The organism is Cognatiyoonia sp., from assembly GCF_965661665.1.
Lineage (GTDB): Bacteria > Pseudomonadota > Alphaproteobacteria > Rhodobacterales > Rhodobacteraceae > Cognatiyoonia.
In genome coordinates this window covers 8,712-112,291 of record NZ_CBFIEO010000010.1, presented here as the reverse complement: position 1 = coordinate 112,291, position 103,580 = coordinate 8,712, and the positions used below count along the sequence as shown (strand labels likewise).

Below are 103,580 nucleotides of genomic sequence, written 5' to 3'. Positions count from 1 at the left end.
CGCGCTTCAAACCTTCGTTCAGCGTCTCGGTCACTTTCATCTGGAGCGTCCTCTCCCAAAAGACAATAGGCCGCCCCTTAGCGGCCCAGTCGGTGTATCAAAATCTGGCACCTTCTAGAGCGTGAAAACTAAGGACGCAAGGGATATGCGGCCGTTTTTCGGATTTTGAACTGGAATCCGCGACGACCCATGATTTGGTCAGTTTCGACAACAATCTTAAGGGGGATTGTGGTGCTGGCTGGCTTGCCGAGTATTCTGCAACCCTTTCCCATTCTAGTTCCGCTAAGCCTCACCCTGGGCCTGCTGCTGCCTGACCTCCTCATGACGCGGAGGGCATGAAATGACAGACATAAATTCTGACAAGATTAAGCGGATTGAAATCGATAGCTCTGCATAGGAAGCGCCTTATGCTCTTTTCTTTGCAAGAGAGCCGAACCACCCGATGGCGGCACGCCAAGTCTTGCCTCGTTTCTCACTAGTAAGAGAAAACAGTTTCGTGCACGGTAGGCCAAAATATGACTTATTGGGAATTTTAGATATGCTTAAACAACTCACGTATTTCATTGTATTTATGACTTCGCTCTTTGCTATTCATAACTACGCTTCCTCCGAAATAGGTTCTATGGCAGCAGGAGGTTCATATTTTGGGGGCTTGATACAAGGTTTCTTAGGTGGTTACGGAAACACCGTACCAGTTTTATTGGCACTAATTACCTCCGCCATAGGTATCATCAGGGCGCAATTGGGTAATTCGGGCGGAATTGGAGCCATGCTGTCAGGCAAGCTTCTGGGGGTAATTATTTTTATAGCGACATGGCTGTCAATATTCGCAAATGGTGTCCTAGGATACTTAAAACTTGATGCGGCAGGAGCAACTTATGTCCATTTACTAGGACCCGTTTATGTAGAAGGAATTATCTGCAGTCTCTTGATAGTAGGCTTTTTCATGTCTCCCAAAAACCAAGCGAACTCTGCGGAATGAAATAAAAAACTCGTGCATCATCTCTTTTGTAAGATTCAACTGGACGGTCACCGGCTACAGTTAGCAAAGCTCTAATGGCTACCATGCTAGACTTGTGATCCACCTGTCTTGTGGTGATGTATTCTTCAGCTATGGCAGCAAAGGTTACCTTGGTGGGGCGGACAGAACGTATAGCCTCCTCAATGCACACCTTAACCATTGTGTTTGATTGCCATGACTGTTTGAGCAGATGAGAAAGGTGATTAGCTAGAGTAAGTGCCTCTTCCTCACACTCAGACAGCCTAGCCCGAATAGATTGCCCGTATAACTGCTGATGTTGCTTCGGCACTCTCATCTGAAAGTAGTAGGTCCTCCCACGGATAACCGTATGAGGAATAGATGATTGTCATTTTGATGTATCCAGAATGTAAGCCATGAAGGTACTCCCTAAAGTTAAATTAGGCAGTCAAATCAGCTATTTATTAGGGGGATTGTGGTGCGGGTGGGGAGACTCGAACTCCCACACCTTGCGGCGCCAGAACCTAAATCTGGTGCGTCTACCAATTCCGCCACACCCGCACTCGCTCGGCACTACCGAGTCGCGCTTGAATAGCAAAGGAAAAAAAGCGAAGCGACCCCAAATCGTCACGAAATGCACCTGCTCACGGCATGGTTTTGCCTCATTTGGATTTCAATACTTAGCCAACACGGAACTGAATGAGTGTGTTGAGTGATGACGAAGTGTCTAGTCAAATCTGAAGTGAAAGTAACAGCTGGCGCGCAATGCCCTGCTGGTATTCTTGTTGGCAAAAAAGTCCTCACTCAGCGCGGAGCCGTTCCTGTCGAAAGTATCCAGGCTGGCGACAAAGTCATCACACGCGATGCTGGTTTGATTGCTGTCCCAGCTGTCAGAAAAACTTCGACTGACTTGACGCCCATCCAGATATTGGCAGGATCACTTGGTGCCACGCGGCCAGATTCCGACACAATCCTCCCTCCAAACACAAAGATCCACGTCCGGGATTGGCGCGCCGCCATCCTCCTCGGTACCCAAACTGTTGACATTCAGGCGACACGCGTCGTGGACGGTGAATTTGTCAAACTTGGCAAACGTCAATCCGTAAATGTCTACTAACTATGCTGTGCCTGCCAACACATTTTGTATGCTGACGGCATCGAGGTGCTTTCAGCGGAAGTCTAAACTCTTCCACCCTTCGAGAGAAATGCCGTCCCTCGGGGCGGCATTTCTCTTTGTAAATTCCCTGAATATGTGGTGATGCTCGTCACGCAACGCACGTCCTATTCTGTGCAAGTTTTCAATATGACTGTTTTTTGTGCATTTCGCACAAAAGGCAGGCAAACCACAACTTCCTCACGCACCGACCACCCCCTACAACAGCTACTGAATTGGCCTTCTGCCCCAAATTTGGTCTCAGAGACCGAAATGAACCTAGGGGAGTCGCCATCGTGAAGAAAATCGAAGCGATCATTAAGCCTTTCAAGCTAGATGAAGTCAAAGAAGCATTGCAAGACGTCGGTGTGCAGGGCCTGAGCGTATTAGAAGTCAAAGGCTTCGGCCGTCAGAAAGGCCACACAGAATTGTATCGCGGCGCGGAGTACGTTGTGGACTTTCTGCCAAAGGTCAAAATCGAGGTTGTGCTCGCCGACGATCAAGTCGACGCAGCCGTTCAAGCCATCATCGACGCAGCAAAGACGGACAAGATCGGCGACGGCAAGATTTTCGTCTCGCCCGTCGAACAAGCCATCCGCATCAGAACCGGTGAAACCGGCGAAGACGCAATCTAATCCAAACTATCTCTGTAAAAGGAATTCAAAGAATGGACAACAAAGCCCTTCTTAAGATGATCAAGGATGAAGAGGTCGATTACGTCGATATTCGCTTCACCGACCCACGCGGCAAGCTGCAGCACGTTACTGTTGTTGCGGACCTCGTTGACGAAGACTTCCTCGAAGAAGGTTTCATGTTCGACGGGTCGTCCATCGCTGGTTGGAAATCCATCGACGAGTCAGACATGAAGCTGATGCCAGATGCATCCAGCGCTTACCTTGACCCGTTCTTCGCAGAAAAGACGGTTTGTGTACATTGCTCTATCGTTGAGCCAGACACAGGCGAAGGCTACGACCGTGACCCGCGCGGCACCGCTGAGCGTGCAGAGGCTTACCTGAAGTCCTCCGGCATTGGTGACACAGCCTATTTCGGCCCAGAGGCTGAATTCTTTGTGTTCGACGACGTGCGCTATGCCGTTTCCATGAACAAAGTGTCTTTCCAAGTCGACGCAATCGACGGTGCTTGGAACACAGACACAGAATACGAAATGGGCAACATGGGTCACCGCCCTGGTGTCAAAGGCGGCTACTTCCCAGTGCCACCAACAGACGATGCGCAAGACATGCGTGGTGAAATGCTCTCCACCATGAAGCGCATGGGCATGAAAGTGGACAAGCACCACCACGAAGTAGCGTCTTGCCAGCACGAACTTGGCCTGATCTTCGGAACACTGACGCATCAAGCCGACGAGCTGCAGAAGTACAAGTACGTCATTCACAACACAGCACAGGCGTACGGCAAGTCCGCAACCTTCATGCCAAAGCCGATCGCAGGCGACAATGGCACAGGGATGCACGTGAACATGTCTGTCTGGAAGGACGGCAAGCCGCTTTTCGCTGGTGACAAATACGCTGATCTGTCTCAGGAAGCGCTGTACTTTATCGGCGGCATCCTGAAACACGCGAAAGCCCTGAACGCGATCACGAACCCATCCACAAACTCTTACAAGCGTTTGATCCCAGGGTTCGAAGCACCAGTTCTGCGCGCCTACTCTGCGCGTAACCGCTCTGGCTGCGTTCGTATCCCATGGGCTGAAAGCCCGAAGGCAAAGCGTGTTGAGGCGCGTTTCCCTGATCCATCCGCCAACCCATACCTGTGCTTCTCAGCACTGTTGATGGCTGGTCTGGACGGCATCAAGAACAAGATCGATCCAGGTGCGGCGTCTGACAAAGACCTCTACGATCTGCCACCAGAAGAACTGGCAGAGATCCCAACAGTCTGTGGCTCCCTGCGTGAAGCATTGGAAGCACTTGAAGCCGACCACGAATTCCTGCTCGAAGGCGGCGTCTTCACCAAAGACCAGCTTGAAGGCTACATGGAACTCAAGTGGGAAGAAGTCTACGAGTACGAACACTGCCCGCACCCAGTGGAATACAAGCTCTACTACAGCTGCTAATCAGCGCAATAATTCAGCAAAGAGGCGTCCATTTGGGCGCCTCTTTCGTTTTTTGGGCGCAAATGGACCCACCGCGCGTCGCAAATCGTCCAGACCATCTGCCCTGTCCTGACCAATCTGAAGACGATGGGAGGACATTCGATGAACCAGCACTATCGCGACACTCGCAAGATCGACCCCACCAAAGGGGCGCTGTTGGGTGATGGCACACCGAATGACCAAGACCGTATGGAAATTGGCCCAACACAGCTTGCCCTAAATGAATGGGACACTGCTGGCCTGGTCCTGCCTGACCTGCCATCGATGCGCACCTATCGTCACAAACGCCTTACCGATGCGGTGGTGGAGCGGGACTACGGCGGCATCCTGATGTTTGACCCGCTCAACATCCGCTACGCAACAGACAGCACCAACATGCAGTTGTGGAACACGCACAACGCCTTCCGCGCGTGCCTCGTCTGTGCTGACGGCTACATGGTTGTCTGGGACTACAAAAACGCGATGTTCCTCAGCACATTCAACGCCCTGGTGTCGGAACAGCGGTCGGGCGCCGACCTTTTTTACTTCGACCGCGGCGATCAGATCGACGTCGCAGCAGACAAATTCTCTGCCGAAGTCCGCGACCTGATCCGCGAGCATGGCGGCGGCAACCTGCGGCTGGGTGTCGACAAAGTCATGATCCACGGGCTGCGTGCATTGGAAGCGCAGGCCTTTGATGTAATCCCCGGCGAAGAACTGACCGAAAAAGCCCGCAGCATCAAAGGCCCCGACGAAATCCTTGCCATGCGGTGTGCCAGCCACGCCTGTGAAACCGCCTGCTATGAGATGGAACGCGCCGCCCGCGAAGGTGTCCCTCAAGGCAATATGTCAGAGGATGACATTTGGGCGGTCCTGCACGCGGAAAACATTCGGCGCGGCGGTGAATGGATCGAAACCCGCCTGCTCTCCTCCGGCCCGCGCACAAACCCGTGGTTCCAAGAATGCGGCCCCCGAATCGTGCAGAACAATGAAATCGTGGCCTTCGATACCGACCTCGTTGGCGCGTACGGGATCTGTGTCGATATCAGCCGTACATGGTGGATCGGCGACCGCAAGCCGCGCCAAGATATGATCGACGCGATGAACATTGGGATTGAGCACATCCAGCAAAACATGGACATGCTAAAACCCGGCGTCACCGTGCCGGAACTGATCGCCAACTGTCACAAGCTCCCCGACAATTGCCAAACGCTGAAATACGGCTGTATGATGCACGGCGTCGGGCTCTGTGATGAATGGCCGCTGGTGGCCTACCCTGACACAGCTGTGGACGGGGCTTTCGACTATGCGATTGAGCCCGGTATGACGCTTTGCGTGGAGGCTCTGGTCAGCCCCGACTGTGGCGACTTCTCTATCAAGCTCGAAGATCAGGTCGTCATCACTGAGGATGGTTACGAAAACCTCACAACCTACCCGTTTGATCCGCGTCTGACAGGCGAGTTCTCCTGAGCCAAAAGAAAAGGCGCGGTTAACAACCGCGCCTTTCTTATTCGAATGTCTTGTGGGTTAGCTGCGAGCGTTGCCGACCAACTTCCAGATCACTGGGAATGCAATGACTGCGACAACCAGTTTGAGCGCATCCACCCAGATAAACGTCTTCACGCCATAGGCGTACCAATTTTCCCAACCGTAGCCTACAAATGGATCGCCACCGGTCAAGCTTGCCAATGGTGCGAACGGGGAGGACAGCCAAACAACGCCCGGTATGTAAACGCACAGAATACCAATCGCCATCGCGCCCGCCATTGAACTTGGGTTACGGTCCCAACCAGATTTCGCGAGCAAACCTACAACGTATGCAGCAATCATAAAGCCAAGGATGTATCCACCTGTTGGCCCAAGGATATATGCAAGACCAATACCCTTTTCAGGTGTGCCAGCAAACACAGGGAAACCTTGAAGGCCCATAAAGACGTAACCTGCCACGGTCGCCAATCCCAACCGAGGGCCATACGCCGCGCCGATCACCATAATGAACAGCATTTGAAGGGTCACAGGAACCGGCACAGTCGCAATTTGCACTTTAGCTGAAATCCAAAGCGCAGCGATCCCGCCTACGAAAAGCGCGAACTGTTTTAGAAGGCGTTCGCTGCCCTCATTCGCGCCGAATGCTTCGGTCAATACTCTTTGATTCATCGTAAGGGCCATGTACCCCTCCACTTCGCTATGGTTTTGCGCTTTCTGCACGAGCGAAGTGAAAGGTGCAAGACTGTTGGCGCAATCAAGCGGGCTGATATCGCGTGACAGAGGTGTAATCCTTACGCGGTCCCGTCACCGTCCAAGTCGCAACCCAATTGGGCCAAGCTGCGAAATCGTAAGTGACGGTATAGAGATCCTCCCCGCACGGGTGGTCGCTGCCTTCGCTAACCCCATCTGGCAGGAAATTATGAAAGTCACGTCCGTCGTCAAAAAAGACGTCAACGCGATCGGCGGCAAACTCCCAAAGATACGACCGCTCCGCGGTCATTGATGGGCCATGTCCGAGCTGGAGCGTCCCCGTCTCTGTATAACTGAGCTTCGCCTCAGCGACCTCTACAAACACCGCAGTCCCGACGAACTGCCCGCATGGACCTGCCGTGCGATCCTCGATCTGGCGGGTGAGCGTCCAATGGCCCGCAAAGTCAGCGCTTTTCAACATTACTTCTAAAACACACCTTCGCTAACGCTGCCAGTGCCGGAGGTGAACCGCACCCGATCCCCCATCATAGCAAAGTCGTAGCACACCCATTGCTCCGCTGGTGGCCAATTGCTGCAATACTGACCGCCCCGCGCTTCCCAAAGGCCGTCGCTGGAGCGTTCGGTGACGTATTGCGTGCGCCCATCGGCCCCGAAGTATTGGAATGTCAGTGCATCGAATGTGACCCGGCGATCGGCCACGGAAGCGATGATTTCTGCATCGTCGGTCAACGTCACCCACTCTTGCGCAAAACCCCACGTCGGAACGCCTGCGAATACCACCAACATCACACGAAACATCGCGTCCTCCTCTTGAGCCTTTCCCTGCCCCCCTTTATGACGCAGCCAACGCTGCTGCCCAATCACAAAAAGGCTATTTCCGATGATCCCTCGCTACTCTCGCCCAGAAATGACTGCCATCTGGGAGCCTGCCACGAAGTTCCAGATTTGGTATGAGATTGAGGCCCATGCCTGTGATGCAATGGCGGAGCTTGGCGTCATACCAAAGGAAAATGCAGAAGCAGTTTGGAAAGCCAAAGACGTCGAATTTGATGTGGCTCGCATTGATGAAATCGAAGCCGTGACCAAGCACGACGTCATCGCGTTCCTGACCCATCTGGCCGAAATCGTCGGCAACGATGAAGCGCGTTTTGTCCACCAAGGCATGACCTCTTCCGACGTTTTAGACACGACGCTCAACGTGCAACTGGTGCGCGCTGCAGACATCTTGATCGCTGACATGGATCGCCTCCTCACCGCCCTGAAAGCCCGCGCGATGGAGCACAAAGACACGGTTCGCATCGGCCGGAGCCACGGCATCCACGCAGAACCCACCACTATGGGCCTGACCTTCGCCCGCTTCTATGCCGAAATGGATCGTGGCCGCACACGTCTTGTCAACGCGCGTGCAGAGATTGCGACCGGTGCCATCTCCGGCGCGGTCGGCACCTTCGCCAATATCGACCCACGGGTAGAAGAACATGTTTGCGCAAAACTTGGACTGGAACCAGAACCTATCAGCACCCAAGTCATCCCGCGCGACCGTCACGCGATGTTCTTTGCGACACTCGGGGTGATCGTCTCCTCCATGGAAAACATCGCGACCGAAATTCGTCACATGCAGCGGACGGAAGTGCTGGAAGCCGAGGAGTTCTTCTCCAAAGGGCAAAAAGGCTCCTCCGCGATGCCGCATAAGCGCAATCCTGTACTGACAGAAAATCTGACCGGCCTTGCGCGTCTGGTGCGTATGTCGGTGGTGCCCGCGATGGAGAACGTCACACTTTGGCACGAGCGTGACATCAGCCACTCATCCGTCGAACGCGCGATTGCGCCTGACACGACGGTAACACTCGACTTCGCCCTGAACCGCCTGGCCGGTGTCATTGAACAGCTGGTGATCTATCCAGACAATATGATTGCCAACATGAACAAGTTCCGCGGCTTGGTGATGTCACAGCGCGTTTTGCTGGCGCTGACACAAGCCGGTGTCAGTCGCGAGGACAGCTACAAATTAGTCCAGCGCAATGCGATGAAGGTTTGGGAACAAGACGCGGATTTCCAGACAGAGTTGTTGGCCGATGATGACGTCCGTGCGGCACTGACCGAGGACGAAATCCGCGAAAAATTCGACCTTGGCTATCACACAAAGCACGTCGACACGATCTTCAAGCGGGTCTTCGGCTAGAATAATGGCGTCAGTATCCAGCAGAGCCCCTCTGCTACCAGCTGATGGGTATGTGGTCTTTGAACCATGTCAATGTCGCAAAATCTGAGTTCTAACGAGACGCATGACCCAAGATAACCCGCCTTCTGGAAAGACACTCGACTGGCTGGCCGATCGCGCTTTGAGGGCCATGTTTGGTGGTGTGATGAAGCTGCCATACAAGCAGCGAGTACCCGCGATGGGGGCGGCGGTGACAAAGGCCATTGGTCCGCTTGGTGGATATAAGAAGCGGGCGCTTAAGAACCTAGCGATGGTTTATCCAGAAATGGAAGAAGCCGAGCGTGACCGAATTGCAGACGGAGTTTGCGACAATTTTGGCCGAACACTGATCGAAAATTATTCGTACGAAGACTTCGCTCATCATCTACAAGACACACAGCCCATTGGGCCCGGTTTGGCCGCACTGGAGCAAGCAGTTGCCGACAAGCAACCTGTTATTTTCGTGACCGGACACTTCGGCAATCATGAAGCACCGCGGCAAGTTTTGGTGCGGATGGGTTATGACGTGGGTGGTCTATATCGGCCGATGGCAAACGCTTATTTCGACGATCACTACGCCAAAACGATGACCAACTGGGGCGGCCCTGTTTTTCCTCAAGGCAGGAAAGGCACAATGGCCTTTGCGCGCCATATCGGTCGCGGTGGCCTTGGGACGCTCCTGTTTGATGTAAACAACGACCGGGGTCACCCGATCCCATTTTTAGGCAAGCCAGCTTTGACCGCACTTTCTGCGGCCGAGATTGCCCTTAAGATGAACGCCATCATGATCCCTTACTTCGGCATTCGCCAAGCAGATGGCCTAAATTTCGATGTCGAGGTTGAGGAACCCATCGCCCACAGCAATCCCGAAACCATGACAGCTGAGGCGACACAACGACTGGAAGCGCAAATCAAACGCCAACCAGAGCAATGGTTTTGGATTCACCGGCGGTGGAAAAACAAAGCTGGGAAGCTATCGGAGCTGGGCAGCTCCTAAGATAGGACCATCGGTGCCATCTTGAATGATGACCGCCACAGGGTCCGCGCCTGTCAATTGCGCTTCCATCACTAAAGACTGGTTTGTGTTCCAGCCACCAACATTTTGCCAAGACGTGACGACGTTGGCATAAACAATCGTCCGGCCTGCGTTCTCACCCCGATGGATGTCGCGCATGACTTTCGGCGTGTAGCGCACAATCTGAACAACCGCATTGCCACGAAAATTTCCGACCCTTTGCGCTTCGATACGCAGCGCGTTGCCATCGCGGGTGAGCGTCACGTTCACGTCATCCGAACGGGCCGCATGAGCCATGATCTGATCCATCACATCCATAGGACGCGAACCGATGATGTGATCCCTGCCATCAAAGATCATCTGAGGTGTGTAAACGGTGCGTGATCCTTTGGCCCGCGCGAAGGCCCGCTGACGGGCGGTATAGGCCGGATCAGCAAGGTCATCGACCCAGCCAATATAGTCCCAATAATCCACATGCAGCGCCAAGGCGATCACATTGTCCCGCTTTGCAAGGTCTTCCAACATCGCATCTGCTGGCGGACAGCTTGAACAGCCCTGCGACGTGTAAAGCTCAACCACAGTCGCATTCTGCGCCTGTGCCGACCCAATGAAGGGCGTGATCGCAAGGGTCAAAGCTGCCAACAACTTGTGCATATTCAGTTCGATTCTGTCTGGCTGGACACAGTCGTACTCGCTTCGGTTTGAAATGACCAATCAACGAATTGCGAGCCGGAGTGACCGGATGTTTCACTTGATTAATTTCTAAAAAGTGAAGCCTTCGGACGCGAAAAAACGACCACCTAAGACCCCGTTTGAACCAAAGCATCCTCTAGCATCGGCATAAATCGCTGCTCAAAGTCATCGCCAACCAACGGACCGATAAATCGGAATAAAACGATCCCATCTGGTCCGATGATGAAGGTTTCGGGCGGGGCGGCAACGCCCCAATCAAGTGCCACGCGACCTCTATGATCAAAACCGGTGGCGAAGAAGGGGTTTCCATACTCTTTCAGATAAGCAGCGGCTTGATCCGCCGTGTCGCGAAAATTCAATCCAGCGATGCGATAGCCTTCTTGGTTCAGGCGTAACAACGTTGGATGCTCCGCTCGGCACGGCGGGCACCAACTGGCCCAGAAGTTCAGGATGGTCACTTCGCCCGTGGTGAAGTCGTCCATGACCAAAAGGTCCGTGTCTGGCACCACTTCTTCAGTAAGCGCGGGGGCCACATGCCCAATCATGGTGGATGGCACCTCCCCCGGTGCCTCCCGAAACATGCCCGCAAGGAAGAGCCCCGCAAAACCTGCGAAAATCACCACGGGAATGAGCATGAGCAGTGGTGGCTTAGTCATTTTCAAGCTCCTGAAGGCGGCGCTTGGCCGCGCGGGATCGCGCGATGCTCACGACCAAAAGCGCCAAAACCAGTCCAATGGTTATGCCGTACGACAGAAGCACTTCAGCAGCGTGTTTCCCAAGATCTGGCATCAGGCCGCCCTCGCCCGCAGTTCAAGCGTTCGGATCCGGCGCAAACGGATCTCTGTCCGAGTGCGCAGCAACACCAGCGCGATTGTCAGCAAGACGAACCCAACAATGCACAACACCAGCGGTTGCCAGAAAATATCAGATACGTTTTCTTCGGCATCGAGGCTGAGCGATGCCCCTTGATGCAAGCCTTGGTTCCAGAACAGAACCGCGTAACGCGACATCAGTGCGAAGACGGACCCGACGATGCAGAGCCATGATGTGAGGTCAGCCGCCGTATCAGCATCCTCAGTTGCCACCCAAAGTGCGATGTAGCCGAGGTAGAACAAAAACAGGATCAGGAACGAGGTCAGCCGCGGGTCCCACGCCCAATACGTGCCCCACATCGGTTGCCCCCAAATCGCACCGGTGGCCAATCCGATCACCGTCATGATTACGCCAATCGGGGCCGCAGCCCTTGCCGCAAGCGCAGAGACGTGATGCCGCCGGACCAGCCAAATCAAAGAAGCCACAAGCATCATGATCCAAGCGTTGATCGCAATGAACGCCGCCGGTACATGAATGTAGATAATCTTTACGGTCGAACCGAACCGTACCGCATCAGGCGTAAAGAAATACCCCCAAATGATCCCTGGGATCAGCGTGATCGCAGCAAGACCAAACGCCCACGACATAACGGGGGCCGTCCACCCCATGAAACGTCTCGGATTGGCGAGTTCCCAGTACGACATGCAGTATTCCTATCCTGCGTCTGATGTGGCCTCAATACCCAAAGAAACGGGGCAACTAAACAGGTAACAGCGCAAGTGCGACACGACGCCCTTCGCTCAAAAGGACGTTGTAGGTGCGACAAGCAGCTGGTGACGACATTGGTTCCACCCCAACGCCAGACGCCTCAACAAGTGTTCGAAAGTCATTTGGCAGATGCGCGATTTCCGCACCCGTGCCAACAAAGATGACATCAACGGAGGAGGCCCGCGCGATCAGTGTCTCAGTATCTTCAAAGCCACCCCAGCCCATCACCCCATCCGGGAACACAGCCGTCGCGCCCTCAAACACTTTGCCGCCGATCCGAAAGAAGCCCGGTCCGTAGCCATCCACAGGCTGGGCGTCGGTATATTGAACCTCATTCAGCCGCATCAGGCGTCAATGTTCCCAAACTGGTTACCCAAGTTCTGCGCTTGCTTTGACCAGTCGCGCTTCACGCCCAGTACCAGCAAGATCGCCGTCGCAACAAAGATCGAGGAATAAGTGCCGATCACCACGCCCCACATCATCGCAAAGACAAACCCACGGATCACGTCACCGCCCAAAATGAACAGCGACAAGAGCGCCAACATGGTTGTGACCGATGTCATCAATGTCCGCGACAGCGTTTCATTGATGGAGATATTGAGCACTTCCTTGAGCGGTTTTTTCTTATACTTGCGCAGGTTTTCCCGCACGCGGTCAAACACGATCACCGTGTCGTTGATCGAATAGCCCACGATGGTCAGGATCGCAGCGATGATCGCCAGATCGAATTTGATTTGGAGTTCGGAGAAGATGCCAACCGTGAGCAACACGTCGTGCACCAATGCCAAGACTGCACCCAGCGCAAACTGCCACTCAAACCGCAGCCAGATATAGAACAGGATCGCCGCAACAGCCATCGCAACCGCAATGAAGGCTGTCTTGATGAGCTCACCTGACACTTTCGGACCGACAGACTCAACAGCGGTGAATGTGATTGTGGACTCCAGCGCTTGCAGCGCCTCTTGCACCTGACCGATGGTCTCGTTGGTGACGCTCTCCTCCCCCTCTTGGGCTTGGATGCGGATCATCGCGACGTTTTGGTTGTCGTCAAAACTTGGGTCGAATACCTCTGTGATCGACACATCGCCCAAATCAAGCGGTTCAATCGCCCCACGATAGGCCCCGACATCAATCGGTGCTTCGGATTGGGTTCGGATGCTTGTGCCACCTTGGAAGTCGATGCCGAAGTTCAATCCTTGGATCAGGTAGGACGCCAATGCGGCGACCATCAGCACAGCGGAAATACCCAACCAGAGTCGGGCCCGCTTGAAAAAGTCGATGTTTGTGCCTTGTTTGACCAGTCTCAGTCGCATCTTACACCTCAATCGTCTTAGGACGGCGGCGCGCGAACCAGATCGCAATCAGCGCACGTGTGACAAAAATCGCCGTGAAGACCGACGTCATGATCCCCAAGCCCAGCGTGATCGCAAACCCGCGCACGGGGCCAGAGCCCATCACAAACAAGATGGTCGCGGTGATAAACGTAGTGACGTTCGCATCGAGGATGGAGGAGAGGGCCTTCTGATAGCCAAGCTCAATCGCCCGTGCAGGGCCCTTCGCCGTCTTCAACTCTTCGCGGATCCGCTCAAACACAATCACGTTGGCGTCCACAGCCATACCAATCGTCAAAACGATCCCGGCAATACCGGGCAAAGTAAGTGTCGCCCCGATCAAGGACAGCAGTCCAAAGATCAAACCGACGTTGATGATCAAAGCCGCGTTGGCGAAGACGCCAAAGAGGCCATAGCTCAGAAACATATAGACAAGGACTGCAATGCCCGCGACGATACAGGCGATCTTACCTGCGTCGATGCTATCCTGGCCCAATTCAGGGCCAATTGTCCGCTCTTCAAGGAACTCAAGCTCCGCTGGCAACGCCCCTGCCCGCAACAGCACGGCGAGGTTTGTGGACTCTTCAATCGTGAAGTTACCCGTGATGATACCGGAACCACCGGTGATCGGTTCATTGATCCGCGGGGCGGAGATGACTTCACCGTCCAGTACGATGGCAAAAAGCGATCCCGCATTCTCAGTCGTATGAACACCGAATTTCTTGGCACCACTTGGATTGAAGCGAAAACCAACGGCAGGCTGACCATTCTGATCGAACTCTGGCCGCGCGTCGTTCAGTTCCTCGCCCGTCACAACAGGGTTGCGCTCTAGGACATAAAAAATCGATGGCTCGATCCCGTCCTCTGTTACTTCTGGCAGAATTTCATTGCCCGCACCTGCGATCCCGTCAGCATCACCCACAACGGATACAACAGGCTGGAATGTCAGCTGCGCGGTTGTCCCGATGATGTCTTTCACTTCCTGAGCAGACCCAACACCCGGAACCTGCACCAAAATGCGGTCAGCTCCTTGGCGCTGGATTGTGGGCTCCCGCGTGCCAACTTCGTCAATGCGGCGGCGGATAATCTCCAACGATTGCTGCATCGTCCGCTCGTTGATGTTGGCCTTCTCAGCCTCAGAGAGCTGTACCGTGATCGCGTTCGTGCCGCGTGTCACTTCAATATCGCTTGCCCCAACCCCCGTCAGGGACTGAACTGGCCGCGCCAATCCGCGGACAATCTCGTACGCGCGATCAATGCCTTTTGTTTCTTGGAATTGGATGCGAATGGTTCCAACAGGCGCATCGGCACTTTGACGGAACGGGCCAATGGTCGCCATCTCTGCCGACAAGGCGCGGCGCACTTCCGGCCACAATGCCTCAACCAAGGAAATCTGAGCATCCTCGACCTTCACCTCGGCCAACAAATGCGCACCTCCGCGCAAATCCAACCCAAGGTTCACAAGGCCGGACGGCATGAACGACGGCCATCCGGTCGCCTCGTCTCCCAAAGCGACAGCATCATTGTACCGCTCAACCTGCGTATAAAATCCGTTCGGCAAAGCAAGGAAAAGGCCGACCACAACGGTCAGCCAAATCATCACCTGCTTGGTGGCGGAGATATGAAGCATCTAAAGCCCCTCGGCTTGGGTTTATTTTGCAGGCTCTGTCTTGTTCTCGACATCCGCAATCGTGGACTGAACCACGCGGATCACAACGCCAGAAGCAATCTCCACCTCGACCTCGTTCTCGCCTTCTTTAACCTTGGTGATCTTACCTTTCAAACCACCCTGCGTGATAATACGGTCTCCACGACGCACCGCCGCAACCATGGCCTGATGTTCCTTCATTTTCTTTTGCTGAGGACGGATCAGGAAGAAGTACATGATCGCGAAAATCAGAATGAGAGGAATGATCGATTCAATGCCTTGCATTTTGGCCCCTTACGTTGGTTTCGGCAGGACATCAGCCCCAGCCCAGCAGTCGCGCGACACTAAGATTGCCACGCCTGAATAGCAATGTCGCAGCTGCGTTTTTTGCTATTCTCTTTTGTCTTTGGATGCATATGGTTGCTTATGCTCAAAGCGTCAATCTTCACATCGCTAATTCTTCTCGCCACATCCGCTCAGGCGCAAAGTTGGAAGATGCTGGCGGAGGAAGAACAGGCGCCTTTGGCGGCAATTGGCAAGCTGATCAAAGGGCAGTTGCAAAGCGACAAATTTTGTACAACCACACTGATCGCTGCCGATCTGATCTTGACCGCCGGACACTGTATCGCCGCCGCACGCAACGACATGCCCAGCCAATTACGCCGCTACACCTTCTTGGCAGGCTGGGACGATGACAAGGCGTCGAGAAGCAGTTCGATTGCCGAAATCATCTTGTCAGAGAATTACGATCCCACGAAGTTAAGCCAAGTTGGTTATCTGAGCCACTATTGGGCTTTGGTTCGACTGACCGACCCCATTACGGATGTTCAGCCGTTGCCTGTAGTGGGTGTGCCCAGACCGTAGGAGCCGGTCTATTTCCTCAACTATAGTAGCCTCAACTCACAAGCTCCATTGTTCACTAGTGGTTGTGACCACTACGTGCTTGATGCTGGACCGCTGCACATCAACTGTCCCGTGCGCGGCGGAAACTCTGGCGCAGCGGTGTTGGTCGACACGCCCGAAGGCCCCCAGATCGTGGGCAAGATTTCTTCGAAGGCCGAAAACACCGCCATATTGGTCATCCCAGACAAGAACTGCTCGCCCTGCTGGAAGAGCGCTTGTAAAAAACGCTCTTCATTTCGCTTTGTCTTTTCGGCATATGGTCACTCACCATTGAAGGAGAAGACCGATGCATGACATTCGCGCCATTCGTGAAAACCCAGCCGCCTTCGACGCTGCTTTGGCACGTCGCGGGATTTCTGCATCCTCCTCCGAGATCTTGGACATTGACGGCAAGCGCCGTGCGGCTATCCAAGCCGCGGAAGCCGCTCAGGCCGAGGCAAACAACGCCGCCAAAGAAGTGGGCGCCGCCAAGGGCCGTGGCGACGAGGCCGAATTTGAACGTCTCCGCGCGCTCGTGGCCGAGAAGAAGTCTGAGATCGCTAACCTGGGCGACAAGGCAAAGGAGCTGGATGAGAAATTAAACACCATCCTCATGAGCATCCCCAACCTCCCCTACGCCGATGTACCAGACGGTGAAGATGAAGACGACAACGTCGAAATCCACCGTGACGGCAACCCCCGCAATTTCGACTTTGATCCCGTGGAGCATTACGAAATCCCCGCCGTGCAAGACGGAATGGATTTTGAAACCGCGGCAAAGCTCTCTGGCAGCCGGTTTGTTCTGCTCTCCGGTGCTATTGCGCGGCTGCACCGCGCCCTCGCCCAATTCATGATCGACACCCATGTGGAAGAAAATGATCTAGCAGAAACCATCACTCCCGTCCTCGTGCGAGAAGAGATGATGTATGGCACAGGCCAGCTGCCCAAGTTTGGCGAAGACAGCTACCAAACCACAAACGGTTGGTGGCTGATCCCAACGGCGGAGGTCACACTCACCAATATCGTCAATGGCATGACGGTTGAGGAAAGCTACCTGCCCCGCCGCTACGTTGCGCACACGCTCTGCTTCCGGTCAGAGGCTGGCAGCGCAGGTCGCGACACATCCGGCATGTTGCGTCAGCACCAGTTCGAAAAGGTGGAGATGGTGACAGTATGCCATCCCGACCAATCAGAGGCCGAACACCAACGCATGACCAAATGCGCCGAAGGCATTCTTGAACGGCTCGAGCTACCCTATCGCACGGTCGTGCTCTGCACAGGTGACATGGGCGCTGGCGCACGCCGCACCCACGACATCGAAGTGTGGTTGCCCGGCCAGAATACGTACCGTGAGATTTCGTCCGTCTCCACCTGCGGCGACTATCAGGCCCGCCGCATGAACGCGCGGTTCAAGCCATCCGAGGGCGGCAAGCCAGAGTTTTTGCATACGTTGAATGGCTCAGGTTTGGCCGTTGGGCGCACGCTCATTGCGGTGTTGGAGAATGGCCAGCAATCCAACGGCTCTGTCGAGTTGCCTGAAGCGTTGCACCCCTATTTGCGCGGCAAGACGCGAATCACCGCCGATGGGCATCTTTGTTAGATCCGTTATGGAACCAAATCACGGCTGGTGCGTATCAAGCATTTGACCAAGATTTATGCCTACATCACACTGGCCGTGACCTTCACTTTTACAATTACTGCTGCCGTAACCTCCCCCTTTATGGGCATTAGCGAGGATCCACTGCCGAATTCCCAAATCCATCCGCCGATCCAACCCGTCGGATATGCGTTTTCGATTTGGGGCCTGATTTATGGATGGCTGGTTGTCTCAGCTATCTTCGGTGCTTGGAAACGCGTAGGCGATCCCGATAGAGATAAGGCTCGCAAGACTTTCTCTACCGTCGGTCGCTGACGTAAAATGAAAGAGCCCGGACGTCCCCGGCTCTTTTCATTTGGCATCGGATCAATCGCCGCGATTTGGCTTCAGGTGCTTTGACAGCTTGGACGGCTGAGACTTCTTGCGACCTTTGTAAGGGTTCTTGTCCCCCTGATCGCGCAAGGTCAGGCGAATGGGCGTGCCCGGCATGTCAAAGTCTTCCCGTAACCCGTTGACAAGATAACGTGAATAGCTTGCCGGAACCTGATCTGGGAAGGACGTCATCACGACAAACGCAGGCGGGCGCGTCTTAACCTGCGTCATGTACCGCATCTTGATCCGCCGACCTCCCGGTGCGGGCGGTGGGTGTTGCTCCAACATCCCTGTCAGCCAACGATTGAGCTGCGCCGTGGTGACACGACGGTTCCAAACCTCATGTGCCCGCATGATCGCCTCATGCAAACGGTCCATGCCTTTGCCGGTCTTAGCAGACACAGTGACCATTTGCGCACCCTTCAACTGCGGCAAAAGCCGTGCAAAATCATCCCGCAACTCTTTGATCTTAAACTGCTTTTCGGTCTCAATGTCCCACTTATTGACGGCCACAACCACGGCGCGGCCCTCCCGTTCCGCCAAATCAGCGATCCGCAGGTCTTGCTGCTCGAATGGGATTTCCACGTCGAGCAAGACCACAACCACCTCAGCAAACTTCACAGCCCGCAGGCCATCGGAGACAGAGAGCTTTTCCAGCTTCTCCTGAACCTTCGCCTTCTTCCGCATGCCTGCCGTGTCAAAGATGCGCGTCGACACATCGTTCCACATCGTCTGGACAGAGATGGCATCGCGTGTGATCCCAGCCTCCGGCCCTGTCAAAAGACGCTCTTCACCAATGATTTGATTAATCAGCGTCGATTTACCTGCGTTCGGACGCCCCACAACGGCGATTTGAAGGGGCTTATCAATAGTCGGCGTTCTGGGCGCATCTGGGTCTTCATCAGAGACTGCAACATCTACCTCCGGCGCATCCTTCGCCGCCCGCTCCATCTGCGCCTCATAGATTGGGCGCAAAACATTCAACAGCTCGCCCATCCCTTCACCATGTTCGGCGGACATACGGATTGGCTCGCCCAAGCCCAATGAGAACGCTTCAAGGATGGTCGCATCAGCCGCCGTGCCCTCACCCTTATTGGCGGCAAGGATCACATTGGCGTTCTTGCGGCGCAGGATGTCGGCAAACACTTCATCAGCTGGCAATACGCCTTGACGGGCGTCAATCATAAAGAGACAGACGTCGGCCATCTCGACCGCGCGCTCTGTCAGCCGCCGCATCCGCCCCTGCAGGCTGTCGTCGGTCGCGTCCTCAAGTCCAGCGCTATCGATGACAGTAAATCGTAATTCGCCCAGCCGCGCGGCACCTTCGCGCAGGTCCCGCGTCACACCCGGTTGGTCATCGACCAAAGCCAACTTCTTGCCGACCAGACGGTTGAACAAGGTTGATTTGCCAACATTGGGACGGCCCACAATGGCCAAAGTGAAAGTCATGTCGTCGATCCTGCCGAGTCAGATGCGCGGCTCTACACCATAGATCGCTTAGCGGAAAGCCACCAACTGACCTTCTTTGCTGATCACATAGAGCGTTTGACCAGCAACCACGGGGTTTGACGCAGCGCCCCCCGCAATCGGTGTGGCTCCAATCAAATCACCGCTCGCCGGATCAATCTCACGGATTTGACCGTCAGAGGACGCAACAATCAAACGCCCACCCGCCAAAACGGGGCCATAGTGAGCAAACACCGAGCGCTGCTGGCGCAACGGCGTTTCGGTGAACTTCGGCAGGTCAACCTTCCAAACTGCCGAACCATCAGACGCATCGAGGCGCACCAATTCGTTGATCTCATTGACCAAGAAGACCGAGTCTCCAGCGGGCCAAACAGGGCTCACCGCCCCTTCGGCCGCTGTCCAAATCCGATCGCCGTTCGTCATGTCCATCGCGACCAACCGGCCAGAGAAGTTGGAGGCATAGACGCGGCCGCCATCAATCACCGGATCACCAGCGATGTCGGATATATTGGCAGACGCAATCCCAAGGCGCTGACCCGACACCACATTCGACCACCGACGCAAGCCGCCTTGCGGGAAGGCTGCAATGACCTCACCCGATGGCATTGGGAACACAGCCGCTTCGGAATTCACCGCGACACCTGCCCCGCCAGAGAAATTGCCAACCGACGGCGTGCCTGCGATCTGCCAACGGATACGGCCATTCTCGACCTCAATCGCCCAGCCCGTGCTGTCGCGGGAGACCAGATAGACAAGATCACCAGAGACTGTTGGCGCAGACCCGCCCGGCGCATCCAAGTCTTGCGTCCAAATCTCAACACCGCTCGCGGCGTCCAGAACGGTCAGCTCCCCAAAGCCGGTCGTCACAAAGACGCGCCCGTCAGAAACAGCCAAACCCCCACCTGACGCATCACTGCTGCTGTCATTGGCAGGCGTGACATCCATAGACCAAAGTGGCGCACCAGCGGTGGACGTTGCGCTGACCCGCGCCCGTGCATCCAATGTGTAAATCACACCACCCGCAACCACGGGATCAGCGGTGATCCGCGCGCGACGGCTGTCGCCTTCACCAATATTGACGGAAAACACCTGCGCCAAGCCAGGTGTCAAAGCAGGATGCGTGATCTTATGGGTGGCGCTGCCGTTTCGGTGGCGCCAATTTGCATTGGCGACCGGTGCAACCAAACGCAACGCGCGGGCCTGATTTTCTACAACGGAAGATGGGCGAATGTCTTGCCGCTCACCCGGAAGAATAATGTCAGTTTCACTACAGGCGACCAAAAACGCCAATCCGGCGAAGGCTCCGAAAACTGATTTGACCGTCACTGGCTGCTCCTCCGATGGATGCCCACCGTTGTTGTTTTATTGTGACGCGTTGAACACGCCTTCCAGCTGCTCTTCCGCACCCATCGCTACAATCAGCCCAATTGCCCGTTCGCGCAAGCCCCGCGACGCGCCAGCGTCTTCAATAATCGCCACCAATTGGGCAACAGCGGCATCGTCATCACCCGCTTGCAGATCCAAAAGCGCCAGTTGTTCTTGCGCCAAAAGACTGAGCGGCGCGCCGGGCGCTTCGAGACCTTCGAGAACCGCGCGGCGTTCATCGTCCGCTACGCTGGGCAAAAGCGCCAATTTGAAAGCAGCCAAATCATTGTAGATCGGCGGCATTTCTTGCGCCGTGATCAAGCCACGTAGTGTATCAGCAGCCGCGGTCTCATCCCCCGCCTCTTGCTGGGCGGCCGCCGTCGTAAGCGCAGCAATTGCTGCCGCCGGACCTTCAGCCGTGACAGCTGCCAATGCTGTTGCACGTTCTTCTGGCGCATCAAGACGCAAAGCATTCAAAAGCACATCACCTGTCTGCTCCGCCGCAGCTTCAGCGATGGCCTTGCGGTATTCGTTCCACGCCGCTCCGCCAACGATCAGGATGATGGCCAATGCCGCGATCCAGCCGTAGCGGCGCACGTATCCATAAAGCTTATCGCGCTGCACCTCTTCGGTGACTTCGCTGATGAAACTATCGCTCTCGCTCACGGCATCTCTCGCTTTGCTTTTCCATATTTTCGGGTTTCTTATCGCGAAGGTCACAGGAATGCCAAGATATAGTGCGAGCGATCCTCAAAATGCTGAAAGAAAATGCGTAAATCGCCCTTGCCTGACCTTAGGGCAGGCCCTAAATCTGAACTCAACAGTTTAGTTTTGCGGGTTTTGAACCAAACCCCTGTCAATGCACGTATCTAAGACATAATTGACATCCAACTACAGAACGTCCTCGAGGTCGATCATGAAGATCATCCCAACTCTCACCGCAATCATCGTTACGGTCGCGCTTTATTTCGTCGTGTTTGAGAGAGATCGGCTCTTCCAGTTCGCCGAAGAAACCGCCCCTGGCGTCCAAACGGAAGCAACCAGTTACGCGGTTGATAAAGCCACCGCTGAAGAAATGGAGGCAGAGGACACAGCGCAAACGGCCGTGAAAGTTGTCGTCCTAAGGTCTGAAGCCCGTAAGATTGAAAGCGCGGTTGTCCTTCGTGGCCGCACGGAAGCTGCCCGTCAGGTAACAGTAGCGGCTGAAACGGCAGGGTTGGTCATTTCAGAGCCTTTGCGGAAAGGTACTGCTGTCAATGCAGGCGATCTGATGTGCAGCCTCGACCCCGGCACCCGAGAGGCCAGCTTGGCCGAAACGGAAGCTCGGCTCGCCGAAGCGCGCGGTCGCGTACCGGAAGCGCAAGCAGCCGTGGCCGAAGCAAATGCCCGTATAGCTGAGGCCGAAATTAACGTGAACGTAGCGCGCAAACTTTCAGAAGATGGTTTCGCTTCAGAAACCCGTCTCATCAGCGCAGAAGCAGCAGCAGAAGCAGCGGTTGCAGGCCTCCAGCGCGCCAACTCTGGCATGGCCAGCGCAGAGGCCGGCATTCAAGCCGCTGAAGCCGCCGTCGCCGCGGCAAAGCGCGAGATTGAGCGCCTGACGATTGAAGCGCCTTTTGCAGGTCTTCTTGAAACGGATACTGCAGAACTTGGTACGCTGATGCAGCCCGGCTCCTCTTGCGCGACGATCATTCAATTGAACCCGATCAAATTGGTGGGCTTCGTGGCTGAGAACGATGTGAGCAAAGTGGCAGTGGGCGCGCCCGCTGGTGCAAGGCTGACCAACGGCCGTGAGGTTGTCGGAACGGTGAAATTCCTCTCCCGCTCCTCGGACCCAGTGACACGGACATTCCGCGTAGAGGTCGAAGTTCCAAACGACGACTTGTCGATCCGTGACGGTCAAACCGCTGACATCGTGATCGCCTCCGACGGTCGCACAGCTCACCTGATCCCGGGCTCTGCATTGACCTTGGACGACAATGGTACGCTGGGTGTTCGAGTTGTCGACAAAAACAACATGGCGCTATTTGCGCCAGTGACGCTCCTTCGCGATACAATTGAAGGCGTTTGGGTTGCCGATCTCCCTGAACAAGCCGACATCATTACGATTGGCCAAGAATATGTTATAAATGGCGTATTGGTCGATCCGACATATAGCGAGGCAGAAGGATGACCGGATTAGTCGATTGGGCCGCGTCGCGGGCGCGGATGGTTCTGGCCTTTATCGTGCTGTCGCTTGCCGCAGGCACCCTGTCCTACGTTGGGCTTCCAAAGGAAGGTGAACCAGACATCGAGATTCCTGCGATCTTTGTCTCTGTCCCCTTCCCTGGGATTTCAGCATCTGACTCCGAAACCCTCCTCGTCAAACCGATGGAAAAAGAGCTGTCCGACTTAGACGGCCTAAAAACCATGAGCAGTACCGCAGCCGAAGGCTACGCGGGTGTCGCGTTGGAATTTGAGTTTGGCTGGGACAAGACCAAAGTCATGGCCGACATCCGCGATGCGATGAACGCGGCGGAAGGGTCTTTTCCGCAAGGTGCTGAAAACTATTCGATCAACGAGATCAACTTCTCCGAATTCCCAATCCTAATCGTCAACCTCACCGGCGATGTGCCAGAGCGGACATTGGTCAAGGTTGCCAAAAATCTCCAAGACCGGATCGAGGGCCTCGATGCTGTTTTGGAAGCAGGACTTGCCGGACAACGCGATGAAATGCTTGAGGTCATCATCGACCCGCTCAAGCTTGAGTCCTACAATGTCACAGCTGGCGAACTCATTAATGTGGTCACACAGAACAACCTGCTGATCGCTGCAGGTAATGTTGAGACACCGGGCAGCACCTTTGCTGTCAAAATCCCGTCGTCCTTCAGCGAACCGCAGGACGTGTACACCCTGCCCGTCAAGCAGAACGGCGACAGCGTCGTAACGCTGGGCGACCTCGCCACGATCCGTCCGACATTCGAAGACCGCCAAGGCACAGCCCGATTTAACGGGGTCAATACGGTTGCTTTGCAGGTTGTGAAGCGCAAAGGTTTCAACCTAATCGACACCGCCCAACTGGTGCGCGAAACGGTCGAGCTGGAACGTGCTACATGGGAGCCTGAACTTCAGAACGCGATCAAGGTCGGCACCTCCAACGACCAGTCGCGCAACGTCGCCTCTATGGTCAGTCAGCTTGAAGGCTCCGTCCTGACAGCGATCGCGCTTGTAATGATCGTGGTCCTCGCCGCACTTGGTACACGCCCTGCCCTCTTGGTTGGTTTTGCGATCCCAACCTCCTTCTTGCTCTGCTTTGCGCTGCTTGCGGTAATGGGCATCACAATCTCGAACATCGTCATGTTCGGTTTGATCCTCGCGGTGGGTATGCTGGTCGACGGGGCCATCGTTGTTGTCGAATACGCCGACAAACGGATCAAAGAAGGCTCCGGCCCAATGCGCGCCTATACCGAGGCGGCAAAGCGCATGTTTTGGCCGATTATTTCCTCAACCGCGACAACGCTCTGCGCATTCTTACCAATGCTGTTCTGGCCGGGCGTACCTGGTCAGTTCATGGGTATGTTGCCGGTCACATTGATCTTCGTTCTCTGCGCGTCCTTAGTTGTTGCTTTGATCTATCTGCCTGTCATGGGCGGTGTCACTGGTCGTCTCAGCGGCGTTTTCATAGGCGTCTCCGACTGGCTCCGCGCGACATTCCCATGGGTGATCCGCGCAGCGCTGGTACCTGTCGCATTGATGACAACCTTCACAGGCGCGATGCTGACCTTGAACCCTGCCTACTTGAGCGGCCAAGCCGTCCAAACGAATGGCTTTATGGCCTCGCTTCCTGGGATCATCATGTTCCTTACAGGTGCCGTGTTTACCTCCATCACGATCAGCGCCGCCAAAATCCATTTCGAGCGTAAGCGCATCAACGCAGGCTATCGTCGATCGCTCTTCGGCCACTTCATCGCGTTGATCACAAAGAACCCGATCATGCCGCTTGTCTTTATCGGTGCGGTCGCGGGCTTCGTGATGTTCAGTTTCCAGAACTTCGGGGCCAACAACAACGGCGTTGAATTCTTCGTTGAGACGGAGCCGGAGCAAGCGATCGTCTATGTCCAAGCCCGCGGCAACATGTCGATTGGCGAGAAGGATGCACTGGTTCAACAGGTCGAGAACATCGTCATCGCGCATCCCGCTGTGCAAAGTGCCTTCTCCTTCGCCGGTGAAGGTGGGTTGAACAACAACACAGGTGGCGCCGAAGGCCCTGCGGATGAAATTGGTCAGGTGCAGCTAGAGCTGCTGCCATGGGAGGACCGCCCGGTGGTGGAGCGGGACACAAAGCTTTTGGGTTTCATCCCGTGGACCACCACGGAGGTTGATCCGGCCTATGACGGCAACGCGGTGATCGCGGAGTTAGAAGACGCTCTGCGAGACGTTCCGGGCATCAGGTTCGAGGTTTTGAACCTCGCTATGGGTCCGGCATCCGCCAAGCCAGTGCACCTCCGACTGAAGAGCAACAACTGGAACGACCTTATTGCTGCGACCTCAATCGCGCGGAACCAGTTCGACGCCCTGCCCGGTTTGGCACAGCAAGAAGACAACCTGCCCCTTCCCGGCATCGATTGGCAGATCGACGTGGATGTTGAGGCGGCTGGCCGCTACGGCGCAGACGTGGCCACAGTTGGCGGTATGGTGCAGCTTGTCACACGCGGCATCCTGCTCGACACCTACACCCCTGCCGATGGCGATGAAGAGATTGAAATCCGCGTTCGATTGCCAGAGCAGGACCGTGTCCTCTCCACGTTGGATACGCTTAAGGTTCGCACGCAGTCGGGTCTCGTGCCCCTGTCGAACTTCATCACCCGCACGCCGGTTCAGAAGCTGGCCGAGATCAGCCGCGTCGATCAGCAACGCTATTTCGACGTGAAAGCGGCTGTGGACAGCGACCTTGTTAAACTGACGGACCTCGATGGCGTCAGCCGCGTGATCCCGAAAACAGACTATGAGGCGAACCAAACGCTTCAGAACGAGGTCACAGATGGTGCGCTGTCAATGGTGGTTGTCAGCCCAACCGAACGGATCGAGATTTTGACCGAATGGCTGAACGAGAAGCCGTTCGCTGACTCGGTTAGCTGGGAATGGACCGGTGACCAAGAGGATCAGGCGGAATCGCAAGCCTTCCTCTCCAGCGCGTTCGCGGGAGCCTTGGGCTTGATGTTCATTATCCTGCTGGCGCAGTTTAACTCCATCTACAACTCCATCCTCGTGTTGCTCGCGGTCGTGATGTCTACAGCGGGCGTGCTCTGGGGCATGCTCATTATGGATCAGGCTTTCTCCATCATCATGACGGGAACAGGGATCGTCGCCTTGGCGGGGATCGTGGTGAACAACAACATCATCCTGATCGACACCTATCAGGAGTACAGCAAATATATGCCAAAGACCGAAGCGATTGTCCGCACGGCAGAGGCACGTATCCGCCCCGTTCTCCTGACAACCATCACAACTATGGCGGGCCTCGCCCCTATGATGTTTGGCCTCAGCCTCGACTTCATCAACGGCGGCTACACCGTCGACAGCCCGACAGCCCTCTGGTGGAAGCAGTTGGCAACCGCGGTGGTCTTTGGCCTTGGTACTGCAACGGTCCTGACGCTGGTGTTTACACCATCGATGTTGGCGCTGCGGGTCTGGGCGACAGAAGGCGCTTATGGTGCATGGATCGCACTGCGCGCTGGCTTCTTCGGCCGCATCGGGCGCATGATCCGTGGCGACATGAAACTTTACTGGGCCTCCCGCAAATTCAAGTCGCCGCAGATCCTCTGGGGCGAGGATGACTTTGCAACCGCAGCGGTCACGAGCGAACCAGCACCGAAGAAAAGCCCACCAATCCCACCGCTCCGCGCAGCGGAATAAACAAAAAAGCCCGCTCGAAGGAGCGGGCTTTTTCTTTAGATGTGTCGCTTAGTTGACCAGAAAGCCGCCCGCGTCAATGAGATCAGCGTTATTGCCGTGGAAAGCTCCAACCGCTTTGTCGCTGCCTACCAAACCGTTCAAATCACCATCGACGCCACGGTAGGTCACATCCCCTTTCAAGTCCTCGCCCGAGAAGCGACCATCGATGCTGAGGTTGCCGCTGGAGCCTGTCAGAGTACCTGCGCCAAAGTTGGCCGACAGATTGATGGATCCCGTTTACTGAGTCCGAAAGCCTGTGATCTGGCTACCGTTAAGCGAGATACCATCGACTTGAAAGAGCTCATATCACCCAGAAAATGCAATTGAAGCTGACGCTGGCACGGGGGCCACGGAACTTCTGGTCGTGATGCCAGACACCGCTTTCAGACCATCGCCATAGACGCTGCCAGCAGCGTAGGCAAAACCTCTACCCGTAAAATCGATATAGGACTGCGGGGCACCACCAACCGCATCGGTGACGATAAGGCCAGTTGCTGTCACCTCAGCAAAGGACAACAAGGTCGCTGCGTCTTAAAAGCAGCCCGACGCTGCGATGAACGCCAGCTCACAGAAAATTTTGGAAAAGCCATTCTACTCTCAATCAGAAATATCAATTCAACAGGAATTTGCATCGCAATGAAGCGATTTTGCTGCGCAACCTTGATCGAAAGTTGAATCCTTCAAGCCGCGGCTTCGTCCAACTGACGGTTCCAAAGGTGCGCATAACGCCCATCACGCGAAAGCAATTCAGCATGCGTGCCCCGCTCGATCACCTCACCAGCTTCCAGCACCACGATCTCATCCGCGTCAGCAATCGTCGACAACCGATGCGCGATCGTGATCACGGTCCGCCCAGCGCTCATCGTGGAAAGCTCGGCCTGAATTTCTTGTTCCGTTTCCGTGTCGAGGGCGGATGTCGCCTCATCGAGCAGGAGGATCGGTGGGTTCTTCAAGATCGTCCGCGCAATGCCCACACGCTGCTTTTCACCGCCTGACAGTTTGAGGCCCCGTTCCCCTACTTGTGTATCGTAGCCTTTGGGCAAGTTCTCCACAAAGTCGTGGATCTTTGCGGCCTTTGCCGCCGCAATCACTTCATCCCGACTGGCGTCGGGCCTGCCGTAAGAGATGTTGTAGAAGATCGTGTCGTTGAAGAGCACCGTGTCCTGCGGCACGACACCAATCTGACTATGCAGGCTTTCCATCGTCACATCACGGATATCTTGGCCATCGATTGTCACACTGCCATCCGTCACATCATAGAAGCGGAACAAGAGCCGCCCGATTGTGGACTTGCCTGATCCGGTGGAGCCAACCAGAGCAACGGTCCTACCCGGAACGACATCAATATCGACACCCTTCAAAATTTGCCGGTCAGCATCATAGCCAAACTGCACCCCTTTGAACGAAATAGCCCCATCTGTGACCGTCAGATCGGTTGCGTTTTTCTTCTCCTCCACCTCTGGTGGTTGATCCAAAAGATCAAAGAGGTCGCCCATATCGACCAGGGCTTGCCGGATATCGCGATAGACAGAGCCGAGGAAGTTCAGCGGTTGTGTGATCTGCAACATGTAGGCGTTCACCAACACGAAATCCCCGACCGTCAATTCGCCCGCAACCACCCCACGCACGGCAAGAACCAAAACGATGATCACGCCAGATGAAATGATAAGCGACTGACCGAAGTTCAGAAAGGCGAGTGAATAATTCGTCTTCACCGCAGCTTCGACATAGTTCCGCATCGCGCTGTCATAGCGCTCAATCTCCCACCGCTCGGCATTGAAGTACTTCACGGTTTCAAAATTCAGCAGGCTGTCGATGGCCTTCTGATTGGCGTCTGTGTCCTGCGTGTTCATCACCTTGCGCAGCTTCACCCGCCATTCGGTCACAGTGAATGTGAACCAGACGTAGAGGATCACCACGACCAAAATGACCAACAAGAAGATGGGGTCAAGGCTCCACGCCAGCGCGATGCAGATAAGAACGAATTGCAAGACCAACGGTCCAATGGAAAAGAGGATGAAGCGCAGTAGGTATTCAACGCCCTTCACGCCACGCTCAATAATCCGGCTCAGGCCACCGGTCTGACGGCTCAGATGATACCGCATCGACAAGCGGTGAATGTGGGAGAACGTCGTCAGCGCCAATTGGCGCAGCGCCCCTTGCCCGACACGGGTGAAGAACACATCCCGCAGCTGCCGGAACCCGACGCTCATCAGCTGTGACAAACCATAAGCGATGCTCAGCCCAATCGCACCTAGGCCAAGGTAGGTCGCGGCATCGGGCGTTTCTGGCGTTAGGGCATCGACCGCTTGCGCCAAGAATTGGGGGGCAAGAACGCTCAACAGTTGAGCGGCGAACAGCGCTAAGAACGCTGCAACAACCCGCACCTTCACCATTGGCTGACCTTCGGGCCAGAGGTATGGCAACGTCCGCTTGATCACCGACCAGCCGCGCCTGCGGTCGGATTGTTCTTCAGTGTCTGGGGTCAGGGGTCTCATGGTCCGAGCTACTTAAGCCGGACTTTTCGAATTACCAGAGCGCGGCACTTATTCGGCTGTCTCTGGCATTCTGAAAACCTGCCCGGGGTAGATCAGATCAGGGTCGCGGATTTGGTCTTTGTTGGCCTCATAAACTGCGACGTACATGATGCCTTTGCCGAATTGCTCCCGCGCAATCGCCCAGAGCGTTGCGCCCGGCTGGACCGTGCGCACCGCAACTTTGAAATCTTCTTCCGCCGTTTCTTCCGCCATCACAGCAGCGACGGCTTCAGGTTCTTCGCGCTTGAAAGGCGTCTCGATCCGGCTGACGACCGTGCCTGCCTCATCCAATTCATCAATGCGCAGCGTGTAGACGCCTGTATCCACCTCCGGAAGATCCGTGCGCCAATCGCCGCCAGCAGTGATCCGGGACGTGGTCACAGGCTGATTGTCGACATAGACCTGTACAAAGCCATCGCCCGTGCCGCGCCCTGTCAGGAGCACCTCCCCCGACAAATCATAGCTGATGCTGTCGAGCGCCACGTTGGTAAGGACTTGTGGTCCCGCGACATCCACCGCAACCACGCGCACACCTTCGGCGTCGGCAACAAGCATGGTCTCCCCAGTGTCGTCAGTCTCCTCCCCGGTCGCGACGTCGGTTTCGCCTGCTTTCGCTTCAGGCTCGGCTGGTTCGGCAGCAGGGTCAATGGACTCAGCTTTGACAGGGTCAGTTTCAGGGTCCACGGCCTCGTTCGTCGCTTCAGCAACTTCAACCTCTGCGTTGTCTTCAGTCATCGCCGTCTCAATTGCCGGTTCGGCATCAGTCGTTTCGACGCTTACAACATCTTCGTCCGCTTCAGGTGCATCATCCGCTTCAGCAACTTCAACCTCTACGTTGTTTTCAGTCGTCGCCGTCTCAATTACCGGTTCGGTATCAGTCGTTTCGACGCTTACAACATTTTCGTCCGCTTCAGGTGCATCATCCGCTTCAGCAACTTCAACCTCTACGTTGTTTTCAGTTGTTGCCGTCTCAATTGCCGGTTCGGTATCAGTCGTTTCGACGCTTACGACAACTTCGTCCGCTTCAGGTGCATCATCCGCTACCGCAACTGCGCCTTCTACGGCTTCGAGCGACGGCTCCTCACTGATCGCTGTGCTTTCAGCGACCTCAGCATCCTCCACTGGTATCACAGCCCCCGCAACGATGGGCTCATCCGACGCTGCTGCGACCTGCTCTATCTCTGTCGGCAGAAGCAGTGGGTTCTGAACGGAGGCGACAGCCGCCCCTTCAGGGTCCGCGATAACCTGCAACATCCGCGGCTTGTCAGAGGGCTCAACCATCACAACGGTGGCAAAGGCACCACTGCCATCGACCATCAACCGTTCTATCACGCGGTTGCCTAGCAATACATCGACCATTTCGGCACCAGGAGCACGTCCGGTCACAACAAGGATGCCATCCATCTCAGCCCGCATCCCAACGGTTGGTGCGGCGATTTCTGCAACGCTCTCAGGTTCTGGCGCAACGACAGTCTCGACTGCTTCTGGTGCATCAGCAGTGCTTTCCGCCACCTCTGGCGCGTCTTCTGTGGTTATCGCGGGGTCTGTTTGCTGTGGTGCCACCACCGCCGTTTCAGGACGCGGCAAAAGCCAAATCACCCCAACACCAATCACCGCCGCTGCCAGCGCACCCAGCGCCAACCGACTTGCATCCGAAGCCATCTTCAGCTCACCATATGTCGTTTCGTCCCCACTGTGCGTACATGGGCAGCCCGCACGGTTGAGACACCATAACAACAGCACTAAGGTTGGTCAAAGACAACTCAGTGAAGAGACCTTGAATGACCCTTCAAAAATCCGTCTGTGTCTATTGTGGCGCACGCGACGGCGCGAAGCCGATTTATGCACAAGCCGCCGAAGACACTGGCGCCATGCTCGCCCACAACAGGTGGAGGTTGGTCTATGGCGCAGGGGACGTGGGGTTGATGGGGCGCGTGGCAACCTCTGTGCAGCAGGCAGGCGGCACAACATTTGGCGTGATCCCCACGCATCTGATGGATTGGGAAGTCGGCAAGCGCGATCTTGATAGCTTCATCCTGACGGAAACGATGCATGAGCGGAAGAAAGTCATGATCATGAACGCTGACGCTGTGGTTGTTCTTCCCGGCGGTGCTGGATCACTCGATGAGTTCTTCGAAGCGCTCACATGGCGGCAACTGAGTTTACACAGCAAGCCGATCATTCTTTTGAACATCGAAGGCTATTGGGACCCGCTATTCGAAATGCTGGACCATATCGTGGAGCAAAAATTCGCGGGCGATGACATTCTAAGCTACGTTACATCCGTGACAGACATCCTTGCTCTCGAAAACGCGCTGAAGTCTGCCCTGAGCTAGTCGCCCAAGAATTCGCGGTACCGCGCGAGCCCAATGTTTGACCCGCAGGCTATAATCCCGACCCGCCGCCCCGCCAGCCTGTCTTTCAACGGTCCACAGACCGCCGCAAGGCTTGCCGAACATGCAGGCTCCGCCACGATCCGCAGCGCGGTGTAATAGTCCCGCATCGCATCCCGCATATCATCGTCGGTAATATGGACAATTTCGTCGACATTCGCTCTGGCAATCCCATAGGTCAGCGGCATGGCGAGTGGGGAGCCGAGGCTATCAGCAATCGTATCGATCCGCTCTAACCGTTGCGGGCTGCCTGCCTCAAAGCTCCGTTTCATACTGTCAGCGCCAATAGGTTCCACCCCGATCACGGTCGCCTTTGGCTTCAGAATCTTGATCGCCGCAGACATGCCGCTGATCAAGCCACCACCTCCAACGGGTACGACGAACACATCCACATCAGAGGCCTGGGCGACATACTCCGCCCCAATCGTGGCGGCGCCAAGGACCATGTGCGCCCCTTCAAAGGGATGCATCAGAAACCTCCCGTTCGCCGCTTCCCCTTCCATCAACGCGAAAGCCGCAGGCATATCGGCGCACAGCTCAACGCGCGCGCCAAGGGCGCGGCACGCCTCCACCCGCATCGAGTCTGTCGCTTGCGGCATTGCGATCAACGCGTCGACGCTAGCGGTTTTGGCCGACCACGCGACAGCCAGCGCATGATTGCCACCGCTTGCCGCAACAACGCCTGCCTGCCGCGCGCTCGCGTCGAGACCACAGATCCCCAAATAGGCCCCCCGTGCTTTGAAACTGTTGGTATGCTGAAAAAGCTCAAGCTTCACGGTCACGTCTGCATCGGCCAACCGCGCGGGCAGCTTCGACACGGGCAGCGACACCACGGGCGTCTCAACCATCTCCCCTACCAGCGCCGCCTGTGCCTGCTCAATATCTTCCAACGTCGGTCCCAATGACCCCTCCACAAAACAAAAGGCCCGTGAGAGGTCCCACGGGCCTTCGCCAAATTCAAATAGAAAATGGGCTACATGCGCGAGGCAACATTTTCCCAGTTCACCAGATTTTCGAGGAAGTTCGACAGATAGGCAGGGCGCTTGTTGCGGAAATCGATGTAGTAGCTGTGCTCCCACACATCGCAGCCAAGCAACGCTGTCTGGCCAAAGCAAAGCGGGTTAACGCCGTTCTCTGTCTTTGTCACTGCCAAGGAGCCGTCCGCGTTCTTGACCAGCCAGCACCAGCCGGAACCAAACTGACCCGCACCAGCGGCGGAGAATTGGGATTTGAATTCGTCGACCGAGCCAAAGCTTTCAACCAGTGCTTTCTCCAGCTCACCTGGCATAGTGCTGTCACCTGGGCCCATCATTTCCCAAAATTGGTTGTGGTTCCAAAGCTGGGAGATGTTGTTGAAGATGCCGTTCTGAGCAACCGCAGATTTGTCGTAGGTGCCGACAATGATCTCTTCCATCGACTTGCCTTCCCACTCTGTCCCTTCAATCGCCTTGTTGCCGTTTGTGACATAGGCGTTGTGGTGCAAATCGTGGTGATATTCGAGAGTTTCAGCGGACATGCCTTTAGACGCCAAAGCGTCATGTGCATAGGGAAGATCAGGAAGGGAAAAAGCCATCGGACCATCTTTCTGTTGGTGGTTGTTAGTTTGTTAAAAAGGGCAAATGTACTCTAGGTCAAGGTCATTCACTCTTAAGCCAACGGGTGGAACGGCAAAATGTTCCGTTTGGGGAGAGTGGAGTACCCTCAGGTGAGTTTGACCTGTACACCTTTTGGCTCAGGAGAGATTCTTCGGCTCAAGCTAAAAATCCAACCCGTCCAGCACCAGCAGACGCCGCCAGCAGCTTAAACGTATACTCGGCCACCGACCTAAAACAGATTACATGAAAGGTCTCGTCATCGACCATCCAAAAGGCCGCAGCCACCTGACCCAGACGGGTCCGGCGCATCATGCCTTCTTTGAACCGATCGGGATGCAGGTCCGCTGGTGCCAATTTCGCAATCACCTCTCGCGAAAACGCGCCTTGAACGGAGAACACCGCGCGGGCGTCGGAGACGTTGACGACCACGAAATGATCGCCCTTCAATGCCTTCTCAATCTCGGCCACGGCCGCCGTCGCCCTCGCATGTGGGACCATCACCAGCACTTCGTCCGGTGACATCCACGCAAGGCCCTTGTCCCCGTCAGACGCCACGCCGCCCTGCTTTGGGAACGCAACGCCCGTTAGCTTTTTGCACACGTTCTGCAATTTGCGTGACGACAGATCACCGCGCAGTGTCACCATCCCGCGCAGACCAAGCTCCCGCACGGTGACTTCACCAGGGGCCACTTGCCCGTCCAAAGCGCTCACAGCATTAAACATTCTGCTTCTCCCCCTCTGGGTCATAGACAACCGGATTAACGATTTTGGCGCGGATTGGCTCGCCCTCGGTGTTGGTAAAGGAAATCACCTCCCCCATCCGGTCAGGCCCGTTTCGCACCAACCCCATTGCAATTCCGCGCCCCAAGTTGGCGGAGAAATAGGTGGAGGTCACACGCCCCTGCGTGTTCCGCTGGCCGTTTTCATTGGTGCCTTCCGCAATAACATAAGCACCATCAGGCAGGACAGACCCATCGACCGTCTCCAGCCCCACCAGCTTCCATCGGTTAGGGTCGGCCATATGACTGCGCTCATGCGCGCGTTTGCCGAGGTAGTCGTCCTTTTTCTTCGATAGAGCCCACTGAAGGTTCAAATCTTGTGGGATGACCGTACCATCGGTTTCATCTCCGATCATAATGAAGCCCTTCTCGGCCCGCAGAATGTGCAGGCATTCGGTGCCATAGGGCATGACACCAAATTCTTCACCGGCCTCCATCAGCGCATCCCAGAAGGCGCGGCCTTGGCTAGCAGGCACCGCGATTTCATAACTAAGTTCGCCGGAAAAGCTGATCCGATAGGCCCGCGCATCAAAGCCACCGATCGTGCCGTCACGCCATTCCATGAATTGCAGCGCCTCTTTGGAGACATCCATGCCGCCCAGTTTCTCAAGCACGTTCCGCGCGTTGGGACCGACAACAGCAATCTGTGCGAATTGCTCCGTCACATTGGCGACATAGACTTTCCAGTCCCACCATTCGCATTGCAACCAGTCTTCCATCCAACCGTGGATGCGCTCCGCCCCGCCAGTGGTGGTGTGGCACAGCCATGTGTCCTCATCGATCCGCGCAACAACGCCGTCATCCATGAGGAAGCCGTTTTCCGTACACATCAATCCGTAGCGGCATTTGCCGACCTTCAGGGTCGACATCATGTTGGTGTACATCATGTCGAGGAACTTTCCCGCATCGGGGCCTTTGACAATGAGCTTGCCTAGGGTCGAGGCGTCCAACAGCCCCAGCGCCTCCCGCGTATTCTTCACCTCGCGGTTCACCGCGTCATGAACGCTTTCACCGTCTCGCATGTAGGCAAACGGTCTGCGCCACGCGCCTACCGGCTCATTGTCAGCGCCATTGTCGTTCGACCAGCTTGAGACGGGCGTCATGCGCAGCGGCTGGAACAGCTCATTCTGAGCAACACCAGCGATGGAGGACATGGAGATCGGCGTGTAAGGCGGCCGGAATGTGGTGGTACCAACGTTCGGAATTTCGGAATCAAGTGATTTGGAAAGGATCGCCAGACCATTGATATTGCTCAACTTCCCTTGATCGGTTGCCATGCCCAGTGTGGTGTAGCGTTTGGCGTGTTCGACGCTCTCAAAACCCTCTTGCGCGGCGAGTTGCACATCGCTCACCTTCACGTCGTTCTGAAAATCGAGCCACGCTTTTGCGCGCAATTTGTAGGACGCGCCCTGCGGCATCAACCAGACGGAAGAGATCGGCTCTTGCTGTGCATCCGCACCCGTTGGCGCCTTGCCAGCCTTGCCTTTGGCACCTGCCAGCTTGGCCGCTCTCGCGCCCGCATCATAGGCATCTGCCAGCGCATCTTCAGTGCCAAGGTAGCCGTTCGCTGTGCCTGCTGTGCTGACGAAACCGATGCCGTTTTGGTTCAGCGGTGGGCGTGTCGGGTCTGGTCGAAACATTGCTTGCGCGTCATCCCAATTGAGCTTGCCGCCGCAGTGTGACCACAGATGCACAACAGGCGACCAGCCGCCGGACATAGCGACGCAATCGCACTCAATCTCTTCCAAGACCGAGCCTTCGCCCGCCTGTGCACAGATGTCCACGCCTTTGACGCGCTTGCCGCCTTTGACCTTGGCAATCCCCTTGCCAGTCTCAACGCGAATGCCGAGGTCGCGTGCGGCGTTTGGCAGTTCGCCTTTCGCCTCTGTCCGCGCGTCCAGGATTGCAGGCACTTCAAGACCTGCTTCTTTTAGGGCAATCGCGGTGCGGTAGGCGTCGTCATTGTTGGTGACCACAACCGTGCGATCCCCGACGGAAACGCCGTGGTTCACCACATAATCGCGGACCGCAGATGCCAAAAGAACGCCGGGCAAGTCGTTGGCTGCAAAAGATAATGGGCGTTCGATGCTCCCTGTTGCGGTGATGATCTGCTTTGCGCGGATTTTCCAAAGTCTGTGTCGTGGCCCTTCGTGCGCCCCGTGGTCCCCCAGACGCTCATAGGCCATCGCATAACCATGGTCGTAAATACCTGATCCCATCATGCGGGAACGGCGCTGGACGTTAGACATGGCGTCCAACTCCTGACAGGTCTGCGCAGCCCATGCGCTTGCGCGCATATTGTCAATCTCAGGCTCATCGACCATCGCGCGACCGCCCCAGTTGGCGGTCTGCTCAATGACCAACACCTGTGCCCCCAAACGTCCAGCCGCGAGGGCGGCGGAAAGGCCAGAAATACCGCCACCCACGATCAACACATCAACGTGGGCGTGGAAGTGTTCGTAGGTGTCCGCATCACGGTCCTTTGGCGCTTTACCAAGACCCGCCGATTTGCGGATGAAGGGTTCATACACATACTTCCAGAACGGACGCGGATGAATGAACATTTTGTAATAAAAACCAGCAGGTAGAAACCGACTTAAATGCGCATTGATCGCACCAACGTCGAATTCTAGCGACGGAAAGTGGTTCTGCGATGTGGCTTCAAGCCCATCGAACAACTCCTGCGTGGTGACGCGCTGGTTTGGCTCAAACTGTCCGCCACGACCTAAATTGACGAGGCCGTTCGGCTCCTCCGCGCCGGAGGCGACAACGCCGCGCGGGCGGTGGTATTTGAAGGAGCGGCCGACCAGCATTTGGTCGTTCGCCAGCAAGGCGGAGGCAAGCGTGTCGCCTTCATAGCCGCGCAGCTTCTTTCCATTAAAGGTGAAGAATACTGGCTTGCTTTTGTTCAACAAACGGCCTCCGGACTGCAAACGTGTGCTCATGATTTACCTCCCCACTCTGGTCGTTTTGCTTTGATCGTATCGATCACGTCCTTAGGCGGTTCTGTGGTCTGAGCAGGATAGGTGCCGAACACCTCCAATGTAGCTGTGCAGCGCGCAGCGAGGAACCATTTCCCGCAGCCATAAATGTGGTGCCAGCGTTCGAAATGCACTCCTTTGGGGTTGTCACGCATGAACAGATAGTCATGAAATTCATCATCTGTTGAGCCGGGACCGAAACGCATCAGATGCGCCTCCCCGCCGCCGTGCAGATCGGTTTCGTCGACGTCTACGCCGCAGTTTGGGCAATGCAATGTTAGCATGCGCGAACCTCTGAAAATGGGGTATGTTTTGCGTACACAGGGCGTACACACAGCGTACACACAGCGTATGTACACGCGAAAAAGGCGGGCGCATGACCGCGCCCGCCAAAACTCGGCCGGTGAGTGGTCTTTGGGGGTTTATTCGCCGAGCGTTGTGGTGACTTCTGCCCCTTTTGTTGCATCAACTGCGTCAGGCGCAGCATAGAGCGCTGGATCAGTTGTCGTACCGCCGCCGCCCGCAAAGAGGGCGAAGAGCATGAAGCCGACAATGAAGATCGCGACCACGTAAAGCCCGATGCCATCGCATTGCTCTGGCGAATACTTCGTCTTGTAATCAACCATGTGATTTTCTCTTCTGTTGGCTGCTTCATGAAAGCAGGTTGGAGAGGAAACACCAGATCATCGCGCGGTCCGGGTGAATTTGAGCACAGGATGGTTAAATTGGCGGGTTGCGATGTGCCAAAAGGCGCTGAGTAGCCTTTGGGGTTAGTGTTGACCAAACGTTCCAAGGCGCTCACGCTTCCGGCATGGAAGGCTTCGTTCTCATTCTGTTGGTACTTGTCGCCATCAACATGATCTGGGTGTTCGGCGCCAAACGCTGGTCGCGTGACCCCACCGACAAAAGCGACAAACCCCCGTCTGACAAAGACTGATCCGTCGTAGAGCGACCCAAACATCAGTGCGCCACCCCTGCGGCGACGCTTTCGTCGATGAACTTGCCTTCTTTGAAGCGGAACATGTTGAATTCTTCGGTGAGCGGGGAATAGCCCTTGGCCATCAGTTCGGCCATCGCCCAGCCAGAACCCGGGATCGCCTTGAACCCACCGGTGCCCCAGCCGCAGTTCACGAAGATCCCATCGACAGGTGTTTTGGACAAAATGGCGGAGCGATCGCCTGTGACATCCACAATCCCGCCCCATTGCCGCAGCATCTTCAGCCGCGCAATCATTGGGAAGGTTTCGACCAACGCGCGAACGGTTTCTTCGATATGATGGAATGACCCGCGCTGGGTGTAGTTGTTGTGCCCGTCGGTGCCGCCACCAATCACCATTTCACCTTTGTCAGACTGGCTCATGTAGCCGTGGACGGTGTTTGCCATCACCACCACGTCCATGCAGGGCTTTATCGGCTCTGACACCAGCGCCTGAAGCGGGACGGATTCGATCGGCAGTTGGAAGCCTGCCATCCCTGCCAAGACGGAAGCGTGACCTGCGACGACCATGCCGAGCTTGTCACAGAAGATGTCACCTTTCGTCGTGTTCACACCTTTGACCTTGCCGCTATCGGTCATCACGCCGGTGACTTCGCACTGCTGGATGATGTCCATGCCCATGTCAGAACAAGCACGCGCATAGCCCCACGCCACCGCATCGTGACGGGCGGAGCCGCCGCGCGCCTGCCAAAGGCCGCCCAATACCGGATAGCGCGGACCTTCGAGGTTAATGATCGGGCACAGCTCTTTCACGCGCTCAGGACCAATCCATTCGGTCTCAACTCCTTGGAGCGAATTAGCGTGTGCGGTGCGCTTATAGCCGCGGATTTCATGCTGGGTTTGCGCCAGCATGATGACCCCGCGGGGGCTGAACATCACGTTGTAATTCAAATCCTGCGACATCGTCTCATAAAGGCTGCGGGCCTTTTCGTAGATCGCTGCGGAGGGGTCTTGAAGGTAGTTTGACCGGATAATTGTAGTGTTTCGGCCTGTGTTCCCGCCGCCAAGCCAGCCTTTGTCGATAACCGCGACTTTTGTGATACCGAAGTTTTTACCGAGATAGTACGCAGTGGCCAGACCGTGCCCACCTGCCCCAACGATCACGACGTCATAGCGTTTCTTGGGTTCAGGCGACGCCCACGCGCGGTTCCAGCCTGAATGCTGGCGGAACGCTTCTCTCGCAATTGCAAAGGCGGAATAACGCTTCATTTCGAATCCCCGTTGGTGGCTGTCACGACCATACTGCCTTGTGCCGTGCATGGCATCTAAAGAGGATACTGTGCGCGGCATCAAACATGAGTTTTGCGACACGAGTTTGTGAGGAAAACCACGCAAAGCGTCGCTGAGGCTTCCCCTGATGCGTTCGGGCGACTAGGAAAGGCGTTGAAAGGGCTCCGACACATGATTTTTTGGATCACAGCGATTGCGATGGCGCTGATCTGTGCCGCCTTCTTGGTGGTACCTGTTTTGCACGGCCGTGGGAGACGTGCGGATCAGCCATCCGATGTTGCGGTTTACAAGGCGCAATTGGCTGAAATTGATCGCGATGTGGTGCGGGGCGTGTTGGAAGAAGACGCCGCCGACCGCACACGCGCCGAAGTGTCCCGCCGTTTGATCGCGGCGGCAAAGACGACGCCTTTGGCGGAAGGCAGCGGGCCGTCCGGTATAGTGATCGCATTGAGCGTTTTGATCCCACTTGCCGTGGGGGTTGGGGTTTACACGCTTGTCGGCGCGCCCGGTGCGCCTGATCAGCCGCTGGCCCAACGCCACGCGGAAGCAGAGCAACAGCGATTGAACCGTCCATCACAGGCTGAGATGGCAGCGATGGCGCCCCCTCCTCCTGCCGTCGATGCTCCGGAAGAGTATTTTGAAAGCGTAGAGCAGTTGCGGGCGGTGATGGAAGAACGGCCAAACGATCCGCGCGGGTGGGAGCTGCTGGCCTATCACGAGATAGAGTTGCGCAATTACACGGCGGCGGCTGAAGCACAGGAACGGTTGATTGTTTTGCGCGGCGACCCGTCGACCGAAGATCTGACGCGGTTGCTGGATCTATTGGTGGCTGCCACCGATGGCCGCGTATCGCCGGAAGCTGAAGGTGTCGCCCGCCTGCTGCTGGGGCAAGACCGCAATGACCTTGCTGGGCGGTATTATCTGGGGGCAATGCACAACCAGAATGGCCGGCCAGATCTGGCGTTCCGGCTCTGGCGCCCAATGGTCGATGCTGGCGATCCGGGGTTTCATACGGCGCTTGCCTCCTCGGCAATCGAGAACGCAGCCTTGCGGGCGGGTGTCGAGTACACTTTGCCAGAAACACGCGGTCCTAGGATGGCGGATATCGAAGCGGCAGAAGACCTGACGAACGAAGAGCGGATGGAGATGATCGGCGGCATGGTCGCCAACCTTGCCAACCGTCTTGCGACCGAAGGCGGACCAGCAAGCGATTGGGCGCGGCTGATCCAGTCCTATGCGTCTTTGGGAGAGGTTGAGACCGCTGAAATGATACTGAATGAAGCGACCCAAGTTTTCAGCAACGATGCCAATGGTATGGCGGTGTTGCGCGATGTGGCGGAACGGATGGGCCTGATCCCATGATCACGGATGAGATTGCCGAATTCAGCGCCTTGCTAACTGGCTTTAGAAAAATCGCGGGTCTGGACCTTGGCACCATGACGATTGGTGTCGCTATCTCGGACGGATCGCGGCAAATTGCGACGCCGGTTGAGACCATCAAGCGCAAGAAATTTGGCAAGGATGCGGAGAAACTGCTGGCCCTTCTTTCAAAGCTTGATGCGCAAGGGATCGTGCTAGGACTGCCGATGAATATGGACGGATCCGAAGGACCACGCTGTCAGGCGACACGGGCGTTTGCGCGAAATCTGGAAAAGCTTACGGGGTTGCCCATCACCTTTTGGGATGAGCGACTGTCGACAGTTGCGGCAGAACGCGTGTTGCTGGAGGCGGATACGTCACGGAAACGTCGCGCAGAGGTTATTGATCATGTCGCGGCAAGCTATATTTTACAAGGTGCACTGGATCGTATGGCGCATTTGAAGGGCTGAGCAGTGAAAGACACAGACGCCATCTGGAAACGGGACGAGATCGAAAGCCCTTGCGTGAAGATTTGCGTGATCCACCCCGAGTCGCGTCTTTGCACAGGATGCCTGCGTAACATTGACGAAATTGGCAGCTGGTCACGAATGAGTGCAAGTGAGCGTCGCGTGGTGATGGAGCAACTCACTTCCCGCAAGTCAAAACTCGTGAAGCGGCGTGGTGGTCGGGCAGCGCGTCTAGGCGGATAAGCCCTTCTTTTCAGAAACATGTGAGAGGATCAGCTCTTTGTATAGCTGTTGAATGCGCGTCATGATCGGGCGGTCTCCCGTGCAGATGGGCTTGCCGTCAATCTCCGCCACAGGGGTTTGTGCGCCAAATGTGCCGGTAAGAAACGCCTCATCTGCGCCATACGCCTCGTAGAGCGAGAAATTCTTTTCAAAGACCGGAATGTCATTGGCGCGGCAAACGTCGATCACCTTCTGCCGTGTGACCCCGTTCATGCAATAGTCACCCGTTGAGGTCCAAACCTCCCCCCTGCGCACAATGAAAAAGTTGCAAGCATTCGTTGTGTTTACGAACCCATGTGGGTCCAGCATCAGCCCCTCATCTGCGCCCGCTTGTTGGGCCTGCAGGCAGGCGATCACGCAGTTGAGTTTCGAATGGCTGTTGTATTTCGCATCCTGCGCCATCGGTAGACCGCGCACCTGCGGCACGGTGGCTAGCCGAATGCCCCTGGAATGCAGGACATCAACAGGTTTGGAGTGTTCCATGATGATGACCATCGTCGGCCCTGATTGGGACAACGACGGATGTTGGAACGGTTTCACTTTGACGCCGCGAGTCACCATCAAACGACAGTGAACATCGCCTTCCATCCCATTGGCTACCCTGGTTTTTTCCAACGCAGCCAAGATCCCGTCGGCATCCATCCCCACATCCAATGATACCGCCCTGCAGGAGTTGAGGAACCGATCCATGTGCTCGTCGAAGAAGGCCCAGACCCCATCATAAAGCCGCATCCCTTCCCACATACCGTCGCCCAGCATGAAACCAGAGTCGTAGACGGAAACTTTCGCCTGATCGCGCGGGACCAAGTCTCCATCAACATAAATCAAGATATCGGCGTTGCGTGGGTCTTCGAGCGCATCGTGAGTCGTTGACATGGTGGTCCCTCCTTAGGCGGGGAACACAAAACACCGATCTCGGCGGATCATCAACCACATGGGTGTGCCGGGTTTTGGTAGAAAGACGGAAGGGACGGTCGCGGTCAGCATGGACCCGTCGTGATCCATCTTGAATTCCACAATGCTTTCGGAGCCGAGGTAGCGGGAGCGCACGACGGACCCACTGGCGGCAGTACCGTCTTGTGGTGTTGGGTTCGGGCCGCGGCCAGCGCGGTCAAAATCGATCTTCAAGTGATGCGGACGGATGCAGATGTTGATTTCAGTTCCATCTGCCAAACCAGGCGCCAGAAACTCACCAAACGGCGTGCGCGTCAGCGCGCCCTGAACGGTACCTGTGATGACGTTGAGATCAGAGAAAAACCGTGCAGCATCAATGTCTACCGGTGCGTTGTAGATGTTATAGGGTGCGCCGCGCTGGACGATCCGGCCCTGCCGCATCAAGTCAATTTCGTCAGCCATGCGCATCGCCTCTGACGGCTCATGCGTAACCAACAAAACAGCGGTGTCTTCAGCCTTGAGAACGTCGAGGGTTTCATCGCGGATTTCATCGCGCAGACGGTCATCAAGGCCGGAGAACGGCTCATCCATCAGCATCACTTTGGGGCGTGGAGCCAATGCCCGCGCCAAAGCGACGCGCTGTTGTTCACCACCCGAAAGCTCATGCGGGAATTTATCGATATGGGTGCCCATCCCGACTTTCTTTAAAAGCTCTTCAACTCGCGTGCGACTGTCTGACTTTTTGAGGCCAAACCCAACGTTGGCCGCAACGGACAGATGGGGAAAGAGCGCGAAGTCTTGGAACATCAGGCCAACGGCCCGCTTTTCGGGTGGGACGCTGGTTCGCCCGTCGCTCAAAACCATGCCATCCTGCATCACCGTGCCGGAATCGTGCGCTTCGACCCCCGCTGCGATCCGCAGCGTTGTGGACTTGCCGCAGCCGGACGGCCCCAAAAGGCACGTCACCTGTCCTGGCATGAGGTCAAGGCTCAAATCATCAACGATCTTGCGACCTAAGTAGGACTTTGTGATGCTAGTCAAAGCAAGGCGGGGTGTTGCGGACAAGGGCTGCTTCCAGTTTACGGGTGATACCAGCGGGTTACATCGCAACCCGCTGTGCATCAAGATGGCTTAGATAGTGGCGTTATGCGCTCCACCGTCGAGCAGGATGTTTTGACCCACGATAAAGCCAGCATGTTCGGAACAGAGGAACACGCAGGTCGCGCCAAATTCGGACGTGCTGCCGTAGCGACGCGCGGGGATGGTGGCATAGCGTTGTTGGCGCGCCGCATCCATGTCAATGTTCTGGGCATTGGCCACTGCACTGTCGAGGCTGTCCGCTCGATCCGTCGCGTGGATGCCTGGCAATAGGTTGTTGATGGTGACGCCGCTTGGGGCGACCTGACGGGCCGTGCCTGCCACATAGCCGGTCAGACCCGCGCGGGCAGAGTTCGACAGACCAAGCTGCGGGATTGGAGCTTTGACAGAAACGGACGTAATATTAACGACGCGTCCCCAGCCTTTGTCCATCATGCCCGGCAACAGGCCGTTCATCATCGCAATTGGAGCCAGCATATTAGCATCGAGCGCCGCGATGAAATCATCCCGCGTCCAGTCGGTCCACATGCCGGGCGGTGGGCCGCCCGCGTTGTTGACGAGGATATCGACGCCTTCTGCGGCCTCCAAGAGCGTGGTCTGCCCTGCTTCGGTGCTGACGTCGGCGGCCACCTCCGTCACTGTCACGCCAAAAGCTGCGCGGATGTCTTCCGCAGCGGTGGCGAGGCTGTCAGCGGACCGCCCGTTCATTATGAGGTCCACACCCGCTTCGGCGAGTGCTGCAGCGCATCCTCGTCCCAAGCCTTTCGATGATGCGCAGACCAGCGCTTTTTTGCCCCGAATACCCAGATCCATTGATTAATCCTCCAGCGACCCTGTGTTTCAAACCGCCTAGCAGCATTTGCGGAGAGCGGCCAGACAACTATCCCCATTGACGGATATTGGTCGCGCCCTTGGGTCTTGGTCGTTCTGACTTTAGAGACGCAATGTCGTGTCCACTCGCGATAGTAACCAGACCTTATCCGTCTATTTTTCAACGGATTTTTCTGCGTCTGAAGGTGTAGCACATGGTGATGGGCTGACTATTGCGGACGATCTGGTGATGGATGATGTCTATCAGTTGCGCGACTTCGCCGAGCGGCGCAAACTGTCGCTACACTTTCAAACTGAACGCGATCTCTCTGAGGTTGCAGAGGGGTCCGCACTCGGGACCGCGGGATATCTGGTCGTGATCGATTGCTGCGTGAAGATCATGGGAACCAGCGACGTCACGCAAGAGGTGTTGGTTCTGGTGGAAGTCGAAGACGACACCATCGCTGAGATATCTCTGTTGCCTTTGGCGGAATTGAAGCCGAAGTCGGACTACCGCCTTTTTGGTGTCGACCGTCACATCGCTGCCAAGCGTTTTGCAAAGGTGGCTTGCGTGTCTTTCACCAAAGGCACGCATATCACGGTCGCATCCGGCAAACAGGTCCCGATTGAGGAGCTGCGCGCTGGTGACAAGGTGTTGACCCGCGATGATGGTCCGCAGGAGGTGCGCTGGGTTAGGCGCAAAACCTTGCGCGCGACGGGGAATTTTAAGCCAGTTGTGATCAAAGAAGGCGCACTCAACAACACGAATGATCTGATCGTCAGTCCTGACAACCGCCTATTCATCTACCAACGGCAGGAGAAGCTGAGGACCGGAAGGGCGCAGGTTTTGGTGAAGGCGCGGCAGCTTTTCCATGGGAATATGGTGGTCCAGCAGCCTGGCGGCTAAGTGGATTATTATCAGCTTGTCTTTGATGAGCATCAGATCATCTGTGCCAAAGGGATCGCGGCGGAAACCCTACTGATGAACCCGCGCAGTCGGTCTATGCGCACTGCGAACACATGAATTACAAAGTGCAAGACACTCTTTTATCACAAAAAGATGCGATTCAACTTCTGAAGAAGACCTCCGCCAGCTAGGACCTGACGGCTGAAATCATTCCGTCGAACAAGTCGATGCCTGATGTGGTGGTCACGTCACCGAAAGCGGTGCCTGAGATAACCAACCCGTCTGTGGTTTCAAAGTCGGCATCGAATGCGCCTGTGAGCAATGTGTTGGGCAGCGCCCCGCCCTTCAAGCTGCCACTCAGGTCCGCTTCAAACCCAGCGGGATCGTTGCCGGTTCCGGCGATAATCTCACCAGCGGTCACGAAAATCCGACCTGTCAGACTGTCACCAAGCAAGACAAACCTACGTGACCTGCCCCTGCTATGCGCCAAAATCGACGGCGAGGGCCAAGTCGCCCACTACCTCCCCCAGCTGCCGTTTAAGGGCGGATTGAGCGTCATGAAGCCCGTGTAATTGGCGACGCCGGACTGCGGCAGGTCTTGGCGTCCTGTGATAGGCAGCGTTTGCGTCCGACCAGGATCATCAAGATTGCCACCACCAGATGACCCGCCACTGCATCCGGCCAGAGCGAGGAATGCGCACAGTTTTCCAAGGGACTAAACAGACATACCGACTTTAGCGCGACGGTTGGTTAATTGGTCGTTAAGGCGGCACGGGACGGATTGCGAAATCTGCGCAATCGCCCTAAACGGGCGGGCATGAGCAATCGTCCTGACCTTCCCGCCGAAATCGCCCGTCGCCGCACTTTTGCGATCATCTCGCACCCTGACGCCGGCAAGACGACGTTGACCGAAAAGTTTCTGCTTTACGGTGGCGCAATCCAGATGGCGGGGCAGGTGCGCGCCAAGGGTGAGGCACGGCGCACGCGGTCGGACTTTATGCAGATGGAAAAGGACCGCGGCATCTCTGTCAGTGCGTCCGCGATGTCGTTCGATTTTAATAAATATCGCTTCAATCTGGTCGATACACCCGGCCACTCCGACTTTTCGGAGGACACCTATCGGACGTTGACGGCCGTAGATGCAGCCGTGATGGTGATTGACGGCGCGAAGGGTGTTGAAAGCCAGACCCAAAAGCTGTTCGAGGTCTGCCGCCTACGCGACCTGCCGATCCTAACGTTCTGTAACAAGATGGACCGCGAAAGCCGCGATGCATTTGAGATTATTGACGAAATTCAGGAGAACCTCGCCATTGATGTGACGCCCGCCTCTTGGCCCATTGGCATTGGGCGCGATTTCATCGGCACTTATGACATTCTCCGCGACCGGTTGGAGCTGATGGACCGCGCCGACCGCAACAAAGTGGCCGAAAGCGTTGAGATCAACGGCCTTGATGACCCAAAACTTGTGGAACATGTGCCAGCGGAGCTTTTAGAAAAGTTTCTAGAAGAGATCGAAATGGCGAAAGAGCTTTTGCCGCCGCTCGACCCAGAGGCGTTGCTCAATGGCTCAATGACGCCGATTTGGTTCGGGTCCGCGATCAACTCTTTCGGTGTAAAAGAACTCATGGATGGCATTGGGACCTATGGGCCAGAGCCACAGATACAATCGGCGGAGCCGCGCAAGATTGCACCCGAAGAAAAAACCGTCACTGGGTTTGTCTTCAAAGTGCAAGCGAATATGGACCCCAAGCACCGCGACCGCGTGGCGTTCATGCGGCTTGCATCAGGGCATTTCAAGCGCGGAATGAAACTGATGCATGTACGCACCAAGAAGCCAATGGCGATTTCGAACCCCGTGCTGTTCTTGGCCTCTGACCGCGAATTGGCCGAAGAAGGCTGGGCCGGTGACATCATCGGTATTCCGAACCACGGGCAACTCCGCATTGGCGACACGTTGACCGAAGGCGAAGCGGTGCGCGTGACGGGCATCCCCTCCTTCGCGCCAGAGCTATTACAGAATTGCCGCGCGGGTGATCCGCTTAAAGCCAAGCACCTCGAGAAGGCTTTGATGCAGTTTGCGGAGGAAGGCGCAGCCAAAGTGTTCAAGCCGACCTTCGGCTCAGGCTTCATAGTGGGCGTCGTTGGCGCATTGCAGTTCGAAGTACTCGCCAGCCGGATCGAGATGGAATACGGCCTCCCAGTCCGGTTCGATGGCTCTCAATTCACCTCAGCTCGCTGGGTCCACGGGGACAAGGATGCCATTGAGAAATTCACCGCCGCCAACAAACAGCACATTGCAGAGGACAACGACGGTGATGTCGTATACCTGACCCGACTGCAATGGGACATCGACCGTATCGAGCGCAATTATCCCGATGTAACCCTGTCAGCGACCAAGGAAATGATGGTCAGTTAAGCATTGAACGCCATATTTTGATCTTGTGCCGATATAGCGCGGCAAGTTCGCCTTTGCCGAACTTTTATGAGGTGGGGCACGATCTGAGGGTGAAGGGGTGTTTCAGCGCCACCAATCGTCACTGGCCTGATTTCGTTTCCAATGTTTGGCGAATGATGCTGCGAAGCGATGCCAAGTAGGCAATAAAGGTCCATGTAAAAACGGTAGAGGCCAGTCTTGACCAACACCTATCTGTGACCTCGTCGAATGTGTTGAAGCCACGTTCAAATTGTTTAAGAAAAGGCACTGAAGCTCAGGGGGCTATGTTTCAGTTGTCGTATTTAGTGATGCGTTGCTGGGCGCCTATCTGACTTCGACTGTCTATCCACTCTCAAAGCGCAGAAACAAAACGTCGATTTTTTGTCGGCGTGCAGGAAAGTAATTGACGGTAACAAAGGGCTGAAACGCATAATTTCCGCCACAATTGTTGCCGCAGCTCTGCCAATAACAGCGACTGCTGGTATATTGAAGGCAGGTGACTACCAAATTCTAGACTACAAAGGGCATCGATCTGTTTGGATACCTGGTGGAGGGGACGGGTTCGTTTTTGGCACCAAGAATTGGTCATTCCTCAAAGATGTGATCTTCAGTTATGACCCTGATGGCGCAAGTCCGACTGCAGTTCTCTCTGCGACGACCGAAGCTGTTGGGCATTCAAATCTGTTTCTGGATTTCAAATTGGAATTTGATGTCTCGACCAGCGAAAACACTCCATTTTGCCGAGGTGCTTTACGTCTTGGGGACGGCACGAAAGCCTCTGATCCTAACAAGATGGATTGCTCAGATTGAACCTACTTCAGCATGATTGCTGGCATTGCAACAGGTGTGGGTACGCTTGCAGGTATGGAGTTTGAACTGACCAGCAACCCAATGCAAAATCCACAGGCTGGTATCGGCGCCAATGCAAAGGACGATCATGAGCTCGGCTTTTCCATGTGGTTCACGTGGGAGCGGACCGGCGATAAGTACGCTGGCGGATATGTGGCCAACAAAGACGGTAAAGGCGACATAAACTCCGATCTGTTATATATCGACCCCGTCCCGCTGCCAGCGGCCGGTTGAATGCTTCTGGCAGGTCTCGGTGGCCTTGCCGGAGCGGGGCGTCGCAAGGCGGCTTAACCAAGCAAGATAAAGTGTTAGTCTTGGGGCGCAGTTTTACGCCCCTTACATTTGGTGACCCATGCCGCTTCAAAACCGTGTCCTGCCAACAGGGGAGATTGTTGCCACGTCTGCGAGGGGGACGATGACGGGCAATCGTGGGATATTGCATGGTCCGGACAAAGTGCTCTCAAAGCGGCGTTGGATGCACAAGGCGTGGATTTGTTGTGCACTGGAATGGCAAGGCCGCAAGCGCGAGGTCATGACCGGCCGCAACTGGACGGAACTTTTCTTTCTGGATGAAGCGGTTGCCTTCGCTGCTGGCCATCGTCCCTGTGGCTATTGCAGACGGCCCGCGTTCAACGGGTTCAAGAACGCTTGGGCTTCAGTCTATGGCGATTGGCCAGGGGTAAAGGCGGTGGATCAGTTGCTGCACCAATCGCGGCTTGGACAGACCAAACGGGAACACGCAAGATTCAAAGCACAAGTAAACTCTCTACCTTGTGGAAGTTATTTTCGCCTGAATGAGCAAGCATACTTGAAGTTGAATGGTGACTGCTTGCCCTATGATCCAGCAGGGTATGGAACGGTCCGTCCAATTCCTAATGAAGATGTCGAAGTCCTGACGCCCGCCCCACTCATTGAGGTTTTACGGGCTGGTTATAGGGTTGCAGTGCGTCCAACGGCCGGGCGATGATGCTGGACTCAAAATATCAGACCAAAACAGCGTCAAACTCCTAGAAATTAAGGGTTTCTTGACCGTTGCGACGGATTGAGGTAGTGCAGCGGCAGCGATGAGATACGCTCACCGCCCGACGCAGGGACGCGTTGGTATCTGCGTCCCAAAAACTACGGCCAAGACACGTCGTAAGTATTTGGATAGTAATGACAAAATTCACGGATCTTCCGCTCCACCCAAAAGTATTAAAAGCCATTGAAGAGGCTGGGTACACCGAACCCACTCCTATTCAAGCTGATGCCATTCCCCCCGCTTGTGAAGGCAAAGACGTGTTGGGCATCGCACAGACCGGTACAGGTAAGACGGCAAGCTTCACGCTGCCGATGATCACACTCCTCAATCGTGGGCGCGCGCGGGCGCGAATGCCGCGGTCGCTGGTTCTGGCCCCGACGCGGGAATTGGCCGCGCAGGTTGCAGAAAACTTCGATATCTACGCAAAGTACACAAAATTGACGAAAGCGCTGTTGATTGGTGGGGTCAGCTTCAAAGATCAGGATGCTCTGATCGACCGTGGCGTCGACGTGCTAATCGCAACCCCTGGCCGCCTGCTGGATCATTTCGAGCGTGGCAAGCTGATCCTCTCCGACGTCAAGGTCATGGTGGTGGATGAAGCGGACCGAATGCTCGACATGGGCTTCATTCCAGACATTGAAGAGATCTTCAAAAAGACGCCGTTCACGCGCCAAACCCTCTTCTTCTCCGCCACGATGGCACCAGAGATTGAGCGGATCACGAACACCTTCTTGTCTGCCCCAGTGAAGGTTGAGGTCGCGCGCGCCGCGACTACATCGGAGAATATCAAACAAGGCGTGGTGATGTTCAAAGCCTCCCGAAAGGACCGGGAAGGCAGCGAGAAACGTAAACTTCTCCGCGCATTGATCGATGGCGAAGTTGACGAATGCACCAACGCGATCATTTTCTGCAACCGCAAATCTGACGTAGATATCTGCGCGAAGTCTTTGAAGAAATATGGCTACAACGCTGCCCCGATCCATGGGGACTTGGATCAGTCACAGCGAATGAAAACACTGGACGGCTTCCGCGATGGGACGATCCGGTTCTTGGTTGCGTCTGATGTGGCCGCAAGGGGCCTCGACATTCCGAATGTGAGCCATGTGTTCAACTTTGATGTGCCAAGCCATGCAGAAGACTACGTTCACCGCATTGGTCGGACGGGTCGTGCGGGGCGCGAGGGCACCGCGCTGATGATCTGCAACCCGCGGGATGAGAAGAACTTCGCGGATGTGGAGCGTTTGGTGAAGCTCGAGATCCCGCGTGTGAACAACCCGATAAAAGCCGGGCCAGCGAACGACGAGAAAGCGCCCGACGAGAAGTCAAAACGCGGCCGCGGACGTGGGCGTAAGAAAGACGATCAGGCGGAAGCGCCGGTAGAGGCCAAGGTCGAAGCAGAGCCAAAGGCAGAGAAGCCAAAACGGGAGCGCGACGGGCGCGGACGGGGACGCAAAGAACACGAGAATAAGATTGTCGGCTTAGGCGACGATGTTCCTGGGTTTATCGCTATGAGCTTTGCAGAACGTGCGGGCAGTGACGAACCCACAAAGCTTGAAACAGAAGAGAACTGACATGCTTCCGGCGCGGCTGGCCCCGGTTCTTTTCGGGTTGATCCTGACCTGCTTGATGACCTTCATTGTGTCCTTAATCGCAACGTGGCGCGCCATTGGGTTCGATGACACGTTCACAGGCTCTTGGATGGGCTCTTGGCTTTCGAGCTGGGCGGTGGCCTTCCCAATCGTTCTGATCGTCGCGCCAATTACGCGAAAGCTCGTAAGTCGGTTGGTTCATCCCAACTGACCCGTGACCACATTGCAGAAACCGACAGATCTGCCTCGATAGCTTAACTGAGGCGGCTCACAATCACGGTCACTTCTGGCTTCTTGCCGATCTCTGACTGGGCGGAGCGACGGGCGATGGAGCGGAGCTCTTTCTCTAGCTTGACGTCATCGCGTAGGGTCTTGCCAGCGGCGCGCATGAGGAATTGACCGAGGTCTTCTTCCAGCACTTCGACGAGGGCTGCATTGGACGTGCCCGTTTCGGCGAGGCCCGCAACCTCCACCCACGGTTCCCCCAAGAGTTCGTCATTTTCATCCAAGATCAGCGTCACGACGATATGGCCATTGATCGCCATTTTGATGCGTTCGCGGACGATGCCATCAAGCGCGCCAATCTGGACAGTTCCGTCGAGGTATGTGCGCCCCGTCTCAATGTATTCCGCCACGGTGGGCGCATTGCCAGACAGGTCGATCATCATGCCATTCACGGCGACAATGCCAGTCAAACCCTTCGCAGCGCCAACTTTCACATGTTCGCGCAGGTGGCGGTGTTCACCGTGCATCGGGATCAAGATTTGCGGTTTCACGATCTCATGCATCCGTTCCAGATCAGGCCGGTTGGCGTGGCCTGAGACGTGATAGCGGGTGTCATCCTCCACCACATCGACACCCATTTCGGAGAACTGGTTCATGATGCGGATCACGCCGCGTTCGTTGCCGGGGATGGTTTTGGAGGAGAAGAGGAACGTATCCCCTTCGTTCATCGTGATGCCAAGATATTTGCCATTGGCCAATTGAGCAGAAGCCGCGCGGCGTTCGCCTTGTGACCCAGTGACGAGCAGCAGCAGGTTCTCACGCGGGATGTTGAGCGCATCCTCCGGCGAGACGGTTTTGGGGAAGTCTTTGAGCAATCCCGTTTCTGTCGCCGCTTCGATCATCCGGCGCATGGCACGCCCCAACAGACAGACGGAGCGACCTGCCTTATCCGCGGCCGTCGCCAATGTCTTGAGGCGGGCGATGTTCGACGCGAATGTTGTGGCCACGACCATGCCAGGTGCGTCGCGCATCAGACCTTCGACTTCTGCAGCGATGGATGCCTCTGACCGTCCGACGGCTTTGGAAAAGATGTTGGTGCTGTCGCAGACCAACGCTTTGACACCATCCTTGGAAATCTCAGCCCACAAGTCCGCATCAAAGGGATCACCAATAACAGGCGTCGTGTCGATTTTGAAATCACCGGTGTGGAGCACCCTACCCTCCGGCGTATCGATCATGAGGCCGGAACTTTCAGGGATCGAATGGCTGATCGGAACGAAGGAGACCTTGAACGGCCCCACCTCGATAATGTCTGGATAAGTGCCAACGACGTTCAGGACGCTTTCAGGGTGGCCGTTCTCTTCCAACTTTCGCGCTGCGATGTTTGCGGTGAATTTGCGCGCGTAGACTGCGGCGCCGAGGCTGTCCCAATAGTGTCCGACTGCACCCACGTGATCCTCATGCGCGTGGGTGATGAAGATGCCATCGATCATCGCCTTACGCTCTTCTAGCCATGCGATGTCGGGCAGGATCAAATCCACGCCCGGCGTGCCGTCCATATCTGGAAAGGTCACACCAAGGTCGACGACAATCAAACGCTCCGCATCTTTGGGCCCGTAGCCGTAGACGTAAGCGTTCATGCCAATTTCGCCAGCGCCGCCAAGTGGCAAGTAAATCAGGCGAGATGTCATGCAATGTCCTTATTGTATTTATGGATCACGGTCAGGCCGTGGATGGTAAGGTCTTCGTCGAAAGCATCAAATAGTGTGGCCGACTGCTGGAACAAGGGGGCGAGGCCGCCGGTAGAGATGACCTTCATCGGAACGCCCCGCTCTGCCTTGATGCGGTCGCAGATTTCGCGGACGAGGCCAATATAGCCCCAGAAAACGCCCGACTGCATGCATTCTACCGTATTGGTGCCGACAACCTTTTGCGGCTTGGTGATATCGACGTGTGGCAGGGCCGCTGCGGCGGCGTGAAGCGCCTCTAGGCTGAGATTCACGCCAGGCGCGATGACCCCGCCCACATAGGCGCCGTCAGCAGCGACCACATCGAAAGTTGTTGCCGTGCCGAAGTCCACGACGATCAAATCCCCACCGTGCCTATCAAATGCACCGGCGGCGTTGACCAACCGGTCAGGACCCACTTGGGTCCCCTCATCAACGCGCGGATCCACTGGCAAAGCGCATTCCGGCTTGCCCACGACAAGCGGACGGCAATTGAAGTAACGGTCAGACAGCACACGCAAGTTGAAGACAACACGCGGCACGGTGGAGCTGACGATGACCTCATCGATCTTCACGTCAATCTCTTGAATTCTCATCAGGGTGGAGAGCCAGACATAGTATTGATCCGCCGTGCGCTGCCATTCGGTTGCTGTGCGCCAATGGGCGATGAACTCCGTCCCATCCCAGATGGAAAAGACGGTGTTGGTGTTTCCGCAATCGATGGCAAGGAGCATGTCGCGCCCTCCTAGAAATACACATCCGCGGCAGGGATCGCACGCGGGCCTTTGGCGGTGATTAGAACAAGGTTGCCGTCTTTGTCGATGGTGTCAAAGAGGCCTTCGATCGTTTCGGTTGCGGTGCGGGCGGTGATTGTATCGCCCAGCTTGGCCGCGTGTTTGAGCCAGTCTTCACGAATGCGGCCAAAGCCCATCGCGTCGAGCTTTTTCTCCTGCGTGGCAAAGGCGGTCGCCAGCGCGACAAGGAAGTCGGCAGACGGTACAGGCTCCCCCCCCTCACCGGCGAGGCTGACAGGCGGGAAAGTGGCGTCAGGAACGCTGGGGGCGTATGACAGGTTCACGCCAATCCCGACGGAGAGCCAATCCACAAACGGGCCGCGTCCGCTGCTTTCAAGGAGGATGCCCGCTACCTTGCCACCGTTGATGAGCACATCGTTGGGCCACTTCAGCGTGATTTTACGGCGATCGATATAAAGCGACAGAGCTTCGAGCAGCGCGTTCGCTGCGACAAAGGAATGCTGTGCGGCCAACTGCGCGGTACAGAGCGGTTTTAGAAGCAGTGTGGCGGAGAGGTTATTTTTGGGGTTCTCCCATGCCCGCCCTCTGCGACCCCGCGCATCCGTTTGCTCATGCGCCATGATCCATGTGGGATAGTCCAAGTCACGCGCGCGGCGCGCGGCCTCTGCCATCGTGCTGTCCACGGTGTCGAGCACGATGCACCGATAGCCCTCAGGCCAGTTGGGGTATTGGTCAGGGCGTTTCATTTCTGCCCTCGCGTTTGCGCTTAGTTGACAAGCGATGCTGCGGCTGCGGCGGCAAACGGATCCATCCCGAAAAGGTTGATCCCCGGCACCCATGCGACAGCGACGATCACACCGCTTGCCACGGCCATAAGCCACAGCACTGGCGATGGGCGACCGTCGAGCGCTTCCATCTCTTCCCCGAAGTACATGAAGTAGACGATCCGGATGTAGTAGAACGCACCGATGACAGACGCGATCACACCAGCCACGGCAAGCCACGCCAGGCCCGCGTCATAGGCGGCTTGCAGTACGTAGAACTTGCCAAAGAAGCCCAAGAGCGGTGGCACACCTGCCAAGCTGAACATTAGGCAGAGTAGGATCAACGCCATCAGAGGCTGGCTCTTGGAATACTGCTTGAGCGCGTGGATGTCGGTCACAGGGCGGCCGTCACGCTCCATCGTCAGGATCAAGGCGAAGGTGCCCACGTTCATGGTTACATAGATCGCCATATATACGAGCATCGCTTGCACGCCCAAAGCCGTCCCAGCTGCGAGGCCCATTAGCGCGAACCCCATATGCGCGATGGACGAATAGGCCATCAGGCGTTTGATATCGCGCTGACCAATCGCTGCAATCGCACCAAGGAACATCGAGACGACGGAGAGGAAAGCCACGATCTGTTGCCAGTCGCCGACGATGCCACCGAAGGCGTCATGCACAACCCGCGCGAAAAGCGCCATCGCCGCCATCTTGGGCGCGGTTGCGAAGAAGGCTGTGATCGGCGTTGGGGAGCCTTCGTAGACGTCCGGTGTCCACATGTGGAAAGGCGCGGCAGAGACTTTGAACGCAAAGCCTGCGAGCAGGAAGACAACGCCGAAAAGTAGACCAAGGCTTGGCCCCTCTTGCACCGATGCAATGATGCCGGAGAAGAGCGTAGTGCCTGTGTAGCCGTAGACCAATGAGGCGCCGTAAAGCAGCAAGCCAGAGGACAGAGCGCCCAGTACGAAATACTTCAGACCCGCCTCTGTCGATTTCACGCTGTCACGGCGCAGGGAGGCGACGACGTAGAGCGACAAAGATTGCAATTCGAGGCCCATGTAGAGCGACATCAGATCGCCGGAAGAGACCATCACCATCATGCCCACAACCGCGAGCGCTATGAGGATTGGGTATTCAAAACGGGCAAGACTGCGCCGCTCCATATAATTCTCGGACATCAGCAGAACAGCCGCAGCCGAGAACAATATCACCATTTTGGAGAAGCGCGCGAAGGCGTCATCGACGAACATGCCACCAAAGGCGGCATTCGTGCCGTCGCCATTGATACCAATCCAAACGGCCAGCAGCACGAAAATGCCAGAGGTGGCCCAGGTCAGAAGGCTCGTCGCGCCGTCTTTGATCGTGTAGACCGCGCCGATCAGCGCCACCATCGCGTAGATTGAGAGGACGAGTTCAGGGACAATCGTCTGAAGATCAGTCGCTAACATGTGCCCATTTCCTTACTGTGCCATCGCGGTAGTTGCCGCGGTGTATTGTTCGATCAAAGCCGTAACCGATGGGCCGGTGATGTCGAGGACGAGGCTTGGGTAAACACCCAAGAGCAGCGTCATAACCACGAGCGGCGCAAAGAGCAGACGCTCCCGACGTGTCATATCGTTGATAGTTTTCAGGCTTTCTTTGATGAGATCGCCCATGACGACGCGGCGGTAGAGCCAGAGCGCATAGGCCGCTGATAGGATAACCCCGGAGGTCGCAATCGCGGCCACCCACGTGTTGACTTGGAAGATGCCCAACAGCGTTAGGAATTCTCCGATAAAGCCGGAGGTGCCCGGAAGGCCGACGTTGGCCATCGTGAAGAACATAAAGATCAGCGCATAGGCAGGCATCCGGTTCACCAAACCGCCGTAGGCGTCAATCTCTCGCGTGTGGATGCGGTCATAGATCACGCCAACGCAAAGGAAGAGCGCGCCGGAAATAAAGCCGTGGCTGATCATCTGGAATATCGCACCGTCGAGACCTTGCTGGTTCACGGCGAATATCCCCATCGTCACATAGCCCATGTGCGCAACCGATGAATAAGCGATGAGCTTTTTCATGTCTTCTTGCACCAGCGCAACTAGGGACGTGTAGACAATCGCGATGGCGGAGAGCCAGAGCACCAGCGGACCCATGACCTCTGACCCCACTGGGAACATCGGCAGGCTGAAGCGCAGGAAGCCGTAGCCGCCCATCTTCAACAGGATGGCCGCCAGCACTACGGAGCCTGCGGTTGGCGCTTGCACGTGCGCGTCAGGCAACCACGTGTGGACGGGCCACATCGGCATTTTCACCGCGAAGGAGGCGAAGAAGGCGAGCCACATCAGTGTCTGCGCACCGCCGATGATCTGGATACCCAGAAGGCTGAATGTCTCCGACCCAAAGCTGTGGGTCATCAAGGATGGGATGTCGGTTGTGCCTGCGTCGACGAACATCGCGACCATCGCCACCAGCATCAACACGGAGCCGAGGAATGTGTAGAGGAAGAACTTGAACGACGCATAAATCCGGTTCGCCCCGCCCCAGATACCGATGATCAGGAACATCGGGATCAGGCCCGCCTCGAAGAAGAGGTAGAAGAGCACTAGATCTAGCGCCATGAACACGCCGAGCATTAGCGTTTCCAAGAACAAGAACGCGATCATATATTCCTTGACGCGCGTTTTCACATCCCAGCAAGCGCCAATCACAATCGGCATCAGGAAAGTGGTCAGCATCACGAAGGGAACGGAGATCCCGTCAACACCCATCTTGTAGTTGAGGCCCAATAGCCACCCACGTTTTTCCACCATCTGAAAGCCCGTGTTGGACGGATCAAATTCGGACAAGATGAAGAGCGAGACGATGAAGGTCGCCGCTGTTGTCGCCAAAGCAACCCATTTCGCGTTGCGCTGCGCCGCCTCATCATCGCCGCGTAAAAACACGGCGAGGATCAAAGCCCCCAGCAGAGGGATAAACGTGGTGAGGGTGAGTAGGTTACCCATTAAAACAATCCCGAGAAGAGGTCAGTGAAAAAGGCCCCAATCAAGAAGACGGGCAGAATGACGATCAGCACTGCCATAAAGATCGACAGATAGGTCATCTTAAAAACGAAAAGATCCGCGGCAGAGACGGCCGAACTAGCCCGCGCCGTCCCTTTGACCCGCCAATCGTGGACGCCAAGGTAGAAAGCGGACAAGCCCATCACCGCTAGGCAAACGCCCACGACGATGTAGAACTCGGTTGGCATGGCCATCATCATCAGTTAGCACCCCCGCTGAGCGTGACCCAAGTCAGCAAGGCAGCGATGCCTAGCACCATGAAGAAGGCGTAGGTGAAGATGTAGCCAGACTGCGCCCGCCCGACGATCCGCGTGAAGAACGGCACGATGCCCATCGCCAGACCGTTGATGCCACCGTCAATCGTACCCATGTCGCCGCGCTTCCATAGCAAGTTGCCCAAGGCTTTGGCCGGACGCACGAAGAGGAAGTCATAAAGCTCATCAAAGTACCATTTGTTGAGCAGGAAGTTATAAAGCGGACGCTGGTTTTCAGCGAGTTTCGCGGGCCAGTCAGGGCGCCGAACGTACATCTGATAAGCCAAAAGGAATCCCGCAATCATCACGACAAACGGGCTGAGTTTGACCCACTTTGGCACATAATGCGCATCATGCAGCACGTGGTTGTCAGGGTGGTGATAGATCGCCCCTTCACCCGGTTGCTGGACCGGCAGCTCTTTCTTCTCGCCCTTTTCTTCCTCCTCCCCTGCCGCATAGGCGGGTGAGATCAGGCTGAAGCCCATCGCTTTGTCTTCCGACATCTCGGAAGCGTCGATGTAGCCAAAGAACTTGCCAACTTTCTCGTCAGATCCAAAGAACGGGCCGTAAAACACCATGCCCGAGAAGATCGCGCCCACCGCCAACACCGCCAGAGGGGTGAGCATGGTTGCAGGGCTTTCGTGGGCGTGTTCGTGGGTATGCTTATCGCCGCGCGGCTCGCCATAGAACGTCAGGAACATCAGACGCCAGCTGTAGAAGCTGGTCATGAAGGCCGCGATGACGAGCATCCAAAAAGCGTAGCTCGCATTGGCAGCATAGGCGCTTTCGATAATCGCATCTTTGGAGACAAAGCCGGCGAAGCCCACGGGGAACCCGATGTAGAGCAGTGGGATACCGACGCCCGTGATCGCCAACGTGCCAATCATCATCGCCCAGAAGGTCTTTGGCATCTTGTGGCGCAGCCCGCCGTAATTCCGCATGTCCTGTTCGTGATGCATCCCGTGGATGACGGAGCCTGCGCCGAGGAACAGCATCGCCTTGAAGAACGCATGTGTCAGCAGGTGGAACATCGCGACGGAATAAACGCCGACGCCTGCAGCAACGAACATATAGCCAAGCTGCGAACAGGTGGAATATGCGATGACGCGCTTGATGTCGTTCTGGACGAGGCCCACGGTCGCCGCGAAGAATGCGGTTGTCGCGCCCAAGAAGACGATGAAGCTCTGCGCTTCTGGTGCGTATTCCATCAGCGGCGACATGCGGCAGACAAGGAAAACACCTGCCGTCACCATCGTTGCGGCGTGGATCAGTGCCGACACAGGTGTCGGGCCTTCCATCGCGTCGGGCAGCCATGTGTGCAGGATCAGCTGCGCAGATTTACCCATCGCACCGATGAAGAGCAGGATCGCCAGAAGGTTCGCGGCATTCCACTCCGCCCCAAGGAAGCTAACCGTTATCTCCGCCAGCTCTGGGGCCATCGCAAAGATGTCCTCAAACCGGATGCTGTCGGTCAGCATGTAGATGCCAAAGATGCCGAGCGCGAAGCCGAAGTCACCCACACGGTTGACGACAAACGCTTTGATCGCGGCGGCGTTGGCGGAGGGCTTTTTGTAATAAAAGCCGATCAGCAAGTATGACGCGACACCCACGCCTTCCCAGCCAAAGAACATCTGAACAAGGTTGTCGGATGTAACCAGCATGAGCATGGCAAAGGTGAAGAACGACAGATACGCAAAGAAGCGAGGGCGATAGCTGACGCCTTCCGCGAAATGGTCGTCATGCGCCATATAGCCAAAGGAATACAGGTGCACGAACGCGGAGACGGTGGTGATCACAATCAACATGATCGCCGTCAAACGATCCATCCGGATCGCCCAATCGGTGCTCAATGTGCCGGATTCAATCCAGCGCAGGATCTGTATATTCTCTGTGACGCCGTCAAAGCCTAAGAACACGACCCATGAGAGCAACGCAGACAGGAACAGGAGCGATGTCGCCACCCACTGCGCCGCCGTTTCCCCGATGAATTTCCAGCCAAAGCCGCAAAGCAGGGCTCCGACGAGGGGTACAAAAAGGATGATGGTTTCCATGGTCTTAGCCCTTCATCACGTTGACGTCTTCAACGTCGATGGTTCCACGGTTGCGGAAGAAACACACAAGGATGGCGAGGCCGATGGCGGCCTCGGCGGCGGCGACGGTCAGCACGAAGAGCGTGAAGACTTGGCCTACGAGATCGCCCAGATAGCTGGAGAAGGCCACGAAGTTGATGTTCACCGCGAGGAGCATCAGTTCGATGCTCATCAACAGGATGATCACGTTCTTCCGGTTCAAAAACAGCCCGAAGATGCCAATGACAAAAAGCGCTGCGGCCACTGTCAGATAATGCTCAAGTCCGATCATCTTAAAGCCCCTGCCCCGGTTTGACGTCTTTCAGCTCCATCGCTGTCGCCGGATCGCGGTGCATTTGGGCGACGACGTTCTGGCGCTTGATGTCCACGCGGTGGCGCAGGGTCAGGACGATGGCCCCGATCATGGCGACCAGCAGGATCAGACCTGCGAGTTGGAAGAGAATGATGTATTTGTCGTAGATCAGCAGGCCAAGCGCGGCGGTGTTTTGCGCATCACCTGTGGGGGCGGCGATATTGCCCTTTGCCCCGTCGGCAAAGCCCCAGACACCAAACGCCAGCGCCATTTGCATCAGGATCACCACACCGATCAGTAGACCGAGCGGCAAGTATTTGGTCATTTCTGCCTTCAGCTCAGCAAAGTCCACATCAAGCATCATGACCACGAATAGGAACAGCACGGCGACCGCGCCGACGTAGACGATGATCAGGAGCATGGCGACGAACTCCGCCCCAAGCGTGACGAAGATACCAGCAGAGGACAGGAACGCGAGGATCAGCCAAAGGACCGAATGCACTGGATTGCGGCTTATCACGGTCATCAGACCGCCGCCCACCGTGGCAATCGCGAATAGGTAGAAGGTGAAGGCAAACACTGTCATTGAGATGTGTCCTTGTCGAATACGTCGTTGGCGAGTTCCATCGCCTTGGTCATCGCGGGCACGCCACCGAACATGGCAGCAAGGCCGATCGTCTCCGCGATTTCTTGTTTTGTGGCGCCAGCCGCCACCAGATGGCGGACGGTGAGGCGGATCTGCGCCTCTGCCTGCGCGCCGTGCATGGTGAGGCCCTGCAGGGTCAGCAGCAGGCGGGTTTTGGCGTCGAGCCCGTCGGAGCTGATCCCCTTGCCCATGAACTGTTCCATCATGTCTTTCGACATCGTTGGGAACATCTCTTCGAAACCTTTCGGCGTGAACGTCTCGAGCGCTGGAGCCATTTGCTTGGCCCAGTCCTGCGACATCTTCATCATGGTTTCGAAGGGGTTTTCGGTCATCGGTACGGCGCATCCATTTCGAGGTTACGCGCGATTTCGGCTTCCCAGCGGTCACCGTTGGAGAGAAGCTTTTCCTTGTCGTAGAACAGCTCTTCCCGCGTCTCAGTTGAGAATTCGAAGTTCGGACCTTCGACGATGGCGTCCACAGGGCAGGCCTCTTGGCAAAACCCACAGTAGATGCATTTCGTCATGTCAATGTCATATCGTGTGGTCCGGCGGGAACCGTCGTCGCGCGGTTCGGCGTCGATTGTGATAGCCTGAGCAGGACAAACCGCTTCGCAAAGTTTGCAGGCGATGCACCGCTCTTCCCCGTTGGGATACCGACGCAGGGCGTGTTCACCGCGGAAGCGCGGGGATAAGGGCCCCTTTTCATGCGGATAGTTCACTGTGGCTTTCGGCCCGAAGAAGTACTTCATCGTCAGGCCGAACGCCTTCCAGAAGTCCATCAGCAGGAAGTATTTGGTGGCGCGTGTGTAGTCCATATCAGCCTCCCATCGTCCAGCGGGCCCACATGGAACCTGCTACTTCGTACTTTGCCAAGAATGACACGATCACGACCCAAGCGAGCGACAGCGGCAGGAAGACTTTCCAGCCAATGCGCATCAACTGGTCGTAGCGGTAGCGTGGCGTGATCGCCTTCACCATCGCGAACATGAAGAAACACGCGGCCATCTTGAGGACCATCCAGAAAACGCCATCCGGTAAGAACGGCACTGGCGACAGCCAGCCACCCAAGAAGAGGAGCGAAACAAGCGCGCACATCAGCACCACCGCCATTAGCTCCCCGATCATGAAGAGCAGGAACGGCGTGGAGGAGTATTCCACCTGATAGCCTGCGACCAGTTCGGATTCCGCTTCTGGCAGGTCGAACGGTGGACGGTTTGTCTCGGCCAGGGCACTTACGAAGAACAGGAAGAGCATCGGGAAATGCGCAACCCAATACCAGCCGAAGATCCCCGCGCCCGTGTCTTGCGCCGCAACAACCGCACCGAAGTTCATCGACCCGGTTGAGATGATGACACCAATGATGATGAGGCCGAGCGAAACCTCATAAGATATCATCTGCGCGGCAGACCGAAGCGATCCGAGGAACGGATACTTTGAGTTCGACGCCCAACCGCCCATAATCACGCCATAAACTTCAAGCGAGCTGACCGCGAAGACGAAGAGGATGGCGACGTTGATGTCAGACAAAACCCAGCCGTCATTGAAGGGGATAACGGCCCAAGCGACGACGGCGAGGACAAAGGAAATCAACGGCGCAAGGAAGAAGACCGCTTTGTCGGCCCCCGCTGGCACAACGATTTCTTTGACGATGTATTTCAGAAAGTCGGCAAAAGATTGCAGCAACCCGAAGGCCCCCACCACGTTTGGACCTTTGCGGATCTGAACCGCCGCCCAGACCTTGCGGTCGGCGTACATCAGGAAGGCCAGCGCCAGCAGCAGTGGGATCAGAACCAGCAGACACTGGCCCAAGATGACCAGCACTATGCCAAGGTTCGTTTCGGTGAAGAATTCAATCATATAAGTCCCCTACACCGTTGGAATACCGGATTGCCCGCAGGCCGCCACGGTCACTTCGGCGTCAATCGTCCGCGTCCCGCGCGGCAAGTCTGGCGAAATTGTATAGACTGCATCTGTAGTCAGCAGACCTGCGTCTTCCTCAACCGAGGTGCGGAGGTGGAGGGCAAACAGGTAGCCGCGAATGAGCGTGTATTGCGCGGCGGCGCATTCAGCGTAGTCCGACGCATCTGCAGTTATCGCATCGCCCGATACGGCCACGCGGAAATCGACGAGATCACCGTCGAGCAGCCGCGTTTTAATCCCTTCATAAGACGGGGATGACGCCGCTTTCGTCACCTGAGGCTCGCTCGTGCTCCACGCAGCGAGGGCCATAGCTGGCAATATCGCCGTGAGCATCACTATTCAGCCGCCATCGAGGCATTCGCCCGCGCTTTTGCGTTTGCGGCAAGCTCACCCATCAACTGGGACGCCCGCGCGATGGGGTTGGTGAGGTAGAAATCGCTCACCGCATAACGGAAGTCCGCCTTGCCCATCTTCTTGGGCTTGAGCGGCTGCCATGCGTTCCCTGCCACTTCATCGACGTTCGCCAGATGCGGATGCGCTGCAACGAGCGCTAGGCGCAGGCTGGCAAGGCTGTCCCACGGCAGCGTCTCGTCTAGCTCAGCAGACAAAGCCCGCAAGATCGCCCAGTTTTCCTTCGCCTCACCCGGCGCGAACCCTGCGCGCATGGCAAGCTGTGGGCGACCTTCGGTGTTCACGAACAGCGCGTTTTCTTCAGTGTATGCAGCCGCAGGCAAAATGATGTCCGCACGGTGCGCCCCACGGTCGCCGTGGCTACCTTGGTAGATGACCGTTGGACCAGCTTCGATGTCAACCTCATCCGCGCCGAGGTTGAAGATCACATCTGCACCCTCAGTCGCAGCTTTCATACCGCCTTCGGTCGTAGCATCGACATCCATCGCGCCGACGCGACCGGCGGCCGTGTGCAATATCATGAATTTCGAGAAGCCAGCTTCGGCCATTGTCATGGCGGTGCCGAGAACCGCCTCACCATCGGCCTCGCTCAACGCGCCCTGCCCGATGATCATGACACCGCGCACGCCTTCTTGGTCGGAATGATCCATCTTGGCGATGGCATCCAAAGCTGCGCGGTCAGCGCCAAGCTCGATCACGTCATACGTTAGATCCGTCTGCGGCCCGATCCGAGCAACACGCGCCCCTTTGAGCCATGCCTTACGGATACGCGCATTCAGAACAGGCGCCTCTTCCCGTGGGTTTGTACCGACGAGCAGGATCATCTCGGCATCTTCGATCTCTTCAATCGTGGCGTTGCCAACATAGCCAGAACGGTTGCCCGATGGCAGCTTGGCCCCGTCCGTGCGGCATTCCACGTTGCCGCCCATGCCTTCGATCAACTGCTTGAGACTGAACGCCGCTTCGGTTGAAGCGAGATCGCCCACCAATCCTGCAACCTTCTTGCCCTTCATCGCATTTGCAGCGGCAGACAGGGCTTCCGGCCAGCTCGCTTTGCGCAGCTTACCGTTTTCACGAATGTAAGGTGTGTCCAAACGCTGGCGGCGGAGACCATCCCAGACAAAACGCGTCTTGTCGGAAATCCATTCCTCATTCACACCGTCGTGGTTGCGCGGCAAGAAACGCATGACTTCACGGCCTTTGGTATCCACACGGATGTTGGAGCCTAACGCATCCATCACGTCAATCGACTCCGTCTTGGTCAGCTCCCAAGGGCGGGCGGTGAAGGCGTAGGGTTTCGACACAAGCGCCCCGACAGGGCAGAGGTCGATGATGTTGCCTTGCAGGTTGCTGTCGAGCGTTTCGCCCAAATAGCTGGTGATCTCAGCATCTTCTCCACGGCCGGTTTGACCCATCTGGCTGATGCCTGCGACTTCTGTCGTAAAGCGGACGCAGCGGGTGCAAGAGATGCAGCGCGTCATGTGCGTTTCGACGAGCGGTCCGAGATCGAGGTCATCTACCGCCCGCTTTGGTTCGCGGAAGCGGGAGAAATCGACGCCATACGCCATCGCTTGGTCCTGCAGGTCGCATTCGCCGCCTTGGTCGCAGATCGGGCAATCAAGCGGGTGGTTGATGAGCAAAAACTCCATCACACCTTCACGGGCCTTTTTGACCATTGGTGAGTTGGTTTTCACCACGGGTGACTGACCTTCTGGGCCAGGGCGCAGATCGCGTACTTGCATTGCGCAAGATGCGGCGGGTTTTGGCGGACCACCAACAACCTCTACAAGACACATCCGGCAATTGCCCGCGATGGACAGACGCTCGTGATAACAGAACCTTGGGATTTCGATCCCAGCCTCTTCGCAGGCTTGGATGAGGGTCATGGCCCCATCAACTTCAACCTCGGTTCCATCGATGACGACTTTGCGCAGATCGGACATTGGCGTGCCTATTTGTTCCCTCGCTGGCCGTGCCCATAAATGGGCATAACCGTGCTGACGGGGTTCTAACGCAGCATGCTAACCGATACCAGTCAGATCAGTGATTTTTTGACGCAAAAATGCGCCCTTATCGCAGCAATCGTCCAATGTTTGACCCAGCGGCAATTTCGGCCTCGCCGACGGCGCAATAGGTCGCCTCTGACCCGGCCTCGACACCAAGGTCTGAAAGGCGTCCGCGCGCGATCCCTTCTAGGCGTTTTTTCTCTTCAGAATCATGAATGTAGGCATCGATTTCATCATTCGAATACCCCAGACTACGGGCGTGTGATCTCAAGCTGTTGAGGAAACCAATAGCGCGGAAATAGCGGGGGCTGATGCTTCTGCATTTCTCAGAGATTTCATAGGCCATGCCTGTGGCAATGATCCCTTCGCGCACACGCTCCACATCTTTGAGTGCGGTTTGTGCGGTCAAACTGCCAGAAAGCGCCACGACGGAGATCGCGCCAACCAACACATCTATCATCCAGTTTTTCATATGCGGCCCTTTTGGCTCTTGAACTCGATGATCCTGAAATTGGGCTTTGGCGGCTGTTATTCAATATCAGGCCCAAATGATGCGCGTGCGACCGCTTACTGCTGCGCGCGAACCCAATCCCAGCCAAAGGCGTCTTGCGTGTCTCCATGTTCCTTGCGGTAGTCCAAGCGTTCGAGTGCTTCGTCCAAGGAAGGTCGGTGCCCCTCCTCCACCCACCACATCACGAAATGCTGCTGGGTAAAAACCTCGAACCATTCCGTTTTGCGGTCCATGAATTTGGCGTGGAGGGTTTTGAAGACAAAGGTTTCGAGACTACGAAGGTCTTCCCAGACCGTAAGGTTGGTCACGAACTGCGGATCACCGTCAATCTTTGTCTCCGTGTTGCCGGTGCCCGGTTCCCCCGACCCTTCCATCATCCAGACAAATCCGGGCATGCGTTTGCCCAAGCCGTTGATGTTATCAAGGTTGTTCATGAACTCTACCACACGGGGGTCATCTGTTGGGGCGACAAGCCGACCGATGTTGAGCTCAGCGAGGTTCATCTATCTGCGTCTTGATCTGGACGGGGCCACGCCACGGAAGCCATTGGTGATGAATGCATAGGTCAAGATTACGCAAATGACCTCTAGTCCTTCGAGCGGTGCGTAAACCCATGTGGGGGCGATGCCGTCTTGAATGGCGCGGAAAGTGAACCCCGCGGCAATGCCACAAACAGTAAGTGTGAAGGGTCCCGCTAGAACGCTAAGAAATCCGTCCCAGAAGGGTCGCATCAGCGTGCCACCAAAAGCGCACTGATCCCTGTCTGCTCCGCCACTTCGCGGTCGCCCGCAGCGCAAATGTTGTCAACACCAACCTCAACCCAGCCTCTGGCTTGGAACGACTGAGTTTTGACATCAGAGGCGAGATCAAGGCCGCTGGCTTGGCGGATCACTTGCAAACGGTCGTCCGCCCTATTGGAACGGGCCGCACTCAGCGCCAGTCGCATCTGGTCATTGAACTCATACCGTTCGCACGACAAAGGAATCTGACGCGCCAGTCGCAGTTTTGCACCGTAAACTGGAAGTGACTCCGCTAGCATTTTTTTCGCCGCCACTCCGTTGACAGACGCCATCGGCGCAGGCCAACAAGTCTAGGCTGACGGCAATCGCGAGCCCGCCCCGCTTTATTATTCCGCCGCAACCAAGCGTTTGTGTTTGATGCGGTCCTCGATCTCATCACGGTAGTTTCTGATGAGACCTTGGATCGGCCATGCCGCCGCATCGCCAAGCGCACAAATCGTGTGGCCTTCAACCTGCTTGGTGACGTCAAAGAGCATGTCGATCTCTTCAACCTCAGCCTCGCCTTTCACCAGACGGTCCATCACGCGCATCATCCAGCCGGTGCCTTCACGGCACGGTGTACACTGGCCGCAGCTTTCGTGTTTGTAGAACTTCGACAGGCGCCAGATCGCTTTGATGATGTCGACGGAGTTGTCCATGACGATCACCGCCGCTGTCCCAAGGCCAGAGCCGAGTTCCCCACGCAGGTAGTCGAAATCCATGATCGCGTCTTTCATGCGCTCGCCGCGCACACATGGCACAGAGGAGCCACCAGGAATGACTGCTTTCAAGTTGTCCCAACCGCCGCGAATTCCGCCACAGTGCTTTTCGATCAGCTCTTCAAACGTGATCGACATTTCTTCTTCAACCACGCAGGGGTTGTTCACATGACCCGAAATCGCAAAAAGCTTTGTGCCTGCGTTGTTCTGGCGGCCCATACCCGCGAACCAGCTTGCGCCACGGCGCAGGATCGTGGGCACGACAGCAATGGACTCAACGTTGTTCACTGTGGTCGGACACCCATAAAGACCCGCGCCCGCTGGGAACGGTGGCTTCATCCGCGGCATACCCTTTTTGCCCTCAAGACTTTCGAGGAGCGCGGTTTCTTCACCGCAGATGTATGCGCCCGCACCGTGGTGCAAGTAGATGTCAAAATCCCAGCCGGATTTAGCGGCGTTTTTGCCAACCAGACCCGCTTCATAAGCCTCGTCAATCGCGGCTTGCAGCGCTTCTTTTTCGCGAATGTATTCGCCGCGGATGTAGATGTAGCAGGCGTTCGCGTTCATCGCGAAAGACGCAATCAAACAGCCTTCGATCAGCGTGTGTGGATCATGGCGCATGATCTCACGGTCTTTGCAGGTGCCAGGCTCAGATTCGTCAGCGTTCACAACCAGATAGGACGGGCGGCCATCGCTTTCCTTCGGCATGAAGGACCACTTCAAGCCCGTCGGGAAGCCCGCACCGCCGCGACCCCGCAGGCCGGAGGCTTTCATCTCTTCAATGATCCACTCACGGCCCTTTTTGATAAGGCCAGCTGTGCCATCCCAATGGCCACGCGCCTTGGCACCTTTCAGTGTCCGGTCGTGCATTCCGTAAAGGTTGGTAAAAATGCGGTCCTGATCCTTAAGCATCGGTCAGCGTTCCCTTTTGGCTACGAGGGTCATCATTTGCTTCGTGTCTTTTGCCACAGCTTCCACGTCACCACCAGTGCCCAAAAGAACGCAGCCAAAGAAATCAGATAGAGCAGAATTTCATATCGCGGCTCCAGCCCAAGCGTTGTTACGATGTCGGGTGCGAGGATACTGAGAAGGCCCGCAATCGCGATGGTGATCGCAATCGTGCGCCCTTCGCGTTGGGTTTGTGGCGTGTGGTTATCGGCCATGTGTCCCTCAACAAAAAAACCCTGCCCGCGGTGCTGCGGGCAGGGCCTAAAATGCCTGAAGTCTGCGTCCTAGTAAACGCCGCCCTTCTTTGCTTTCTTTGAAAATTCAGTGGTGCCGCCTTTGGCTAGAACCTTGGCCTGTTTGACCCACTCATCGCGGGATACACGGCCTTTGAAGCCTTCAAGGTTTTCATCAACCCATTTGACTTCTTTCGCCCGCCAGCCGGCAACTTGGTCAAAGTGATAGACGCCCATTGTGTTCAGCATCTTTTCAAGCTTTGGACCGACGCCTTTGATCTGCTTGAGATCATCGGCACCACCAGCGCGGGCTTTATTGAGCATCTCAGGCTTGCCGTCGGCAGCAACGCGGGCGCGCTTTGGCTTGGCTTCTGCTTTCGGCTTGGCGGCTGCTTTCGATTTAGGCGCAGCACCTGGTGCTGCAGCAGCAGCCGATGCAGCAGTTGCAGTGGCCACGGATGCGGATGAGGTTGCCGCAGATGCGGATGGTGCAGAGGCGTTGGCTTCTTCAGCTTTGCCAGCGCCAGGCGCGCCAGGGTTCAAGTCGCGGGCACCTTGCGGACCAGCCTGTGGCTCACGCCAGCCAAGCCACAATAGCAAAGCAACAATCAGCGCAACGATTAGGCCAACAATGAAGCCGCCGCTCATAGAAAATTCATACATGACCCAAGCAACGCCTGCGGCAACGATGCCAAACAGGGCTGCAGCAGCCAAAATACCCGTGCTCTTAGGCGCAGTATCTTTCATTTTTTCAGTCTCCTCAGGGTTGGCAGTCTCCAAACCCTCTAAGTTATGCAGCAGGCGCGCTCTTCGGCACGCTTCATCCACTCCGCCATTCTATAGCGTAGCGTATGGCACACTTATATGGAAATTGGAGGGGAAAAGTCGATCCACGCGCAACTGTGGAGCGGTAGACAATTACTTTGCCAATTTTTTAGCCTGTGCGATCCACTTGTCACGCTCAATCCGGCCTTTGAACTTCAAGCGGTCATCGACCCAAGACACTTCGGCCTTGGTCCATTTGGCAATCTGATCAAAGTGCCAGAAGCCCAGCTCATTCAAGATGACTTCAAGCTTTGGCCCGACGCCGCTGATCATCTTGAGATCATCCGCACCCGATTTGCGCGGGGCGTTCATCGTGCGAGGTTTCGCAGGGCCTTTGGATTTGGCGGCTGGCTTTGATGCAGATTTCTTTGGCGCTGATTTCTTGGATGAGGTCTTTGGTGTGCCAAGCCAAGGCGTGATGATCGGAACTTCGGTCCCATCGATACGCTTGAGTGTGTCGCCAATATCCGTCGCCAGCTGTACGCTCGCGTTATATTGCGTTTTGCCGCTGTCGTATTCCGTCAGTGATGTCAGCCCCTTCAGCGGCTCTGCGGCGTAGCGGCCATTTTGCGGACCTGGAGTCGGCACGCGCCCAGCGGCCATTTCATCGATCAACTCACCCAGCTTTTCGGCAGTCAGATCTTCGTAATAGTCTTTGCCGATCTGGGCCATTGGCGCATTGGCGCAAGAGCCCAAGCATTCAACCTCTTCCCAGCTGAACTTGCCATCGGCGGACACCTCATGGGGTTTCGCGGCGATCTTTTCTTTGCAGACCGCGACCAAATTCTGTGCCCCGCAAATCATGCAAGACAGTGTGCCGCAAATCTGGATATGCGCGACGGAGCCGACGGGCTGCAACTGAAACATGAAGTAGAACGACGCCACTTCGAGCACGCGGATGTAAGCCATGTCCAACATCTCCGCCACATGCTCAATCGCGGGGCGTGTTAGCCAGCCTTCTTGTTCCTGCGCGCGCCACAAAAGCGGGATCACGGCAGAGGCTTGCCGCCCCTCAGGATATTTTGTGATCTGACCTTCTGCCCAAGCTTTGTTGGCAGGTGTGAACGCAAAGGTGTCAGGTTGGTCGTGATACAAACGGCGAAGCATTAGCATGCAGTCTTTCGTTGTTGGAAAAAGTAGAGGCTTGCAGCCAGTGTAAGCACGCCCACCGCCAGATGCGGCAGCGGCGTTGTCGACATGTAAAGAACAGCGTCAAAGAGCCCGAGCCCACCAAAGCCCGCGAGAAGCACGGCCAGCACTTTTGTGTCTGCGTAGATGATGGCCGCAATGAGCATGGCACCAAAGAAGAAATATCGCCCGCCCATGACAGCGGGCAGCGTTTCATAACTGTGGTAGGTCACAGACAATGCAGCGTCTGGGTTCGCTTCGAACCAAACGCCATAGCCCAACAGAACGACTGCGGCCGCGAAACCTATGATCCGTACCAGCGCCACGACTTAGATTTAGACAGCCGGACAACCGGCGGAGATGATGCGGATGGATCCGTTGGCTTGGTTGCCAATGGCGCGGCCCTCGGCCTCAAGCTCACCCGCAGCAGCCGCAAGGTCGGCGCTGCTTAAGCTGGCGTTCGCCAAAACCGCATTGATCGTCGTCGCATCAATCACACATCCCTGCCCTTCAACCGCTGCGACCAAACGCTCTTTCGCGGTCAGCACAGGTGCTGCTGTCTCCATCGGTTCAGGCACGGAGGCCGCGCCGCCGCTGGCGCGCAAATCAGGCAGTTCGATCCCGCCGGAACAAGCCGACAAAAGCGCAATCGCGGAAATAAGTGTGATACGTGTCATCTGTCGATCTCCCCAAATACAACGTCCATTGTGCCGATGATGGCGGCGACGTCTGCCAGTTGGTGACCAGTGGTCACATGATCCATTGCTTGCAGGTGCAAATACCCCGGCGCGCGCAGCTTGGCGCGATAAGGTTTGTTGCTGCCATCCGCCACGAGGTAGACTCCAAACTCACCTTTTGGTGCTTCCACAGCGGCATAAACCTCACCTGCAGGCACGTGAAACCCTTCTGTGTAAAGCTTGAAGTGGTGAATAAGCGCTTCCATCGAGGTTTTCATGTCGCCCCGAGTAGGCGGCGTCATCTTGCCCCGTGCCATCACATCACCCTTTTCATGGAACAGCTTTTCGCAGGCCTGACGGATGATGGAGGTGGATTGGCGCATCTCTTCCATGCGACAGAGATAGCGATCATAGCAGTCGCCGTTTTTGCCGACGGGGACTTGGAACTCAAACTCGTCGTAGCATTCATAGGGCTGCGCACGACGTAGATCCCATGCAAAGCCGGACCCGCGCACCATGACGCCGGAGAAGCCCCAGTTCTGGATATCCTCTTCGGTGATGACGCCAATGTCAGCATTGCGCTGTTTGAAGATGCGGTTTTCGTTCAGAAGGCTGGCGATGTCGTCCAGAACCTTTGGAAACTTTACGGCCCAAGCGTCGATGTCTTCGATCAACTGGGTTGGCAGATCTTGATGAACACCACCAGGCCTGAAGTACGCCGCGTGGAGGCGGGCCCCACAGGCGCGTTCGTAAAAGACCATCAACTGCTCACGCTCTTCGAAACCCCAAGCGAGCGGGGTCATCGCACCGACGTCCATCGCTTGGGTTGTAACGTTTAAAAGGTGGTTCAGCACTCGGCCAATTTCGGAATAGAGCACGCGGATCAGGGAGGCGCGGCGCGGAACTTCCGTCTTCGTCAGCTTCTCAATCGCCAGACACCACGCATGTTCCTGATTCATCGGCGCCACGTAGTCGAGGCGGTCAAAATACGGCAGGTTTTGCAGGTAGGTGCGGCTTTCCATCAGCTTTTCGGTGCCACGGTGCAGCAGGCCGATATGCGGGTCGCAGCGTTCAACGATCTCACCGTCGAGTTCAAGAACCAGACGCAAAACACCATGCGCCGCAGGATGTTGCGGGCCGAAATTGATGTTGAAGTTGCGGATCTTCTGTTCGCCTGTCATAGCGTCCATGGAGCCGTCATCATAGGTATTGGTGCGGATATCACCGTCCATCATGATGCCTTCTCCTCAGCCTTCTCATCGCCCGGCATGATATATTCGGCCCCCTCCCAAGGGCTCATGAAATCAAACTGGCGGTATTCCTGAACCAGTGAAACCGGCTCATATACGACCCGCTTTTGCACTTCATCATAGCGCACTTCGGTGTAACCTGTCGTGGGGAAATCTTTGCGCAGCGGATATCCGCGGAAGCCGTAGTCGGTCAGGATGCGGCGCAAATCTGGATGGCCAGAGAACAGGATGCCGAACATGTCGAAGACTTCCCGTTCAAACCAGTTTGCGGAGGGGTGAACGGAAATGATAGAGGGGACCATATCCTCTTCACGCACCTCAACGCGCAATCGAATGCGCTGGTTCTGGTACATACTGAGGAAGTGATAAACCACATCAAACCGCTTGGTGCGGCTTGGGAAATCAACCGCCGTGATGTCCACCAACGTTGAGAACTGGCAATCGGCATCGTTGCGTAGAAACTTCACGAAGCTCACCAAATTGGCAAGCGCGACGGTAACGTTCAACTCATTATGCGACAATTCCCAAGACACCACGCAATCCTTACGCTTGAGTTCAAGGTGTTGGCCAAGTTGTTCAAGGGCTTCACTCATCGGATGATCGTCCCTGTGCGGCGAATTTTGCGTTGTAGTTGCAGGATGCCGTAAAGCAGCGCCTCTGCCGTTGGTGGGCAGCCTGGTACATAGACGTCAACCGGCACGATGCGGTCGCAGCCACGCACAACGCTGTAAGAATAGTGGTAATACCCGCCCCCGTTGGCGCAAGACCCCATGGAGATCACATAGCGCGGCTCTGGCATCTGGTCATAAACCTTGCGCAAGGCTGGGGCCATTTTGTTGGTCAACGTACCCGCCACGATCATCAGGTCAGACTGACGGGGGGAGGCACGCGGCGCCGTGCCGAACCGCTCCAGATCGTAGCGCGGCATGGAAGTATGCATCATTTCAACCGCGCAACAGGCCAGACCGAACGTCATCCAGTGCAGGGAGCCGGTCCGCGCCCAGTTGATGATGTCAGCGGTGGAGGTGACGAGGAAACCTTTATCCTGCAGCTCTGCATTCAACGCGCTGGTGGCGGCTTCTTTGTCTGCGCCGACTTGTGTGCCTGTCATCACTCCCATTCCAGAGCCCCTTTCTTCCATTCATAGGCGAACCCGATGGTAAGCACCGCCAAGAACACCATCATCGACCAAAAGCCGACCATGGAGATGTCTTGGAACGCCACGGCCCACGGGAACAGGAAGGCGACCTCAAGGTCAAAGATGATGAACAGGATCGAAACGAGGTAGAACCGCACGTCGAACTTCATCCGCGCGTCATCGAAAGCGTCAAAACCACATTCGTAGGCGGAAACCTTTTCAGGATCGGGGTTTCTGACGGCCACGATCGCCGCCGCTGCGATCAGGATCAGACCAAGGGCAATTGCGAGCCCAAGAAAGATCATGATGGGGAGATATTCGTTGAGCATCTCTTGCAAAAGATGGTCCTTTCCCTGGCAATGCAAAAAACACAGTCTGCTTGGCTGCGCCCTGTCTATCCTTGGGGGGTCAGAGGGTCAACGGGACATGCCGCTCCATATGAAAGTTTGTGAAGTCTTTCACTTGCCGCCTCTCGCACCACCGCGTTAACCACTTTTTGCGAAAATTAATGATGATTTGCGACCGGTTAATTAGTTAACAAATGGTTAACGCAGGAGTTGGTTGCGTGCGCGAATTGGGGTTGTTTCTTTCATGCTTTGCTGGGGATGCGATGGAGCAGGGATTTGATGAAACTTACCAAAACCTCGTCCAAACACGGTGGCATGTGGCAGAGTATGATTTCTTCCATCCTGCGTTTGACACCGATTGGCGCAGGTCTCAGGTGGCGACTGAGGATGAGATGACGCCTGCCTTAGCGCCGCATAACGTCCTGAACCGCTTTGCTGGGGGTTCGATTCGCACGAAAGCGCAGTTTCAGTACGGCTATTATGAGACGCGGATGATTGCGGCCGACGGGCCAGGCGTGGTGACAGGGCTTTTCACCTACACCGGCCCGCATTACGGCACGCGCCATGATGAGATCAGCATTGAAATTTTGGGCAAGGACACAACGAAGCTGCACGTCGCGTGGTTTGTCGGTGGCAGCTTGACCAATTACTTCATCCCGCTGGGCTTTGATGCGGCGGGCTGCGTTGATGATTATGAGTTTATTTAAGAGCCGTATGCCCTGACGTGGTTCATCAACAGCAAACCGGTGTATCAACATTGGCCAAGGACGGCCCGATCACGAGTGTGCCGGGGCATCTGTTTGTAAACCTTTGGGCGGCTGACCCGAGCATTGCGGTTTGGTCAGATGTGCTGCACCCAGATACGACCGCACGGGCCAGAGTTGATCGTGTCAGATTCCACTCCCTAGGCGACCTTCAAAGGGGCAGCTGACTAAGGCACCCAGCGCGCTTTGCGTTTGTCAAAGAAGGCGGCGAGCCCCTCCTGCGCTTCATCGGTTTCACATTGGTCGACGAAGCTTTGGGCGCTCTGTCTGATTACTTCATCATCGATTGTAGGGCCCAGTGAGCGGAGGAGCGTTTTCGCGGCCGTCACCGCAGATGGGGCACAGGCGAGGTAGGGGCGGACTTCCGCCTCGATCGCAGCGTCCAGCTCATCAGATCGGACCGTTTTGGAGATGAGGTTGAGCGCTACTGCCTCCGCCGCATCAAAGACCTTCGAAGACATGAGCACGCGGCGGGCGTTCGCCTCCCCCATGCGGGCGACGACGAACGGCGCGAGGGTTGCGGGCACCATGCCAAGGCGGGTTTCGGTCAGGCCAAACTTCGCAGTGTCGCTGGCCACAACAAGGTCACAGACAGACAAAAGCGCCGCCCCTGCCCCAAACGCATTACCGTGACAGCGCACGATCAACGGCTTTGGCAGCGTGTTGATGTCCCGCAGCATCTGCGCCAATCGCAAGGCATGGGCCATGCGAACCTCTGGCCCCGAAGCGGCAAGCTGCTGTATCCAGCGCAGATCGCCACCTGCGCAAAAGGTCTCCCCCTCCGCTGCGAGAACGACCACGCGAACATTTGCGTTTGCTGCCAAATCGGAAAAAGCAGCGGACAGCGCGTCCATCATCTCAACCGACAGCGCGTTATGCTTTTCGGGTCGGGAGAGCGTCAGTGTGGCGACGCCCAAAGCATCAATGTCTGTGCGGATATGTGCCACCTCGTCATCCCGTATGTCTTTGCTTTAGAGATAGACTGTCAGGCACAAACGCCCCTGCCCACCCCAACGTCGCGTCAGCGGTTTATGCATCACTTTTAATGGACATTTTGCCGGGCTGCGCAAGGTTACCATCGCGCATGACCGCATAGGTGATGGTTTGCTGCGGTGCTTTCGGCACGCAGGTGATGACTATCCAAACCTCACCACCACCCGGCATGGCAAAGCAATCGGTTGCTTTCGCGTCAGCACCGGCCCACGCGACATATTCTGCCGCCCAGCGTTCAATCACATCCCCCTCGGACGGGGGCGCGGCGCGGCCCAGTTGAAAGCCCACAACTCCGGTGAGGACAATCGCAAGGACAACAGGAAGATAATAGAGCTTCGGCGGCATGGCGGCATAACTTATCAAGGTCTGCGGATAATAAAGCAGATGGCGCAGATTGTCAGTCTGACAACTCTACTCAGCCGCCGCGCCCTTGGATTGAAATACCGTGCTCACCTCTTGCCGAATAATCCGACCGATCAGCGCACAGTCTTCAAGGGAGAATGTGAGTGGCAGGCGCATATCGATGATGCCCGCCAAGATGCGATCAGTCTTAGGCAAAGGCGTTGAAGTAGTATATCGCCAACTGTCATAGCGGGAGGTGAAGCCAACAGGCTCCGCCCCGCCGAACCACTTAAGCTCAACGCCCCGACGGGCGCAGCGGTACAGCACCTCTTGAACCGCGCTTGCGTCCCAATCGAGCAAGAGAAATTGGAATGAGGACGCGACGAATGCCTCCTTCTCAGGCCGTGTTGGCAAGGACAGGGCGGTTACATCCGACAATTCCCTTTCCAAAACGCGGTAGCGTTCGTTCCAGCGGGCGGCTTGTTTTGGCAAGTCTTGTAATTGAGGCCGCAGGATCGCGGCCCTGAGGTTGTCCATTCGACCTGAGATGTTCGGCGTCTCGTATTTTATCGCAGCAAATGCCTCTGGCGGCGGTGCCGCGCGGTGCCGATCGAAGAGCATATAGCTCCCAGACAGCATGATGGCGCGGGCCATGACCTCCGCATCGTCGGTGATGAGAAAACCCCCTTCCCCCGAATTGATGTGTTTGTAAGTCTGTGTTGAAAAACAGCCGATTTTGCCGGACCGCCCAGATGGCACGCCGCTCCATGCCGCGCCCATTGTATGTGCGCAGTCTTCAATTACGATCACGCCCGCCTCGTCACAAATGCGCGTCAGCGCATCCATATCGGCCAGATGCCCGCGCATGTGGCTCAGCATCAGTACATCAGCCTGATCCGCTTTCGCAGCTAAGTCATCCAAGTCAATTGTGAGGTCTTCGGTAACACCAACGAAGATCGGCGTCGCCCCAACGCTGGCAATCGCGCCAGGCACTGGGGCCAAGGTGAAGGCGTTGGTCAGAACCCTGTCGCCTGCAGTCACGCCCAGCGCACGCAGGGCTGTGGCCATAGCATAGCCGCCGGATGCGACCGCGAGGCAATATTTCGCCCCTGTCGCGGCAGCAAACTCTTCCTCCAAAAGCGCGGTTTCGACGATTTCTCCCTCAGCTACATTATAGCGATGCAGCCTTCCGTGCTGCATCACAGCCAAGGCCGCGTCGATCCCCGCCTGCGGGATCGGCTCTTGTTGTGTAAAACTGCCTGTGAAACGCTCTTCCATACAAAAACCCTGACCGTCAGAGACCGCTTTGGTCAATGGGCACAAACGCACTTTCACAAATATTGATGAGGGCGTTAGGGTGCGCCGAAGGCCGTAAGTATGATTAAGGAAGCAGTTGGTCCACGATGGCGGGCAGATCGGCATAGGATTCCAGCAGCGCTTCCGGGGCCAAAGCCGCCATATCCCCACCCCCGGGGCCAAAGGTCACAAGTACGGACGGCACACCTGCATTGGCGGCGGTTTCCCTGTCTGTCTTGGTATCGCCCACCAGCAACATGCGGGATGGATCACCACCTGCTTGCAATGCGGTTTCAATCAGGTGCTTCGGGTCAGGTTTGCGGACCGGCAGACTGTCCGCTCCAAGGAGCGCATCGAACATGTGGCGGACGCCGAGGCGGGTAATCAAGTCCTCCGCCAAAGCGAAGGGTTTGTTGGTGCAGATCGCAACAGCATCACCTGCACGTTTGAGCACATCAACCGCCTCCATGGCGCCGTCGTAGAGGTAGGTGTGGGTGTCGAGCTGTTCGGCATATGCCGCCAAAAGGATGGGATATTGGCGGTCAACCTCTGCCTTCCCAAAACCGTCGACCCGATCAAAGCCGAGGTCGAGCATCGCGCGACCGCCACGCAATGCCGTTGCCGCATCCCGTGCAGGATCGAGCAAATCGCCAAGCCCAAGCTCCCGAAAGCAGTGGTTTGCCGCCGCGATCAAGTCCCCGCTGGTATCCGCGAGCGTGCCATCAAGGTCAAAAACTACCGTGCGCATGTTGTCCTCTGTGCTTAACTCTTCTGTAACGAAACGTAATTGGAAGTGAAGCCCGCAAGGCTTGAGAATAGGGGCTAATCAGGTAAAACCCAAAAAAAGACAAAGGTTTCATCGTTAATGGCGACAGCCCTTATTATTTTGGCTGCGGGCAAAGGCACCCGCATGAATTCAGACCTGCCGAAAGTGCTGCACCCGATTGCGGGGGCGCCGCTCTTGGTGCATGCAATGAAATCAGGCGCCTCTTTGTCGCCTGAAAAGACCGTCGTTGTCGCAGGTCACGGGGCGGAATTGGTTGAAAATGCTGCGCTGGCTTGGGACGACACCGTATCAGTGGTAGTGCAAGAGGAGCAACTGGGCACCGCTCATGCCGTCGCACAGGCACGCGACGCTCTGAATGGGTTCGAAGGTACTGCATTCGTAGTCTACGGGGATACGCCCTTTATCTCTACTGAAACGCTGGACGCCATGAAAGCCCGCCGCGCCACGGCTGATGTGATTGTGCTGGGGTTCGAAGCCTCTGATCCAGGCCGCTATGGGCGGTTGGTCACGACTGGCAATGCTTTGGAGCGGATTGTGGAAATCAAGGACGCCACCGACGCTGAACGGGCAATCACGCTTTGCAACAGTGGCGTTGTCGCGGCTGACGCGCAGACGCTATTCGACCTGGTCGATGATGTGACGAACGACAACGCGGCCGGAGAATACTATCTAACAGACATCGTGGCGATTGCGCGTGACCGCGAGTTGTCGGCGGAGGTTGTTCGCTGTGATGAAGCTGAGACGCTGGGCATCAACAGCCGTGCGGAACTGGCACAGGCAGAAGCGGCGTTTCAGTCGAAAGCGCGGAGGACGGCGCTAGAAGATGGCATCGCGATGGCGGCTCCTGACACGGTTTATTTTGCCCATGATACGTTCGTTGGCCGCGACGCCCTGATCGAGCCCAATGTCGTGTTTGGAAATGGCGTAACGGTTGAAAACGGGGCCACAATCCGCGCGTTTTCCCACTTGGAAGGGTGCCATGTCGCACGGGATGCGGTTGTGGGGCCCTATGCCCGCCTCCGCCCTGGGGCGGAAGTGCAGGAAGGTGCCAAGGTCGGCAACTTTGTGGAAATGAAGAATGCCGTTTTGGCCGAAGGGGCAAAGGTCAACCACCTGTCCTACATCGGGGATGCGAGCATTGGGGAACGTACCAACATCGGCGCGGGCACGATCACCTGCAACTACGATGGTGTGTTTAAACACAAAACAATCGTGGGCGCTGATGCCTTTATCGGGTCCAACACAATGTTGGTCGCGCCAGTGTCGGTCGGCGCTGAAGCCATGACCGCCAGCGGTTCAGTTATCACACGCAACGTGCCAGACGGCGATCTTGCCGTGGCGCGGGCGCGGCAGGAAAACAAACCGGGGCTCGCCCGCCGAATGTTTGAAAAGTTAAAGTCCAACAAGGAAAAACAGGCAAAAGGAGCCTGAAATGTGCGGAATTATAGGTGTCTTGAGCAACCACGAAGCCTCACCCATACTTGTGGATGCGCTGAAGCGGCTTGAATATCGCGGATACGACAGCGCTGGGATCGCAACGATTAACGAGCTGAAACTCGACCGTCGCCGTGCCGTTGGCAAGCTTGTCAATCTCTCCGACGTCTTGGTGCACAACCCGCTGCCTGGAAAGGCTGGCATCGGCCACACACGCTGGGCGACGCACGGTGCCCCCTCCGTCGACAACGCCCATCCGCATCGCGCAGGCGGCGTGGCTGTCGTGCACAACGGGATTATTGAAAACTTCAAAGAACTGCGGGGATTTCTGGCTGAGAAAGGCATTGCCTACACGACCGATACGGACACGGAAACCATCGCCCTGCTGACGCAATACTACATTGATGAGGGCCTTGCCCCTCGTGATGCAGCCGAACAAACTATCGCACGACTGGAAGGGGCGTATGCGCTTTGTTTCCTCTTCGACGGACACGACGATTTGCTTATTGCGGCACGCAAAGGCTCCCCCCTCGCCATCGGACATGGCGCGGGGGAGATGTTCGTCGGCTCTGACGCCATTGCATTGGCGCCGATGATTGACAAGATTACCTACCTCGATGAAGGTGACCGGGCGATAATCACCCGCGACAGTGTGGAAATCCGCGACGCCAACGGCTACATCGCAAACCGCGCGATGAAAGTGATCCAGATCGACACAGCGATGGTCGACAAAGGCGGCTTCAAACACTTCATGGCGAAAGAAATTGCGGAACAGCCGACAGTTCTGCAAGGCGCGTTGAGCCATTACATCGATACGGACGCGATGGCGGTGAAATTGCCGGAACCCGGTCTCGACTTTTCGAAGGTGGAGCGGTTGTCGCTCGTCGCTTGTGGCACGGCCTACCTCGCCTGCATGGTGTCAAAATACTGGTTTGAACAGATCGCGCGTCTGCCGGTTGAGGTCGATGTTGCCTCCGAATTCCGCTACCGTGAACCGCCCGTCACCAAAGGCACTGTTGCCTTGTTTGTCAGCCAATCGGGCGAAACAGCGGACACTTTGGCCGCCCTGCGCTACATGGACGGTAAAGCGGACAGCATTTTGTCGGTCGTCAACGTCCCCGAAAGCTCCATCGCGCGGGAAAGCGACTTGCCATTGCCGACCTTGGCAGGGGCAGAGATTGGCGTCGCCTCAACCAAAGCCTTCACCTGTCAGCTTGTCACACTGGCGATGCTGGTGCTGAAAGCCGCACAGGACCGTGGCGAATTGGACGCAAGCGAAGTTGCTGAAAAACTGAAACTGCTCCGCGCTTTGCCGGGTGTCATCAACGACGCACTCTCCATCGAAGGGCGCTGCCAGCAGATCGCGCAGGACTTGGCCGAAGCGCAAGACATCCTGTTCCTGGGCCGTGGGGCGATGTACCCGCTTGCCCACGAAGGTGCGTTAAAACTTAAAGAAATCAGCTACATACATGCCGAAGCCTATGCTTCTGGCGAGCTAAAGCACGGCCCAATCGCCCTTGTGGACCCAAACGTGCCCGTCATCGTCATAGCCCCACGCGATCACCTGTTTGAAAAGACGGTTTCCAACATGCAGGAGGTTATGGCCCGTGGCGGCAAAGTCCTTCTCATCACCGATGAAAAAGGCGCGGCGGAGGCTGGCGACGGCACATGGCAAACGCTTGTGATGCCAGAGGTGGACGATTTCCTCGCCCCGATCCTCTATGCCATTCCTGCACAGCTATTGGCCTATCACACGGCCGTGGCGAAGGGCACAGATGTGGACCAGCCACGGAACTTGGCCAAGTCTGTGACTGTGGAATAATGGGTAAGCAATTCGGCAGGCTACAAGACGACCAAATCACCTTCATTGGAGAACAGCATCTGTTCTTTACAGGTACAGCGGCGCCGACCGGCAAGGTGAACGTCTCCCCCAAAGGGATGGACAGTCTGCGCGTGATGTCGCCGACCCGTATCCTTTGGCGGAACCTAACCGGTTCGGGAAACGAAACGGATGGGCATTTGCGTCTGGCCAACCGGATCACGCTGATGTGGTGCTCTTTCACCAAGCACCCGCTAATTTTGCGCGTTTACGGCAGTGCAACGATGACAACCCCAGCGCATACGTTTTGGGATGAATTGAATGCACAGTTCCCTGAAGCGCTTGGAGCACGTCAGATCTACGACGTTAGTATCGAGATGGTTCAATCGTCTTGTGGCTTTGCCGTTCCCTTATTTGATCACCTCGAAGATCGCCAAGTGTTGAGCAAATGGGCCGAGGACAAAGGACGCGATGGTGTAGAGGCATACTGGAACGAGCGAAACGGTCAAACCCTAGATGGTTTTCCGACCACCTATGACAATGAACGCTAACGACGCCATCGCGCTCTTGGGCGGGGAAGCCCAGAAAGCACGGGAGATGCGGGCCTATCACAAAGTTGACCGCCCCTACTTGGGTGTTGCGAACCCTGTGATTGATGCCATCGTCAAAGAGTGGCGCGCCGCGCTCGATCTGAAGGCGCGGTTGCAATTGTCATCCGATCTTTGGGACACCAACATCCACGAAGGCCGCATCGCAGCGGCGAAACTACTGACGCAAGCGCGGATCAGGCCAGACGATACGGCCGCATGGGATTTGATTGCCTCTTGGGTGCCCAGTTTTGATGCGTGGGCTGTCGCAGATCACGCCTCTATCGCGGGGCAAAAACGGCTAGTGTGGCAGCCGTCGCGGTTGGTTCAGGTGGAGGCTTGGACAACGTCCGATTACATGTGGACCCGCCGCGCTGCGCTGGTGATGACCTTGCCGTGGACAAAGCAGAATTTCCCAAAACCGGCAGAACTTGAAGCCCGCGACCGCGTTTTGGGATGGGCGGCGAGCTATGTCACTGACCATGATTGGTTCATCCAAAAAGCGATCGCGTGGTGGCTGCGCGAATTGTCAAAGCATGACGCGCCGCGAGTGATCGCATTCTTGGACAAACATGGCGACCAAATGAAACCCTTCGCTCGCAAGGAAGCAGGACGCAAGCTGCCTGCTTAGTTCGCGAAAACGGTCACGTCGGCAAGCGCCGTCAACGGGATGTCCAGCAACCGCATCGCCGCAAGGCTCATTTGGCTGGCCGACCCCGCTGCCCCACCAGACGGGCGCAATTCTAACGAGACTGACTTGCCATTCGCACCATATACCACACGGCCCATCTGAAGCTCTGTCACCAAAGGTGTTTTCAGCCAAATGCCCGGATCGGCTGCGGACCCCAGCGAGATGTTCGTCACACCCAACCTCTGCTCCCCTGCCGGCGGCGGCACAGCGACGGCGGCGGCGCGATCCTCTTCGGTCGTCGTGTCAAATTGCTCTACGGTACGTGCAGTGGGCAGCGGCGGTGGTGGTGGCGTTGGATCAAGTGTCTCAACGGGCGCCGTAATCTCCGCCGGGGCCGACGTAGGCGTCAGAAGTTCTTCCAAAGTCGTGTCACAGGCGGAAAGGGCGAGGATCGGAAACAAATATGCGTATCTCATTCGCCCGACAGTATTTTGCGCACATCTCACGCACAAGTGGTCGCGTTCACGCTTGCGCAACCCGTTGCCCACCCCTAGCTTTCGCTTATGGACGCTCCTCTCATAGACCCCTTCGCCCGCGCGATTGAATATCTGCGGATTTCGGTCACGGACCGATGCGATTTCCGCTGTGTCTATTGCATGTCCGAAAACATGACGTTCTTGCCAAAGAAAGACTTGCTGAGCCTCGAAGAGCTGGATCGGATGTGCTCCGCCTTCATCCGTTTGGGTGTGAAGAAACTGCGCGTCACAGGTGGGGAGCCTTTGGTCCGACGCGACATCATGACGTTCTTTAATGCCATGGGCCGCCATTTGGACAGCGGCGCTTTGGACGAGTTGACCGTCACGACGAACGCAAGCCAGTTGGCACGCTTTGCGAAAGATCTTTATGCGGCGGGTGTGCGGCGGATCAACGTGTCGCTAGACACGCTTAATGAACAGAAATTCGCCGACATCACCCGTTGGGGACGTTTGCCGCAGGTCCTGAAGGGGATTGACGCTGCACAGGATGCGGGTTTGCGGGTTAAGATCAACACTGTTGCGCTCAAAGGGTTCAACGAGGATGAACTTTTCACCCTCACAGAGTGGTGCGCCAGCCGCGATATGGACCTGACCTTCATCGAAGTGATGCCGATGGGCGATATCGGGAACGAGGATCGCTTTGGTCAGTATTGGTCGCTGAAAGATGTACGAGCGCGGCTTGAGGAAAGCTATTCGGTTTCTGATCTGAGCGAGCGCACCGGCGGCCCTGCCCGCTATGTGCAACTGTCAGAGACAGGTCAGAAGATCGGCTTTATCACACCGCTCAGCCATAATTTCTGCGAAAGCTGCAACCGTGTGCGCGTGACCTGCACAGGTGATATTTACACCTGTCTTGGGCAAGAAGGCCATTCCGACCTGCGCGGTCCGTTGCGAAGCTCGGAGAGTGACGCGATTCTGGAAGAGGCCATCCGCGCCGCGATTGCGCTAAAACCGCGCGGACATGATTTTGACTACTCACGTCAGCGCGTTGACGGCCAAGTCTCTCGCCATATGAGCCATACGGGCGGTTAAACTCGGTTCAGAAACTCAATAGCGCTGCGATCTTCGACCGTATCCGCCTCAATTGCATCAACAATCCGCATAACCCGTTTGATGTGCTTTTGCGCCTCAACCGTTTTGTTCGACCCTCGGGCAATTTTTGCCTGAAGTTCTTGGTCAGAGCGGGTGTAGTAGTGGTTCAATTGGATCACGGCATTTGAATAGAAACTTGGGTTCGACCGACGCTGGTGCAGGGACGGTTGTCCCACATCGTTGACGCCTGCCGCCTCGCCCTCAATCTCGAACCCATGCACCCGAACGCCAGTGACGCGGCAGGGATCGACAATACACTTCCAATTCAGTGCGTGAGAGGATGCCAAAAGGTCACGGGCACGTTGGGTGTAGTTTGCAACAATGCCACCATCGGGGGCCTCGTCGTGTCCACAACGCCCGAACATATGCCAAGGCAGTGAGATATGTGCGGCGGCAATTAGCGGGGCTAAAGCGGACAGTAGATCGCCGCCTTTCATTGGCACGAGAAACTCATCAATGTCTGTGAAAGCCATCCAGCGAAACTGACCACCGAAATTGCGCAGTGCATGGGCAAAGGCCAAGACCTGATTGTGCATCTCCACCCCGCTGCGACCGTCAAACAGCTTTTGATCCCAAGGCAGGATTGTCAGCTTTCCGTCAGGCAAATGCGACTTCGCAACTTCAATTGTCTCATCTGTCGATCCATTGTCGTAGAGGATGAATTGGCAAACACCAGCCTTGAGATGGAAATCGAGCCATTCACCGATGTGTCGGGCTTCATTCTTGACGACGACCGCGATGGCAAGGCCTGCGCGATCAGGATGCGCTTGCGGCGGAGTGATCCGCAACTTGCTGATCATCTTTGGGCGGAAAATCATGCGCGGGCCTCAGCCAGTTTTCGGGAGATATGGTCCAGATCATAGCCTGTATCGGTTTCGCGAATATAGTACTCCGTTGCAAGCCACGTCAGGAAGCGGGCGCGAAATTCTTGATTGAACGTGGTCTTGTCTGCATTGGCGAGCAGGTCTGCCAATTCTTTTGGCCCGTGGGCATGGCTCGTCAGGCCAGGCAACGCATAAAAAGTCCGACCCGTGGTGTAGACAGGTTTGTCAAATAACATCGCTTGCAGGCCCATCGACGAATTGACCGTCAAAACGCCCTTTGACGCACGCAATTGTTCAAAACTGTCTGTGTCGTTGTCGAGGACCATCCGCGCGCCGTCCGCGATCGCTCGCTCAATGGTATCGGTGAGGCGGATTTTGGACGATGGATGTTCCTTCAAACGCAAATGCCAACCGTCCGGCAAGCTCTGCGCGGCAACCGCAATCCGTTCGACAAACCCCACCATTGATCCGACCCAATCGGCAAAAAGAATCATTTGGCTGTCATCTGGCACCTGCAGCGGCACGAAAAGGAAGTTGCTGACGTCATCAGGCAACGCACCCGCCTGCCCCACATCGCTGCGCCGCGAGGGGCGGGACGTCAGCCGATCCCGAATGTCGGACAGAAGTGCGGCGTCGGGCGCGACATTGCCATAGGTGGAGGGGTTTTGCGGGATGCTGCTTTCCGCGTTCACACCGATCGGGTCGAGCGTTCTGAACCCCGGCAAAGGGGCCAATTCAGCAAAAAGCGTTGCCGCCCCTGCGTCCTGTGCGCCCATCATGAAGGCTCGGCGCGTCCCCGTGAGCCCTTGCCAACACAGCGCAAGCTCTTCGGGGTGTTTCAGAAAATACCGCCGCGCCCAGTTGTAGCGACCACGGATGAATGTCCGTTTCAAAAAACGCCCAATGGCTCTAGATGGCTGTTTCTTGGCTCGGGCATAGCACTCAGCCGTTCGGTCGCGCATTTCAGGAAAATCGCGGAATGACATTTTCCATGTGGGCAGCTTGCGCCCCCCGGCGTCTACCTTTGACACAGCCTCAAACAAGGCTGTCTTATGCGCATGCGGTTCAGAGAGCCATGAGACAGGCATGGGTCAGGCAACAGGCATCCGGTGTTCCACGATTTCCGCCCACCAGCTGCAGCCAGCAGGGATCGCTTCGTCGTTGAAATTGTATTCGGGATGGTGCACCGCTGCGCTGTCACCATTGCCGACAAGGATGTAGGCGCCTGGGCGTTCTTCGAGCATAAAGGCGAAATCCTCGCCCCCCATGATCAGCGGTGCCTCATCACATTGGCCGGACACTTTGCGCGCCGCCTCCGCCGCAAACTCTGTATGCGCGTCGTGGTTCACCATGCAGGGGTAACCGTCGTAATAGGTGATCTCAACCTCCGCGCCAAAAGCCTCGGATACGCCTTCACAAACGGCATAAAGCCGTTTCTTCGCGAGCGCCCTCATCTCCGCCGACATGGTGCGAATGGTACCTTTCATATCGACGCTCTGCGAGATGACGTTGAACGCTTTAGAACTGCTTTCGATGGAGGTGATAGAAACGACAACTTGATCAACCGGATCTGCATTCCGGCTGGCGATGGATTGCAGTGCCGTGACGCAATGGGCCGCGACCAAGGTGCTGTCGACGGTTTCATGCGGCTTCGCGGCATGGCCGCCTTTTCCATTGACCGTGATGTCGAACTGATCGGTTGCGGCAAAGAACGCGCCTGGCCTGATGGCGAACGACCCAACAGGGCGGCCTGGCCAATTGTGCATGCCGTAGACCTCATCGATATTCCAACGCTCCATCAGCCCGTCTTCGCACATCTCCCGGCCGCCACCGCCGCCTTCTTCCGCGGGCTGGAAAATGACGACGACCGTGCCGTCGAAATTGCGGGTCTCGGCCAGATATTTCGCCGCGCCTAGCAGCATCGCCGTATGCCCGTCGTGCCCGCAGGCATGCATCGCCCCATCAGTTTTGGAGGCATACTCAAGCCCCGTCTGTTCAAGGATCGGCAGAGCGTCCATATCAGCCCGCAATCCAATTACCCGACGTTTAGTATCGGTCTTGCCTTTGATGACGCCAACGACACCGGTGCGCCCGATCCCGGTGGTCACATCCTCGCAGCCAATCTCCCTCAGTTTGTCCGCAACGACCTGCGCGGTGCGGTGCGTCTCAAACATGATTTCTGGATGCTCATGCAAGTCCCGCCGGATCGCGGTGATCTCAGGCAGAAGCTCGGAAAGCCGATTTTTGACGGGCATAATGGCCTCCTTTTTCGTCGACGTAAGTGTGGCGAAGTTCCCTTCGGCTCACAAGGCATCTTTCAAACGATGCGACCTTTTAGAGTCATCTGGACGTTTGCGTAATTTATCCATGGTCTTACAGAATTCCGACACTTTAGCTCCCCGCGGAAGCGCGCGACGCAGGCGGTACTAAATCGCAAGCGGTACTGAAACATGAAAAAAGCCCGGTCTTTGCGGTCTTTCTACCGGATTCATTTGTGCAACTGTGCACTGGGTGGGTGAAAGGTTTTTCAATGTTGGGTTTCGATTGAACATCCATTTCCGCGGCAGAGCAGGAAGCGGACCCTCGGATAGAAGGGATGTGAAAGGCTGTCACAAAAGCCAAAGTAAATAACCCATTTGTCGTTTTCGCAGCGACCAGAAATGATCTAGTCTTTGCGATATTTGACTGCGCGAAGAATGATGATGGCGTTCATCTTGAAAAGGCACTGGGCATCGCAGGTGCGCTTGCAGGATTTGGCTGCGCCATGACTGCGGGTCTGCAAGATGAAATGGTCATGAACACATCCTCAAAAATGCCCCGCCGAAAGCGGATCGCGCATATTTTGCACGACAGTTCATCGTCGCTGTGGAACGTTTTGTCGAAAAAGGCTGACGCCTTGGGCGACGGAACCGATTATGACGTGTCATCGGCCATGCAGCACGGATTTGATGCCGCAGATGCAGGAACTACCTTTGATCCAGACCTGCCCGAGGGTCATCAGCTGTCTGAGACACCCCTGTCGCTGGTGATGGACCATTGGTACGAAATGCTGCCGCTCCTGGACCGCTACGATGAGCATTTCAACAGCCGGCCAATGTCTTGGGCAGCGGCTTGTGCGCAGTTTATGGAGATGGGTAAGGATGCGATCCCGCCCTCTGTCGCGCTTCGTAATATGATGGAGTATGCGGTGCCGATGACACTGATCGGACCATCTCATTCCGTTGCAAAACGCGAGACGGCAGCCGCCTAGTGGATGCGCCGCCGGATGCGGCGGATCAGCCACCACACGTTTAGGACAACAATTGGCGTGGCCGCCGCAGCAATCCCGACTTTACCGACGCCCAAAGCATCGCCAAAGGGCGTGGCGAGGTAAATCACAAGATTGACCGCATAATAGCTGATCGCCACGACGGAGAGGCCTTCAACAGTGCGTTGCAGACGGAGTTGCTGATCCGCCCGTTGGTCCATGCTTTGAAGCAGTTTTTGGTTTTGCTCCGACCGATCAACGTCGACCTTTGTCCGCAACAAATCTCCTGCCCGCATCGCACGGTCTGACATGGCTTTCAGCCGTGCCTCAGTTGAGGCCACCGTCCGCATCGCCGGATCGAAGCGGCGCATCATGAATTCGGCAAAGGTCTGTCGCCCTTGGAACCGTTCTTCGCGCAAAACCGCGATGCGTTGGTCGACGATGCGGGAATAGGCGGTTGTTCCACTGAACCGAAAGGCGGCTTGTGCGACGGTGTTCTCAAGCTCTGCCGACACCGACAAAAGCGAATGCAGCACATCCTCTGCTGCGCGGGTCCCCTGCCCCATATCGTTTAGAAGCGCTGAAAGCTCTTGCTCCATCTCGCCCATCTTGCCAGACAGCGACCGCGCACGGGTCAGGCCCAGCATTGACATGGTTTTGTAGGTCTCAATCTCGGTCAATCGCTGCACCACACGGCCAATGCGTTGCGCGCCGGTACCGGAGCGCGCAAAGACGACGAACCGCGTATGGCCCGCTTCATCAATACGGAAATCGCTTGCGATCACTAGCTCATCATTCAAAACTCGACTGACAGCCACGCTTTCCGGGACGAACCATTTTTTGAGCTTATCAAGAATGGTGTCATCACCATCGAGCCGCTCCACACGGATCAGAGCGGAAGCGATTCGCACGCCAGGTGCATCGTCCAACCAGTCTTCTGGAAACAGCCCAAAGGTTTGCGCGTCAAACGGGCGATCCGCGACGCCATCCCCGAAAATCGTATAGGTCACGAACTCCGTATGGCTTTCCCATTTGAGAAAGTGCCGGCCGATCTGGCCGGAATAATGTGTGGCATCCGGCTGCGGATGGACCGCGCCGAACCGATCGAGCAAGGCAAGAAGGCGCGCACGGTCCGCTGCACGGTCGCGGCCAACAGCGTTTTGCGCTGGCTTTAGCGCCAAATACGCCGCCCGACCGGGAGCGTTGACACGTGGGAATGGGCGCGCGTGTAGCTCATGCGCCAAAGCGTAGCGTTGCGGGTGATCTTGGATCGGGGCCATGACAAAATTCCACTGACTTGAAAGGACACATAGCGCCCGATGTGGGCGTACGCAATATTTTTTTATTATTTTCAATGTGTTAAGAGGATACAACAGTATACCGCACTAAGTATCGCTAAATACATGGTGAAATAAGGGGGTTTACGTGTATCAGGCGACATGTCCCGTTTGATCATCTTCAACAAACCCTTTGATGTCCTGTCGCAATTTACAGACACAAAAAACCCGACACCGCGGCGCACCTTGTCAGATTTCATTGATGTACCAAATGTCTATCCCGCCGGACGTTTGGACCGCGACAGTGAAGGGGTGCTGCTGTTAACCGATGATGGAGAACTTCAGGCTAAGATCTCCGACCCGAAATCAAAGATGACAAAGACCTATCTTGTGCAGGTCGAAGGCGATCCAAGCGAGGCAGATTTGGACCCCTTGCGCAAAGGCGTGACGTTGAAAGACGGGCCGACGCGGCCAGCGACAGTCCGCCTGATCGCGCCACCGCAGCTGTGGGAACGCGATCCTCCTGTGCGGTATCGGAAATCCGTGCCGGATCGGTGGATTGAAATGACTATCACCGAAGGCCGTAACCGGCAAGTTCGCCGGATGACGGCCCATGTCGGATTCCCAACGTTGCGCTTGGTGCGTTGGCAGATCGGCGCGCTATCGCTCGACGATCTGCCGTCTGGTGCTTGGCGGGACGTGTCGCCTACTGCGTTGGGAAATAGCTTTCCCCGATGAAATTGACGGATGCGCCGTTGACGCCGGGTGCGATGGTGATGTTCGGCGTGTCATCCGTAGCGTCTACAGCTTTGATCGGGTTGCAATACCCCGGATCAGCACGCGTGCCGCGGAACAGCCCATCCATGGTGCCATTCATCGCCACCGCATTCGGGCCAACAATCAGGTCGATGTCATAATCCAAGGCAAAGTTGTTCGGCTGCGCGCCACCCAGTGTGCCACCGGTGTATGTGAATGTACCCAGAACACCAACGGACGTGTTACTTCAATCCAGACCCACCATATTGATGGCGGACCCGCCAAACGTCTCCGCTTCGAAATCGACAACAACCCGCAAGTCACCCGAGATGAAGATGTCTTCGGAAACAGTGGGATCATAGTCGAGCAATACCCCGCCGTAGCCTTTGAAATTCACTGTGCGGTCGTCAGGGATTGCGCTGAAGCGGGAGCCTGCAAAACCTATGACCCAAGTTTCTTGTTCCAGCGCCGTGTCCAGCACTGGCTGCAACTCAGCAACGGTGGGTGAGCTTGACGCACTCAAAACCCCACCAAAGGTTGGCGCGCCGGTCGTGTTTGTGCTGATGAAACAGGCGGTCAGCGCGACAAGCGCTGTTGTCACGGTCACAGGTGTCAAAATGATCTGCAATGCGGGCATGTAACAAGGCTCCCAGCCGAATTTACTAAATACAGACTGCACCTTGGCGTTGACCAAATGCAGATAAAACTTTGTCGATCAATTGGCCATTCAACTGAGACAATCGCGGACACGTCAGCGAATTGTTTGGCAAAACAAATAATAAGCGCCGCGTTTCAGGGGAAACGCGGCGCTTTGCTGACACAATTGGGTCGGTCTAGTCGATCTTTGGCAGCAAGCTATCCAAAGACGCTTTCGCGTCACCGTAGAACATGCGCGTATTCTCTTTGAAGAACAGCGGGTTCTCAATTCCGGAGTAGCCAGTACCCTGACCACGCTTCGACACAAACACCTGTTTCGCTTTCCAACATTCCAAAACGGGCATGCCTGCGATTGGGGAGTTTGGATCGTCTTGCGCGGCTGGGTTCACGATGTCGTTGGAGCCGATCACGATGGCGACGTCCGTATCAGGGAAGTCGTCATTGATCTCATCCATTTCCATCACGATGTCATAGGGTACCTTCGCTTCGGCTAAGAGCACGTTCATGTGACCCGGCAAGCGCCCCGCAACGGGGTGGATTGCGAAGCGCACGTTTTTGCCTTTGGCGCGCAATTTGCGGACCAATTCAGCAACGGCCGTTTGCGCCTGAGCCACCGCCATGCCGTAGCCTGGGATAATAATGACGCTATCTGCTTCGTTCAGCGCTGTCGCAACGCCGTCGGCATCGATGGCAACCTGTTCGCCCTCAACCGCCATCTGCTCGCCCGCTGGGCCGCCAAAGCCGCCGAGGATGACCGAGATAAAGGAGCGGTTCATCGCCTTACACATGATGTAGGAGAGGATCGCACCGGAGGAGCCCACAAGCGCGCCGACCACGATCAAAAGGTCGTTGCCGAGCGAGAAACCAATCGCTGCCGCAGCCCAGCCTGAGTAGCTGTTGAGCATCGACACGACGACAGGCATGTCCGCGCCACCGATCCCCATGATGAGGTGATAGCCGATGAAAAGCGCTGCCAGTGTCATCAGGACCAACGGCAGCAACCCGCCGGAGTTGAAGTACCAGATTAAGCATACGAAGGAGAGCGCAGCTGCCGCGATGTTCAGCAGGTGACCACCCGGCAATTTTGTTGCCGCACTGTCCACTTTGCCCGCCAGTTTGCCATAAGCGATGACGGAGCCGGTGAAGGTAATCGCACCGATGAAGACGCCAAGGAACAATTCAACGCGCAGAATGTTGATCTCCACCGCTGATTTCTTGGCAACAAGTGCTGCAAAGGTGCCGAGGTCTTTCGTTTCTTCCCCCGACAGACCCGCAACGCGACCAATCTCGAAATGCGCGATAAAGCCGACCAGAACAGCCGCGAGACCCACAAGGGAGTGCATAGCGGCGACCAGTTCCGGCATTTGCGTCATCTGAACGCGGGTGGCCAGTTGGTAGCCAATCACGCCGCCAACCGCGACAAGCACGACTGACAAAGGCCAGAGGCCGGAGCCGGGGCCGATCAGCGTGGCACCGACCGCAAGGGCCATACCGGCGATACCGTACCACACGGCGCGCTTGGCGCTTTCTTGGCCGGAAAGTCCACCCAAAGACAGGATGAAGAGGATAGCTGCAATAACGTAAGCCGCTGTTGTGAAACCGAATTCCATGTTCCTAACCCCTTAAGACTTCTGGAACATCGCAAGCATGCGACGTGTGACGAGGAAGCCCCCGAAGATGTTGATGCCCGTCATAAACACCGCTGCAGCGGCGAGAATGACCACAAGCGCTGAACCCGATCCAATCTGGGTCAAAGCGCCCAAGATAATGATCGACGAAATCGCGTTGGTGACAGCCATCAGAGGTGTGTGGAGCGAGTGCGCCACGTTCCAGATGACTTGGAAGCCAACGAATACCGCTAGCACGAACACGATGAAGTGCTGCATGAAGCTGGGTGGTGCGACTGTGCCCACGAGGAGCAGAAGCAAGCCACCGACGCCCAACATCGCAACTTGGTTGCGTGTTTGGGTGCGGAACTCGGCCGCTTCGCGCGCTTTGAATTCTTCTGGTGTTGGTTCCGGTGCCAGCTCTTTCTTAGGCTGCGCAGCAATCGCCTGCACCTTGGGTGGTGGCGGTGGGAAAGTGATCTCACCCTTGTGGGTCGCAGTCGCGCCGCGGATAACATCATCTTCCATGTCATGTACAGGCTTGCCGTCCTTCTCTGGCGTCAGATCAGCCATCATGTGACGGATATTTGTCGCATAAAGCGATGAGGACTGCGCCGCCATCCGGCTTGGGAAGTCTGTGTAGCCAACGATGGTCACGCCGTTCTTTGTGACGATCTTTTCGTCTTTAACGGTCAGCTTACAGTTGCCGCCGCGCTCTGCCGCAAGGTCAACGATCACTGAGCCCGGCTTCATGCTTTCGACCATGTCTTTGGTCCAAAGCTCCGGCGCATCGCGGCCTGGGATCAAGGCTGTTGTAATGACGATGTCCATGTCTGGTGCCAGTTCGCGGAACTTGGCAAGCTGGGCTGCTGCAAACTCTGGTGAGGATACGGCGGCATAACCCCCCGTCGCCGCGCCGTCCTGCTGTTCTTCTTCGAAATCGAGGAAGACAAACTCGGCGCCCATCGACTCAACCTGCTCTGCCACTTCTGGGCGCACGTCGAAGGCATATGTGATCGCGCCAAGTGATGTGGCTGTGCCGATCGCGGCGAGACCTGCAACTCCTGCCCCTACGACGAGGACTTTGGCCGGTGGCACCTTACCAGCGGCCGTGACCTGACCAGTGAAAAAGCGGCCAAAGTTGTTGCCGGCCTCAATAACGGCGCGGTAACCCGCGATGTTCGCCATGGAGGACAAAGCATCCATTTTCTGCGCGCGGGAAATACGCGGCACCATGTCCATCGCAATAACAGTCGCGCCTTGCTTATTTGCGCTTTCCATCAAAGCTTCGTTCTGACCTGGATAGAAGAAGGAGATCAACGTCTGTCCGTCGCGCAGGCGCTTAATCTCTTTATCTTCAGGTGGGCGAACTTTTGCGATGATGTCGGCATCTTTAAACAGCGCCGCGCCGGTTTTCACAACCTCAACGCCCGCCTCTTTATATGCAGCGTCGGAGAAGCCAGCAGCAAGGCCTGCTCCGGTCTCGATGACGCAGTCATAGCCGAGCTTCTGGAGGTCTTTTGCGGACGCAGGCGTCATTGCGACGCGATCTTCGCCCTCGAATATCTCTTTTGGTGAGCCGATTTTCACGGGCCATCCCCTTCTTCAATAGGTATTGAGTAACGGTGAATTATAGCGCGCAATATTATTTCACAAGGGACCAACTACGGGAAACTATCCAGATTGCGCTAACTTTCAGGACCAACGTTGCGTCTTTTTCGCGTATTCTGTGAATTCTTCGCCAAGATGCACCGCCATACGCGCATCTTCAGGTCGGATGAAGCGAAGCGTTAGGATAAGTTGAAAGACGATCAGCAAAGAAAGCACCAGCGGCGCGTTCCAACGCAGGATCAAATCCAGCAGGATAAAGAGGTCGCCGAGGTAGATCGGATTGCGGCTGACCCCAAAGATACCATCCGTCACAAGTGCGGTGGGTGACATATGCGGGATGGATGTCGTGCGGTGCGCCCGCATGCGCAGCAAGGCAACCACCGTTAACCCCACACCCAACGCGACGAACGCGCCACCAACCCAATTGGCCCAGCCACCGCCAAAATCCACGAAACCAACAGGCCCGCGCATATGCCAAGTCAAAAACACCATAACGGCCAAACAAATTGGCGGCAGGTCAAGCCATTTAAGAAACTGCCTTATGCTTTAAGCATCCTCCCACGCGCCAACGACGCTGCCATGAACATGCAGATTGAGCGCTGCACCAAGCAAGATCAGGTAGGCAGTGATATAGAGCAACAAGAGCATGGCAATAACAGCGCTAATCGATCCGTACACTTCATTATAGCTGGCAAAATTCGAAAAGTAGTATGACAGCCCCGTCGACGCCGCGAGCCAACAAACAATCACAAGAAACGCTCCAATGGTGATCCACCGAATGCTCGCCCCGCGCAAATTTGGCCCAAAGCGGTAGAGAATGCTGAGGCCGAAGAACAGGACCACAAGAGCCAAGAGCCATCGCAACAGCTCAAGCGCAACCGCGCTGCCCATCGACAACGGCAGGAAGGACAACACGATGGGCGCAATCACAACCGCCGCCATCGCCATCATCGCCAGCAGAACAAGGACGACCGTTAACGTGAGTGCCACGACAACCCCTTTCAGAAATGCCCGTAGCCACCGATTGGCAATCACATTTAAGCCCCCCATTAGGCCCGCAACCCCCGCCTGCGCGGACCAAAGCGCTACCAAAATGGAAATGATGGTTGTCATACCAAGCGTCTCAGACCGCGCATTGAGCAAGCGCATGATCTGATCATGGATGATCTTGTAGGCCTGCTGCGGAATAATCTCCTGCATCAGTTCAAGTTGACCAACAACGACGACAAGTGCGGCCAAAAGGCCAAAAAGCGCGATGATCGCGGCTAACCCCGGAAAGATGGAAAACATCCCGAAGAACGCTAAGCCGGCAGAAATGAGCCCCACATTTCGGTCGCTCGCCGTCTGCCAGACCGCCATGAACAGGCTGAAAATGCGTCGAAAGCCGCTTATCAAAAAGCAACCCATTTCATCTCTTTAAGGAGACTAATGTGCTCAAATGCGCTTTTCCAGCAAGCCTTTGCCGTGAATTGGCGAAAAGGCGTTTTTGTTGTCGCCCGACTCACTTGGCCGCGCTAGCGTGGGGAAAATAATGTATAGCAGTGCAGGCAAAACGCTCGTGAAAGACATAACCGAACACGTCAGTATATTGGCGGATCGGGTGCATACGGTTCGTGCCACGAAGCCAAGGCTTCTGGTGGCCCTAGCCGGTGCGCCGGGTTCCGGAAAATCAACACTGGCCAGCGAATTATCGCGGCGCTTGAGCGTGCAGAAATGCCCGAATGTGGTCGTGCCGATGGACGGCTTTCATTTGGACAACAGCGTTTTGGAGCAGCACGGGCTTCTTGCCCGCAAGGGTGCGCCAGAAACATTCGATGCGGCAGGATTTATACGGATCGTGGATGCGCTGCGGCGCCGCGACAACGTTGTTGCGCCAACATTTGATCGCACGCGCGACATTGCGATTGCGGGGGCCATTCACGTCCCCCCTGAATGCCCCGTCGTGATCTTGGAGGGGAACCACCTTCTTTTTGACGAACCGCCTTGGTCAGTACTGGCGGAGGCTTGGGATATTTCTGCGCGAATTGACGTGCCTTTGCCCGAAATCAGGGCACGACTGATCCAGCGTTGGCTCAACCTCAACCTCAGCCGCGCAGCGGCCACACGTCGGGCTGAGAGCAATGATATCCCGAACGCCAAACGGATCATCCAGAAACCGCTACCTGCTGAATTCACCTTGACCTTCAACTGACTGAAAAGCCATCACCCTGCTCACGTCCAGTAAAGCAACGACATTCAGACTGACGCAATGATCAAAACCTCCCCCATCTCGGGTCAGACGCCCGGCACCTCTGGTCTTCGCAAGAAGACTGCAGAGTTTATGAAGCCGCATTTTCTACAGAACTACGTTCAGTCGATCTTTGATGGGATTGGCGGGGTGAAAGGCAAAACATTTATTTTGGGCGGCGACGGGCGCTATTTCAACAACGATGCGATTCAGATCATCCTAAAGATGGCCGCAGCCAACGGTATGGCACGGATGATTGTCGGACAAGATGGGCTCTTGTCCACACCCGCCGCATCCCACCTTATCAGGCTGCACGAAACGGATGGCGGGCTGATCCTATCGGCAAGCCATAACCTAGGCGGGCCGAATGCGGATTTTGGGCTGAAATACAACATGCCAAACGGCGGACCTGCGACGGAGTTCGTAACCGACGGTATTGTAGCAGCGACCCAAAAGATTGATCGCTATTTCATTGTTGAGGCGGATGATATCCCGCTCAGCAGCATCGCCAAGTTTGAGTTGGCTGGCATGACCATCGATGTCGTCAGCCCAACAGATGATTACATTCAACTCATGTCGAAACTGTTCGATTTTGAAGCCATTCGCGCGATGTTTGGTGATGGTTTTAGAATGACATTTGATGCCATGCACGCGATCACGGGGCCCTATGCCGTCGCTCTGTTTGAAGGGGCGCTTGGCGCACCACAAGGCACTGTAATCAACGCGACGCCGAGCCCTGATTTTGGCGGAGGCCACCCTGACCCCAACCCTGTTTGGGCGAAGGAGCTCATGGCGATCATGTACGGCCCCGACGCCCCCGATTTTGGCGCAGCAAGCGACGGTGACGGCGACCGCAACATGATCGTGGGACCAAATCAGTATATCTCGTCCTCTGACAGTTTGGCTTTTCTTGCTGCACAGGCGGAGGCAGCACCAGCTTTTGCCGCGGGCCTCACGGGTGTTGCGCGGTCGATGCCCACCTCCGGCGCTGTGGATCGTGTTGCAGATGCCAAGGGGATCGACTGTTTTGAAACGCCAACAGGTTGGAAGTTTTTTGGCAACCTGTTGGACGCTGGTCGTGTGCAGCTCTGCGGTGAAGAGAGCGCCGGAACTGGCGGCAATCATGCGCGGGAGAAGGACGGCCTTTGGGCGGTCTTGCTATGGCTAAATATACTGGCAAAGAAAAAAGGTTCCGTCTCAAACCTCATGAAAAACCATTGGGCGACTTATGGCCGGAATTACTACACCCGACATGATTATGAAGCCGTGCCTAAGGACATTGCCGATGGCATCATTTCCGACCTTCGTGCGAGATTGACCGCAATTGGCGGTCAAACCGCCGGTGCGCTCACAATCCAACGCGCGGATGAGTTCAGCTACAACGATCCGGTCGACAAGAGCGTTTCTACAGGACAAGGCCTGCGTATCTTCTTCGACGGCGGCGCCCGCGCTGTATTGCGATTATCCGGCACAGGGACAGAAGGGGCGACGATCCGTGTCTATCTGGAACGGTTGGTTACTGACACAAATGAACTCACCCTCGACCCGCAAGTTGCGCTCGAAGATCTCATTGCAGCCACCGAAGCACTAACAGGTATCAGGTCAAAAACAGGTAGAGATGGGCCAGACGTGATAACCTGACACCCGCCCATGGTGCTTTCCCAAAAGTCGCACTATTTTGGAGGGATAGAACCGTGGACAGTCCCAAACTATGTCTCTGCCGCCCTTAACAGATCTCGTCGCCTGCCCCCATTGCGACACGCTGCATTACGCGCGGTTGCTTGACGCGGGTGAAAGCGCATCTTGCCGCCGGTGCGGCGCAGGTCTGATGAAATCGCGGCCGCAGGCGCTGGCGGGGATATTGAGCCTGGCACTAACCGCCTTTGTTTTGATGGTCGTTGCAATCAGCTTCCCTTTCTTGGATCTGAACGTGCAGGGCCGGCAGCATGCCACATCGGTTCTTGGCGCAGTCATGGCTTTTCAGAATGGGTTTGCCTTTCCGCTGGCTTTGGCTATTGCAGGCTTCATCGTGATATTGCCCCTGACCCGATTATTGGCGCTCATCTACGCCATCGCGCCTTTGGTGCGTGGCGCGCGCCCCCGCAAATTTGCCCGAGAGGCGTTTGGACTGGCTGAAACGCTGCGGCCTTGGTCGATGGTGGAGATTTTCATGGTCGGCGTGACGGTCGCGCTCATCAAAGTGTCAGGGCTCGCGACGGTCCATTTTGGCCCTGCGTTCTGGGCTTTGGCCGGATTGGTCATCATCACCGTCCTCAAAGATCAACTCATTTGCAGGTATTCGATTTGGGAAGCGTTGGATCAACAACAGAGCTGACGACCGCCCGCGAAGCGGGATTGGTCGCCTGCCGTCGATGCGGACAGGTCGAAGCCATGTCGACCAGTCATTGCGGCCGGTGTGGCGGCAAACTGAGAAGCCGCGATACCCAGAGCCTTCAAAAGGTATGGGCATGGCTGATTGCCGGAATAATCGCTTACATTCCGGCCAACCTCTACCCCATGCTGATCACTGACAGCCTGACCCATAAATCCAGCAGCACGATCATTGGCGGCGTTATCGAGCTTGTTGAGCTGGGCAGCGTTGGCATCGCGATCGTCATCTTTGTGGCTTCCGTCATGATCCCTGTGGGGAAGTTCCTCGCAATTGGCTATTTGGCAATCAGCGTGCATCGCAAATCAACGTTGAACACGCATCAGCGTAATGTGCTGTTTGATGTGGTCGAATTTATTGGCCGGTGGTCGATGATCGATGTGTTCGTGGTGGCGATCCTATCGGCCTTGGTTCAGCTTGAAGCAGTTGCGACGATCAATCCTGGAATTGCCGCTGTTAGCTTCGCATTGTCGGTGGTATTCACGATGTTAGCCGCGCAGAGTTTTGACCCGCGGATGATTTGGGATGCGAGCAAGGGCCAAGCATGAGTGATGCAACCCCGGCGAAAATGAATATGCGCCCCGCGCGTGCGAGCCTGTCATGGGTGTGGTTGGTGCCGCTTCTCGCGCTTGCCGTTTCGCTTTTTGTGGCGTGGCAAAGCTACGCCCAGCGCGGCAAGCTGATCGATATCATCTTCCAAAGTGCTGAAGGGATTACAGCTGGCGAAACCGTCCTCAAATTCCGAGATGTGGAAGTGGGACGGGTTGAAAAGGTATCGCTGACAGCCGATCTGTTTGATGTCGTCGTCTCGGTGCGCGTGCAGAAAGACTACGCAGAGTTTATCGACAAGGATGCCACGTTCTGGCTGGTTCAACCTGATGTGTCGCTACGCGGTGTTACGGGGCTCGAGACGGTGTTGTCCGGCGTTTTCATCGAAGGATCTTGGGACGCCACGTTTACCGAAGAAGCCTATGAGTTTTATGCCGAAGTGGCTGCGCCACTGTCGACCTTGGATGCTTTGGGAACCTCCATCGTACTCCTGATGCGGGATGGCAGTTCTATCGCAGCGGGAGCACCAATCCTTCACAAAGGGATCAAGGTCGGGTTTTTGGAAGAGCCTGAGCTGACGCTCGACGAACCGGGCGTGCGTGTGAACGGTTTCATCAACTTCCCCTATGACCGCAATCTGACCACCGCCACACGGTTCTGGGATACCAGCGGTTTTTCAATCTCGCTCGGCACATCGGGTGTGGAGCTTGATGTGGACTCGCTCGCCTCACTTATCGAAGGCGGCGTGGCGTTCGACACCGTTGTTTCGGGCGGTGAACCCGTCTCAAACGGTTTTGAGTTTGGCCTTTTTTCCGATGAGGGCGCGGCCCGTGACAGCGTGTTCACCAATCCAAAAACGCCCGTCATCAAGGTTGCCGTATTGTTCGACGGATCAGTCAAAGGTCTGACCAAAGGGTCGCAGGTTCAATTCCAAGGCATACGTGTTGGTCAGGTTTCAGACCTGAATGCGGTAGTTGATGACAGTGACGATGTGTCGACCGTTCGGCTGCGTGCCGTTTTGCAAATTGAGACAGGACGTCTTGGGATGACTACGGACGTGTCAGATGAAGACGCCATTGGTCTGTTGTCTGATCTAGTCTCTCAGGGGCTGCGCGCGCGGTTGAGCACGCAGAATATCCTGTCTGGATCTTTGGTTGTTGAACTCCACCAAGACGACACCTTGCCGCCAGGTCGGCTGGATCCGTCCCAACTTCCCTATCCGACGATCCCTACCACTGAAGACGCGATCTCGGACGTGGCACAAACAACGGAGGACGTGCTGGCCCGCATCGAAAACCTGCCTATTGAAGAACTGATGCAAGGGGCTATAGATTTGATGGCGAGTGTTGAGCGTTTGACCAATGATGAGAACACCCGCGCGATCCCATCAGATGTGGCCGGCTTGATCGGCGATGCGCGCGCTTTGGTGAGTTCCGATGACATTCAGCAAATCACACCGAACCTGTTGGCGACGATTTCCGATCTCGACATTTTGGTGAAAAGCTTTATCGAGGCACAATTAGCCGAAGGTTTGGCCGACGCTCTCGCCACGACATCGAACGCGGCGCAAAACGTGGCATCAGGCACCAAAAACCTGTCGCAGATTTCGGATGAATTGGAAGCGTTGATCGCCAATATCAACGCATTGGAACTCGCCGCTTTGGTGGCGGAAGCGACCGGGACTTTGGAACGTGTCGACACTCTCTTTGCCAGCGACGCTGTGGCTGGCTTGCCTGCCTCGGTTGAGACAACCCTGGCTGACGCAAGATCGGTCTTGGCGGGCACGCAGGCGTTCATTTCGTCCGAAGATCTCACAGCGCTCCCAACGGACTTGCGTGCAACAATCGCGATGATCAACTCCGTCGCCGCTGAGATTGGTGAGGCCAACGTCGCGGAACAGCTTGTGTCCGCGATTGAAAGTGCGAACAACGCAGCGAAGTCGATCGAAACGGCAAGCGACGGGTTGCCAAAAGTTGTTGAGGAATTGGACAAGCTCGCGACCTCAGCCAATGAATTGGCGTTAGACGAACTGGTGGCTTCCGCCACACAAACGCTGGAGTCCATCGATGGCCTCGTCGGTGCTGAGGGCATGGATGAATTGCCACAGAACCTGAACACATCAGTCGCTGAAATCGAACGCCTTCTGGCCGACCTACGGCACGGCGGTGCGATTGAGAACCTGAATCTTGCGCTGACGTCTGCCGCCGAAGCCGCACGAGCGATTGAAACCGCCGCCGACGCCCTGCCCCAATTGGCAGCCCGCGCCGACGCCTTGGTTCGGCAGACGCAATCGATTGTCGAAGACTATAGCGAACGATCACGATTCAACACTGAAACGCTGGCGACCTTGCGAGACATTCAAGAGGCGGCCGATGCCATTTCGTCGCTTGCCCGCACCATCCAGCGCAATCCCAGCTCTCTCCTAATAGGACGATGAAGATGATCCGAATACTACTCGCACTATCCATCGCCACCCTGACAGCCTGTTCCACCACGCCGACCAACCGTCTTGATTTCAGCCCTGTGACGTCAGAGCTGAAACTGCATGCGCTGGTCAGATCCGCGATGGTCAGAACCGTGTCATTGCCAACCTACGCCGCGGCGGAGGAAATCGCGATTGAATTGGCGCCGGGGATCATCGGGACAAGCGCTGATATCCTCTGGGCAGATGATCCGGAACGGGCTGTGACGCTGGCCATGACCCAGCAGCTTGATGCGATCTTAAGCGCAACGGTCGGCCCCGATCCTTGGCCATTTGCGGGCCTGCCGGATGTCGCGATCGACGTACGCGTTGCGCAAATGTTGGCAGGATCTGACGGTCTCTTCCACCTGTCTGGACAGTATTTCATCGGCGGCGACGGGATTGATTTTCCCAATGGATCTTTCGGGTTTGATATTCGCAAACCTCTTAACAGTGGCGAGGTGCGCGATATTGCGCGGGCGCAAGCCCTCGCTTTGCTTGAACTGTCCGAAGGCATCGCCAAACGGCTCGCCCGCTAGACCCGAAAGGGGCCTTATGCCACGTCACTTCCCAGCGCTTAACGGCGCCCCAATTGCACGCCGCGAAGACGTAATTACTGAGCATCACGGCGTCACACTCACCGATCCCTACCACTGGCTGCGTGCGGACAATTGGCAGGAAGCCATGCGGGAGCCGTCAAAACTCCCAGACGATATCAAAGCCTATATGGAAGATTCGAACGCCTATTACACAAAAGCGATGGCGGACACGCAAGACCTGCAAGAGGCCCTGATTGCTGAGATGCGCGGACGCATCAAAGAAGACGATACAACGCCACCACAGAAGAATGGCCCGTTCTACTATCAAACCAAATTCGAGACCGGACAGGAGTACCCTCATTTTGCCCGCAAACCGGTGGATGGCGGCGATCTTACTACTGTGCTTGATGCGAACGTTGAGGCGGAAAAAGAAGCCTATTTTCAGCTTGGCGGCATGGCCGTCTCGCCCGCGCACACAACGCTTGCGTGGAAGCGCGACACCAATGGATCGGAGTTTCACCGCCTGTCTTTCCGCACGATCGAGACGAGTGAAGATTTACCTCACAGCATCGAGGATGTCGGCGCGGTCGCTTGGGCAGATGAAACCACGCTGTTCTACGTGAAAATGAATGAGAACCACAGGCCCAACAAGGTGTATCGGCACGACCTAACCCAGCCGGATCAAGCCGACGTGTTGGTCTATGAGGAGGAAGATGAGCGGTACTGGGTGGCGCTCTTCCGGTCCCGCTCTGGCAAATATGTTTTCATCGAAACGGGCATGAATGACGAAGGTGAGGTTCACTTCATCGACACATCAAACCCCAGCGCGAAGCCCACGCTCATCGCGCCCCGCGTAGTGGGACAAGAATACTATGTCGATCATCAAGGCGATGCGTTCTTTATCACCACAAACGCAGATGATGCGTTTGATTTCAAAGTGATGCGCGCGCCCGTTACCGCGCCTGATCGCGACAAGTGGACGGAAGTTTTGGCGCACAAACCGGGGCGCACAATCGTTGATTTCAACACACTCGCCGATTGGTTTGTCTGGATTGAACGGGAGAACGCCCTACCCGTCATTCGCTTTGCTCCTGCTGGGGATCCCGCAATCGATGTAGCCGAAGCCATCGCGTTTGATGAGGAGGCTTATTCTCTGGGTCTTGATGTGGGGCCAGACTATGAGACGGATCAGGTTCGCTTTGTCTATTCCTCCCCCTCGACTCCTGCACGGACGTTTGATTTTGACTTGGCGACTAGCAATCGGACGATGGTGAAAGAACAGGTTGTGCCATCGGGACATGACCCTTCGGATTACGTTACAAAGCGCATCACCGCTGTGTCGCACGATGGCGCCGAAGTGCCCGTCACAATCCTACATCGCGCAGAAACGACGCTCGACGGATTAGCGCCCTGCCTGCTCTACGGTTACGGCTCCTACGGGGCGAGCATGCCCGCCTCCTTTTCCAGCAACCGTCTATCGCTAGTGGATCGCGGGTTTGTCTACGCCATCGCCCATACTCGCGGGGGTGAAGAAAAGGGCCGCAAGTGGTACGAAGATGCGAAGTTCGGGCGCAAGCCCAACACCTTCAAAGATTTCATCGCAGCAGGCGAGGCCCTGATCGCCGCTGGCTTCACAGGCAAAGGTCAGATCGTCATTCACGGTGGATCGGCCGGTGGACTACTGGTTGGGGCCGTTGCGAATATGGCGCCAGAGATGCTGGCGGGCGTGATCGCAGATGTGCCT

The 103,580-nt window shown here is 56.2% G+C and carries 109 protein-coding genes and 1 tRNA gene; 38 read left to right on the top strand and 72 right to left on the bottom strand.

The features are described 5' to 3' along the window. The first annotated feature begins 538 nt into the window (after window positions 1–538). On the top strand, window positions 539–982 hold the full coding sequence (locus ACTF5F_RS08525) for a hypothetical protein (protein ID WP_438956448.1): 444 nt from the start codon (window positions 539–541) through the stop codon (window positions 980–982). 473 nt (window positions 983–1,455) lie between these two features. On the opposite strand, the gene ACTF5F_RS08520 is transcribed toward ACTF5F_RS08525, so the two are convergent. Continuing rightward, a tRNA-Leu gene (locus ACTF5F_RS08520) sits at window positions 1,456–1,540 on the bottom strand. 154 nt (window positions 1,541–1,694) lie between these two features. Here ACTF5F_RS08520 and ACTF5F_RS08515 point away from each other — a divergent pair. From ACTF5F_RS08515 to dddP, 4 genes are all read left to right on the top strand, one after another. Continuing rightward, window positions 1,695–2,096: a Hint domain-containing protein gene (locus tag ACTF5F_RS08515; RefSeq protein WP_438956447.1), complete on the top strand. Its 402-nt coding sequence runs from the start codon at window positions 1,695–1,697 to the stop codon at window positions 2,094–2,096. 332 nt (window positions 2,097–2,428) lie between these two features. Then, on the top strand, window positions 2,429–2,767 hold the full coding sequence (locus tag ACTF5F_RS08510) for a P-II family nitrogen regulator (RefSeq protein ID WP_438956446.1): 339 nt from the start codon (window positions 2,429–2,431) through the stop codon (window positions 2,765–2,767). Window positions 2,768–2,799: 32 nt separating this feature from the next. Next, the gene (gene glnA / locus ACTF5F_RS08505) at window positions 2,800–4,206 is read left to right on the top strand and encodes a type I glutamate--ammonia ligase (RefSeq protein ID WP_438956445.1); all 1,407 of its coding nucleotides are present in this window, start codon (window positions 2,800–2,802) and stop codon (window positions 4,204–4,206) included. A 141-nt stretch (window positions 4,207–4,347) separates the two neighbouring features. Further along, the gene (gene dddP, locus ACTF5F_RS08500; RefSeq protein ID WP_438956444.1) at window positions 4,348–5,694 is read left to right on the top strand and encodes a dimethylsulfonioproprionate lyase DddP; all 1,347 of its coding nucleotides are present in this window, start codon (window positions 4,348–4,350) and stop codon (window positions 5,692–5,694) included. A gap of 57 nt (window positions 5,695–5,751) precedes the next feature. Here the strand turns inward: dddP and ACTF5F_RS08495 are convergent, their stop codons facing one another. From ACTF5F_RS08495 to ACTF5F_RS08485, 3 genes are all read right to left on the bottom strand, one after another. Beyond that, on the bottom strand, window positions 5,752–6,393 hold the full coding sequence (locus tag ACTF5F_RS08495; RefSeq protein WP_438956443.1) for a biotin transporter BioY: 642 nt from the start codon (window positions 6,391–6,393) through the stop codon (window positions 5,752–5,754). Between the two features lie 73 nt (window positions 6,394–6,466). Beyond that, on the bottom strand, window positions 6,467–6,883 hold the full coding sequence (locus tag ACTF5F_RS08490; protein ID WP_438956442.1) for a DUF6314 family protein: 417 nt from the start codon (window positions 6,881–6,883) through the stop codon (window positions 6,467–6,469). A gap of 5 nt (window positions 6,884–6,888) precedes the next feature. After that, entirely contained in the window at window positions 6,889–7,221 is a 333-nt protein-coding gene (locus tag ACTF5F_RS08485) for a hypothetical protein (protein ID WP_438956441.1), read from the bottom strand. 82 nt (window positions 7,222–7,303) lie between these two features. On the opposite strand from ACTF5F_RS08485, the gene purB reads away from it, so the two are divergent. Together purB and ACTF5F_RS08475 are read left to right on the top strand one after the other, a co-directional pair. Next, window positions 7,304–8,605 (top strand): adenylosuccinate lyase, encoded by a 1,302-nt coding sequence (purB, locus tag ACTF5F_RS08480; RefSeq protein ID WP_438956440.1) that lies wholly within the window; start codon window positions 7,304–7,306, stop codon window positions 8,603–8,605. 103 nt (window positions 8,606–8,708) lie between these two features. Beyond that, window positions 8,709–9,620: a lysophospholipid acyltransferase family protein gene (locus ACTF5F_RS08475; RefSeq protein ID WP_438956439.1), complete on the top strand. Its 912-nt coding sequence runs from the start codon at window positions 8,709–8,711 to the stop codon at window positions 9,618–9,620. On the opposite strand, the gene ACTF5F_RS08470 is transcribed toward ACTF5F_RS08475, so the two are convergent. The 8 genes from ACTF5F_RS08470 to yajC all read right to left on the bottom strand — a co-directional run bounded on the left by ACTF5F_RS08470 (window position 9,597) and on the right by yajC (window position 15,176). Then, window positions 9,597–10,292 carry a DUF1223 domain-containing protein gene (locus tag ACTF5F_RS08470; protein WP_438956438.1) on the bottom strand — a complete coding sequence of 232 codons (696 nt, stop codon included), beginning with the start codon at window positions 10,290–10,292 and terminating at the stop codon, window positions 9,597–9,599. The genes ACTF5F_RS08475 and ACTF5F_RS08470 overlap by 24 nt on opposite strands. Before the next feature lie 146 nt (window positions 10,293–10,438). Then, window positions 10,439–10,987, bottom strand: a complete 549-nt coding sequence (locus tag ACTF5F_RS08465; RefSeq protein WP_438956437.1) for a DsbE family thiol:disulfide interchange protein — start codon at window positions 10,985–10,987, stop codon at window positions 10,439–10,441. Then, window positions 10,980–11,120 carry a heme exporter protein CcmD gene (gene ccmD, locus ACTF5F_RS08460; protein ID WP_438956436.1) on the bottom strand — a complete coding sequence of 47 codons (141 nt, stop codon included), beginning with the start codon at window positions 11,118–11,120 and terminating at the stop codon, window positions 10,980–10,982. The genes ACTF5F_RS08465 and ccmD overlap by 8 nt, the downstream gene beginning before the upstream one ends. Beyond that, a complete protein-coding gene (gene ccmC / locus ACTF5F_RS08455) occupies window positions 11,120–11,848 on the bottom strand; it encodes a heme ABC transporter permease CcmC (protein ID WP_438956435.1) in 729 nt (242 codons plus the stop codon). Before ccmC ends, ccmD begins: the two co-directional genes overlap by 1 nt. A 55-nt stretch (window positions 11,849–11,903) precedes the next feature. Further along, window positions 11,904–12,257 carry an Mth938-like domain-containing protein gene (locus ACTF5F_RS08450; RefSeq protein ID WP_438956434.1) on the bottom strand — a complete coding sequence of 118 codons (354 nt, stop codon included), beginning with the start codon at window positions 12,255–12,257 and terminating at the stop codon, window positions 11,904–11,906. Continuing rightward, the gene (secF, locus tag ACTF5F_RS08445) at window positions 12,257–13,225 is read right to left on the bottom strand and encodes a protein translocase subunit SecF (protein WP_438956433.1); all 969 of its coding nucleotides are present in this window, start codon (window positions 13,223–13,225) and stop codon (window positions 12,257–12,259) included. Before secF ends, ACTF5F_RS08450 begins: the two co-directional genes overlap by 1 nt. Window position 13,226: 1 nt before the next feature. Then, window positions 13,227–14,873: a protein translocase subunit SecD gene (gene secD / locus ACTF5F_RS08440; protein ID WP_438956432.1), complete on the bottom strand. Its 1,647-nt coding sequence runs from the start codon at window positions 14,871–14,873 to the stop codon at window positions 13,227–13,229. Window positions 14,874–14,894: 21 nt separating this feature from the next. Beyond that, window positions 14,895–15,176: a preprotein translocase subunit YajC gene (yajC, locus tag ACTF5F_RS08435; RefSeq protein ID WP_438956431.1), complete on the bottom strand. Its 282-nt coding sequence runs from the start codon at window positions 15,174–15,176 to the stop codon at window positions 14,895–14,897. 141 nt (window positions 15,177–15,317) lie between these two features. Between yajC and ACTF5F_RS08430 the strand changes: the two genes are divergently transcribed. From ACTF5F_RS08430 to ACTF5F_RS08420, 3 genes are all read left to right on the top strand, one after another. Further along, a complete protein-coding gene (locus ACTF5F_RS08430; protein ID WP_438956430.1) occupies window positions 15,318–15,755 on the top strand; it encodes a trypsin-like serine peptidase in 438 nt (145 codons plus the stop codon). A gap of 325 nt (window positions 15,756–16,080) precedes the next feature. Beyond that, window positions 16,081–17,373, top strand: coding sequence for a serine--tRNA ligase (gene serS / locus ACTF5F_RS08425; RefSeq protein WP_438956429.1), 1,293 nt, complete (start codon window positions 16,081–16,083; stop codon window positions 17,371–17,373). A 27-nt stretch (window positions 17,374–17,400) separates the two neighbouring features. Beyond that, window positions 17,401–17,685 (top strand): hypothetical protein, encoded by a 285-nt coding sequence (locus tag ACTF5F_RS08420; RefSeq protein ID WP_438956428.1) that lies wholly within the window; start codon window positions 17,401–17,403, stop codon window positions 17,683–17,685. A 51-nt stretch (window positions 17,686–17,736) separates the two neighbouring features. Here ACTF5F_RS08420 and der read toward each other — a convergent pair whose 3' ends face one another. Genes der through ACTF5F_RS08405 form a run of 3 tightly spaced genes read right to left on the bottom strand, consistent with a single transcriptional unit; the run spans window position 17,737 to window position 21,240 of the window. Continuing rightward, on the bottom strand, window positions 17,737–19,191 hold the full coding sequence (gene der, locus ACTF5F_RS08415) for a ribosome biogenesis GTPase Der (RefSeq protein ID WP_438956427.1): 1,455 nt from the start codon (window positions 19,189–19,191) through the stop codon (window positions 17,737–17,739). 48 nt (window positions 19,192–19,239) lie between these two features. After that, entirely contained in the window at window positions 19,240–20,535 is a 1,296-nt protein-coding gene (locus ACTF5F_RS08410) for an outer membrane protein assembly factor BamB family protein (protein WP_438956426.1), read from the bottom strand. Between the two features lie 36 nt (window positions 20,536–20,571). After that, a complete protein-coding gene (locus ACTF5F_RS08405; RefSeq protein WP_438956425.1) occupies window positions 20,572–21,240 on the bottom strand; it encodes a tetratricopeptide repeat protein in 669 nt (222 codons plus the stop codon). 250 nt (window positions 21,241–21,490) lie between these two features. Between ACTF5F_RS08405 and ACTF5F_RS08400 the strand changes: the two genes are divergently transcribed. Then, window positions 21,491–22,747: an efflux RND transporter periplasmic adaptor subunit gene (locus ACTF5F_RS08400; protein ID WP_438956424.1), complete on the top strand. Its 1,257-nt coding sequence runs from the start codon at window positions 21,491–21,493 to the stop codon at window positions 22,745–22,747. Then, window positions 22,744–26,469: an efflux RND transporter permease subunit gene (locus ACTF5F_RS08395; RefSeq protein WP_438956423.1), complete on the top strand. Its 3,726-nt coding sequence runs from the start codon at window positions 22,744–22,746 to the stop codon at window positions 26,467–26,469. Before ACTF5F_RS08400 ends, ACTF5F_RS08395 begins: the two co-directional genes overlap by 4 nt. Before the next feature lie 48 nt (window positions 26,470–26,517). Here ACTF5F_RS08395 and ACTF5F_RS08390 read toward each other — a convergent pair whose 3' ends face one another. The 4 genes from ACTF5F_RS08390 to ACTF5F_RS08375 form a co-directional block, all read right to left on the bottom strand. Further along, a complete protein-coding gene (locus tag ACTF5F_RS08390) occupies window positions 26,518–26,649 on the bottom strand; it encodes a hypothetical protein (protein ID WP_438956422.1) in 132 nt (43 codons plus the stop codon). A gap of 165 nt (window positions 26,650–26,814) precedes the next feature. After that, on the bottom strand, window positions 26,815–27,024 hold the full coding sequence (locus tag ACTF5F_RS08385; RefSeq protein WP_438956421.1) for a hypothetical protein: 210 nt from the start codon (window positions 27,022–27,024) through the stop codon (window positions 26,815–26,817). A 164-nt stretch (window positions 27,025–27,188) separates the two neighbouring features. Beyond that, window positions 27,189–29,006, bottom strand: coding sequence for an ABCB family ABC transporter ATP-binding protein/permease (locus ACTF5F_RS08380; protein ID WP_438956420.1), 1,818 nt, complete (start codon window positions 29,004–29,006; stop codon window positions 27,189–27,191). 48 nt (window positions 29,007–29,054) lie between these two features. Further along, complete coding sequence (locus tag ACTF5F_RS08375) at window positions 29,055–30,707, bottom strand: LysM peptidoglycan-binding domain-containing protein (RefSeq protein ID WP_438956419.1); 1,653 nt, start codon at window positions 30,705–30,707, stop codon at window positions 29,055–29,057. Window positions 30,708–30,826: 119 nt separating this feature from the next. Between ACTF5F_RS08375 and ACTF5F_RS08370 the strand changes: the two genes are divergently transcribed. Continuing rightward, the gene (locus ACTF5F_RS08370; protein WP_438956418.1) at window positions 30,827–31,381 is read left to right on the top strand and encodes a TIGR00730 family Rossman fold protein; all 555 of its coding nucleotides are present in this window, start codon (window positions 30,827–30,829) and stop codon (window positions 31,379–31,381) included. On the opposite strand, the gene ACTF5F_RS08365 is transcribed toward ACTF5F_RS08370, so the two are convergent. The 6 genes from ACTF5F_RS08365 to ACTF5F_RS08340 all read right to left on the bottom strand — a co-directional run bounded on the left by ACTF5F_RS08365 (window position 31,378) and on the right by ACTF5F_RS08340 (window position 37,419). Continuing rightward, on the bottom strand, window positions 31,378–32,340 hold the full coding sequence (locus ACTF5F_RS08365) for a threonine ammonia-lyase (protein ID WP_438956417.1): 963 nt from the start codon (window positions 32,338–32,340) through the stop codon (window positions 31,378–31,380). The genes ACTF5F_RS08370 and ACTF5F_RS08365 overlap by 4 nt on opposite strands. 71 nt (window positions 32,341–32,411) lie before the next feature. After that, window positions 32,412–33,011, bottom strand: a complete 600-nt coding sequence (locus ACTF5F_RS08360) for a superoxide dismutase (RefSeq protein WP_438956416.1) — start codon at window positions 33,009–33,011, stop codon at window positions 32,412–32,414. Between the two features lie 178 nt (window positions 33,012–33,189). After that, on the bottom strand, window positions 33,190–33,756 hold the full coding sequence (locus ACTF5F_RS08355; RefSeq protein WP_438956415.1) for a sarcosine oxidase subunit gamma: 567 nt from the start codon (window positions 33,754–33,756) through the stop codon (window positions 33,190–33,192). Beyond that, window positions 33,749–36,757, bottom strand: a complete 3,009-nt coding sequence (locus ACTF5F_RS08350) for a sarcosine oxidase subunit alpha family protein (RefSeq protein ID WP_438956414.1) — start codon at window positions 36,755–36,757, stop codon at window positions 33,749–33,751. Before ACTF5F_RS08350 ends, ACTF5F_RS08355 begins: the two co-directional genes overlap by 8 nt. After that, a complete protein-coding gene (locus tag ACTF5F_RS08345; RefSeq protein ID WP_438956413.1) occupies window positions 36,754–37,077 on the bottom strand; it encodes a sarcosine oxidase subunit delta in 324 nt (107 codons plus the stop codon). Before ACTF5F_RS08345 ends, ACTF5F_RS08350 begins: the two co-directional genes overlap by 4 nt. A 138-nt stretch (window positions 37,078–37,215) precedes the next feature. Next, window positions 37,216–37,419: a hypothetical protein gene (locus ACTF5F_RS08340; protein WP_438956412.1), complete on the bottom strand. Its 204-nt coding sequence runs from the start codon at window positions 37,417–37,419 to the stop codon at window positions 37,216–37,218. A gap of 185 nt (window positions 37,420–37,604) precedes the next feature. Here ACTF5F_RS08340 and ACTF5F_RS08335 point away from each other — a divergent pair, with 185 nt between their 5' ends. Further along, window positions 37,605–37,730, top strand: a complete 126-nt coding sequence (locus ACTF5F_RS08335; protein ID WP_438956411.1) for a hypothetical protein — start codon at window positions 37,605–37,607, stop codon at window positions 37,728–37,730. 23 nt (window positions 37,731–37,753) lie between these two features. On the opposite strand, the gene ACTF5F_RS08330 is transcribed toward ACTF5F_RS08335, so the two are convergent. Beyond that, the gene (locus ACTF5F_RS08330; protein ID WP_438956410.1) at window positions 37,754–38,998 is read right to left on the bottom strand and encodes a sarcosine oxidase subunit beta family protein; all 1,245 of its coding nucleotides are present in this window, start codon (window positions 38,996–38,998) and stop codon (window positions 37,754–37,756) included. Window positions 38,999–39,190: 192 nt separating this feature from the next. On the opposite strand from ACTF5F_RS08330, the gene ccmI reads away from it, so the two are divergent. Genes ccmI through ACTF5F_RS08315 form a run of 3 tightly spaced genes read left to right on the top strand, consistent with a single transcriptional unit; the run spans window position 39,191 to window position 41,088 of the window. Then, on the top strand, window positions 39,191–40,381 hold the full coding sequence (gene ccmI, locus ACTF5F_RS08325; protein WP_438956409.1) for a c-type cytochrome biogenesis protein CcmI: 1,191 nt from the start codon (window positions 39,191–39,193) through the stop codon (window positions 40,379–40,381). Beyond that, window positions 40,378–40,848 (top strand): Holliday junction resolvase RuvX, encoded by a 471-nt coding sequence (gene ruvX / locus ACTF5F_RS08320; protein WP_438956408.1) that lies wholly within the window; start codon window positions 40,378–40,380, stop codon window positions 40,846–40,848. Before ccmI ends, ruvX begins: the two co-directional genes overlap by 4 nt. Before the next feature lie 3 nt (window positions 40,849–40,851). Then, on the top strand, window positions 40,852–41,088 hold the full coding sequence (locus ACTF5F_RS08315; RefSeq protein WP_438956407.1) for a DUF1289 domain-containing protein: 237 nt from the start codon (window positions 40,852–40,854) through the stop codon (window positions 41,086–41,088). Here ACTF5F_RS08315 and ACTF5F_RS08310 read toward each other — a convergent pair. From ACTF5F_RS08310 to ACTF5F_RS08300, 3 genes are all read right to left on the bottom strand, one after another. Next, window positions 41,077–42,003, bottom strand: a complete 927-nt coding sequence (locus ACTF5F_RS08310; protein ID WP_438956406.1) for an aminotransferase class IV — start codon at window positions 42,001–42,003, stop codon at window positions 41,077–41,079. The genes ACTF5F_RS08315 and ACTF5F_RS08310 overlap by 12 nt on opposite strands. A 12-nt stretch (window positions 42,004–42,015) precedes the next feature. Then, the gene (locus ACTF5F_RS08305; protein WP_438956405.1) at window positions 42,016–43,086 is read right to left on the bottom strand and encodes an ABC transporter ATP-binding protein; all 1,071 of its coding nucleotides are present in this window, start codon (window positions 43,084–43,086) and stop codon (window positions 42,016–42,018) included. 66 nt (window positions 43,087–43,152) lie between these two features. Beyond that, window positions 43,153–43,932: an SDR family oxidoreductase gene (locus tag ACTF5F_RS08300; protein WP_438956404.1), complete on the bottom strand. Its 780-nt coding sequence runs from the start codon at window positions 43,930–43,932 to the stop codon at window positions 43,153–43,155. A gap of 136 nt (window positions 43,933–44,068) precedes the next feature. Here ACTF5F_RS08300 and ACTF5F_RS08295 point away from each other — a divergent pair, with 136 nt between their 5' ends. After that, entirely contained in the window at window positions 44,069–44,836 is a 768-nt protein-coding gene (locus tag ACTF5F_RS08295) for a Hint domain-containing protein (protein ID WP_438956403.1), read from the top strand. A gap of 187 nt (window positions 44,837–45,023) precedes the next feature. On the opposite strand, the gene ACTF5F_RS08290 is transcribed toward ACTF5F_RS08295, so the two are convergent. Beyond that, window positions 45,024–45,290, bottom strand: coding sequence for a hypothetical protein (locus ACTF5F_RS08290; protein ID WP_438956402.1), 267 nt, complete (start codon window positions 45,288–45,290; stop codon window positions 45,024–45,026). A gap of 363 nt (window positions 45,291–45,653) precedes the next feature. Between ACTF5F_RS08290 and ACTF5F_RS08285 the strand changes: the two genes are divergently transcribed. The 5 genes from ACTF5F_RS08285 (at window position 45,654) to ACTF5F_RS08265 (ending at window position 50,940) form a co-directional block, all read left to right on the top strand. Further along, window positions 45,654–47,252 carry a peptide chain release factor 3 gene (locus tag ACTF5F_RS08285; protein ID WP_438956401.1) on the top strand — a complete coding sequence of 533 codons (1,599 nt, stop codon included), beginning with the start codon at window positions 45,654–45,656 and terminating at the stop codon, window positions 47,250–47,252. Between the two features lie 840 nt (window positions 47,253–48,092). Then, on the top strand, window positions 48,093–48,353 hold the full coding sequence (locus ACTF5F_RS08280; RefSeq protein ID WP_438956400.1) for a hypothetical protein: 261 nt from the start codon (window positions 48,093–48,095) through the stop codon (window positions 48,351–48,353). A gap of 118 nt (window positions 48,354–48,471) precedes the next feature. Continuing rightward, the gene (locus tag ACTF5F_RS08275) at window positions 48,472–49,086 is read left to right on the top strand and encodes a hypothetical protein (protein ID WP_438956399.1); all 615 of its coding nucleotides are present in this window, start codon (window positions 48,472–48,474) and stop codon (window positions 49,084–49,086) included. A 188-nt stretch (window positions 49,087–49,274) separates the two neighbouring features. Next, entirely contained in the window at window positions 49,275–50,711 is a 1,437-nt protein-coding gene (locus ACTF5F_RS08270; protein ID WP_438956398.1) for a DEAD/DEAH box helicase, read from the top strand. 1 nt (window position 50,712) lies between these two features. Then, window positions 50,713–50,940 carry a DUF2798 domain-containing protein gene (locus ACTF5F_RS08265; RefSeq protein ID WP_438956397.1) on the top strand — a complete coding sequence of 76 codons (228 nt, stop codon included), beginning with the start codon at window positions 50,713–50,715 and terminating at the stop codon, window positions 50,938–50,940. A gap of 43 nt (window positions 50,941–50,983) precedes the next feature. On the opposite strand, the gene ACTF5F_RS08260 is transcribed toward ACTF5F_RS08265, so the two are convergent. From ACTF5F_RS08260 to ACTF5F_RS08130, 27 genes are all read right to left on the bottom strand, one after another. Further along, window positions 50,984–52,645: a ribonuclease J gene (locus ACTF5F_RS08260; RefSeq protein ID WP_438956396.1), complete on the bottom strand. Its 1,662-nt coding sequence runs from the start codon at window positions 52,643–52,645 to the stop codon at window positions 50,984–50,986. Then, on the bottom strand, window positions 52,642–53,415 hold the full coding sequence (locus ACTF5F_RS08255; protein ID WP_438956395.1) for a type III pantothenate kinase: 774 nt from the start codon (window positions 53,413–53,415) through the stop codon (window positions 52,642–52,644). The genes ACTF5F_RS08260 and ACTF5F_RS08255 overlap by 4 nt, the downstream gene beginning before the upstream one ends. Before the next feature lie 11 nt (window positions 53,416–53,426). Continuing rightward, a complete protein-coding gene (locus tag ACTF5F_RS08250) occupies window positions 53,427–54,182 on the bottom strand; it encodes a biotin--[acetyl-CoA-carboxylase] ligase (RefSeq protein WP_438956394.1) in 756 nt (251 codons plus the stop codon). Window positions 54,183–54,202: 20 nt separating this feature from the next. Then, window positions 54,203–55,648, bottom strand: a complete 1,446-nt coding sequence (gene nuoN, locus ACTF5F_RS08245; RefSeq protein ID WP_438956393.1) for an NADH-quinone oxidoreductase subunit NuoN — start codon at window positions 55,646–55,648, stop codon at window positions 54,203–54,205. Window positions 55,649–55,660: 12 nt separating this feature from the next. Continuing rightward, a complete protein-coding gene (locus ACTF5F_RS08240; protein ID WP_438956392.1) occupies window positions 55,661–57,181 on the bottom strand; it encodes an NADH-quinone oxidoreductase subunit M in 1,521 nt (506 codons plus the stop codon). Continuing rightward, entirely contained in the window at window positions 57,181–57,438 is a 258-nt protein-coding gene (locus ACTF5F_RS08235) for a hypothetical protein (RefSeq protein ID WP_438956391.1), read from the bottom strand. The genes ACTF5F_RS08240 and ACTF5F_RS08235 overlap by 1 nt, the downstream gene beginning before the upstream one ends. After that, window positions 57,438–59,543, bottom strand: coding sequence for an NADH-quinone oxidoreductase subunit L (gene nuoL / locus ACTF5F_RS08230; protein WP_438956390.1), 2,106 nt, complete (start codon window positions 59,541–59,543; stop codon window positions 57,438–57,440). The genes ACTF5F_RS08235 and nuoL overlap by 1 nt, the downstream gene beginning before the upstream one ends. Window positions 59,544–59,547: 4 nt before the next feature. Then, on the bottom strand, window positions 59,548–59,853 hold the full coding sequence (gene nuoK, locus ACTF5F_RS08225) for an NADH-quinone oxidoreductase subunit NuoK (RefSeq protein ID WP_108639130.1): 306 nt from the start codon (window positions 59,851–59,853) through the stop codon (window positions 59,548–59,550). 1 nt (window position 59,854) lies between these two features. After that, window positions 59,855–60,460 carry an NADH-quinone oxidoreductase subunit J gene (locus ACTF5F_RS08220; RefSeq protein WP_438956389.1) on the bottom strand — a complete coding sequence of 202 codons (606 nt, stop codon included), beginning with the start codon at window positions 60,458–60,460 and terminating at the stop codon, window positions 59,855–59,857. Further along, window positions 60,457–60,852 (bottom strand): carboxymuconolactone decarboxylase family protein, encoded by a 396-nt coding sequence (locus tag ACTF5F_RS08215; RefSeq protein WP_438956388.1) that lies wholly within the window; start codon window positions 60,850–60,852, stop codon window positions 60,457–60,459. The genes ACTF5F_RS08220 and ACTF5F_RS08215 overlap by 4 nt, the downstream gene beginning before the upstream one ends. Further along, complete coding sequence (nuoI, locus tag ACTF5F_RS08210) at window positions 60,849–61,334, bottom strand: NADH-quinone oxidoreductase subunit NuoI (RefSeq protein WP_438956387.1); 486 nt, start codon at window positions 61,332–61,334, stop codon at window positions 60,849–60,851. Before nuoI ends, ACTF5F_RS08215 begins: the two co-directional genes overlap by 4 nt. 1 nt (window position 61,335) lies before the next feature. Further along, window positions 61,336–62,376, bottom strand: coding sequence for an NADH-quinone oxidoreductase subunit NuoH (nuoH, locus tag ACTF5F_RS08205; RefSeq protein WP_438956386.1), 1,041 nt, complete (start codon window positions 62,374–62,376; stop codon window positions 61,336–61,338). Between the two features lie 9 nt (window positions 62,377–62,385). Continuing rightward, window positions 62,386–62,772: a hypothetical protein gene (locus ACTF5F_RS08200; protein ID WP_438956385.1), complete on the bottom strand. Its 387-nt coding sequence runs from the start codon at window positions 62,770–62,772 to the stop codon at window positions 62,386–62,388. A gap of 2 nt (window positions 62,773–62,774) precedes the next feature. Further along, entirely contained in the window at window positions 62,775–64,793 is a 2,019-nt protein-coding gene (gene nuoG, locus ACTF5F_RS08195; RefSeq protein ID WP_438956384.1) for an NADH-quinone oxidoreductase subunit NuoG, read from the bottom strand. A 127-nt stretch (window positions 64,794–64,920) separates the two neighbouring features. Beyond that, window positions 64,921–65,328 carry a DUF5333 domain-containing protein gene (locus ACTF5F_RS08190; protein WP_438956383.1) on the bottom strand — a complete coding sequence of 136 codons (408 nt, stop codon included), beginning with the start codon at window positions 65,326–65,328 and terminating at the stop codon, window positions 64,921–64,923. Between the two features lie 95 nt (window positions 65,329–65,423). Next, window positions 65,424–65,870, bottom strand: coding sequence for a DUF3291 domain-containing protein (locus ACTF5F_RS08185; RefSeq protein ID WP_438956382.1), 447 nt, complete (start codon window positions 65,868–65,870; stop codon window positions 65,424–65,426). 227 nt (window positions 65,871–66,097) lie between these two features. Next, a complete protein-coding gene (locus tag ACTF5F_RS08180; protein WP_438956381.1) occupies window positions 66,098–66,406 on the bottom strand; it encodes a hypothetical protein in 309 nt (102 codons plus the stop codon). 87 nt (window positions 66,407–66,493) lie between these two features. Beyond that, on the bottom strand, window positions 66,494–67,777 hold the full coding sequence (gene nuoF, locus ACTF5F_RS08175) for an NADH-quinone oxidoreductase subunit NuoF (RefSeq protein ID WP_438956380.1): 1,284 nt from the start codon (window positions 67,775–67,777) through the stop codon (window positions 66,494–66,496). Between the two features lie 32 nt (window positions 67,778–67,809). Continuing rightward, window positions 67,810–68,028 carry a DUF5337 family protein gene (locus ACTF5F_RS08170; protein WP_438956379.1) on the bottom strand — a complete coding sequence of 73 codons (219 nt, stop codon included), beginning with the start codon at window positions 68,026–68,028 and terminating at the stop codon, window positions 67,810–67,812. A gap of 69 nt (window positions 68,029–68,097) precedes the next feature. Beyond that, on the bottom strand, window positions 68,098–68,793 hold the full coding sequence (locus ACTF5F_RS08165) for an NADH:ubiquinone oxidoreductase (RefSeq protein ID WP_438956378.1): 696 nt from the start codon (window positions 68,791–68,793) through the stop codon (window positions 68,098–68,100). 171 nt (window positions 68,794–68,964) lie between these two features. After that, window positions 68,965–69,978, bottom strand: a complete 1,014-nt coding sequence (gene nuoE, locus ACTF5F_RS08160; RefSeq protein WP_438956377.1) for an NADH-quinone oxidoreductase subunit NuoE — start codon at window positions 69,976–69,978, stop codon at window positions 68,965–68,967. Further along, the gene (locus ACTF5F_RS08155; protein WP_438956376.1) at window positions 69,978–70,325 is read right to left on the bottom strand and encodes a hypothetical protein; all 348 of its coding nucleotides are present in this window, start codon (window positions 70,323–70,325) and stop codon (window positions 69,978–69,980) included. The genes nuoE and ACTF5F_RS08155 overlap by 1 nt, the downstream gene beginning before the upstream one ends. A 9-nt stretch (window positions 70,326–70,334) precedes the next feature. Continuing rightward, window positions 70,335–70,676 carry a hypothetical protein gene (locus ACTF5F_RS08150; protein ID WP_438956375.1) on the bottom strand — a complete coding sequence of 114 codons (342 nt, stop codon included), beginning with the start codon at window positions 70,674–70,676 and terminating at the stop codon, window positions 70,335–70,337. Further along, complete coding sequence (locus ACTF5F_RS08145; RefSeq protein WP_438956374.1) at window positions 70,673–71,911, bottom strand: NADH-quinone oxidoreductase subunit D; 1,239 nt, start codon at window positions 71,909–71,911, stop codon at window positions 70,673–70,675. The genes ACTF5F_RS08150 and ACTF5F_RS08145 overlap by 4 nt, the downstream gene beginning before the upstream one ends. Beyond that, window positions 71,908–72,519: an NADH-quinone oxidoreductase subunit C gene (locus ACTF5F_RS08140; RefSeq protein ID WP_438956373.1), complete on the bottom strand. Its 612-nt coding sequence runs from the start codon at window positions 72,517–72,519 to the stop codon at window positions 71,908–71,910. The genes ACTF5F_RS08145 and ACTF5F_RS08140 overlap by 4 nt, the downstream gene beginning before the upstream one ends. After that, window positions 72,516–73,037 (bottom strand): NuoB/complex I 20 kDa subunit family protein, encoded by a 522-nt coding sequence (locus tag ACTF5F_RS08135; RefSeq protein ID WP_438956451.1) that lies wholly within the window; start codon window positions 73,035–73,037, stop codon window positions 72,516–72,518. The genes ACTF5F_RS08140 and ACTF5F_RS08135 overlap by 4 nt, the downstream gene beginning before the upstream one ends. Beyond that, the gene (locus ACTF5F_RS08130; protein ID WP_438956372.1) at window positions 73,037–73,402 is read right to left on the bottom strand and encodes an NADH-quinone oxidoreductase subunit A; all 366 of its coding nucleotides are present in this window, start codon (window positions 73,400–73,402) and stop codon (window positions 73,037–73,039) included. Before ACTF5F_RS08130 ends, ACTF5F_RS08135 begins: the two co-directional genes overlap by 1 nt. Window positions 73,403–73,674: 272 nt before the next feature. Here ACTF5F_RS08130 and ACTF5F_RS08125 point away from each other — a divergent pair, with 272 nt between their 5' ends. Further along, complete coding sequence (locus tag ACTF5F_RS08125) at window positions 73,675–74,118, top strand: family 16 glycosylhydrolase (RefSeq protein ID WP_438956371.1); 444 nt, start codon at window positions 73,675–73,677, stop codon at window positions 74,116–74,118. A 224-nt stretch (window positions 74,119–74,342) separates the two neighbouring features. On the opposite strand, the gene ACTF5F_RS08120 is transcribed toward ACTF5F_RS08125, so the two are convergent. The 4 genes from ACTF5F_RS08120 to ACTF5F_RS08105 form a co-directional block, all read right to left on the bottom strand. Further along, a complete protein-coding gene (locus tag ACTF5F_RS08120) occupies window positions 74,343–75,122 on the bottom strand; it encodes a crotonase/enoyl-CoA hydratase family protein (RefSeq protein WP_438956370.1) in 780 nt (259 codons plus the stop codon). Between the two features lie 82 nt (window positions 75,123–75,204). Continuing rightward, a complete protein-coding gene (locus ACTF5F_RS08115) occupies window positions 75,205–75,513 on the bottom strand; it encodes a hypothetical protein (RefSeq protein ID WP_438956369.1) in 309 nt (102 codons plus the stop codon). Between the two features lie 66 nt (window positions 75,514–75,579). After that, complete coding sequence (locus ACTF5F_RS08110) at window positions 75,580–76,788, bottom strand: DegT/DnrJ/EryC1/StrS family aminotransferase (RefSeq protein ID WP_438956368.1); 1,209 nt, start codon at window positions 76,786–76,788, stop codon at window positions 75,580–75,582. A gap of 103 nt (window positions 76,789–76,891) precedes the next feature. Then, window positions 76,892–77,554 (bottom strand): HAD-IA family hydrolase, encoded by a 663-nt coding sequence (locus ACTF5F_RS08105; RefSeq protein ID WP_438956367.1) that lies wholly within the window; start codon window positions 77,552–77,554, stop codon window positions 76,892–76,894. Window positions 77,555–77,671: 117 nt separating this feature from the next. Between ACTF5F_RS08105 and glmU the strand changes: the two genes are divergently transcribed. From glmU to ACTF5F_RS08085, 4 genes are read left to right on the top strand one after another with little or no spacing between them, the layout of a single operon-like run. Next, window positions 77,672–79,024, top strand: a complete 1,353-nt coding sequence (gene glmU, locus ACTF5F_RS08100; RefSeq protein WP_438956366.1) for a bifunctional UDP-N-acetylglucosamine diphosphorylase/glucosamine-1-phosphate N-acetyltransferase GlmU — start codon at window positions 77,672–77,674, stop codon at window positions 79,022–79,024. 1 nt (window position 79,025) lies between these two features. Continuing rightward, on the top strand, window positions 79,026–80,849 hold the full coding sequence (gene glmS, locus ACTF5F_RS08095) for a glutamine--fructose-6-phosphate transaminase (isomerizing) (RefSeq protein WP_438956365.1): 1,824 nt from the start codon (window positions 79,026–79,028) through the stop codon (window positions 80,847–80,849). Then, window positions 80,849–81,397, top strand: a complete 549-nt coding sequence (locus ACTF5F_RS08090; RefSeq protein WP_438956364.1) for a pyridoxamine 5'-phosphate oxidase family protein — start codon at window positions 80,849–80,851, stop codon at window positions 81,395–81,397. The genes glmS and ACTF5F_RS08090 overlap by 1 nt, the downstream gene beginning before the upstream one ends. Continuing rightward, the gene (locus ACTF5F_RS08085) at window positions 81,387–82,064 is read left to right on the top strand and encodes a DNA alkylation repair protein (RefSeq protein WP_438956450.1); all 678 of its coding nucleotides are present in this window, start codon (window positions 81,387–81,389) and stop codon (window positions 82,062–82,064) included. Before ACTF5F_RS08090 ends, ACTF5F_RS08085 begins: the two co-directional genes overlap by 11 nt. On the opposite strand, the gene ACTF5F_RS08080 is transcribed toward ACTF5F_RS08085, so the two are convergent. Continuing rightward, entirely contained in the window at window positions 82,061–82,540 is a 480-nt protein-coding gene (locus ACTF5F_RS08080; protein WP_438956363.1) for a D-galactarate dehydratase, read from the bottom strand. The genes ACTF5F_RS08085 and ACTF5F_RS08080 overlap by 4 nt on opposite strands. An 87-nt stretch (window positions 82,541–82,627) precedes the next feature. On the opposite strand from ACTF5F_RS08080, the gene moaA reads away from it, so the two are divergent. Continuing rightward, complete coding sequence (gene moaA, locus ACTF5F_RS08075) at window positions 82,628–83,632, top strand: GTP 3',8-cyclase MoaA (protein WP_438956362.1); 1,005 nt, start codon at window positions 82,628–82,630, stop codon at window positions 83,630–83,632. On the opposite strand, the gene ACTF5F_RS08070 is transcribed toward moaA, so the two are convergent. From ACTF5F_RS08070 to ACTF5F_RS08060, 3 genes are all read right to left on the bottom strand, one after another. Next, window positions 83,629–84,510 (bottom strand): glycosyltransferase family 92 protein, encoded by an 882-nt coding sequence (locus ACTF5F_RS08070; protein ID WP_438956361.1) that lies wholly within the window; start codon window positions 84,508–84,510, stop codon window positions 83,629–83,631. The genes moaA and ACTF5F_RS08070 overlap by 4 nt on opposite strands. Further along, entirely contained in the window at window positions 84,507–85,409 is a 903-nt protein-coding gene (locus ACTF5F_RS08065; protein WP_438956360.1) for a capsular polysaccharide export protein, LipB/KpsS family, read from the bottom strand. The genes ACTF5F_RS08070 and ACTF5F_RS08065 overlap by 4 nt, the downstream gene beginning before the upstream one ends. Before the next feature lie 198 nt (window positions 85,410–85,607). Continuing rightward, window positions 85,608–86,771, bottom strand: a complete 1,164-nt coding sequence (locus tag ACTF5F_RS08060; RefSeq protein ID WP_438956359.1) for a M20 aminoacylase family protein — start codon at window positions 86,769–86,771, stop codon at window positions 85,608–85,610. 539 nt (window positions 86,772–87,310) lie between these two features. On the opposite strand from ACTF5F_RS08060, the gene ACTF5F_RS08055 reads away from it, so the two are divergent. After that, on the top strand, window positions 87,311–87,766 hold the full coding sequence (locus tag ACTF5F_RS08055; protein ID WP_438956358.1) for a hypothetical protein: 456 nt from the start codon (window positions 87,311–87,313) through the stop codon (window positions 87,764–87,766). Here ACTF5F_RS08055 and ACTF5F_RS08050 read toward each other — a convergent pair. After that, the gene (locus tag ACTF5F_RS08050) at window positions 87,763–89,043 is read right to left on the bottom strand and encodes a DUF3422 family protein (RefSeq protein WP_438956357.1); all 1,281 of its coding nucleotides are present in this window, start codon (window positions 89,041–89,043) and stop codon (window positions 87,763–87,765) included. The genes ACTF5F_RS08055 and ACTF5F_RS08050 overlap by 4 nt on opposite strands. 159 nt (window positions 89,044–89,202) lie before the next feature. On the opposite strand from ACTF5F_RS08050, the gene ACTF5F_RS08045 reads away from it, so the two are divergent. Continuing rightward, on the top strand, window positions 89,203–89,778 hold the full coding sequence (locus ACTF5F_RS08045; RefSeq protein ID WP_438956356.1) for a pseudouridine synthase: 576 nt from the start codon (window positions 89,203–89,205) through the stop codon (window positions 89,776–89,778). Here ACTF5F_RS08045 and ACTF5F_RS08040 read toward each other — a convergent pair. The 6 genes from ACTF5F_RS08040 to ACTF5F_RS08015 form a co-directional block, all read right to left on the bottom strand. After that, the gene (locus ACTF5F_RS08040; protein ID WP_438956355.1) at window positions 89,747–89,962 is read right to left on the bottom strand and encodes a hypothetical protein; all 216 of its coding nucleotides are present in this window, start codon (window positions 89,960–89,962) and stop codon (window positions 89,747–89,749) included. The genes ACTF5F_RS08045 and ACTF5F_RS08040 overlap by 32 nt on opposite strands. Before the next feature lie 81 nt (window positions 89,963–90,043). Then, entirely contained in the window at window positions 90,044–90,433 is a 390-nt protein-coding gene (locus ACTF5F_RS08035) for a hypothetical protein (RefSeq protein WP_438956354.1), read from the bottom strand. 196 nt (window positions 90,434–90,629) lie between these two features. After that, window positions 90,630–92,063: an NAD(P)(+) transhydrogenase (Re/Si-specific) subunit beta gene (locus ACTF5F_RS08030; RefSeq protein WP_438956353.1), complete on the bottom strand. Its 1,434-nt coding sequence runs from the start codon at window positions 92,061–92,063 to the stop codon at window positions 90,630–90,632. Window positions 92,064–92,075: 12 nt separating this feature from the next. Next, entirely contained in the window at window positions 92,076–93,650 is a 1,575-nt protein-coding gene (locus ACTF5F_RS08025; RefSeq protein WP_438956352.1) for a Re/Si-specific NAD(P)(+) transhydrogenase subunit alpha, read from the bottom strand. A gap of 105 nt (window positions 93,651–93,755) precedes the next feature. Beyond that, window positions 93,756–94,142 (bottom strand): methyltransferase family protein, encoded by a 387-nt coding sequence (locus tag ACTF5F_RS08020; protein ID WP_438956351.1) that lies wholly within the window; start codon window positions 94,140–94,142, stop codon window positions 93,756–93,758. Between the two features lie 75 nt (window positions 94,143–94,217). After that, entirely contained in the window at window positions 94,218–95,078 is an 861-nt protein-coding gene (locus tag ACTF5F_RS08015) for a YihY/virulence factor BrkB family protein (protein WP_438956350.1), read from the bottom strand. A gap of 124 nt (window positions 95,079–95,202) precedes the next feature. Between ACTF5F_RS08015 and ACTF5F_RS08010 the strand changes: the two genes are divergently transcribed. From ACTF5F_RS08010 to ACTF5F_RS07980, 7 genes are all read left to right on the top strand, one after another. Then, window positions 95,203–95,862: a sugar transporter gene (locus ACTF5F_RS08010; RefSeq protein WP_438956349.1), complete on the top strand. Its 660-nt coding sequence runs from the start codon at window positions 95,203–95,205 to the stop codon at window positions 95,860–95,862. Window positions 95,863–95,919: 57 nt separating this feature from the next. After that, window positions 95,920–97,539: an alpha-D-glucose phosphate-specific phosphoglucomutase gene (locus ACTF5F_RS08005; protein ID WP_438956348.1), complete on the top strand. Its 1,620-nt coding sequence runs from the start codon at window positions 95,920–95,922 to the stop codon at window positions 97,537–97,539. A 70-nt stretch (window positions 97,540–97,609) separates the two neighbouring features. Next, window positions 97,610–98,233 carry a paraquat-inducible protein A gene (locus ACTF5F_RS08000; protein ID WP_438956347.1) on the top strand — a complete coding sequence of 208 codons (624 nt, stop codon included), beginning with the start codon at window positions 97,610–97,612 and terminating at the stop codon, window positions 98,231–98,233. After that, window positions 98,203–98,835 (top strand): paraquat-inducible protein A, encoded by a 633-nt coding sequence (locus tag ACTF5F_RS07995; RefSeq protein WP_438956449.1) that lies wholly within the window; start codon window positions 98,203–98,205, stop codon window positions 98,833–98,835. Before ACTF5F_RS08000 ends, ACTF5F_RS07995 begins: the two co-directional genes overlap by 31 nt. After that, window positions 98,832–101,273 (top strand): MlaD family protein, encoded by a 2,442-nt coding sequence (locus tag ACTF5F_RS07990; protein WP_438956346.1) that lies wholly within the window; start codon window positions 98,832–98,834, stop codon window positions 101,271–101,273. Before ACTF5F_RS07995 ends, ACTF5F_RS07990 begins: the two co-directional genes overlap by 4 nt. A 2-nt stretch (window positions 101,274–101,275) precedes the next feature. Beyond that, entirely contained in the window at window positions 101,276–101,836 is a 561-nt protein-coding gene (locus ACTF5F_RS07985; RefSeq protein WP_438956345.1) for a PqiC family protein, read from the top strand. Between the two features lie 16 nt (window positions 101,837–101,852). Then, the coding region (locus tag ACTF5F_RS07980; RefSeq protein WP_438956344.1) for a S9 family peptidase at window positions 101,853–103,580 on the top strand (1,728 nt) is incomplete at its 3' end.

Coding starts and splice junctions, on each gene's coding strand:
- ACTF5F_RS08270 (WP_438956398.1), top strand. CDS start 49,275: ATGACAAAATTCACGGATCTTCCGCTCCACCCAAAAGTATTAAAAGCC.
- ACTF5F_RS08190 (WP_438956383.1), bottom strand. CDS start 65,328: ATGAAAAACTGGATGATAGATGTGTTGGTTGGCGCGATCTCCGTCGTG.
- ACTF5F_RS08285 (WP_438956401.1), top strand. CDS start 45,654: ATGAGCAATCGTCCTGACCTTCCCGCCGAAATCGCCCGTCGCCGCACT.
- glnA (WP_438956445.1), top strand. CDS start 2,800: ATGGACAACAAAGCCCTTCTTAAGATGATCAAGGATGAAGAGGTCGAT.
- ACTF5F_RS08340 (WP_438956412.1), bottom strand. CDS start 37,419: ATGGTTGATTACAAGACGAAGTATTCGCCAGAGCAATGCGATGGCATC.
- secD (WP_438956432.1), bottom strand. CDS start 14,873: ATGCTTCATATCTCCGCCACCAAGCAGGTGATGATTTGGCTGACCGTT.
- ACTF5F_RS08465 (WP_438956437.1), bottom strand. CDS start 10,987: ATGACTAAGCCACCACTGCTCATGCTCATTCCCGTGGTGATTTTCGCA.
- nuoG (WP_438956384.1), bottom strand. CDS start 64,793: ATGTCCGATCTGCGCAAAGTCGTCATCGATGGAACCGAGGTTGAAGTT.
- ACTF5F_RS08265 (WP_438956397.1), top strand. CDS start 50,713: ATGCTTCCGGCGCGGCTGGCCCCGGTTCTTTTCGGGTTGATCCTGACC.
- nuoN (WP_438956393.1), bottom strand. CDS start 55,648: ATGTTAGCGACTGATCTTCAGACGATTGTCCCTGAACTCGTCCTCTCA.
- ACTF5F_RS08050 (WP_438956357.1), bottom strand. CDS start 89,043: ATGGCCCCGATCCAAGATCACCCGCAACGCTACGCTTTGGCGCATGAG.
- ACTF5F_RS08300 (WP_438956404.1), bottom strand. CDS start 43,932: ATGGATCTGGGTATTCGGGGCAAAAAAGCGCTGGTCTGCGCATCATCG.
- ACTF5F_RS08310 (WP_438956406.1), bottom strand. CDS start 42,003: ATGTCAACGACTCACGATGCGCTCGAAGACCCACGCAACGCCGATATC.
- ACTF5F_RS08080 (WP_438956363.1), bottom strand. CDS start 82,540: ATGAGATACGCATATTTGTTTCCGATCCTCGCCCTTTCCGCCTGTGAC.
- ccmC (WP_438956435.1), bottom strand. CDS start 11,848: ATGTCGTACTGGGAACTCGCCAATCCGAGACGTTTCATGGGGTGGACG.
- ACTF5F_RS08375 (WP_438956419.1), bottom strand. CDS start 30,707: ATGGCTTCGGATGCAAGTCGGTTGGCGCTGGGTGCGCTGGCAGCGGCG.
- ACTF5F_RS08055 (WP_438956358.1), top strand. CDS start 87,311: ATGAACACATCCTCAAAAATGCCCCGCCGAAAGCGGATCGCGCATATT.
- dddP (WP_438956444.1), top strand. CDS start 4,348: ATGAACCAGCACTATCGCGACACTCGCAAGATCGACCCCACCAAAGGG.
- ACTF5F_RS08070 (WP_438956361.1), bottom strand. CDS start 84,510: ATGATTTTCCGCCCAAAGATGATCAGCAAGTTGCGGATCACTCCGCCG.
- ACTF5F_RS08035 (WP_438956354.1), bottom strand. CDS start 90,433: ATGCCCGCATTGCAGATCATTTTGACACCTGTGACCGTGACAACAGCG.
- ACTF5F_RS08240 (WP_438956392.1), bottom strand. CDS start 57,181: ATGGGTAACCTACTCACCCTCACCACGTTTATCCCTCTGCTGGGGGCT.
- glmS (WP_438956365.1), top strand. CDS start 79,026: ATGTGCGGAATTATAGGTGTCTTGAGCAACCACGAAGCCTCACCCATA.
- ACTF5F_RS08250 (WP_438956394.1), bottom strand. CDS start 54,182: ATGAAACGCCCTGACCAATACCCCAACTGGCCTGAGGGCTATCGGTGC.
- ACTF5F_RS08085 (WP_438956450.1), top strand. CDS start 81,387: ATGAACGCTAACGACGCCATCGCGCTCTTGGGCGGGGAAGCCCAGAAA.
- ACTF5F_RS08490 (WP_438956442.1), bottom strand. CDS start 6,883: ATGTTGAAAAGCGCTGACTTTGCGGGCCATTGGACGCTCACCCGCCAG.
- ACTF5F_RS08280 (WP_438956400.1), top strand. CDS start 48,093: ATGATTGCTGGCATTGCAACAGGTGTGGGTACGCTTGCAGGTATGGAG.
- ACTF5F_RS08180 (WP_438956381.1), bottom strand. CDS start 66,406: ATGCTAGCGGAGTCACTTCCAGTTTACGGTGCAAAACTGCGACTGGCG.
- der (WP_438956427.1), bottom strand. CDS start 19,191: ATGACTTTCACTTTGGCCATTGTGGGCCGTCCCAATGTTGGCAAATCA.
- ruvX (WP_438956408.1), top strand. CDS start 40,378: ATGATCACGGATGAGATTGCCGAATTCAGCGCCTTGCTAACTGGCTTT.
- yajC (WP_438956431.1), bottom strand. CDS start 15,176: ATGCAAGGCATTGAATCGATCATTCCTCTCATTCTGATTTTCGCGATC.
- ACTF5F_RS08200 (WP_438956385.1), bottom strand. CDS start 62,772: ATGCTCACGGCGATATTGCCAGCTATGGCCCTCGCTGCGTGGAGCACG.
- ACTF5F_RS08165 (WP_438956378.1), bottom strand. CDS start 68,793: ATGAAAGATACTGCGCCTAAGAGCACGGGTATTTTGGCTGCTGCAGCC.
- ACTF5F_RS08450 (WP_438956434.1), bottom strand. CDS start 12,257: ATGCGGCTGAATGAGGTTCAATATACCGACGCCCAGCCTGTGGATGGC.
- ACTF5F_RS08045 (WP_438956356.1), top strand. CDS start 89,203: ATGTCCCGTTTGATCATCTTCAACAAACCCTTTGATGTCCTGTCGCAA.
- ACTF5F_RS08000 (WP_438956347.1), top strand. CDS start 97,610: ATGTCTCTGCCGCCCTTAACAGATCTCGTCGCCTGCCCCCATTGCGAC.
- ACTF5F_RS08370 (WP_438956418.1), top strand. CDS start 30,827: ATGACCCTTCAAAAATCCGTCTGTGTCTATTGTGGCGCACGCGACGGC.
- ACTF5F_RS08430 (WP_438956430.1), top strand. CDS start 15,318: ATGCTCAAAGCGTCAATCTTCACATCGCTAATTCTTCTCGCCACATCC.
- ccmI (WP_438956409.1), top strand. CDS start 39,191: ATGATTTTTTGGATCACAGCGATTGCGATGGCGCTGATCTGTGCCGCC.
- ACTF5F_RS08015 (WP_438956350.1), bottom strand. CDS start 95,078: ATGGGTTGCTTTTTGATAAGCGGCTTTCGACGCATTTTCAGCCTGTTC.
- ACTF5F_RS08060 (WP_438956359.1), bottom strand. CDS start 86,771: ATGCCCGTCAAAAATCGGCTTTCCGAGCTTCTGCCTGAGATCACCGCG.
- ACTF5F_RS08110 (WP_438956368.1), bottom strand. CDS start 76,788: ATGGAAGAGCGTTTCACAGGCAGTTTTACACAACAAGAGCCGATCCCG.
- ACTF5F_RS08090 (WP_438956364.1), top strand. CDS start 80,849: ATGGGTAAGCAATTCGGCAGGCTACAAGACGACCAAATCACCTTCATT.
- ACTF5F_RS08495 (WP_438956443.1), bottom strand. CDS start 6,393: ATGGCCCTTACGATGAATCAAAGAGTATTGACCGAAGCATTCGGCGCG.
- nuoF (WP_438956380.1), bottom strand. CDS start 67,777: ATGCTTAAGGATCAGGACCGCATTTTTACCAACCTTTACGGAATGCAC.
- ACTF5F_RS08105 (WP_438956367.1), bottom strand. CDS start 77,554: ATGCGCACGGTAGTTTTTGACCTTGATGGCACGCTCGCGGATACCAGC.
- nuoL (WP_438956390.1), bottom strand. CDS start 59,543: ATGGAAACCATCATCCTTTTTGTACCCCTCGTCGGAGCCCTGCTTTGC.
- ACTF5F_RS08525 (WP_438956448.1), top strand. CDS start 539: ATGCTTAAACAACTCACGTATTTCATTGTATTTATGACTTCGCTCTTT.
- ACTF5F_RS08380 (WP_438956420.1), bottom strand. CDS start 29,006: ATGAGACCCCTGACCCCAGACACTGAAGAACAATCCGACCGCAGGCGC.
- ACTF5F_RS08235 (WP_438956391.1), bottom strand. CDS start 57,438: ATGATGATGGCCATGCCAACCGAGTTCTACATCGTCGTGGGCGTTTGC.
- ACTF5F_RS07990 (WP_438956346.1), top strand. CDS start 98,832: ATGAGTGATGCAACCCCGGCGAAAATGAATATGCGCCCCGCGCGTGCG.
- ACTF5F_RS08335 (WP_438956411.1), top strand. CDS start 37,605: ATGGAAGGCTTCGTTCTCATTCTGTTGGTACTTGTCGCCATCAACATG.
- ACTF5F_RS08140 (WP_438956373.1), bottom strand. CDS start 72,519: ATGAGTGAAGCCCTTGAACAACTTGGCCAACACCTTGAACTCAAGCGT.
- ACTF5F_RS08255 (WP_438956395.1), bottom strand. CDS start 53,415: ATGCTCCTTGCCATCGATTGCGGAAACACCAACACCGTCTTTTCCATC.
- nuoH (WP_438956386.1), bottom strand. CDS start 62,376: ATGATTGAATTCTTCACCGAAACGAACCTTGGCATAGTGCTGGTCATC.
- ACTF5F_RS08215 (WP_438956388.1), bottom strand. CDS start 60,852: ATGACCGAAAACCCCTTCGAAACCATGATGAAGATGTCGCAGGACTGG.
- ACTF5F_RS08355 (WP_438956415.1), bottom strand. CDS start 33,756: ATGTTTAATGCTGTGAGCGCTTTGGACGGGCAAGTGGCCCCTGGTGAA.
- ACTF5F_RS08330 (WP_438956410.1), bottom strand. CDS start 38,998: ATGAAGCGTTATTCCGCCTTTGCAATTGCGAGAGAAGCGTTCCGCCAG.
- ACTF5F_RS07985 (WP_438956345.1), top strand. CDS start 101,276: ATGATCCGAATACTACTCGCACTATCCATCGCCACCCTGACAGCCTGT.
- ACTF5F_RS08170 (WP_438956379.1), bottom strand. CDS start 68,028: ATGGCCGATAACCACACGCCACAAACCCAACGCGAAGGGCGCACGATT.
- ACTF5F_RS08125 (WP_438956371.1), top strand. CDS start 73,675: ATGGAGCAGGGATTTGATGAAACTTACCAAAACCTCGTCCAAACACGG.
- ACTF5F_RS08395 (WP_438956423.1), top strand. CDS start 22,744: ATGACCGGATTAGTCGATTGGGCCGCGTCGCGGGCGCGGATGGTTCTG.
- ACTF5F_RS08360 (WP_438956416.1), bottom strand. CDS start 33,011: ATGGCTTTTTCCCTTCCTGATCTTCCCTATGCACATGACGCTTTGGCG.
- ACTF5F_RS08220 (WP_438956389.1), bottom strand. CDS start 60,460: ATGACAGTGTTTGCCTTCACCTTCTACCTATTCGCGATTGCCACGGTG.
- ACTF5F_RS08010 (WP_438956349.1), top strand. CDS start 95,203: ATGTATAGCAGTGCAGGCAAAACGCTCGTGAAAGACATAACCGAACAC.
- ACTF5F_RS08020 (WP_438956351.1), bottom strand. CDS start 94,142: ATGCGCGGGCCTGTTGGTTTCGTGGATTTTGGCGGTGGCTGGGCCAAT.
- nuoI (WP_438956387.1), bottom strand. CDS start 61,334: ATGGACTACACACGCGCCACCAAATACTTCCTGCTGATGGACTTCTGG.
- ACTF5F_RS08150 (WP_438956375.1), bottom strand. CDS start 70,676: ATGACACGTATCACACTTATTTCCGCGATTGCGCTTTTGTCGGCTTGT.
- ACTF5F_RS08400 (WP_438956424.1), top strand. CDS start 21,491: ATGAAGATCATCCCAACTCTCACCGCAATCATCGTTACGGTCGCGCTT.
- ACTF5F_RS08515 (WP_438956447.1), top strand. CDS start 1,695: ATGACGAAGTGTCTAGTCAAATCTGAAGTGAAAGTAACAGCTGGCGCG.
- ACTF5F_RS08475 (WP_438956439.1), top strand. CDS start 8,709: ATGACCCAAGATAACCCGCCTTCTGGAAAGACACTCGACTGGCTGGCC.
- ACTF5F_RS08135 (WP_438956451.1), bottom strand. CDS start 73,037: ATGACAGGCACACAAGTCGGCGCAGACAAAGAAGCCGCCACCAGCGCG.
- ACTF5F_RS08350 (WP_438956414.1), bottom strand. CDS start 36,757: ATGAGCACACGTTTGCAGTCCGGAGGCCGTTTGTTGAACAAAAGCAAG.
- nuoE (WP_438956377.1), bottom strand. CDS start 69,978: ATGCTTCGCCGTTTGTATCACGACCAACCTGACACCTTTGCGTTCACA.
- ACTF5F_RS08260 (WP_438956396.1), bottom strand. CDS start 52,645: ATGACATCTCGCCTGATTTACTTGCCACTTGGCGGCGCTGGCGAAATT.
- ACTF5F_RS08030 (WP_438956353.1), bottom strand. CDS start 92,063: ATGGAATTCGGTTTCACAACAGCGGCTTACGTTATTGCAGCTATCCTC.
- ACTF5F_RS08145 (WP_438956374.1), bottom strand. CDS start 71,911: ATGATGGACGGTGATATCCGCACCAATACCTATGATGACGGCTCCATG.
- serS (WP_438956429.1), top strand. CDS start 16,081: ATGCATGACATTCGCGCCATTCGTGAAAACCCAGCCGCCTTCGACGCT.
- moaA (WP_438956362.1), top strand. CDS start 82,628: ATGGACGCTCCTCTCATAGACCCCTTCGCCCGCGCGATTGAATATCTG.
- ccmD (WP_438956436.1), bottom strand. CDS start 11,120: ATGCCAGATCTTGGGAAACACGCTGCTGAAGTGCTTCTGTCGTACGGC.
- secF (WP_438956433.1), bottom strand. CDS start 13,225: ATGCGACTGAGACTGGTCAAACAAGGCACAAACATCGACTTTTTCAAG.
- ACTF5F_RS08185 (WP_438956382.1), bottom strand. CDS start 65,870: ATGAACCTCGCTGAGCTCAACATCGGTCGGCTTGTCGCCCCAACAGAT.
- ACTF5F_RS08470 (WP_438956438.1), bottom strand. CDS start 10,292: ATGCACAAGTTGTTGGCAGCTTTGACCCTTGCGATCACGCCCTTCATT.
- nuoK (WP_108639130.1), bottom strand. CDS start 59,853: ATGATCGGACTTGAGCATTATCTGACAGTGGCCGCAGCGCTTTTTGTC.
- glmU (WP_438956366.1), top strand. CDS start 77,672: ATGGCGACAGCCCTTATTATTTTGGCTGCGGGCAAAGGCACCCGCATG.
- ACTF5F_RS08005 (WP_438956348.1), top strand. CDS start 95,920: ATGATCAAAACCTCCCCCATCTCGGGTCAGACGCCCGGCACCTCTGGT.
- ACTF5F_RS08345 (WP_438956413.1), bottom strand. CDS start 37,077: ATGCTAACATTGCATTGCCCAAACTGCGGCGTAGACGTCGACGAAACC.
- purB (WP_438956440.1), top strand. CDS start 7,304: ATGATCCCTCGCTACTCTCGCCCAGAAATGACTGCCATCTGGGAGCCT.
- ACTF5F_RS08485 (WP_438956441.1), bottom strand. CDS start 7,221: ATGTTTCGTGTGATGTTGGTGGTATTCGCAGGCGTTCCGACGTGGGGT.
- ACTF5F_RS08115 (WP_438956369.1), bottom strand. CDS start 75,513: ATGCCGCCGAAGCTCTATTATCTTCCTGTTGTCCTTGCGATTGTCCTC.
- ACTF5F_RS08275 (WP_438956399.1), top strand. CDS start 48,472: ATGCCGCTTCAAAACCGTGTCCTGCCAACAGGGGAGATTGTTGCCACG.